Source organism: Acidiphilium multivorum AIU301 (assembly GCF_000202835.1).
Taxonomy (GTDB): domain Bacteria; phylum Pseudomonadota; class Alphaproteobacteria; order Acetobacterales; family Acetobacteraceae; genus Acidiphilium; species Acidiphilium multivorum.
On record NC_015178.1, the window covers coordinates 112878 to 226466 of the forward strand.

Annotated in this window: 103 protein-coding genes and 11 pseudogenes (2 of these 114 running past the window's edge); 57 read left to right on the forward strand and 57 right to left on the reverse strand. The window is 62.4% G+C overall.

Going from position 1 to position 113589, the window contains the following annotated elements:
• The 23 genes and pseudogenes from ACMV_RS17685 to ACMV_RS17790 form a co-directional block, all read right to left on the reverse strand.
• Positions 1-175, reverse strand: the start of a protein-coding gene (locus tag ACMV_RS17685; RefSeq protein ID WP_013634949.1) for an IS1634 family transposase. Its footprint begins 1505 nt before the window's first position; only the first 175 of its 1680 coding nucleotides appear in the window; the start codon lies at positions 173-175; its stop codon lies beyond the left edge, outside the window.
• Positions 176-393: 218 nt separating this feature from the next.
• A complete protein-coding gene (locus tag ACMV_RS17690; protein WP_013634950.1) occupies positions 394-615 on the reverse strand; it encodes a hypothetical protein in 222 nt (73 codons plus the stop codon).
• A 2-nt stretch (positions 616-617) separates the two neighbouring features.
• A complete protein-coding gene (gene tnpC, locus ACMV_RS17695) occupies positions 618-2225 on the reverse strand; it encodes an IS66 family transposase (RefSeq protein ID WP_013634951.1) in 1608 nt (535 codons plus the stop codon).
• A gap of 258 nt (positions 2226-2483) precedes the next feature.
• Complete coding sequence (locus ACMV_RS17700; protein ID WP_013634952.1) at positions 2484-3500, reverse strand: IS110 family RNA-guided transposase; 1017 nt, start codon at positions 3498-3500, stop codon at positions 2484-2486.
• Between the two features lie 143 nt (positions 3501-3643).
• Entirely contained in the window at positions 3644-3991 is a 348-nt protein-coding gene (tnpB, locus tag ACMV_RS17705; RefSeq protein ID WP_013634953.1) for an IS66 family insertion sequence element accessory protein TnpB, read from the reverse strand.
• The gene (gene tnpA, locus ACMV_RS17710) at positions 3988-4434 is read right to left on the reverse strand and encodes an IS66-like element accessory protein TnpA (protein ID WP_081479280.1); all 447 of its coding nucleotides are present in this window, start codon (positions 4432-4434) and stop codon (positions 3988-3990) included. Before tnpA ends, tnpB begins: the two co-directional genes overlap by 4 nt.
• 308 nt (positions 4435-4742) lie before the next feature.
• Positions 4743-5459 (reverse strand): annotated as a pseudogene (locus ACMV_RS17715) (IS5/IS1182 family transposase); the annotation flags it as partial.
• Between the two features lie 187 nt (positions 5460-5646).
• Entirely contained in the window at positions 5647-6402 is a 756-nt protein-coding gene (gene istB, locus ACMV_RS17720) for an IS21-like element helper ATPase IstB (RefSeq protein WP_013634956.1), read from the reverse strand.
• Between the two features lie 11 nt (positions 6403-6413).
• Positions 6414-6884: a Mu transposase domain-containing protein gene (locus ACMV_RS17725; protein WP_158320272.1), complete on the reverse strand. Its 471-nt coding sequence runs from the start codon at positions 6882-6884 to the stop codon at positions 6414-6416.
• Between the two features lie 58 nt (positions 6885-6942).
• Complete coding sequence (locus tag ACMV_RS17730) at positions 6943-8178, reverse strand: IS110 family RNA-guided transposase (protein WP_013634958.1); 1236 nt, start codon at positions 8176-8178, stop codon at positions 6943-6945.
• A 226-nt stretch (positions 8179-8404) separates the two neighbouring features.
• Complete coding sequence (istA, locus tag ACMV_RS17735) at positions 8405-9475, reverse strand: IS21 family transposase (protein ID WP_081479281.1); 1071 nt, start codon at positions 9473-9475, stop codon at positions 8405-8407.
• Between the two features lie 197 nt (positions 9476-9672).
• Positions 9673-10314: pseudogene (locus tag ACMV_RS17740) on the reverse strand (transposase); the annotation flags it as partial.
• Between the two features lie 224 nt (positions 10315-10538).
• The gene (locus ACMV_RS17745; protein WP_013634961.1) at positions 10539-11474 is read right to left on the reverse strand and encodes a TIM barrel protein; all 936 of its coding nucleotides are present in this window, start codon (positions 11472-11474) and stop codon (positions 10539-10541) included.
• Positions 11475-11505: 31 nt separating this feature from the next.
• The gene (locus tag ACMV_RS22035; RefSeq protein WP_081479282.1) at positions 11506-11760 is read right to left on the reverse strand and encodes a putative quinol monooxygenase; all 255 of its coding nucleotides are present in this window, start codon (positions 11758-11760) and stop codon (positions 11506-11508) included.
• Positions 11761-11771: 11 nt separating this feature from the next.
• Positions 11772-12797 carry a Gfo/Idh/MocA family oxidoreductase gene (locus ACMV_RS17750; protein ID WP_041665710.1) on the reverse strand — a complete coding sequence of 342 codons (1026 nt, stop codon included), beginning with the start codon at positions 12795-12797 and terminating at the stop codon, positions 11772-11774.
• A 15-nt stretch (positions 12798-12812) separates the two neighbouring features.
• A complete protein-coding gene (locus ACMV_RS17755) occupies positions 12813-13754 on the reverse strand; it encodes a sugar phosphate isomerase/epimerase family protein (protein WP_013634964.1) in 942 nt (313 codons plus the stop codon).
• Positions 13755-13779: 25 nt separating this feature from the next.
• A complete protein-coding gene (locus tag ACMV_RS17760) occupies positions 13780-14952 on the reverse strand; it encodes a Gfo/Idh/MocA family protein (RefSeq protein WP_013634965.1) in 1173 nt (390 codons plus the stop codon).
• Positions 14953-14981: 29 nt separating this feature from the next.
• The gene (locus ACMV_RS17765; protein WP_013634966.1) at positions 14982-15995 is read right to left on the reverse strand and encodes a Gfo/Idh/MocA family oxidoreductase; all 1014 of its coding nucleotides are present in this window, start codon (positions 15993-15995) and stop codon (positions 14982-14984) included.
• The gene (locus ACMV_RS17770) at positions 15992-16897 is read right to left on the reverse strand and encodes a sugar phosphate isomerase/epimerase family protein (RefSeq protein WP_013634967.1); all 906 of its coding nucleotides are present in this window, start codon (positions 16895-16897) and stop codon (positions 15992-15994) included. The genes ACMV_RS17765 and ACMV_RS17770 overlap by 4 nt, the downstream gene beginning before the upstream one ends.
• Positions 16898-17095: 198 nt before the next feature.
• Entirely contained in the window at positions 17096-17917 is an 822-nt protein-coding gene (locus ACMV_RS17775) for a sugar phosphate isomerase/epimerase family protein (protein ID WP_013634968.1), read from the reverse strand.
• A gap of 1 nt (position 17918) precedes the next feature.
• On the reverse strand, positions 17919-19163 hold the full coding sequence (locus ACMV_RS17780; protein ID WP_013634969.1) for an NAD(P)/FAD-dependent oxidoreductase: 1245 nt from the start codon (positions 19161-19163) through the stop codon (positions 17919-17921).
• An 8-nt stretch (positions 19164-19171) separates the two neighbouring features.
• The gene (locus ACMV_RS17785) at positions 19172-19486 is read right to left on the reverse strand and encodes a MocE family 2Fe-2S type ferredoxin (protein WP_013634970.1); all 315 of its coding nucleotides are present in this window, start codon (positions 19484-19486) and stop codon (positions 19172-19174) included.
• The gene (locus tag ACMV_RS17790; protein WP_013634971.1) at positions 19471-20589 is read right to left on the reverse strand and encodes a fatty acid desaturase family protein; all 1119 of its coding nucleotides are present in this window, start codon (positions 20587-20589) and stop codon (positions 19471-19473) included. The genes ACMV_RS17785 and ACMV_RS17790 overlap by 16 nt, the downstream gene beginning before the upstream one ends.
• 110 nt (positions 20590-20699) lie before the next feature.
• Here ACMV_RS17790 and ACMV_RS17795 point away from each other — a divergent pair, with 110 nt between their 5' ends.
• Both ACMV_RS17795 and ACMV_RS17800 read left to right on the forward strand, forming a co-directional pair.
• Positions 20700-22046: an IS1380 family transposase gene (locus ACMV_RS17795; RefSeq protein WP_013634972.1), complete on the forward strand. Its 1347-nt coding sequence runs from the start codon at positions 20700-20702 to the stop codon at positions 22044-22046.
• Positions 22047-22332: 286 nt separating this feature from the next.
• Positions 22333-23346 carry a LacI family DNA-binding transcriptional regulator gene (locus ACMV_RS17800; protein WP_013634973.1) on the forward strand — a complete coding sequence of 338 codons (1014 nt, stop codon included), beginning with the start codon at positions 22333-22335 and terminating at the stop codon, positions 23344-23346.
• A gap of 88 nt (positions 23347-23434) precedes the next feature.
• On the opposite strand, the gene ACMV_RS17805 is transcribed toward ACMV_RS17800, so the two are convergent.
• Positions 23435-23710, reverse strand: coding sequence for an MBL fold metallo-hydrolase (locus ACMV_RS17805; protein ID WP_013634974.1), 276 nt, complete (start codon positions 23708-23710; stop codon positions 23435-23437).
• A gap of 140 nt (positions 23711-23850) precedes the next feature.
• Between ACMV_RS17805 and ACMV_RS17810 the strand changes: the two genes are divergently transcribed.
• The gene (locus ACMV_RS17810) at positions 23851-25197 is read left to right on the forward strand and encodes an IS1380 family transposase (protein ID WP_013634972.1); all 1347 of its coding nucleotides are present in this window, start codon (positions 23851-23853) and stop codon (positions 25195-25197) included.
• A 587-nt stretch (positions 25198-25784) separates the two neighbouring features.
• On the opposite strand, the gene ACMV_RS20975 is transcribed toward ACMV_RS17810, so the two are convergent.
• Positions 25785-26039: a hypothetical protein gene (locus ACMV_RS20975; protein ID WP_039887465.1), complete on the reverse strand. Its 255-nt coding sequence runs from the start codon at positions 26037-26039 to the stop codon at positions 25785-25787.
• 200 nt (positions 26040-26239) lie between these two features.
• Here ACMV_RS20975 and ACMV_RS20190 point away from each other — a divergent pair, with 200 nt between their 5' ends.
• The 11 genes from ACMV_RS20190 (at position 26240) to ACMV_RS17860 (ending at position 35083) form a co-directional block, all read left to right on the forward strand.
• Positions 26240-26953 (forward strand): lytic transglycosylase domain-containing protein, encoded by a 714-nt coding sequence (locus ACMV_RS20190; RefSeq protein ID WP_013634976.1) that lies wholly within the window; start codon positions 26240-26242, stop codon positions 26951-26953.
• Complete coding sequence (locus tag ACMV_RS17820; RefSeq protein WP_013634977.1) at positions 26934-27299, forward strand: TrbC/VirB2 family protein; 366 nt, start codon at positions 26934-26936, stop codon at positions 27297-27299. The genes ACMV_RS20190 and ACMV_RS17820 overlap by 20 nt, the downstream gene beginning before the upstream one ends.
• Before the next feature lie 3 nt (positions 27300-27302).
• Complete coding sequence (locus ACMV_RS17825; protein WP_013634978.1) at positions 27303-27635, forward strand: type IV secretion system protein VirB3; 333 nt, start codon at positions 27303-27305, stop codon at positions 27633-27635.
• Positions 27625-30018, forward strand: coding sequence for a VirB4 family type IV secretion/conjugal transfer ATPase (locus tag ACMV_RS17830; protein WP_041665626.1), 2394 nt, complete (start codon positions 27625-27627; stop codon positions 30016-30018). The genes ACMV_RS17825 and ACMV_RS17830 overlap by 11 nt, the downstream gene beginning before the upstream one ends.
• A 9-nt stretch (positions 30019-30027) precedes the next feature.
• The gene (locus tag ACMV_RS17835; protein WP_013634980.1) at positions 30028-30786 is read left to right on the forward strand and encodes a type IV secretion system protein; all 759 of its coding nucleotides are present in this window, start codon (positions 30028-30030) and stop codon (positions 30784-30786) included.
• Between the two features lie 229 nt (positions 30787-31015).
• The gene (locus tag ACMV_RS17840; RefSeq protein ID WP_013634981.1) at positions 31016-31903 is read left to right on the forward strand and encodes a type IV secretion system protein; all 888 of its coding nucleotides are present in this window, start codon (positions 31016-31018) and stop codon (positions 31901-31903) included.
• 104 nt (positions 31904-32007) lie between these two features.
• Complete coding sequence (locus ACMV_RS22040; protein ID WP_231295229.1) at positions 32008-32085, forward strand: hypothetical protein; 78 nt, start codon at positions 32008-32010, stop codon at positions 32083-32085.
• On the forward strand, positions 32082-32783 hold the full coding sequence (locus ACMV_RS17845) for a type IV secretion system protein VirB8 (protein WP_013634982.1): 702 nt from the start codon (positions 32082-32084) through the stop codon (positions 32781-32783). The genes ACMV_RS22040 and ACMV_RS17845 overlap by 4 nt, the downstream gene beginning before the upstream one ends.
• A 47-nt stretch (positions 32784-32830) precedes the next feature.
• The gene (locus tag ACMV_RS17850; RefSeq protein WP_231844531.1) at positions 32831-33670 is read left to right on the forward strand and encodes a TrbG/VirB9 family P-type conjugative transfer protein; all 840 of its coding nucleotides are present in this window, start codon (positions 32831-32833) and stop codon (positions 33668-33670) included.
• Positions 33660-34796 (forward strand): type IV secretion system protein VirB10, encoded by a 1137-nt coding sequence (gene virB10, locus ACMV_RS17855; RefSeq protein ID WP_011930794.1) that lies wholly within the window; start codon positions 33660-33662, stop codon positions 34794-34796. Before ACMV_RS17850 ends, virB10 begins: the two co-directional genes overlap by 11 nt.
• Positions 34793-35083, forward strand: coding sequence for a hypothetical protein (locus tag ACMV_RS17860; protein WP_013634983.1), 291 nt, complete (start codon positions 34793-34795; stop codon positions 35081-35083). The genes virB10 and ACMV_RS17860 overlap by 4 nt, the downstream gene beginning before the upstream one ends.
• A 50-nt stretch (positions 35084-35133) precedes the next feature.
• Here ACMV_RS17860 and ACMV_RS17865 read toward each other — a convergent pair whose 3' ends face one another.
• Positions 35134-36867 (reverse strand): IS1634 family transposase, encoded by a 1734-nt coding sequence (locus tag ACMV_RS17865; protein WP_013634984.1) that lies wholly within the window; start codon positions 36865-36867, stop codon positions 35134-35136.
• A gap of 273 nt (positions 36868-37140) precedes the next feature.
• Positions 37141-38181, reverse strand: coding sequence for an IS110 family RNA-guided transposase (locus ACMV_RS17870; protein ID WP_011930570.1), 1041 nt, complete (start codon positions 38179-38181; stop codon positions 37141-37143).
• Between the two features lie 238 nt (positions 38182-38419).
• On the opposite strand from ACMV_RS17870, the gene virB11 reads away from it, so the two are divergent.
• On the forward strand, positions 38420-39487 hold the full coding sequence (gene virB11 / locus ACMV_RS17875) for a P-type DNA transfer ATPase VirB11 (protein WP_011930796.1): 1068 nt from the start codon (positions 38420-38422) through the stop codon (positions 39485-39487).
• A complete protein-coding gene (locus ACMV_RS17880; protein ID WP_011930797.1) occupies positions 39487-41307 on the forward strand; it encodes a type IV secretory system conjugative DNA transfer family protein in 1821 nt (606 codons plus the stop codon). Before virB11 ends, ACMV_RS17880 begins: the two co-directional genes overlap by 1 nt.
• Before the next feature lie 127 nt (positions 41308-41434).
• Here ACMV_RS17880 and ACMV_RS17885 read toward each other — a convergent pair whose 3' ends face one another.
• A complete protein-coding gene (locus ACMV_RS17885) occupies positions 41435-41917 on the reverse strand; it encodes an Lrp/AsnC family transcriptional regulator (RefSeq protein ID WP_011930798.1) in 483 nt (160 codons plus the stop codon).
• Positions 41918-41994: 77 nt separating this feature from the next.
• Between ACMV_RS17885 and ACMV_RS17890 the strand changes: the two genes are divergently transcribed.
• Genes ACMV_RS17890 through ACMV_RS17900 form a run of 3 tightly spaced genes read left to right on the forward strand, consistent with a single transcriptional unit; the run spans position 41995 to position 45511 of the window.
• A complete protein-coding gene (locus ACMV_RS17890) occupies positions 41995-43035 on the forward strand; it encodes a pyridoxal-phosphate dependent enzyme (RefSeq protein WP_231295221.1) in 1041 nt (346 codons plus the stop codon).
• Positions 43032-44201 carry an amidohydrolase gene (locus tag ACMV_RS17895; RefSeq protein WP_011930800.1) on the forward strand — a complete coding sequence of 390 codons (1170 nt, stop codon included), beginning with the start codon at positions 43032-43034 and terminating at the stop codon, positions 44199-44201. The genes ACMV_RS17890 and ACMV_RS17895 overlap by 4 nt, the downstream gene beginning before the upstream one ends.
• Positions 44198-45511 (forward strand): Zn-dependent hydrolase, encoded by a 1314-nt coding sequence (locus tag ACMV_RS17900; RefSeq protein WP_011930801.1) that lies wholly within the window; start codon positions 44198-44200, stop codon positions 45509-45511. Before ACMV_RS17895 ends, ACMV_RS17900 begins: the two co-directional genes overlap by 4 nt.
• A 96-nt stretch (positions 45512-45607) precedes the next feature.
• On the opposite strand, the gene ACMV_RS17905 is transcribed toward ACMV_RS17900, so the two are convergent.
• Positions 45608-46864: a Y-family DNA polymerase gene (locus tag ACMV_RS17905; protein WP_011930802.1), complete on the reverse strand. Its 1257-nt coding sequence runs from the start codon at positions 46862-46864 to the stop codon at positions 45608-45610.
• Between the two features lie 5 nt (positions 46865-46869).
• Positions 46870-47247, reverse strand: coding sequence for a LexA family protein (locus tag ACMV_RS17910; protein WP_041665724.1), 378 nt, complete (start codon positions 47245-47247; stop codon positions 46870-46872).
• Between the two features lie 56 nt (positions 47248-47303).
• Between ACMV_RS17910 and ACMV_RS17915 the strand changes: the two genes are divergently transcribed.
• Positions 47304-48014, forward strand: a complete 711-nt coding sequence (locus tag ACMV_RS17915) for an SOS response-associated peptidase (RefSeq protein ID WP_011930804.1) — start codon at positions 47304-47306, stop codon at positions 48012-48014.
• A 232-nt stretch (positions 48015-48246) separates the two neighbouring features.
• Here ACMV_RS17915 and ACMV_RS20210 read toward each other — a convergent pair whose 3' ends face one another.
• The 3 genes from ACMV_RS20210 to ACMV_RS17925 all read right to left on the reverse strand — a co-directional run bounded on the left by ACMV_RS20210 (position 48247) and on the right by ACMV_RS17925 (position 51222).
• A complete protein-coding gene (locus ACMV_RS20210; protein ID WP_013634985.1) occupies positions 48247-48846 on the reverse strand; it encodes a PEP-CTERM sorting domain-containing protein in 600 nt (199 codons plus the stop codon).
• A gap of 27 nt (positions 48847-48873) precedes the next feature.
• Positions 48874-49890 carry an IS1595-like element ISAcr1 family transposase gene (locus ACMV_RS17920; protein WP_007421341.1) on the reverse strand — a complete coding sequence of 339 codons (1017 nt, stop codon included), beginning with the start codon at positions 49888-49890 and terminating at the stop codon, positions 48874-48876.
• A gap of 315 nt (positions 49891-50205) precedes the next feature.
• Positions 50206-51222 carry an IS1595-like element ISAcr1 family transposase gene (locus ACMV_RS17925; protein ID WP_007421341.1) on the reverse strand — a complete coding sequence of 339 codons (1017 nt, stop codon included), beginning with the start codon at positions 51220-51222 and terminating at the stop codon, positions 50206-50208.
• 392 nt (positions 51223-51614) lie between these two features.
• Between ACMV_RS17925 and ACMV_RS20215 the strand changes: the two genes are divergently transcribed.
• The gene (locus ACMV_RS20215; RefSeq protein ID WP_013634986.1) at positions 51615-52289 is read left to right on the forward strand and encodes a PEP-CTERM sorting domain-containing protein; all 675 of its coding nucleotides are present in this window, start codon (positions 51615-51617) and stop codon (positions 52287-52289) included.
• A 227-nt stretch (positions 52290-52516) separates the two neighbouring features.
• On the opposite strand, the gene recD2 is transcribed toward ACMV_RS20215, so the two are convergent.
• Both recD2 and mobF read right to left on the reverse strand, forming a co-directional pair.
• Positions 52517-54712: an SF1B family DNA helicase RecD2 gene (recD2, locus tag ACMV_RS17930; protein WP_011930806.1), complete on the reverse strand. Its 2196-nt coding sequence runs from the start codon at positions 54710-54712 to the stop codon at positions 52517-52519.
• 333 nt (positions 54713-55045) lie between these two features.
• The gene (gene mobF, locus ACMV_RS17935; RefSeq protein WP_231844532.1) at positions 55046-59323 is read right to left on the reverse strand and encodes a MobF family relaxase; all 4278 of its coding nucleotides are present in this window, start codon (positions 59321-59323) and stop codon (positions 55046-55048) included.
• On the opposite strand from mobF, the gene ACMV_RS21640 reads away from it, so the two are divergent.
• Positions 59285-60118 carry a hypothetical protein gene (locus tag ACMV_RS21640; RefSeq protein WP_231844533.1) on the forward strand — a complete coding sequence of 278 codons (834 nt, stop codon included), beginning with the start codon at positions 59285-59287 and terminating at the stop codon, positions 60116-60118. The genes mobF and ACMV_RS21640 overlap by 39 nt on opposite strands.
• A 26-nt stretch (positions 60119-60144) precedes the next feature.
• Here the strand turns inward: ACMV_RS21640 and ACMV_RS17940 are convergent, their stop codons facing one another.
• The gene (locus ACMV_RS17940) at positions 60145-60483 is read right to left on the reverse strand and encodes a hypothetical protein (protein WP_011930808.1); all 339 of its coding nucleotides are present in this window, start codon (positions 60481-60483) and stop codon (positions 60145-60147) included.
• Between the two features lie 263 nt (positions 60484-60746).
• Between ACMV_RS17940 and ACMV_RS17945 the strand changes: the two genes are divergently transcribed.
• The 6 genes from ACMV_RS17945 (at position 60747) to ACMV_RS17970 (ending at position 65078) form a co-directional block, all read left to right on the forward strand.
• Positions 60747-61301: a hypothetical protein gene (locus ACMV_RS17945; RefSeq protein ID WP_049796646.1), complete on the forward strand. Its 555-nt coding sequence runs from the start codon at positions 60747-60749 to the stop codon at positions 61299-61301.
• A 9-nt stretch (positions 61302-61310) separates the two neighbouring features.
• Positions 61311-62201 carry a P-loop NTPase family protein gene (locus ACMV_RS17950; protein WP_013634989.1) on the forward strand — a complete coding sequence of 297 codons (891 nt, stop codon included), beginning with the start codon at positions 61311-61313 and terminating at the stop codon, positions 62199-62201.
• Complete coding sequence (locus ACMV_RS17955; RefSeq protein WP_231844534.1) at positions 62198-62902, forward strand: hypothetical protein; 705 nt, start codon at positions 62198-62200, stop codon at positions 62900-62902. The genes ACMV_RS17950 and ACMV_RS17955 overlap by 4 nt, the downstream gene beginning before the upstream one ends.
• 4 nt (positions 62903-62906) lie before the next feature.
• Entirely contained in the window at positions 62907-63311 is a 405-nt protein-coding gene (locus tag ACMV_RS17960) for a hypothetical protein (RefSeq protein ID WP_013634991.1), read from the forward strand.
• Between the two features lie 589 nt (positions 63312-63900).
• Positions 63901-64476 carry an ANTAR domain-containing response regulator gene (locus tag ACMV_RS17965; protein WP_013634992.1) on the forward strand — a complete coding sequence of 192 codons (576 nt, stop codon included), beginning with the start codon at positions 63901-63903 and terminating at the stop codon, positions 64474-64476.
• Positions 64473-65078, forward strand: coding sequence for an ABC transporter substrate-binding protein (locus ACMV_RS17970; protein WP_013634993.1), 606 nt, complete (start codon positions 64473-64475; stop codon positions 65076-65078). The genes ACMV_RS17965 and ACMV_RS17970 overlap by 4 nt, the downstream gene beginning before the upstream one ends.
• 210 nt (positions 65079-65288) lie before the next feature.
• Here ACMV_RS17970 and ACMV_RS17975 read toward each other — a convergent pair whose 3' ends face one another.
• Entirely contained in the window at positions 65289-66338 is a 1050-nt protein-coding gene (locus tag ACMV_RS17975) for an IS110 family RNA-guided transposase (RefSeq protein WP_013634994.1), read from the reverse strand.
• A gap of 235 nt (positions 66339-66573) precedes the next feature.
• Between ACMV_RS17975 and ACMV_RS21645 the strand changes: the two genes are divergently transcribed.
• From ACMV_RS21645 to cobA, 6 genes are all read left to right on the forward strand, one after another.
• Complete coding sequence (locus tag ACMV_RS21645; RefSeq protein WP_231844535.1) at positions 66574-66741, forward strand: hypothetical protein; 168 nt, start codon at positions 66574-66576, stop codon at positions 66739-66741.
• 265 nt (positions 66742-67006) lie between these two features.
• Positions 67007-68233 carry a nitrate/nitrite transporter gene (locus ACMV_RS17980; RefSeq protein WP_013634996.1) on the forward strand — a complete coding sequence of 409 codons (1227 nt, stop codon included), beginning with the start codon at positions 67007-67009 and terminating at the stop codon, positions 68231-68233.
• A 14-nt stretch (positions 68234-68247) separates the two neighbouring features.
• Positions 68248-70692 (forward strand): nitrite reductase large subunit NirB, encoded by a 2445-nt coding sequence (nirB, locus tag ACMV_RS17985; protein ID WP_013634997.1) that lies wholly within the window; start codon positions 68248-68250, stop codon positions 70690-70692.
• Positions 70692-71042 (forward strand): nitrite reductase small subunit NirD, encoded by a 351-nt coding sequence (nirD, locus tag ACMV_RS17990; RefSeq protein ID WP_013634998.1) that lies wholly within the window; start codon positions 70692-70694, stop codon positions 71040-71042. The genes nirB and nirD overlap by 1 nt, the downstream gene beginning before the upstream one ends.
• A complete protein-coding gene (locus tag ACMV_RS17995) occupies positions 71039-73624 on the forward strand; it encodes a nitrate reductase (protein WP_013634999.1) in 2586 nt (861 codons plus the stop codon). Before nirD ends, ACMV_RS17995 begins: the two co-directional genes overlap by 4 nt.
• Positions 73602-74387, forward strand: coding sequence for a uroporphyrinogen-III C-methyltransferase (gene cobA, locus ACMV_RS18000; protein ID WP_013635000.1), 786 nt, complete (start codon positions 73602-73604; stop codon positions 74385-74387). The genes ACMV_RS17995 and cobA overlap by 23 nt, the downstream gene beginning before the upstream one ends.
• Here the strand turns inward: cobA and ACMV_RS18005 are convergent.
• The 3 genes from ACMV_RS18005 to ACMV_RS18015 all read right to left on the reverse strand — a co-directional run bounded on the left by ACMV_RS18005 (position 74356) and on the right by ACMV_RS18015 (position 75938).
• On the reverse strand, positions 74356-74940 hold the full coding sequence (locus ACMV_RS18005) for an NAD(P)-dependent oxidoreductase (RefSeq protein ID WP_013635001.1): 585 nt from the start codon (positions 74938-74940) through the stop codon (positions 74356-74358). The genes cobA and ACMV_RS18005 overlap by 32 nt on opposite strands.
• Before the next feature lie 429 nt (positions 74941-75369).
• On the reverse strand, positions 75370-75657 hold the full coding sequence (locus ACMV_RS20225; RefSeq protein ID WP_013635002.1) for a HigA family addiction module antitoxin: 288 nt from the start codon (positions 75655-75657) through the stop codon (positions 75370-75372).
• Between the two features lie 11 nt (positions 75658-75668).
• The gene (locus tag ACMV_RS18015; protein ID WP_041665735.1) at positions 75669-75938 is read right to left on the reverse strand and encodes a type II toxin-antitoxin system RelE/ParE family toxin; all 270 of its coding nucleotides are present in this window, start codon (positions 75936-75938) and stop codon (positions 75669-75671) included.
• 74 nt (positions 75939-76012) lie between these two features.
• On the opposite strand from ACMV_RS18015, the gene ACMV_RS18020 reads away from it, so the two are divergent.
• The 6 genes and pseudogenes from ACMV_RS18020 to ACMV_RS18040 all read left to right on the forward strand — a co-directional run bounded on the left by ACMV_RS18020 (position 76013) and on the right by ACMV_RS18040 (position 83665).
• Positions 76013-77146 (forward strand): ISAs1 family transposase, encoded by a 1134-nt coding sequence (locus ACMV_RS18020; protein WP_013634879.1) that lies wholly within the window; start codon positions 76013-76015, stop codon positions 77144-77146.
• Positions 77147-77351: 205 nt separating this feature from the next.
• Positions 77352-77921, forward strand: coding sequence for a recombinase family protein (locus ACMV_RS18025; RefSeq protein WP_013635004.1), 570 nt, complete (start codon positions 77352-77354; stop codon positions 77919-77921).
• 6 nt (positions 77922-77927) lie between these two features.
• Positions 77928-78056 (forward strand): annotated as a pseudogene (locus ACMV_RS20985) (IS701 family transposase); the annotation flags it as partial.
• A gap of 190 nt (positions 78057-78246) precedes the next feature.
• A complete protein-coding gene (locus ACMV_RS18030; protein ID WP_013635006.1) occupies positions 78247-79614 on the forward strand; it encodes an IS5 family transposase in 1368 nt (455 codons plus the stop codon).
• 269 nt (positions 79615-79883) lie between these two features.
• The gene (locus ACMV_RS18035; RefSeq protein WP_013635007.1) at positions 79884-82640 is read left to right on the forward strand and encodes a DEAD/DEAH box helicase; all 2757 of its coding nucleotides are present in this window, start codon (positions 79884-79886) and stop codon (positions 82638-82640) included.
• Positions 82641-82738: 98 nt separating this feature from the next.
• Complete coding sequence (locus tag ACMV_RS18040; protein ID WP_158320265.1) at positions 82739-83665, forward strand: SWIM zinc finger family protein; 927 nt, start codon at positions 82739-82741, stop codon at positions 83663-83665.
• Between the two features lie 45 nt (positions 83666-83710).
• Here ACMV_RS18040 and ACMV_RS18045 read toward each other — a convergent pair whose 3' ends face one another.
• The 3 genes and pseudogenes from ACMV_RS18045 to ACMV_RS20625 all read right to left on the reverse strand — a co-directional run.
• Positions 83711-83995, reverse strand: a complete 285-nt coding sequence (locus ACMV_RS18045; protein ID WP_013635009.1) for a helix-turn-helix domain-containing protein — start codon at positions 83993-83995, stop codon at positions 83711-83713.
• Complete coding sequence (locus ACMV_RS18050) at positions 83992-84345, reverse strand: type II toxin-antitoxin system RelE/ParE family toxin (protein ID WP_013635010.1); 354 nt, start codon at positions 84343-84345, stop codon at positions 83992-83994. The genes ACMV_RS18045 and ACMV_RS18050 overlap by 4 nt, the downstream gene beginning before the upstream one ends.
• A 62-nt stretch (positions 84346-84407) precedes the next feature.
• Positions 84408-84601 (reverse strand): annotated as a pseudogene (locus ACMV_RS20625) (IS110 family transposase); the annotation flags it as partial.
• A gap of 56 nt (positions 84602-84657) precedes the next feature.
• Here ACMV_RS20625 and ACMV_RS18055 point away from each other — a divergent pair.
• Positions 84658-84966, forward strand: a pseudogene (locus tag ACMV_RS18055) (transposase); the annotation flags it as partial.
• On the opposite strand, the pseudogene ACMV_RS20235 reads toward ACMV_RS18055, so the two are convergent.
• Positions 84947-85188, reverse strand: a pseudogene (locus ACMV_RS20235) (phage integrase N-terminal SAM-like domain-containing protein); the annotation flags it as partial. The pseudogenes ACMV_RS18055 and ACMV_RS20235 sit on opposite strands and share 20 nt — an antisense overlap.
• Before the next feature lie 544 nt (positions 85189-85732).
• Positions 85733-86437, reverse strand: a complete 705-nt coding sequence (locus tag ACMV_RS18060; protein ID WP_013635012.1) for a hypothetical protein — start codon at positions 86435-86437, stop codon at positions 85733-85735.
• A 99-nt stretch (positions 86438-86536) separates the two neighbouring features.
• Between ACMV_RS18060 and ACMV_RS22045 the strand changes: the two are divergent.
• Positions 86537-86692, forward strand: a pseudogene (locus ACMV_RS22045) (IS66 family transposase); the annotation flags it as partial.
• A 774-nt stretch (positions 86693-87466) separates the two neighbouring features.
• On the opposite strand, the gene ACMV_RS18070 reads toward ACMV_RS22045, so the two are convergent.
• Complete coding sequence (locus ACMV_RS18070) at positions 87467-88774, reverse strand: ammonium transporter (RefSeq protein WP_013635015.1); 1308 nt, start codon at positions 88772-88774, stop codon at positions 87467-87469.
• Positions 88775-89448: 674 nt separating this feature from the next.
• Positions 89449-89844 (reverse strand): annotated as a pseudogene (locus ACMV_RS18075) (ISAs1 family transposase); the annotation flags it as partial.
• Between the two features lie 256 nt (positions 89845-90100).
• On the opposite strand from ACMV_RS18075, the gene ACMV_RS20990 reads away from it, so the two are divergent.
• The 5 genes and pseudogenes from ACMV_RS20990 to ACMV_RS20995 form a co-directional block, all read left to right on the forward strand.
• Complete coding sequence (locus ACMV_RS20990; protein WP_013635017.1) at positions 90101-90274, forward strand: hypothetical protein; 174 nt, start codon at positions 90101-90103, stop codon at positions 90272-90274.
• Between the two features lie 2 nt (positions 90275-90276).
• On the forward strand, positions 90277-90555 hold the full coding sequence (locus ACMV_RS18080) for a type II toxin-antitoxin system RelE/ParE family toxin (RefSeq protein WP_013635018.1): 279 nt from the start codon (positions 90277-90279) through the stop codon (positions 90553-90555).
• A 107-nt stretch (positions 90556-90662) separates the two neighbouring features.
• Entirely contained in the window at positions 90663-91598 is a 936-nt protein-coding gene (locus ACMV_RS18085) for an IS5 family transposase (protein ID WP_013635019.1), read from the forward strand.
• A gap of 1265 nt (positions 91599-92863) precedes the next feature.
• Positions 92864-93466, forward strand: coding sequence for a PEP-CTERM sorting domain-containing protein (locus tag ACMV_RS20250; protein WP_081479286.1), 603 nt, complete (start codon positions 92864-92866; stop codon positions 93464-93466).
• Positions 93467-93659: 193 nt separating this feature from the next.
• Positions 93660-94235, forward strand: a pseudogene (locus ACMV_RS20995) (IS1634 family transposase); the annotation flags it as partial.
• 152 nt (positions 94236-94387) lie between these two features.
• Here the strand turns inward: ACMV_RS20995 and ACMV_RS18095 are convergent.
• Positions 94388-95404, reverse strand: a complete 1017-nt coding sequence (locus ACMV_RS18095) for an IS1595-like element ISAcr1 family transposase (RefSeq protein ID WP_007421341.1) — start codon at positions 95402-95404, stop codon at positions 94388-94390.
• Positions 95405-95570: 166 nt separating this feature from the next.
• Here ACMV_RS18095 and ACMV_RS20255 point away from each other — a divergent pair, with 166 nt between their 5' ends.
• Positions 95571-96254, forward strand: a complete 684-nt coding sequence (locus ACMV_RS20255; protein WP_231844537.1) for a PEP-CTERM sorting domain-containing protein — start codon at positions 95571-95573, stop codon at positions 96252-96254.
• Between the two features lie 458 nt (positions 96255-96712).
• Here ACMV_RS20255 and ACMV_RS18100 read toward each other — a convergent pair whose 3' ends face one another.
• Together ACMV_RS18100 and ACMV_RS18105 are read right to left on the reverse strand one after the other, a co-directional pair.
• Complete coding sequence (locus ACMV_RS18100) at positions 96713-97093, reverse strand: type II toxin-antitoxin system death-on-curing family toxin (RefSeq protein ID WP_013635024.1); 381 nt, start codon at positions 97091-97093, stop codon at positions 96713-96715.
• Complete coding sequence (locus ACMV_RS18105) at positions 97090-97320, reverse strand: hypothetical protein (RefSeq protein ID WP_013635025.1); 231 nt, start codon at positions 97318-97320, stop codon at positions 97090-97092. Before ACMV_RS18105 ends, ACMV_RS18100 begins: the two co-directional genes overlap by 4 nt.
• Positions 97321-97546: 226 nt before the next feature.
• Here ACMV_RS18105 and ACMV_RS18110 point away from each other — a divergent pair, with 226 nt between their 5' ends.
• The 6 genes and pseudogenes from ACMV_RS18110 to ACMV_RS18130 all read left to right on the forward strand — a co-directional run bounded on the left by ACMV_RS18110 (position 97547) and on the right by ACMV_RS18130 (position 104122).
• Positions 97547-98935: a sensor histidine kinase gene (locus ACMV_RS18110; protein ID WP_013635026.1), complete on the forward strand. Its 1389-nt coding sequence runs from the start codon at positions 97547-97549 to the stop codon at positions 98933-98935.
• The gene (locus tag ACMV_RS18115; RefSeq protein WP_013635027.1) at positions 98935-100305 is read left to right on the forward strand and encodes a sigma-54-dependent transcriptional regulator; all 1371 of its coding nucleotides are present in this window, start codon (positions 98935-98937) and stop codon (positions 100303-100305) included. The genes ACMV_RS18110 and ACMV_RS18115 overlap by 1 nt, the downstream gene beginning before the upstream one ends.
• Before the next feature lie 97 nt (positions 100306-100402).
• Positions 100403-101152, forward strand: coding sequence for a hypothetical protein (locus ACMV_RS18120; RefSeq protein ID WP_231844538.1), 750 nt, complete (start codon positions 100403-100405; stop codon positions 101150-101152).
• Positions 101153-101334: 182 nt separating this feature from the next.
• A pseudogene (locus ACMV_RS20260) lies at positions 101335-101511 on the forward strand (IS256 family transposase); the annotation flags it as partial.
• Positions 101512-101682: 171 nt separating this feature from the next.
• Positions 101683-103245, forward strand: a complete 1563-nt coding sequence (locus ACMV_RS18125; protein ID WP_013635030.1) for a recombinase family protein — start codon at positions 101683-101685, stop codon at positions 103243-103245.
• Between the two features lie 190 nt (positions 103246-103435).
• Positions 103436-104122 (forward strand): hypothetical protein, encoded by a 687-nt coding sequence (locus ACMV_RS18130; RefSeq protein WP_041665639.1) that lies wholly within the window; start codon positions 103436-103438, stop codon positions 104120-104122.
• A 553-nt stretch (positions 104123-104675) separates the two neighbouring features.
• On the opposite strand, the gene ACMV_RS20265 is transcribed toward ACMV_RS18130, so the two are convergent.
• From ACMV_RS20265 to ACMV_RS21650, 7 genes and pseudogenes are all read right to left on the reverse strand, one after another.
• A complete protein-coding gene (locus ACMV_RS20265; protein WP_013635032.1) occupies positions 104676-105329 on the reverse strand; it encodes a carbohydrate porin in 654 nt (217 codons plus the stop codon).
• 75 nt (positions 105330-105404) lie between these two features.
• Positions 105405-106612, reverse strand: a pseudogene (locus tag ACMV_RS18135) (IS256 family transposase).
• Positions 106613-106889: 277 nt separating this feature from the next.
• Positions 106890-107699, reverse strand: coding sequence for an IS21-like element helper ATPase IstB (gene istB, locus ACMV_RS18140; RefSeq protein ID WP_013635035.1), 810 nt, complete (start codon positions 107697-107699; stop codon positions 106890-106892).
• Positions 107696-109213 (reverse strand): IS21 family transposase, encoded by a 1518-nt coding sequence (gene istA / locus ACMV_RS18145; protein WP_013635036.1) that lies wholly within the window; start codon positions 109211-109213, stop codon positions 107696-107698. Before istA (ACMV_RS18145) ends, istB (ACMV_RS18140) begins: the two co-directional genes overlap by 4 nt.
• A gap of 397 nt (positions 109214-109610) precedes the next feature.
• Positions 109611-109811, reverse strand: a complete 201-nt coding sequence (locus ACMV_RS22050; protein WP_013635037.1) for a hypothetical protein — start codon at positions 109809-109811, stop codon at positions 109611-109613.
• Positions 109812-109834: 23 nt separating this feature from the next.
• Positions 109835-110044 (reverse strand): antitoxin VbhA family protein, encoded by a 210-nt coding sequence (locus ACMV_RS18150; RefSeq protein WP_013635038.1) that lies wholly within the window; start codon positions 110042-110044, stop codon positions 109835-109837.
• A gap of 152 nt (positions 110045-110196) precedes the next feature.
• The gene (locus ACMV_RS21650) at positions 110197-111036 is read right to left on the reverse strand and encodes a zincin-like metallopeptidase domain-containing protein (protein WP_231844539.1); all 840 of its coding nucleotides are present in this window, start codon (positions 111034-111036) and stop codon (positions 110197-110199) included.
• On the opposite strand from ACMV_RS21650, the gene ACMV_RS18165 reads away from it, so the two are divergent.
• The 3 genes in view from ACMV_RS18165 to ACMV_RS18175 are tightly spaced (each overlapping or abutting the next) and all read left to right on the forward strand, a layout consistent with a single transcriptional unit that may run on beyond the window.
• Complete coding sequence (locus ACMV_RS18165; RefSeq protein WP_011930445.1) at positions 110935-112146, forward strand: tyrosine-type recombinase/integrase; 1212 nt, start codon at positions 110935-110937, stop codon at positions 112144-112146. The genes ACMV_RS21650 and ACMV_RS18165 overlap by 102 nt on opposite strands.
• Positions 112143-113084, forward strand: coding sequence for a tyrosine-type recombinase/integrase (locus tag ACMV_RS18170; protein WP_011930444.1), 942 nt, complete (start codon positions 112143-112145; stop codon positions 113082-113084). The genes ACMV_RS18165 and ACMV_RS18170 overlap by 4 nt, the downstream gene beginning before the upstream one ends.
• Positions 113081-113589, forward strand: the 5' portion of a protein-coding gene (locus ACMV_RS18175) for a tyrosine-type recombinase/integrase (RefSeq protein WP_011930443.1). Its footprint extends 484 nt past the window's final position; the window shows 509 of its 993 coding nt (coding positions 1-509); the start codon lies at positions 113081-113083; its stop codon lies off the right edge, out of view. The genes ACMV_RS18170 and ACMV_RS18175 overlap by 4 nt, the downstream gene beginning before the upstream one ends.

Genomic DNA, 113589 nt, shown 5'->3' on the forward strand with positions numbered 1-113589 from the left:
GCTCGCAATGGCGGGCGCCGGAGGCCAGGAGCCTCGCGAGCTGGCCGCTTGCTTCGAGTTCGTCCATCCGGCCGATGGTCAGCCGCACAACCTGGCGGACCTTGCCATCGACCCGCTTGTTCTCGACGATCTGCAGGTAGCGACGGCCACCTGATGGTTTGATGCGGAAGAACATGACCCCGACTCCGGACACCACGTTACGGAGCCGATGCAAGTAAGATCAACACACAATCGCGCGATACGTGGCACTACGTTTTTGAAAACTCATCAAACGGCTCCGAAAAAACCGTTATCTTCCAATCCTCTATCGTGCCGTTATCGTATCGTTCCGGGTTCCACTGTTGAAGTCGGGTCAGACTCACAGTACCCATCCGGTCAGAGCCGCGGACGAGTCTATTTGGCTCTATCTCGGTGGATCAGGATGATCTCGCGCAGATTTTCGATACCAAAGTCGGTGAAGGCTATGACGCCGCCGTCGCTGAGGTTGTAAACCCAGATCAGGCCGTCTTCGGGTTCCATCTCATTGGCGATGTCCGCGAGCCACTCCTCATCCTCGCCGAGGTCTCTGGCGACACGGTCAATCGTGAAGACGTGGTGGATTTTATTGGTCTGCACGATCAGGCGGCCAGGGCCCTGGATTGCGGTGTCCAGTTCCATGGCATCAATTTCTCGATGCTGGCGACTGGATGACTGGCGATGCGCGCGAGGATGTCGGCGAGCCATGCCTGTGGGTCGACGTTGTTCATCTTCGCCGTCGTGATCAGGCTGTACAACATGGCAGCCCTTTGACCACCGCGATCGGAGCCGGCGAATAGCCAGGATTTTCTGCCCAGAGCAAGGGTGCGCAGGGCACGTTCGGCCGCGTTATTGCTGAGACAAATCCGCCCGTCGATCAGGAACCGGGCAAATGATGACCAACGGTTCAGCATATAGTCGATCGCCTTCGCCACATCATTGTGGCGCGAGAGTTTGGCGCGCTCGGCACGCATCCAGATCTCGAGTTCAGCGACGAGCGGGGCGCCGAGTTGCTGGCGCACCGCCAGGCGTTCGGCGGGTGACTGACCGTTGATCGCCCGCTCGATCTCGAACAGCGCATCGATGCGCTGCACCGCGGCCAAGGCCATCGGCGCCACGAAGGCGGGGGTTTTACCCTGGGCCTTGCGCTTCGCGTTCTGCGCGATATCGGCCAGCTCGAAGAATTTTCGTCGGGCGTGCGACCAGCACGCCGCCTCGATGATCGGTCCAGGAGACCGGTTCAACTCGTAGAGCTTGTTGTAGCCGCCATAGGCATCGGCCTGGAATATGCCGCGGTATCCGGCGAGATGGGTTTGCGGATGAACGCCGGCGCGATCACGTGAATAGTAGAACACCGCGCAGGGGGAACCCGATCCGCCGAACGGCCGATCATCACGCACATAAGCCCACACGCGCGCCGTATCGGTCTGCCCTCGTGCCATCACCGGCACCGTGGTGTCGTCGCCATGCAGGCGCGCACCCGCGAACACCATCGTCTCGATGTGCTTGAACACCGGCTCCAGCGCCACGCAGGTAGCACCAATCAGATCGGCCAGGGTCGAGACGCTGAGGTGGATGCCTTCCAGTGCGAACCGTTCGGATTGACGGTTCAGCGGCTGATGCTGGCCGAATTTATCGTAGGCGATCATCGCGAGCAGGCCGGGGCCGGCAAAAGCGCGTGGAATGGTGTGGAAGGGTGCTGGTTCCTGACTGATCTTCTCACAATCGCGGCAGGTGAATTTCTCCCGCACATGCTGGATCACCTTGTATTGGCGGGGGATGGATTCCAGCGTCTCGGTCACCGTCTCGCCGAGCTTGGCGAGCCGCGATCCACCGCAGCAGGCGCACTGGGTCGGGCCTGGCAGGACGACCCGCTCGCGCGGCAGGTGCTCCGGGAAGGGCTGACGCGACGGGCGCTTGCGGGTGAAGCCGGCGACAGTCGTGGTTTTGGCCTTCGCGGCCACCTGCTCGGCGCGGAGTTCGTCCTCGGTCGCGGTGGTCTCGAGATCCTCGAGTTCCAGTTCCATCTGATCAAGCAGCCGCGCCGTGCGTTCCGCCTTGGGACCGTAGAGTGCACGCTTGAGCTTCTCGATCTGCAGCTTCAGATGCGCGATATAGGCTTCGGTATCGGACCGCCGAGCACGGTCGCCTAGAATGATCGCCTTCAGCGCAGCGATATCATTCGGCAGGGTCGAAGGATCAAGATCCATGACCCGTATAGAATCATGCGTGGACGGCCCATTGAGTTCAAGTAGGCATTGCAAGCTTTGATGACGGTTCGAAAGCGATCATGCGTTCGGCCTGTGTACGCGGCCACATGCCGCCGGCCCAGATGGGTTCCGCGAGCAACATCCAAACACAAGTGCGGCATATTATTTACCGGTGATTCTATCGGATTTTGTTGCTCGTCGGTTCGACCGATCATCATCTCTTGGTCTGCCCTTAAACTCTCGGCACCGGCGCGCAGATCAGGCGGCTACCGGCTGATGCCGATACGCTTCACCACGCGCCATCATGGCCCAGATGATCCGGGCCATCTTGTTGGCCAGAGCGATCGCCGCGACCTTGCGCGGCCTCCGCTCCAGCAATTGCAACAGCCAAGCGGTCGCTGATTTGCTGCCTGGTTTAGCGAAGCGGATCACCGCCATCGCCCCGACCACGAGCAACTGCCGCAACCTCTCATTGCCTGCCTTACTTATCTTTCCCATACGATGCTTGCCGCCGGTAGAATGCTCTCGCGGAGTCAGCCCGAGCCACGCTGCAAAATGCCGCCCGGTCTCAAAATTCGCAGGGTTCACGTTGAGCGCCATGGTGATCGCGGTGATTGGCCCAACGCCGGGAATCGCGGCGAGGAGCTTGCTGACCGCGTTGGCCTTGTGCTGTTCGAGCAGCTGTCTCTCCAGTGCGTCGATCTTTGCATCGAGATCCGTCACATGCTGACCCATTTGCTCAAACATCGCCTTTGCAATTGCTGGAATCGCTTCCTCGGCAGACAGGAGAGCAAGCAATGCTGTGACGTTCGCACCGCCCTTGGCGGCAACGATGCCAAATTCCGCCGCGTGCCCCCGCAACGCGTTGATCGCCTGGGTTCGTTGATTCACCATGAGTTCCCGATGCTTCACGATGATCGCTGCCGCTTGCTCATCCACCGATTTGACCGGAACCGTGCGCATGGTCGGGCGGGATGCTGCCTCACTGATCGCTTCTGCGTCGTTGCGATCATTTTTACTCCGCTTCACGAAGGGCTTCACATATTGCGGTGGGATCAACCTGACCCGGTGGCCCATACCGCCCAACACCCGCCCCCAGTGGTGCGAGCCGGCACAAGCTTCAAGAACCACCTCCGTCGAAGCCAATTTGACGAAGAACGGTTCAACCTGAGCGCGCCTGATTTCACGCCGCAGTACCGGGCGCTCCTGCTCATCGACCCCATGGATCGTAAAAACATGCTTGGACGTGTCCATCGAAATACGCTTAAATTTCATTAGGCGGCCCTTTCATTAGGTTCGTTGTTCGACCTTATATTGGCACATTCGATGCCGGTGGGCCGTCCACCCCAACACGAATTTCCAGGGTTTCGCTACAGAAATCCGCTCTGGACCAGGATTTTCCCCAGAAATCTTCGCGCCTACCCGGCCGCTTGCGGCCGCCAGGTTTGTTGTGGATTTCGCCAGTCGATCCCCTCCAGAAGATAACCGATCTGACCAGCGGTGAGGGACACAACGCCGTCCGCAGTCTGCGGCCAGATAAACCGCCCTCGATCAAGGCGTTTCGAATACAGCGACATCCCCACGCCGTCGTGCCAGATCGCCTTGACCAGCAACCCGCCGCGTCCGCGAAAGAAAAAAACATCCCCGCAGAACGGTTCCCGTCCCAGACCTTCTTGCACTTGCAACGCGAGCCCCTTCATCCCGCGGCGCATATCCGTATGCCCCGACGCCAGCCAGATCCGCACACCGGCCGAGACCGGGATCACCGCCGCACCGCCGTCATCACCCGACGCAGGGCGGCAACCCCAACTCCATCATCAACCCGAACACACGTCCCGTCCGGCAGCACGATCTCGATCCGGCTCGCATCGGATCGCGTGGCTCGCCTCTGCGACATCGGATCAACGCTCGCGTCGTTCACCGAAGCTGACTTGCCTGCCGCCCGCGGCATCGACAGTGCCGCACTCGCCATTACCCGCACCGGAATGAATTCTGGTACCATCGGCACCGGCACCAACTCACCGCGCCGAACCTGGCCGCGCCACTTCCACAATTGCCCTCTCGAAATCTCGTGCCGCCGTGCAACCAGCGCAAACACCGCACCCGGCGCCTCAGCCTCCGCCACAATCCGCAGCTTGTCCTCATCCCGCCAGCGGCGCCGGCGCTCTACCCCCGTGATAATCTCCATCCGCCCGCCGCCCCTTACCATGAATCAGCTCGTAGCAGCGCTTTTATGTACGCCTCCTTGCCGTACCGGCAGACGGTTCACACCGGATGGATACGACTCACATTTTCTGCAGGCGACGCTCATGCGCCGACAACCCGCGCCTGAAGCAGGTCAGGTTTCGCGCGCCCGTACATCTGTCGCTTGATAAGCTTAGTACAGATAATCTTCCCGAAATTCGGCCGGCCGCTGCGCTGCGGCCAGGCCATTTATTTCCGGCGGCCTGAGATGGCCGAACGGGTGGGCGAGAATCGATTTGCTGGCAAAAGCCACGCGAGCTAGTCGCCTGTGAACTATGTGATCTGGCGGTGGGCGAAGCCGAGGCTTGGTGAGCGGTTTGTGGCAGAGAGCCATGCGACGAGGGCACAAAGAAGCCTGATCAGCCATCTGCGGAGGAGGCGGAGGTTGTGGCCGACGCCGGCGAGGACGGCGTTGATGGCATCACCGTCGACGCCGAGCAGGAAGTTTCGCCCCAGATGGCCATCGGTCTTCATGTGGCCGATGACGGGTTCGATGGCTGTGCGTCGGCGCAACTCGCGGCGGATGGTGGGGGTGATGCCGCGTTTCTGGCGGGAGATGAAGATCCTTCTGCCCTCGGCTTCGACGCTGTGGCCGCGATAGCCGCGGTCGACATAGGCGCGGGCGACGGCAACGCCGGTGATCCGCTCGACCTGCTCGATCTGGCCGGCCAGGGTGTGGCCCTCATAGGGATTTCCCGGCCGGCTCTGCATGCCGAGAACGAACTGACCGCCGGGTGCGGCGGCGTTGGTGGTGGCGATGGAGACCTTCACGCCGAATTCGAAGCGCGTCCTGGCCTTGCCCTTGCCGATGCACTCAACCTCGGGCGCGTGCAGGGAATAGAGCTTGTCGGCACCGCGATCGGAGCGCTTCTGGCGAAGCAGGCGATTGATCAGGCCCAGCGTTTCGGCGAACGTGGCCTTCGCTTCAGCGTTGCCTGCGATCTTGCGGGTGATGTCACGAGCCAGCCGGCCCAGCCAGGTCCGCAGCTTGCGCACGCGAGCCTCGGCTGCGCATTCCGGTGATGATGAACGGTCAATCCGTTCGATCGTGAACATCGATTCCGGCGATCATGAACACCTGCTCGCTCTGGCCTGAACGGGGCCTGACGGGCGGCCGGCGGTCATGGTGGATCGCTGCCACTGACGGTTGCGCCGTCTCATTTTTCCGTGGGGTTCGTCAAGCGCCCTGATCGGATTGTGTGGTGACGGCGTGACGCTTGCGCAGGCTCGGTCCCTTCAGTTCGATGCGATGGGCGCGGTGCACGACGCGGTCCAGGATCGCATCTCCCAGGGTGGGATCCCCCACCAGGTCATGCCAGCGATTCACGGGCACCTGGCTGGTCACCAGCAGGGAGCCCTTTTCACAACGATCATCAACGATTTCCAGTAGGTCGCGGCGCTGCTCGGCGGTCAGGGGCTCGGGTCCCCAATCATCGATGATGAGCAGGCGGGTGCGTTCAAGGGCCGCCAACATCCGGGGCAATCTTCCTTCGCCGCGCGCCGTCGCGAGTTCGGCAAAGAGGCGTGGCGCCCGCCGATAGAGGACCGAGAAGCCCTCCCGGCACGCCTTGTGGCCGAGCGCGCAGGCGAGCCATGACTTGCCCACGCCGGTCGGGCCGCTGATGACCAGATGCTGGCTGTGCGAGATCCATTCGCAACCGGCAAGTTTGTGGAACAGGGCTCGGTCCAGACCGCGCGGTGTCCGGAAGTCAGTATCCTCGACAACCGCATTCTGGCGCAGCCGCGCCTGGCTCAGCCTGCGGGCGAGGCGCTTGTTGTCCCGGCTGGTCGCCTCACGGTCGACCAGCAACCCGAGCCAATCCTCGCGGGTCAGATCGTCAGCCGCCGATTGGTTCTGCATCTCGATGAACGCGTCGGCCATTGCCGTCAGGCCGAGGCCGCGCAGGCGCTCCACCATGGGATGGATCAGCATCTTGTTTCCTTTCAGTGATAGTAGCCGGGGCCACGGATGTTCTCGTGGAACAGGCTGGGTTGTTCGGTCTTGTCCGTGGTCTTCCTCCCCTGAGCATTCTTCAGGATCGCAGCGACCGAGCCGTAGGAGCGGGTTCCGAGTGCCAAGGCACGGGCGCAGGCGGCATCCAGCCGCTCGGGGTCGTAGCGCTTTGCCAATCCGAGGATGCCAATGCAGGAGCGGAACCCCTGTTCGGGATGCGGGCGCGAGCGCAGGATGATTTCGACCAGGGCGGCGGTGTCGTCACCGACCGCAGTGGCTTCGCGCAATATCCGTTCGTGGGTCCAATCGCGATAGCGCCGATGCGAACTCGGCATGTGATCCGCGATTGTGGTCGGCCGGTGCTGGCAGAAGCTGCGCTGGTGCGTGGCCACCAGCTTGCCCCGGTGGAAGATTTCCACCGTCTTCGCCGTGATCCGTGCCTCTACTGTTTCGCGGATCAACCGGAACGGCACCGAGTACGGATGATGTTGACCATCAAAATCCGAGGCCGGCTGGCAGCTATTTTGGGTCGTCTCCCTGTCTGGGGCTCCGGCCAGGCTTTCGTGGCCCAGTTGGTTGCCAACCACTTACCACGCGTTCATAAGCGCGTTCGGATTGCTCAAGCCTTGCCCGCTCTTCGGCTCTCGTAATCGGGTTGTGATACCGTCCGGCGATCCCACGGCGCCCGCGCTGCTGCGGCCGGCCGGCGCGGAGTTCGACGGCTCTGCGTTTGCGGCCTACCAGGCTTGGGCGAGCAAAAACATATTCCTCCTCGCGATGAAGAACATGCCAAATGATGACCGCGAGCTTTCTGGCGGTTGCGACAGCAGCAATCTGGCTCCCCCGCCGCGCCATCACCCTCATGAAAAACGACCTTAATGGCCCTGGGGCTCGGGATGCTGCCCACGCGGCCTCCACGAGCAGTGACCGGGCCAGATTAGCGCCTCGTTTGGTGATGCGACCATGCCGCGCGGGGCCGTTGCCCGATTGCCGAACGCTGGGGTTGAGCCCGAAGTAGCTCACCAGCTTCTCAGACGACTCAAAGCGCTTGTGGTCCCCGATAACCGCCAGGAGCCCGAGTCCCGAGACCATGTCGATCCCGGTGATCGTTATCATCCGTTGCAATCTGACGTCGTTGACTGCCTGGGTCGCCAGATCGCGATCCAAGGCAGCCAGATCGGCGGCCAGTCGATCCAACTCTCGAAAACCACGTTCCACGGCCTCCCGGTCGCCCTCAGGCAGATTTTGCGTCCCGAGCCACTTCTTGCCGGTAGCAGTAAACAGATCCGAGAAGGGGCATTGCACGATCAAGTTGGAATGGAGGATCGCGTGCACCTCGTTCTTCAAACGAGTGCGATGACGTACCAGCTGCGACCGACGGGAGAACTTTCGTCGCAGGATCTCGGTTTCCTGATCGGGGATCCAGACTTGCGGCAGAAAGCCTGTTGCCTGCAACTGGGCAAGCACACCTGCATCGATCTTGTCGGTCTTGATTTTCGCATCCGCGATAAGCCTCACCTGCAGCGGGTTCGCCACCACGATCTTGCCAACCATCGGGCGCAGGACACGAACGACGGCAAAGGTGTTTGCCGTCGCCTCAAGAACGATCTCGTCGCTTGGCAGAAGTCGCCGCCCAAAGGCAGTCAGGCTGTCGCGGTCGAGTTGAACGCGCCCCATCTGGGTGTAATTTCCACCATCGAGTGCTACCGCTTGCGCGAAGTCACGATGGATATCCAGTCCAATAACACGCGGCACCGTTTACCTCCTTCTCCTTCGCGCACGACGGTGGGCAACACGACAATTACGGATTCGCGCTCGCAGCGCATCCAGGTCAGTCGCAGGGGCGGCCAGATAAAAGAACGAGCTCTCAGCTCAGACTCAGTTGCGGCCTACCCACCTCCGTGCTCCCGATGCCCCTGTCCTGGATGAGCGCATCATATCGCAGGGTGTGACCCTGCGCAGAACGGTGACATCATCCCCATCATGCCTGATAAAAGTGCTTGTCGATCTCGACATGGTAATCGAGGTTCACGCGGCAGCGCTTCCAGTCCGCGTATTCGTAAGGCGTGGGCGGCAGTGGTTGCAGGGCCGGGCGGTCGAGCTGCTCATAGAGCGCCCGCCGGTTGGTGCCCCAGCCGCGCATCGGTCGATCGTTCACCTGATCGACCAATTCGCGAATCGCCTGGTTCAATTCAGCCAGCGAGAAGAAGCGGCGGTTGCGCAGCCGTGCCAGGATCCAGCGCTGGACCACCTGCACGCCGACCTCGGCCTTCGCCTTGTCCCGCGGCTTGTAGGGCCGCGCCGGAATGATCGCGGTGCCGTAATGCGCCGCCATGTCGGCGTAGGTGCGGTTCACCGTCGGCTCATAAAAGCACGCGCGCGTGATCCCCGCGCGCAGATTGTCGCTGACGATCTGCCGCGGCGTGCCGCCAATCGCGGTCAACGCGTTAACGTGCGCGCCGATCCAGTCCGCCAGCCCCTGGCTCCAGGTCGCTTCGGCGTAGATGAAGCTCGAGGCACCGAGTACGGCAACGAAGATTTCGGCCCGCCGGATCTCCCCGCTCGCCCCATCGATCACTTCCATGGCGTGGCCAGCGAAGTCGACGAACAGCCGCTCTCCCGCCATATGTACCTGGCGCAGCGTCGGCTTCAGACGACCCAGCCATTCCCGGTAGAGATCGCAAAACCAGGAGTAGCTGAACCCGTCCAGGCCGCCGGCGCCAGCCCGGTATTCTTCCCACAGCAGCGACAGCGTCACATTCGGCCGGCGCAATTCACGATGCACCGCCGCCCAATCCGGCACCGGCCGGCGGTCCGGCGCAACATCCGGCAGCGGCGGATATAGCAGCGTCTCAAGCTGCGCGTCGCCAAGGTCTTCAGGCAGAGGCCAATTCAATCCCGCCAGCCGCGCCCGGCTCAGGTAACTGTTCACAGCTCCTACGCTCAGACCCGTACTACCCGCAATCGCTCGCTGGCTCAGTCCCTGCGCAAATCGCAGCCGCAAAACATCACGTATCTTCCGCATCGACAATCTCTCTCCCGGCATTCCCATCCCTCGCTGCTCAGCAAAGGATCGGGATTACCCCTGGTTGAAGACTATCAGCAGCGGCGCCCCACCATCGCACTCCAGGACACGTTCATGAGCACCCGAACCGGTGTTCACGATCCGCCGGAATCCGCGTTCATGATCAACCGGATTAGGCGTTCACAATCAAACGGAATCGATGTTCACAATCAACCGGAACGCGCAGCCTCGGCCTCGCGGCGTTTGCCACCATGGTGCAGGCGCGCCGCCTCCTGCCTGGCGTAGCGCGCGACCCGGCGATACGACTGGCGTAGCGTGATACCGTGCCGGCGTGCCATCCGCGCCAGTGTCTCGATGCCGCTGTGCAGCAGCTTGCTGTCGGTCGGATGCGTCACGGCCTTTGGCTGGACCGTGGTATCGATGGTGACCCGCTCGTAGTGCTTCTCCGCCACGGCCCCACCCCGCTCGGCGGCCGCCAGCGTCTCGGCGAGCAGGGCCTCCATCCGCTCCGCCCCGATCCGCTTGCGCCAGCGCGTCATCGAGGATCGGTCAAGGGGCAGCGTGTGCTGGAAATGCGTCTCGCCGCAGAATGCCTGGACATACGGACTGTCGAGATAGCGCGCGCAAACCGCTTCGTCGGACAGCCTATCCATGTGCTTGAGAAGATGCAGCGCCACCATCAGGCGGGTCGGCAGCGCCGGACGTCCCGCCGCCTCGGCGTAGAGTGCGCCAAAGCGTTCCTCGAAGACCCGCCAGTCGATCAGCCGGGCCAGCCGCACCAGGGGATGCCGCTGGTCGATGATGTTCTCCAGCCGCGAGCGGAACAGTTCGAGATCATCCTGCGAGGCATTCAGCTTCGGCGGCATTCTTTCCTCCACGCCAAACACATGATGGTCGGCATCAACGGGAGAGAATCACGATCGCGACCACCGCGCAACGCTCCAACGGTTTTGCAAGGTTTTTCCCCTCAAGCCACACAGACCTTGCAAATCCCAATATTGCCCGTCGCTAAAAAGTCATGACCAAATCAGCAAAGTTCGCTTTTTCACGGGTGACGAGCTACCGACCGGCTGAGCCGGCCTTGTCGTGATCAATTGTCGAATCCTGTCTCTCGCAGGAAGGCGCGGCTCGCAGCGAGGTCCGCCAGAATACTGCTGGCGTTGCGCGGATCCCGTTCCTGCTCGATGGTGATATAACCGCCGTAACCAAGCTCTCTCAGCAAGGAATGGATCGCGCGGTAATCCACACTGCCCTTACCGATCGAGCACATGAGACCCTTGGCACAAGCGTCAAAGAAGCGGACACGCTCTCCCATCACCGCGCTCTGCACTTTAGGGTCGATGTCCTTGAAATGGATATAGTCAAGCCGGTCGGCGTAGCGCCGGATTGTAGCGACAGGATCCATACCGGCATAGGCCAGATGCCCGGTATCGAGGCAAAGCCCGGCGACGCCTGGTCCGATGTCATCCGCAAGGCGCTCAATTTCGTCAGCGAACTCGATATATCCGCCGGCATGCGGATGGATGGTTGCACGCACACCGTATCTGTCGGTCGCAAGTTCGGCAATCGCTCGAATATTGTCCATCATAGCCGCCCAGGCGGCTCCATCCAAACGAGGCGCCCGCTCGGAATGGCCTGCGGCATAATCACGCTCGTCATGCCCCCAATCCATAACCGTCAGATAAGGGGCTTCGTACCGCTGACCCGCCAGCTGGGCCGGCCGCGGCAGGGCGCAGACGAAAGCGCAGATCTCATGGGTCTGCCGCAACAGCATCGCGCGATTGCCCGGGCTTGCCAGGTCACTGAAAATCGTGCCGGCGACGATCGTCAGACCGCGCTCTGAGAGCGCTTGCCCTAGCCGTGGCACGTCCAGCGGCATATAGCCATAGGGGCCGAGTTCGAGCCCCCCAAAGCCTGCCAGCGCCGCTTCGTCGAGCACTTTTTCCCAGGCCGGCAGATGGGGGTTAGACACATCATCCACCCCCCAGCAGCAGGGTGCACATGTGATTGTGACAGGAAGCGCCATCACGAACTTTCAGGGTTGATCGTCTCGAAGGTCATCTTGCGATGGAACTGCTCATGGAAGGCGACGAAAGCCTGCGTGTATTTTTGCGCCATATGGAAGTCGTGCGCGGCCTTGTCGGCCCAAGCTTCCAAGAAAGCAGTTTGTCGGGATCATCCGTGCAGGTAAAAAAGTCATACGCGAAGCAGCCGCTTTCGGCGCGCATCGCGCGCTGTGCCTCCACCGCACGGTCAAGAATGCGGTCGCGCATTCCAGGCTCAAGCGTGATGGTTATGATGAATTTGCACATCTCCCGCTCCGTCAATCGATGCTGACCACCCGACCTTCGGCCGCACTGATACGTGCAGCGTCAAGCACGGCGAGAACGGCGATGGCCTCCTCAGCGGTAACGGGCGGTTGGCCTCCTGTCCGCACAGCCTCGGCGAAGGCCTCGTAATACGCGTGATACCGCCCTTGCTCCGAAGGGATCTTCGTCGCGCCGTCGGCTGTCCGCAAAATTCCCCAGTGAGCCTCGTCATCATATCCCCAACTGTCAGGATTGTTGATTGGGCGCTTGCCGGCAAAAAGCGCCTGAGCCTGAACGTCTGTCCCGGCAGCAACGTAACTGCCCGCTGAGCCATAGGCGCGCAACTCACGCGTGTTGAGCCGGTTGACCTTGCTCGCCGAGATATGAGAATGCACACCGCTCGTATGGCGAAGCGTGAGCACGAAACCCGCATCCGTCGGTCCTTGCGGCAAGACGACCGTGTCGAGCTGGGCATCAACCGAGACAACAGGACCAATAAGCCACATCGCCTGATCAACGACATGGCTACCGAGATCCCAGAGTAGCCCTCCAGTGGGGCCCGCCTCCAGCGTTGCGGGATCGTCAAAATCCATGCGTGAATGCAGCCGCCACAACTTGCCGAGCGGGCCCTCCAGAAGCAGCTTTTGCAAGGTCTGGATGTCGGCATCCCAGCGGCGGTTGTGATAGACTCCGAGCGTCACGCCCCTGTCCTTTGCCGCCTGCGCCAGCGCCCGTCCCGCCGCCGCACTCGGCGCGAAGGGTTTATCGGCGATCACGTGCACCCCGGCCGCAATCGCTTCTAGCACCAGATCCTGCCGCGTTTGCGGGGGTGTGGTGATTGTCACGGCATCTACTCCGGCCGAGAGCATACCCTGCAGACTCGGATAGATCGGGGCATCGGGGAAATCTGCCTTTGCCTTGGCGATCGTCTCAGGCGCCCGCGCAACGATGCCTGCAAGCGCCACGCCTCGGGCAGCCGCGATGAAGGGCGCATGAAAATGCTGTCCGCCCGTCCCATATCCAACAAGGCCGATGCGGATCATGCTCAGCCTCCTTCAGCGGATGATGGTGGCTTGCAGCGCATCGATGGAAGACTGGATGCCGGCCTCGGTGGACATGGTGAAGTCCTCCATCTCCAGGCTCACCCAGTCATTATAGCCCATCATGCCGACGACGGAGAAAAACTCCTTCCACCATTGCAGATCGTGGCCCGCGCCGACAGCGACGTAGTTCCAACAGCGGTTGGCGACGTCGGTGACTTCCTTGAGTTCAAGCAAACCGTTGACATCCGCCAGGCCGCGCTCGATCCGTGTGTCCTTCCCGTGGACATGGTGAATGGCGTCGCCGAGCGCACGCGCCGCGGCGATCGGGGAGGCCCCCATCCAGAAGAGATGGCTGGGGTCGAGGTTCATGCCTACCATGGGCCCAACCTCGTTGCGCAGTCTCAGCAATGTTTCTGGGTTCCAGACCAGCATCGCGGAGAAATTCTCGAGCGCGATCTTCTCTACCCCCACGCTGCCGGCATGCTTCACCAGCCCATGCCAATAAGGATAGGCCCGCTCCTCCCACTGATAGCGGTCGCGCTCAGGCATTTCGACAGGCCAGGACTTCGTATAAACGAGCCAGTTCGGCACGGTGTCGCCGGGCGCCGCCTCCGGCAGGCCCGACATGGTGACGATCTTCTTCACGCCGATCTCGCCGGCGAGCGTAAAGGTCTCCTCGATCTCCTTGCGGTGCTTTCGACCCAGCTCTCCAGGGTCAAGAGGATTGCCCGAACAGTTGAGGGCGGCGATCTGAAGTCCGCGGGCCTCGATCTCCTTGAGCTTCTGTTTCAGAAGCCCCTTGTCGGCCAGCAGCTCCTCGGCACGGAAGTGCGGCGCGGGAGACCAGCCGCCGCCGGTCATCTCGATGCCCTCAACGCCGAGCGCCACGCATTTATCAAGCATTTCTGTGAAAGCGTAGTTGCCCATCACGTCGGTGCAGATGGAAAGTTTCATGGTTTTGGCTTCCGTTGAACGGTGGTTATTTGAAATCGACCCAGGCAGCGCCCGCATCGGCCGAGCGCACACAATTCTCCAGCCAGCGCACACCGTCGGTGCCGGCCTTGATGCCCGGGTAGTGATGGGTCTTCAGGAAGGCCTCGTCGCCGCGTGCCTTCGCGTCGATCGCCTGGGCAATCCAGAGGTAGATGTTTGCCCAGCTATCCCCCAACCCCTCGGTGTGCAGGGCGCCCATTCGGTCGATGGCGAGGCTTTCCTCTTCGAGGTAAAGCATGCCGTGATGCATGATCCGAACGGGCTCGCCCTGAACCTCGTAAATCAGCTGATCGGGATGACTGTCGGACCACTCGACCGAGGCTTTCGAGCCGATGAAGCGGTAGCGTTGCGACCCCATATTGCCGGCGTTGACCGATGAAACCCAAAGGCGCCCACGCGCACCATTGTCGTAATGCATGAGAACCGTCGCATGATCTTCGAGTGGTGCGCGGCTCGGGATGAAGGCCTTGCGGTCGCAGAGCAGCTTTTCAACCTTGAGATGCGGCAGCACAATCTCGGAAAGGTAGTAGACATGTGTTCCGATGTCGCCCAAAACGAATGTCGCGCCGGCGGTCTTCGGGTTGGTGCGCCACTTCACGGCATCCGGCGCATCGGCGTCATCGCCGGCGTTGAAACCGTGGGTATACTGCATGTCAACGAGACGGATCTCGCCGAGCATTCCTCTGGCGACCATGGCCGCCATCTGCCGCACCATGGGATGCCCGGTGAAGCCGTAAGTGACGCCGACAATCAGCTCCTTGCGCTCGGCGAGCGCGGCAATCTCCTCGCATTCAGCCGTTGAAAAAAACAGTGGCTTTTCACAGATCACATGGATATTGGCTTCGAGAAGCGCCTTGGTGATCTCGTAATGGGTGAAATTCGGCGTTGCTACGGAAACGACGTCAACACCATCCTCACGGCTCCTTTCGCCGCAAATGAGTTCTTGATAGGTTGCATAGCAGCGATCCTCAGAGACGCCGAGATTGATGCCAAAGTCACGCCCTCGCGCGGCATTCAAATCGAAGGCGCCGGCAACCAGGCGATAGGTGCTGTCGCGTAACGCCCCGGTGCGATGCTTGTAGCCAACCTGGCCGGTCCGACCACCCCCGACCATACCCCAGCGCAGAGGCTGACTGATGGTGCGTTCTCCGTTGATCATCCTATCATCTCCCTATAGTAGTTGCGTTTCTATCTTGATGTTTCGGCATAGAGGCCGGCCTTAGGCTTCATGCTGACCGCCTCGCGGCGGCCGCTTTGCGCAGCGCGCAGCGCGGCGTCGGCGACCAGCGTGGCCGCATAGCCGTCCCACACCGAGGGCCCCGCCGCCGTTCCCTGGCTGGCCGCCGCGATCCATTCGCGGAACTCCTGATCGTAGGCTTCGATGAAACGCTCCCGGAAGTCCGCAGGGATTGCCTGGCGTATGCCATATCGGTCCGAGATAACCGTCGCGGGCCGGTTTGGAAGAGCAGCCACACCGGTCTCGCAACTCACCTCGCCGCGGATGTCGTAGCCGTACTCGATATTGACCGAGATCTCGACATCGACAATCGCACCCGAGACCATGTGCAACAGAACGATGGTCGGGTCGCGAAGTTCCCCTCCCTGCCGGGACCGGCGGGGAAACCGCACCTCCACGCCGGCTATCTCATCGTTGAGCAGCCAGCGCGAGATGTCAGCATCATGCACCAGTGTGTCGTTGAGGGGCATCTCCGAGGTGTAGAGCCCCTCCGGGACGGAAGCGTTGCGATGAACCGATCGATAGATCAACGGCAAGCCGAGGCTACCATCGTCGATCACCGCCTTGAGCGCACGATAGTCGGCATCGAACCGGCGCATGAAACCGACCTGAACAAGACGCCGCCCGAAGGCAACTTCCGCATCCATCACGCGCAGTGCGCCTTCTTCCGATGTCACCATCGGCTTTTCGCAAAAGACGGGCTTGCCGACGGCAATGCATTCGAGCAGTTGCTCCTCATGCGCCGGGCCCCAGGAACATATGACGACCGCTTGCACCTTCTGCGACCGGATCAGAGCGTGGGGGGTGTCGCATAGCTCGGCGCCAGCGGGAGCGATTGACGCCGCGCGCTTGCGATCGATATCCGCGACCGCGACGACGGAGACGTCGGAGAGCGTGTGGGTAAGGCGGCGGAGATGATCCTGGCCAATCATCCCCAGACCGATGATGCCGACCTGAAGGCTCATTCCTTGCCCCAATACTTGTCAATTAGCCGCTGCATTTCCCCGCGCATGAAGACGCCGGACTCGTCGGCTTTCTCTTCCCAGGCAAAAACGCAGGCGGTCATGATGCCGTCGAAGCCGATTTCATGCAGGGTGCGGTAGAAATCGTCCCATGGCACCTCGCCCTGCCCCATGTTGAGATGCTGGTGCACCCGCGCCGTCGAGCCCGGAGGATTGATGATGTAACGCAGGCCCGAGGATGCCTTGTGATTGAAGGTGTCGGCTATATGGACATGGGCCAGCACGTCGGCGGACTCGCGCAGCATGGCGACCGTGTCATCGCCAAAGTAGAATGTGTGCGGCGTGCAGTAGAGAAAGCGAACGCGGGGCGAATTCACCGTACGGATGAGGTCCACCGAAGGCTGCAGCGGTTCGACCCAGTCCTCCGGATGCGGTTCAATATGGAGGTTGATACCCTCGCGCTCGAGAATCGGCACGAGCTCCTCCATGGAGCGCCACCAGGCATCCTCGCATGCCTCGATCATGGATCCGGTGTGGCAGCAATAACAGGTGCCCTTGTCGGGATGAAGCCCACGGCCGAATTCGGAATTCATCGTGTCAACGCCCATCTCTACCGCGATTTCGATAGCCCGCTTCCAGTGGCGCACCGCCGCCTGGCGTTCGTCCTCGTCGTTGGAAGCCCAACGGTACATCGGAAGAAGCGTCGCGATGCCAACTTTCGCATCGGAGAGTGCCTTCTTGAAGGTCTTGATCCGATCCGGGAAAACGCGCGGTGCTTTGAACCATTCCAGGAAATCGCCGCGCGGGCTGAGCTCGATCCAGTCGTAGCCGAGTTCCGCCACCTTCGAAGGTAGTTGCTCGAGAGAGAGAGGACGGTGCATAAACGGGTCGAGTGCGATTTTCATTGCTATTCACCTCGCATTGTGTTGGATCTCCCCTCGCGCGCTCGCCGGCACCGACTGGCATCCCCATGTCACCGCCATCATTCAGGTCGAACGCGCAGTCGCCACCCGCAATCCCGAAACCGGCCTGCTCAAGCTGACACACGACACCGCCTTCTACATGTACAAATATTTTTGCAGACTTGGCGTGCAGCAACAATCTCAAGTCCAGAGGCTGTGCGCCTTCTCTCTCAACAGCAGAGCCTCGGCCCAGCGGTCGGTCAAATCCTGACCGTCCGGCCCCGTGATGGCACAAGGGGCCGGGCCAAGCTCGCAGGTGAAGGAAAAAGTGGCGTCAGGCGCGGCGCGCTCCCGCCATTTGGCGAAACCCATGCGCCACCAACGCTCGAACTGCGTAACCCAAGGCTGATGTTGCGGAAAAATCAGTGGCAACTGAACCTGGTGCGAGCCAGCGACCCGGCCATGAAAGGCCCAGGCGTGGTCCAGAATGCGGTTGATCGCGGCTTCAGTCTCCGCGGGGATGGGCAACTCCATCTCGCGCGCATTGACGTAATGCGAGAGGTCGGCGGTGAAACGCAGATTCGGGAAAACATCAAGAAGCTGCAACGTGAACAGCAGGTCGTTGGTCATCCGGCCACGGTGTGTCTCGATATTGACCGCGACACCTGCCTTCTCCGCCAGTCTTTGCCAGCCTTCCAAAATCGGCAGGCAGGCATCGACCGTCATGGGGCAGGCCATCGCCTGGATGGTGATGTGGTGACAGCCGAACTCGCCGGCAACATCCAGCGCCGGCTCCAGATCAGCTACCGTGCGCGGAAAAACCTGCCCCTCAATGGTCAGACCGTAATCCTTGAGCAAAGCCATCAGGGGGACCACATGGGCGCGGTCATAGAAATGATCGGTCACGCCATCGAACCCCGCCGCCGCAATCCGCTCGATTTTTGCCGCGAGGCTTGGCTCCTCCGCTTCGCCCAGCAAGCGCTGCATGCCCCAGAGGGATTGGAAAATCAGGAGTTTCTGCATGTCATTCCATATTCGCACGAGGTTGGAGAAGAGTTTTGAGTTTAACTGCCGGGTCTTGCAGCGCCGTGGCGGGCGGGCAAGCGCCGGTTTCGATCAGTTTTTCCGCAAGCCTGATGTCCCTTGCGATCTTGCCAATGGGACCGAAGGCGCTCGCCCCCACGATGCGCCCAGATTTGAGGTGAAAGAGAAATGGCGTTCCGTCATTATCACGCGTTACGGTCTCATCACCTTCATCGGGCAGGCCCGCAATTTGCAGCGTGTCGCCATACTGCTCCGACCAGAACCAGGGGATCGACGCAAAAGACTCCGTTGCGCCCAGCATGGCATTGGCGGCGTGGCGGCCTTGCTCCCCCGCATTGCGCCATGCTTCGAGGCGCAGGCGGCGCCCCCCGAAAACCGGATGCGGGAAAGAGCAACAATCGCCAGCGGCAAAAATCGCGGGGTCGTCCGTGGCAAGGTGCTCATCGACACGGATGCCATTGTCGATGGCAAGACCTGCCGCTTCCGCGAGGCATGTCTGAGGAACGGCACCGATACCCACGACGATGACGTCAGCTTCGAGTGCTCTGCCGCCGGCAAGGATGACGGCGCGCTCCTCGATAGCGGCAAGGGCAGCTCCCTCAATGATGGTAACGCCCGCGGTGCGATGGCGCGTGGTGATGATTGCCGCGAGCTCCGCCGGTACGGCACGGCCCAAGACGCGCGGGGCCGCCTCGACGATGGTGACGTCGCAACCTCGCTCCACGGCACTGGCGGCAACCTCAAGCCCGATGAAGCCGCCGCCGATGACGACGAGCCGGGCGCCGCGAGACAGCCGGGCACGGAGAGCCAGGGCGTCGTTGAATGTCCGCAGGTACAGCACATTCCGCGCCTCAGTCTCCGGCACGCTGAGGGTTCGTGGCCGCGCGCCGGTAGCGAGTAAAAGGCGGGAATAAGAAAGGCGGGTGCCGTCTTGCAATTGCACGGCCCTAGCTTCGCGGTCGAGGCCCGTTGCCACAACCCCTGACCGACAGAGAATATTCTGGCCGGTGAGCATGTCCGCGCCGCCGATGAGCGTCGGAATGGGAAGATCGGCCGCCGTCAGGACTGTTTTGGATAGCGGCGGACGCTCATAGGGCGGATGGCGCTCGGCCCCAATGATCGTTATGGGGCCAGCGTACTCTCTTTCCCGCAAGGTGAGAGCGGCGAGGACACCTGCCTCCCCCGCGCCGATGATAACGATTCCAGGATCACTTGTCGCCGGCATGATCGGCCTCAACCAAGATCAACAAAAATACGGCCATCTTCAACCTTCACCAGAAAAGTCCTGAGATTGATGCAGGCCGGCGCGCCCTTGGCCTGGCCGGTTGGTATGTCGAAACGGCCATTATGCTTGGGGCATTCGACAATGCGGCCCATTACGAGACCGTCCGAGAGATGCACATTCTCGTGCGTGCAGAAACCGCTGGTCGCAAAAAAACGGTCATCGTCCAGCCGGTAGATGGCGAGGCTTTGTCCCTCATGGTCGAAGCGAATAACATCTTCCTCATCGATTTCGTTTGCCGCACAGGCATTTATCCATTGGGGCATTTCATGTTCTCCGTTATTGTTTTTTCGGCCGGTTGTGCCGTCGCATCCACGGATGCCAGCTGCGTGGCGCGGGGCAACTCACGCACGATATGGTAGTTCGGGTCGCGGCGCTGCTTCAGCAAAGCCGGGATGATCTCCCGATAGGCGGCAAGGATGCTGGGATAAGGTTGCGGGCATTCCGCCTTGATCAGTTCATGCAAAGTAGGCAGCGCATGATAGGGCACCATCGGAAACATGTGGTGCTCAACGTGATAATTCATATTCCAGTAGACGAAGCGATTGATCGGGTTCATGTAGACGGTGCGGCTGTTCAGCCGATGGTCCAGCACGTCCTCGCAAAGCCCCGCATGCTGCGTCGCGCCATAGACGATGGAAAGCGCGCCGCCATAGAGCGTGGGCAGGCCCACGAGCATCGCCGGAATCCAGCTATGCAGGCCGAACGAGAGTGCTGCGACAGTGAGCAGAATGGCGATATAGATCCGCGCGACGAGAAACACTTTTTTCTGCTCCATCTTGGGGATGAAGGTCTCCTCCTCTGGAGCCAGCCGGCCGGACGCATGGATCGCAAGTTTTTGCAGCGCGAAAAAGCTCGATTTCAGGGCGAAGACATTGAGCAGGACGCCTACGAAATCTGGCGGCCGTTTGAAAGAAATCTCCGGGTCGCGCCCAACGATGATGGTGTCGGTATGGTGCCGCGTATGGCTCCACCGCCAGACCGTTGGTTCTCGCATGATCATGAAACAGGCAAGCTGATAAACGGCGTTATTCATCCATGCCGTCTTAAAGGCCGTGCCATGGCCGCACTCGTGCCAGCGCGAGTCAGAGGCCGAACCATAGAGTACGCCGTAAACCGCAAAGAACGGAACCGCGAGCCAACTGCCCCAGAAATGGACACCGAGGATCGCGCAAACGAGCATGACGCCGAGCCAGATCACCGTGTCGCGGATGGCGGGGCCATCCTTGCGGCGCATCAGTTCTTTCATCTGCTTACGCGGAATAGGGTGCGCATACCAATTCCCCGAAGTGAGTCCTCGCTCCTCGGCACGATGTGCCTCCGCGCCCACCAAGCTGTAATCTCTGCGTTCCATCACAATCGCCTCCATCGGCTTCCTCTATCCTGAATTATGCACGAGGGTTGGCAGGCATGGCGTAAGCCGTTGATTTGATGTAAGAATTGGGTGTCGAGACCAAATCTTCATCAGCACGGAACGCGATGCCCGCCACGGTTGAAACTACCCCATGCCTCCCCGGTCTGTCACCTGTCGCCGGCAAACCGGTGCTGGCCCGCTTCGACGGCGAGATGCTGTCCTCTGACGGCGGTCTGCTGGCATTGCGCGAGGTCGAGAAGCGGCTGGGGATTGCCGCGCAGTTGGCGGCCTGCATCGATGATCCGCGCACGCCGGAGCGTGTCCAGCATGGGCTCGACGAGATCATTCGGTTTCGCATGTTGATGATCGCGGCCGGTTACGAGGATGGCAACGACGCCGACCGGTTGCGCAACGACCCGATGTTCAAACTCGCGATGGAGCGTCTGCCCGAGGCGGGCGATTTATGCTCGCAAGCGACGATTTCACGCACCGAGAATTTGCCCGGGCCTCGCGCGCTGCTGCGCATGGGCCTGGCGATGGTCGAGCATTATTGCGCGAGTTTTCGCACCATACCCAACCGGGTCGTGCTCGATATCGACGATACCTTCGATGCCGCTCACGGCGCGCAGCAACTCTGCTTGTTCAACGCACACCACGATGAGTACGGTTTCCAGCCGATTGTGGTATTCGACGGCGACGGCCGGATGCTCGCCGCGGTGCTGCGTCCGGCGTGTCGGCCAAAAGGGGCCCAGATCGTCAAATGGTTGCGCCGGCTGATCGACGCCATTCGCAGCCACTGGCCCCGCACCGCGATCATGCTGCGCGGTGATTCGCACTACTGCACGCCGGAGGTGCTGCGGTTCTGTCGGGCGCGTCGCCTCGATTACATCTTCGGCGTCGCACCGACCACGACGCTGCGCAAGCACGTCATCGCGCTGGAGGCCAGCACCACGGCGCGCGCGCAACAAGCTCCGGGAGAGAAAATCCGGCGCTTCAAAGAGTTCAATGATGGCGCAGCAAGCTGGGACCGCGTCGAGCGGATCATCGCCCGCGTCGAGGCCGGGCCGCTGGGGGTCGATACCCGCTTCATCGTCACCAGCCTGAAGGCTGGTTCCCCGCGCACCCTGTATCAAGAGATCTACTGCGCGCGCGGCCAGGCCGAGAACCATATCAAGGCGTGGAAGACCCATCTTGCCGCCGACCGGACCTCGTGCTCGCGGGCCAGCGCCAACCAGATGCGCCTGTTTCTGCATATCGGCGCCTACTGGCTGATGTGGAGTTTGCGCTCCCTGATGCCGCGCCGGTCGCGCTGGCGTGGTATCCAGTTCGATACCCTGCGCCTGCGCCTGATCAAACTCGCCGTCCGCCTCGAAACCCTGAAACGCTCGATCCGCCTGCATCTGCCGCGCTCAATGCCAGACCAGGCAATCCTCGGCTACGCCCTGGCCAGACTGCCCAGGCTGGTCATCTGATCACTGGGGCGTTTGCCCCGTCCGGTCCCGATCTCTGCCACATCCAACGCCAACACATCATAGAGCCTACCAAAACCAGCCAGGTTCGGCCGGTAAGCCGTCACGCCCGCACGATGTCAGGTTGAACAGCACGCCTGAGAAAAATCAGAGGAAATGCGCTCGTGAATAATCCCGGCTATGATCGTTATCTTTCCGCCCTATACTCGGAGATTGCCCCGTCCCTCCGGATCATTTTGATGGTTTCCCATCATTCAGCTATGTTTCAGGCAAAGCGGAGGAAGACAGAATGGAACGGCGCAAAATCCGTATTGGGCTTGAAGATGTGGCGCAGCGCGCCGGCGTCGGGATTGCAACCGTCGACCGTGTGTTGAACGAGCGAGGAGGCGTTTCCGCCAAGGCCGAACAGCGCGTTCTCGAAGCCGCGAGGGCATTGGGACTTCGCCGCCAACTCCCTACACCCCATGCGCGGTCATTGCGCATCGAAGTCATCCTCGCACGCCCGACAACGCCCTTCATGAAGCGTTTGGGGATGGCCGTTGGCCAAGTTGCCGCAACTCTCGATCGATCCATTTCCATTCTGCGCACGAGCATCGACATGACCGATCCGTCGCGCGTCGCGCCTCGGATCAGAAGTTCGCGCGCTGACGGCATCATCATCTATTGCGAGGAGCAGCTTGAGAATATCGCGGCCATTCACGCCGCCACCACGGTTAGGCGTCCAGTGATCTGCGTCGTGACCGATGTGCCAGATTCACCACGCATCGCCTATGTCGGCATCGATCATGGAAAAGCCGGACGCACGGCAGGATTCTTCGCAGCGCGCATGGGGCGCCAGCATGGCACCGCGCTCATTATCTCGACCAGCACGGGTTTTCGAGCCCATAAGCAGCGCATCGAGGGATTTCGTGATGCGCTCAACCTGCACGCGCCCGGCATCAAGATCGCGCCCGTGATGACAACGAACGACGAGGCCGAACGCGCCTATCATTGCGTCATGCGGGCAATGCGCGACTGGTCTGACCTCGTGGCAATCTACAATACCGGCGGCGGCAATGAAGGGGTGGGTCACGCGCTGCACGACGGTAAGCATGGCGATCCGGTCATTTTTATTGGCCACGAATTGACCGAAGAGAGCATTGGATTACTACGAGACGGCGTCATGACTCTCACCATTGACCAAGCACCGGAATTGCAAGCGCGCTGCGCCATCGACCTCATGCTCAGCCATCTCGGCCGTGGTACGGACCAAGCAATGAGCAGCGAAATCGCTTTCAGCCTGCATACGATGGAGAATTGTTGAGAATGAATTCCCTTAGAACCTGAACAAAAAAGATAGTTGAGCGATTTCAGTTAGTTGTGATTCTGTTGGTTTGCAACAACTGACGGAATCACGATGACTCGGACTGAAACCGCTCGGCGGCAATACTGCCGTGATGATCTTCGCTATGCAAGCAACCCGATCCGCGGCGCGCGGAAGGCAAGCACTGCAAGCTGCCGCATTGTTCGTGGATGACGTAGTCGGCGCCGGCCGCCGCGGCGAGCGCGCGGCCGGCGGAGCGGTGATCGGCATGCAGATGCGTGTCGATCACGAGACGGATCGGCGTCGCCGAGGTCGATGCGGCCAGCAAATAGGGCTCGATCGGGAATAGCGGGTCGACGACCACGCCGGCCCCTTGCCGACACAGTCGAGCAGATAGGAGGTCCTAGCCTGAATTATGCACGAGGGTTGGCAGGCATGGCGTAAGCCGTTGATTTGATGTAAGAATTGGGTGTCGAGACCAAATCTTCATCAGCACGGAACGCGATGCCCGCCACGGTTGAAACTACCCCATGCCTCCCCGGTCTGTCACCTGTCGCCGGCAAACCGGTGCTGGCCCGCTTCGACGGCGAGATGCTGTCCTCTGACGGCGGTCTGCTGGCATTGCGCGAGGTCGAGAAGCGGCTGGGGATTGCCGCGCAGTTGGCGGCCTGCATCGATGATCCGCGCACGCCGGAGCGTGTCCAGCATGGGCTCGACGAGATCATTCGGTTTCGCATGTTGATGATCGCGGCCGGTTACGAGGATGGCAACGACGCCGACCGGTTGCGCAACGACCCGATGTTCAAACTCGCGATGGAGCGTCTGCCCGAGGCGGGCGATTTATGCTCGCAAGCGACGATTTCACGCACCGAGAATTTGCCCGGGCCTCGCGCGCTGCTGCGCATGGGCCTGGCGATGGTCGAGCATTATTGCGCGAGTTTTCGCACCATACCCAACCGGGTCGTGCTCGATATCGACGATACCTTCGATGCCGCTCACGGCGCGCAGCAACTCTGCTTGTTCAACGCACACCACGATGAGTACGGTTTCCAGCCGATTGTGGTATTCGACGGCGACGGCCGGATGCTCGCCGCGGTGCTGCGTCCGGCGTGTCGGCCAAAAGGGGCCCAGATCGTCAAATGGTTGCGCCGGCTGATCGACGCCATTCGCAGCCACTGGCCCCGCACCGCGATCATGCTGCGCGGTGATTCGCACTACTGCACGCCGGAGGTGCTGCGGTTCTGTCGGGCGCGTCGCCTCGATTACATCTTCGGCGTCGCACCGACCACGACGCTGCGCAAGCACGTCATCGCGCTGGAGGCCAGCACCACGGCGCGCGCGCAACAAGCTCCGGGAGAGAAAATCCGGCGCTTCAAAGAGTTCAATGATGGCGCAGCAAGCTGGGACCGCGTCGAGCGGATCATCGCCCGCGTCGAGGCCGGGCCGCTGGGGGTCGATACCCGCTTCATCGTCACCAGCCTGAAGGCTGGTTCCCCGCGCACCCTGTATCAAGAGATCTACTGCGCGCGCGGCCAGGCCGAGAACCATATCAAGGCGTGGAAGACCCATCTTGCCGCCGACCGGACCTCGTGCTCGCGGGCCAGCGCCAACCAGATGCGCCTGTTTCTGCATATCGGCGCCTACTGGCTGATGTGGAGTTTGCGCTCCCTGATGCCGCGCCGGTCGCGCTGGCGTGGTATCCAGTTCGATACCCTGCGCCTGCGCCTGATCAAACTCGCCGTCCGCCTCGAAACCCTGAAACGCTCGATCCGCCTGCATCTGCCGCGCTCAATGCCAGACCAGGCAATCCTCGGCTACGCCCTGGCCAGACTGCCCAGGCTGGTCATCTGATCACTGGGGCGTTTGCCCCGTCCGGTCCCGATCTCTGCCACATCCAACGCCAACACATCATAGAGCCTACCAAAACCAGCCAGGTTCGGCCGGTAAGCCGTCACGCCCGCACGATGTCAGGTTGAACAGCACGCCTGAGAAAAATCAGAGGAAATGCGCTCGTGAATAATCCCGGCTAGTGTCAGCCCGATCATCGCCGGGACGATAAATGTGTACGCGGCGGTGGAAAAGCTAGGCCTGCGCGGATCACATCTCGCTGAAAATCAACACCGATTCTTTATTGCAAGAGTGAAACTCGAAGGATTCAATAATCCCGTCGATAGAATGCTGCGGATCGCAAGTGTCATCAACGTGTAATACGATAGCTTCTTGCAACCCAAACTTGCGGCACCTTAAATCTTCACCTGTTTGGGGATTTCCTAAACGCAGACCAGTGAGCAGGTTGCGGCTCCCGCCATAGGACGGTGAATTCTAAACGACGGATGAATAAAGCACTCGGCATTGTTGCACTGATCTGCAAAGCCGGAGATAAGTCCAAGGAGAAACATAACGCACTTTTAATTACGCCCACATATTCGAATCCGCTTTTATTTTGTTCCGCCATCCCTGAGCGTCGCGGCTTCATTGCCCCGCATTGCCCGCCGGGTCTCAATCAGCCGCCGCATGGCGTTTGCCCAGAACTCAACCAGCGATTCATTCGCAAAGAGAACCTCATTCACATCGCCGGGGAGACCAATCTCCTTCAACGCGATCGCGGTTTCGACGGCGCTACGGATGAACTCGGCTCGATTCTCATCATCGCCGAGAACCTTATCCAGGCGCTCTACGGTCGAAGCATCCAACCTCAATGTCGTTGCAATCGTCAGTCGCTTAGGTCGTGCCATCTCGTGACGATAAGGCAACCCTATTGTTTTCAGCAAATAGATGTCTCTTATAATTTTTCTGGCCACCTTTTATTGACTTTTAAGATACCTCTTATAAGAATGCAACTCGTGCTTGCTGTCACCCGATCTCGACCATGTTTTGCACAGGAGCCAGCAGCTTGCTGATCACCCCGGCTCATTTCCTCGTGCTCGCAAGTCGATGCGCCTCTGACGTCGCACCAACGACGCTAGCCGCGGTTGCAGGTGCCGAATCGGGGTTCAACACATTGGCGATTCACGACAACACGACGCGTCAGACCGTGCGGCCGCAAGGTGCCCATGGCGCCATTGCCGTTGCCACACAGCTGATTGCCGCTGGGCATTCAGTTGATCTCGGCCTCATGCAGATCGACAGCGCGAACCTCGCCCGCCTGGGCCTGACGATCGCCACGGCATTCGACGCTTGCGCATCGGTGCGAGCAGCCGGGAAACTCCTAGTGCAGGACTACCAGCGGCCGGCCGGGCAGGGGCGCCAAGCGGCCCTCCTGGCGGCGCTGTCACGCTACAATACGGGTTCGGCCTGGGAAGGCTTCCAGAACGGTTATGTCAGCCGCGTCGTCTCAACCGCCAAATACCTTGTACCGGCAATCGATCCAGCAGATGGCGTAACAGCTCCAAGGGCAAGCAGCGCGAAATCCAGCCAACCTACCACCCTCTCAAATTCACCTGTCCCTCGGCATGCGCCTGCCTGGGATGTGTTCCCGAACTCGATCGGTCCGGCTGGCTTCGCGTCGGCGCATGCGGTGACACTTCAAGCGTCCCGCGCTTCTGGCCCCAGCGGCCGGGCTCAACCCTCAAAACAGGAAACTCACGGTGAAACAAAGGCTCACTAAGCTGCGCGATCGCGCGGCAAATTTCGCGGCTGGGACGGTTTCAAAAATAGATCGAGGGGCATGGATCCATCCCGCCGTCCTTGTGACGGCCGGCCTCCTCCTGCCCGCCGTGGCCCATGCGCAGGTCGTTTCCGGTGGCACCAGCCCCACAACCATCATCGACAACATCGCGACATTCATCCTCGGCCCATTCGGCGAGGGAGTTGCCGTACTCGCCGTGGCCGCAGTCGGCTTCATGTGCTGGACCGGCCGCATGGGCTTCCATGCGATCGGCTGGCTCGCGGCCGGCCTGGTGCTGGTGTTTGGCAGCTCCTACCTCGTGACAACCTTCGTGGGCGGTGGCTGAGCGATGACCGAGCGGCAGCGCGATCCGCTATTTGTCGCCGCGACAAGGCCCGCGCTGTTTCTCGGGCTGCCGATCGAGATGGCCGTGGTGATCATCATGATCGGCGCCATGATCGTCATCTTTGGACACAATCCCTTTTATCTGACGCTGGTGCTGCCGCTCTGGTTCGGGGCGCGCTGGCTCGTTCGATACGACTACAACGCTCCCCGTGTGGCATGGCTGTGGTTCCGCACCAAGGCCACCGGCGCCGGTGAAAATCAGGCTTGGGGCGGGGCGTCCCCCGCGCCGTTCCCGATGAAGGTCCAGAAGGGCAGGGGGATGCGCGATGCCGGGTAATCGAATCAGGGTGGAACGCAGCGCTGAACGCTATTTGCCGTATCTCGGACATGTTCGGCCGGACATCCTGCTCATGGATGACGGCAGCGTTCTTGCCATGGCCGAAATTCCTGGCGCTCCCTATGAGCTGGCGGCCGATGCAGATCGCGCCGCAAGCCTGGTCACGGTCAATGCGCTCTGCAAGAACGTCGCAGATGACAATGTGACGCTGCACTCGGCCTTCGTGCGCGGGCCTGGGGCTGGGCAACTCGCACACGCGGTTATGCCCAATGAGTTCGCGGCTTCGCTCGATCGCGCCTATCGCGAGCGCGTCCTTGCTGGGCGCCTTTATCAAAACACCTGGTATCTGACGGTGGTTGTCTCCCCTCGCAATCCGCTGGGCGGCAAGGCGGGCGGCGCCACGGCCTCCCTATTAGGTGGCAAACGGGAACTCCAAAAGCCTCACGCCACCGCCGAGGGCATCGGCCAGCTAGAAGAGGTTTGCCAAACAATCAGCCAAACCCTCGCCCCCTATGATGTTCGCCGGCTTGGCCTACGGCCAGCCGCCAATAGCCAGTTCTATTTCAGCGAAATCGCCGAGGCGCTGCGCCTGATCCTGACGGGCACGGCGGCGCCGGTGCCCCTGGTCAGCGGCCCGCTCGGTGCCGCCCTCTACACCGATCGCGCGATCTTCGGCCGCCGTGCCTTTGAGCTGCGCGGGCCGGGGGTGTCTCGGTTCGGCGCCATCTTCGGCTATCGCGAATATCCGTCTGAGACCTATGCCGGCATGTATGATGGGGTCTTTTCCCTGCCGTGCCCGGTGGTGATGGTCCATACTTTCGACTTTCACGCACGGCATACCTCTGAAAAACGGCTTGGCCTGAAAGCCGCCCAGATGACGGCTGCGAATGACAAAGCCAAGTCGCAGATCAGCGACCTTGCGGACGCCCAGGATCACCTCGCCTCGGGCAAGATCGCTATGGGCGAGCACCATTTCTCGCTGACGGTCTATGCGGACACGATCGAGGAGCTGGATCGGCTGTCCGGCTTAACCCGCACGGTGATTGCCAATAGTGGCGGCGTGGTCGCGCAAGAAAGTGCCGGGCTGGAAGCGGCCTATTTCGCGCAACTGCCGGGCAACAGAAAATGGCGCACCCGGCCGGGCACCATTACCACGCGCAATTTTGCGGCCTTCTCCGGCTTCGAGGCGTTTCCGCGCGGCCAACGTGCCGGCAAGTGGGGGCTGGCCATGGCGCGCTTCCGCACCACGGCGGGCACGGCCTATGATTACGTGCCCCATGTCGAGGATGTCGGCATGACGGCGATCTTCGGTAAGATCGGCCAGGGCAAAACCACGTTCATGCTGTTCCTGCTGGCGCTGTTCCCGCAATATTTCGCGGCGCGCAACGGCGCGGTGGTGTTCTTCGACAAGGACCGGGGCGGCGAGTTGCTGTGCCGTGCTGTCGGCGGCCGTTATCTGGTGGTGAGGGCAGGGCGGGATAGCGGCCTGGCGCCCCTCAAGGCGCTCGACAGCACCCCGGAATCGGTCGCCTTCCTCGTTCAGTGGCTCACCGCCTTGATCCAGCAAGACGGGCACGGCCCGCTCCCGCCAGAGGATGACGCCCGACTGACCCGCGGCGTTCAAGCCCTGCTGCGCCTGGCCCCGGACATGCGCTCACTCGCCGGGCTGCGTCAGTTCCTCGACTGGCGCAATCCGATGGGGGCAGGCGCGCGCCTCGAACGCTGGTGCAAGGGCGGATCGCTCGGCTGGGCCTTTGATGGCGAACGTGATGACGTGTCGCTTGATGCAACCACGGTCGGCTTTGATCTGACGGCCATCCTCGACAATGGGACCGTCTGCGCGCCGGCCGCGAATTACCTGCTTTATCGCATCAGCCAGGCGCTCGATGGCCGCCGCTTTGTGCTGTCCTGCGACGAGTTCAATTTCTATCTGCTCAATCCGCTGTTCGCCAAAATCTGGGCGGATTTCATGCTCACCGTCCGCAAGAGCAACGCCGTGGTGCTTCTGGCGACGCAAGAGCCCGCGCCGGTGCTCGATTCACCGCAGGGCGATAGCATCTTGCGCCAGTGCCAAACCCTCGTGTTCTGCCCAACACCTGGCGCGGAAGAACATCTCTACCGCAAACGGCTCAACTTCACCGCCGGCGAGTTCCGCGCCGTTGCCGAGGACATGCTGCCCAACTCCCGGCAACTGCTCATCAAGCGGCATGGCGGCTCCGCGATCATCGATTTCGACCTGTCCGCACTGCCAGAGTTCGTCGCGATCCTGTCCAGCCGCAAATCCTCGGTTGGGTTTGTCGAACAGCTACGCGCCACCCACGGCGACGATCCGGCGGCCTGGCTGCCGGCGTTCATGGCGCGGTTCCACGAGGAAGTTGAATAGGAGGACCAAATGCTCAAGCCCTCTCGCCGGCTCAGAATCGCCAGCGCGATCGCCATCTTCGGCTTTGCTTCACCCACCTTGGCGCAAGTCCCGGTGATCGATAGTGCCTCATTGGCGCAAATCATCAACCAGCTAAATGAAGCCAAGCAGCAATATTCTGAACTCGTCAGCCAATATAATGAGCTGAAATCGACCTATAACGCGCTCTCGCAGAACGTAAACCCGAACCAATGGGCGCAACAGCTCGATCAATCGGCCATGCAGGACACGGTGCCCAACACCAGCATCTTGCCAAACATGCTCGACGGGATCAGTCCGCCCTCCTCGCTGAGCGGCAATGTCGGCTCGCTCGCGCAACAATATTACAACATGAACAAGGTCTATATCCCGGCCGGCTCGGATTTCGGTTCAACGCAGATCCAACAGGGCGCGAATGAGACCGCGAATTTTGAGGCGATCGCCACGCAAAATCTGCAATCGCTGGAAGCCCGCGAGCAAGAGCTGCCGCAGATTCAGAGTCAGCTGAACAGTGCTACGACGATCCAGCAAGTCGCCTCAATCCAGGCCCGCCTCTCCGCCGAACAGAACTATGTCCAGGCCCAACAGGCCCAGGCGCAAAACCTGCAATTATTGGCGTTCGAGGAGAACCGCGCGGGCCAGGAAGCAGCCGCACAAGAAAACGCACAGGGCGGCGAACAAACGCTCTCGACGCTGTGCAGCGACGCTCAAACTCTCGGCGGGGAGCCATCGGCATGTCAGGGACAATGAAACTTATCATCGCCGCCTTGATTGGCGCCGGCGTGATCGCAGGTGGAGGGGCCTACTACGTGTACGTCATTGCACCGCCAGCGGTGCAAAACAGACTCGCCCCTCTGCCGAATAGTGGTCGTGAGACGAACGCTCAATACGATGCAGAAATAACGGCACTATGCAAAGCAAACGGAAAAGATGCCCCGCCTGCTTGCAAGCCGTATCTTGACGCAAAGACCTCAAAATAATGAGTGTCCCCACAACGACCATCAATGTCTTTGAGTTTATGTATAACCAGTACAGCACCGGGTTCCTGCAATCGCTGAATAGCGATGTGGGAACGGCGTTGTCAGCGGCATTACCGCCTCTCTCCGCTGCCCTGATCATCTGGGTCATCATCCTCGGATACCTCATGATGACCGGCAGCCTGGATATACGTTACGGCATCTCAAAGGTATCAACGATGGCGATTGTGGTGGGCATTATTGCTTCAACGTCGCTTTATGATTCCTACGTCCAGACTCTTTTCATGAAGTCGCTGCCGAGCTTTGTCGCCAGCACCTTTTCATCTGGAAATACGAGCAACATCCCGCAGAGCCTCGATCACACCTTCAATCTCTTTTGGATTGCCGGACAGATCATCTACCACAAAGCAAACTGCGCGACCTGCGTACTCGAACCATACGTGCTTGGCATCGAAATCGAGCTTGTTCTTGTCGTCTTTTTCATCGCCCTTGCCCTCGTGTTCGCGGTGTATCTCATCTCGACAACACTGACGGGCCTTCTCGTCGCCATCGGGCCATTCCTGCTGATCGGATATCTCTTTGAAGCCACAAAGGGCATCCCGGAACGCTGGCTCGGCAAGCTGATCGGCCTGGCGATCCTGTTGCTCCTGATCACGGCGCTTCTATCGCTGTTCACCGGCGGCATGACTGATTTTCTGAACACCAAGGTCTCGACCACGTTCACCGCCGACCCGGTGCAAACCGAAATCATCATCCTCGGCGAAATCGCCGCCTATACCGCCATCACGGCCTTCATCACGATCATGCTTCCCGGCATCGCCGCCTACATTGGCGGCGGTGTGGACTTCAATATTTCCGGGATCGTGAACCCAGCCAACTGGTTCAAATAATGAAGGGCTCACGCATGTTGTCTCGCCTGATTATCCTCATGTGCGCAGCCGGCCTACTGGCGGGCTGCGCGGCCAGTGACCCGCTGGCGACGGCTCACGGGCCGATGTTCGCCCTCAATCCCGGCCATTGGTCGCCAAGCGCGGCGCAGTTGGCGCGACCGCCGCAGGTGCCCCACTCATGAACGCGGACATGAAAAACACGGCTTTGCCGATCGATAACGAACGGCTCGCCGCTTATTTCCAGGATGTCGAATCCTTCCAGGCCACTGAGAAGCGCACAGCCCGCCGCTGGGGCCGTGTGGGCTGGGTGGTGGCCGGCGTGTCCCTGGCGGTCAACGTGACCCTCGCGGGGGCAATCGTGATGATCCTGCCCCTCGAAAAGCTCGTGCCCGCCTTCATCACCGTGAAGTCAGACGGCACCACCAGCACCACCATGAATTTCAACAGCCTTCCCAGCGATGAGAAGGCGGCGATGACCAGGGCAGCGATCTGGCAATATGTCCGTGCCCGGGAAAGCTATGACTTCGCCGACGCCCAATATCGGTATGATGTTGCCTCGCTGATGTCCAACCCCACGGTGCAAGGCACCTACCAAAGCTGGTTCCTCGATAAAGGGCCAGGCAGCACCAGCCCGCAGGTCACGGTCGGTAAAAAGGGGCAGATCAGCGTCGAGATGGTGAGCCTGTCCATGGTGCGGCCGAATGTCGCGCTGGTGCGCTTCCGCCGCACCGTGACGATGTACGGCTCAGATCCGCAGACTTCGACATGGACGGCAACGGTCGGCTTTGAAAACGTCGCATCCCTGCCGGTTTCCGCCCGCCTCGCAGACCCCAGCGGGCTCATTGTGACCAACTACCAGGCCCAAAAGGATTCGCCATGACATGCGCGCGCAAACTCGCGGCCAGCGGGTTCCTCTGGCTCGGCATGATGGGGACAGCCCTCGCCATACAGTATCCCCATCCGGGGCACGAAGACCCCCGCGTTCGCTATGTGCCCTATCAGTCCGGCAACGTCACCGACATTTGGACCGCGCCAGGCGCGGCGCTGACGGTCCAGTTCGGCAGGAATGAAAAGGTCGTCTCCGTCGCTGAGAGCGATAGCGCCTATCTCAAGGTCGTCCCGGTCCAGAATTACCTTTTCATCAAGCCAACCGGCATTCTGCCGGCACAGCCGATCGCGGTCCTCTGCAAGACCAGCGACGGCAAGCTCCGGCATTACTTTTTCCAGTTCGAGACCGTGAACAAGCACCTCGGCGCCGGCGAGAATGTCGATTACGCCGTGGTGTTCACCTATCCGCACCAGGCGTATGAGCGCCGGCTTGCCAAGCGGAAGGCGGCCGAAGCGAAGGCTGTCCAGAAGGAGGCCAGGAGCCGCCTTGATGAAGCGCGCGCGGTCATGAACGCGGCGACGGTCGATCAATATCAGGGGCCGCGCAATTACGAATATGTCGCTCGTGGCGATCATCAGCTGGCACCCGCCGAGGTCTGGGACAACGGCTATTCAACCGTGTTCACCTTCCCGGCCATGCAGCGCATCCCGGCCATTTTCTACGTCCAGCCGGACGGCAAGGAGGCAACGGCCAACTATTCGGTCAACGGGAATACGGTCGTTGTGCCGGGCACCGCGCCAGAATGGCGGCTGCGCGATGGGCATACGGTCCTCGACATTTATGACCTCAAATACAACCCGACCGGCGCCACGCCAGGCACGCACACGATCAGCCCGGATGTCGAGCGCGAGATGAGGACATTCAACAATGGCAAATGAGGACACGCCCGACCGCCCTTATGGGCCGATACGTCACACCAACGCGGCGCCGTCGCCGGTTGAACAGGAACAATCTGCGGTCGCCAGCCAGCAGCGCCTCAGCGGGCGCCAGATCGGCGGCATTCTTCTGGCCTGCGCGCTCGGCGCTGGCGTCGTGCTCGTGGTGACCCGGCTCACCGCACATCATGAGCCAAAGCTCGCCCATAAGGCCGCCGTGACAGGCGGGACCGAGGGCCGGCCATTCGTCAACAATGCCAGCAGCGGCACGACGCCTTCCTCGAAACCTGCCGGACTCCCCCTGCCGCCAAAGCAGAACGCGGGGTTTCACAATCCGTTCCTGACGAATCAGCAGGAATCCCCAGCCATGAAGGCGCTCAAGGCACCGATCATGGCGTTCAACCAAACTGGCGGTGGATCATCCGCGCAACCTGCCAGCAATACCGTGGGCCAGAATGGCGCTCCCTCCGCGGGATCTGCGAAACCTACGGCCTTCGCGAACAAGCTCGATGCGGATCAATTCAGTGCGGCCGATGCCTCGATGATCGCGCATCCGAATTTCACGATCGCGGCCGGCACCATCATTCCCTGCACGCTGCAAACCGCGATCAATTCGACCCTGCCGGGCTTCGTCAAATGCGTGTTGCCGCAGCCGGTGCGCTCGATGACTGGCACGGTGACGTTGCTGGATAAGGGGACGCAGGTGCTGGGCGAGGTTCGCGAGGGCCTGGTGCAAGGCCAGGACCGACTTTTCATCCTCTGGGACCGCGCGGTGACACCGCAAAACGTCGCTATTCAGCTCGCCTCGCCGGCGGCCGATCCCCTCGGCCGGGCTGGCGTCTCGGGGGCCGTCAACAACCATTTCCTCGAACGGTTCGGCGCGGCGATCATGATGACGATCATCGGCGGCTCGTTGCAGGTCGCGGCGAACGCCGCCCAGAACAGCGCCGGCAACACGTATCTGGAATATATGAACTCCAGCACAAACCAGATCGCCAACACCACACTGCAACACACGATCGACATTCCGCCCACACTGACCAAGCACCAGGGCGAGAATGTCTCGATCTTCGTTGCCCGCGATCTGAATTTCTCCAAGGTCTATAAGCTGTCGGTTGTCTCGCCATGAGGGAGGGCTGGCGCACCCGCCTGGATCGCCTGACGCAGGCAGGGCAGCGGCTCAATCGCCATGTCGAAAAGACCGTCGTCAAATACGTTGAATGGCAAGATCGTCGCCACGCGCGCCGGCGGCAGAAATTTCTCAGGCAAGGCTGGCTCTACAGCACGCTTCTAGGGCTGTGGCTCGTCCTGATCATCTTGGAATTGCTCGGCCATCAATCAGCCGCGGTCATCCATAGCTCGGCCGGCCTCGGCCTGATCTTCCTGGCTCTTAAACTGAAGTTTTCACTGGTTTGAATGCAAACTCCCCGCATTTATCGACAACGTTTCTGATCAGGTTTTGACGGTTACTGGACACGCATGGGGTCGATCCCGATCAGGGCGAAGGCGGCGGTTTGCAGCGGCGTGGGGTTTGCCAGGGTGGTGAAGGTGGCGTTCGGGGCCTTGGGCAGGGCCGCGGTGTTCAGGGTCTGGGTGGCAAGATGCGCCATCAGGTCGGCGAAGCTTGAAATCGGCAGGTTCTGGTCGTTGCGGCGTCGCCCGCGCTTGCGATCGGCGGCCGGGGATGTCGATGCGGGGGCAACCGGCGATAAGCGTTCGGTCTCAGCTCCCGGGCGGTCGTGATCCTGGAACAGTAGGGGCTTGAGGGCGTCGCGCAGATGCCACTCGACGTAATAGGCCATCATGCAGAGAAAGACGTGGGCACGCACCCGCGGTGAGAGCCAGTGATGCACCGGGCGGATCGCGAGATCGACCGATTTGAGGGTCCGGAACGCCCGTTCCACCCGCGAAAGGTCCTTGTAGGCTGACACGGCTTCGGTCTCGCTCATGACGTCCGCGCTCACACTGGTGCGGATGACATAGATGCCGTCGAGGGCCGCCTCGCGCGCGATGCTGGCGGCGTTGCGCTGGAAATCGAAGCGGCTGGCGGTGATGGTGAGATCGAAATGCTTGGCCATCTTGCGCTGGTTGATCACCGCCCCCACCGCCAGCCCGATCGCGGCCTCGCCATGAAGAGGAGCGCGTTTGCGCCGTGTCGCATCCCGGATCCGCGCCAGTTCCGTCTCGGTGGCCACGAGCAGCGCCTCGCGCTTGCGCCGTCGTTCGGTCGCAAGGGCCGCGTTGCGACAGGCGATCAGCCGCTCGCCCGGATAATCGGGCGACGTGATCGCGGCGATATCGCGCTCGTCGAACAGCGACATCTGCAGCGGTCCCTCGGCAAGATCCTGGATCTGCCCCGCGCGCAGGCAGCTGATCCAGTCCAGCCCCGCCGGCTTGATCGTCTCGCGGATCCGCGCCGTGGTGATCATCCCGCGATCACCCACCAGGACGACGCGCTCGAGATGGAACCGCCGCTTGAGTTTCTCCACCTGCGCGGCGATCGTCGCCGGATCGGCGGTGTTGCCTTCGAACACTTCCACCGCGATCGGCCGCCCCTCGCGATCGCACAGCAGGCCATAGACGATCTGTGGCCGATCGGGCCGGTGATCGCGGCTGTATCCGTGGTGTGCCAGTTCGCAATGCCGGCCTTCGAGGTAGGATGAACTGACGTCGTAGAGCACCAGCGTGCCGTCGCGCAGATGGCGCCTTGCAAACTGCCGCTCGATCCGGCCCTGCTGCGCGCCCAGCCAGTCCAGTGCGGCGTAGATCTCGCGCTCTTCAATGGCGCCGAGTTCGAGGATCTCGCCGAGACTCGATGTCGCGGTCTGCGGGTTCAGACCGCGCAGGGTCGAGAGCTTCGAGCCCGGTGCGATCACCCGACCCGCGATCAGCGCCAGGGCAAGATCGCGCTCACGCGACGCCCTCCGGCCCAGCAGGCCGGGAATCTCAAGCTTGCGCATCATCCCGAGTGCCGCCGCCACATGACCGTGCGGCAGCGAGCGCCGGATCTCGAGTGCCTGATCGGCACCACCGACCACCGCGCCACCCGCGAGAAGCGCACGCAGCCCATCGATCAGCTCCGGCGGCATCTGGCTCAGATTGGCGATGGTGCGTTTATGAACCTTGCGACCCTCGCGGAAACTCTCCCGCAACAGCACGGCCGGCGCCGATCGGCCATTCGGAACCACGTCAATGAACATGGAGGCAGGGAACGTATGGCCCGCCCCGTCCGCAAGGGGTGATTTTCATCTGGCTCTAATCAGTCTGCTTCAACGTATCCGGTCTCGGGCTTCGAACCCGGCCAAGATGGAGATCCGCGCGGCCTGATCCTCATAATCACACCGGCCTCGGAGGCCGTTCACTGCGTCAGGTTTTCAAGCCGCCGTTCGACTGTCAGGCCATCTTCCTTTCACCTCACGCAGACATCGACTGCCCTTTCGCGCCCAACTGTGAGCGCTGTTCGGGCGATTCCGTCATGCGGCCGCAGCCGCCGCTTCGAATTGGGCGTCGTAATCGCAACCGTGCGCCAAAACGGCCCATGCAATCCGAGCCAGCTTCGCGGCCAGCGCGACTACGACCACGTTCTTATGCGCTCGATCGAGCAATCCCCGCGCCCAGCGGCCCAACGGCGTATCGCGTTCGACAAGATAAGGCAGCGCCGCTCGTGCGCCATGGATCAAGTTCTTCCGCAAATAACGATTGCCGCGTTTGCTGATGCCGAGCAGGCGCGGTTTTCCACCCGTTGTCATTTGCCGTGGAACGAGCCCCAGCCACGCCGCCATGTCCCGCCCACGTTTGAATGCATGCGCCTCGCCGACCGCCGCCGCCAGCGCCGTAGCGTTTATCGTTCCAATTCCTGGGATTTTGGTCAAACGTCGCACAGCCACGTCGTCACGAGCCAACTGAACGAACTCGGCGTCGAAGCCGGTGATCCTCTGGTCGAGTGAACGCCATTCCGCCCGAAGATCTTCGATCAACGTCCGGATGCGCGGGCTCAACGCGGCAAAACCGCCATCTTCGGCCAATGTCTCAAGCTCGGCTTCCAGTTTCCTCCGGCCTTGCGGAACGACGATCCCTCGCTCCAGCAGCAACGCCCGCAAGTGATTGATCAGCGCCGTCCGTTCCGAGACGAGGCGCTCCCGGGCTCGGTGCAAAGCCTGGAGATCAGATTGGTCCTGGCTCTTCACAGGCACGAAACGCATCGTTGGCCGCGTCGCAGCCTCTGCGATCGCCTCCGCGTCGAGATCATCGTTCTTCTGCGCCTTCACGTACGGACGGACATATTCCGGCGACATCAGCCGCACCTCGTGGCCCCGCGCGGCGAAAATCCGCCCGAGGTGATGAGCGCCGCAACATGCTTCCATTGCCACAATGCACGACCCAAGCTCGCCAACGAAACTTTCCAACGTTCCCCGCCGAAGTCTCCGCCTCAAAACAACCCGGCCGGCGGCGTCCATGCCCACCACGCTGCAAGAGTTCTTCCCAAGATCGATGCCGAGAATCATGATATCCATCGGTCTGCTCCTCTCTCCAAACCAGCGGCGATCCTACCAGATCGCCACGAGAGGGGCGGGCCATCCCATAATCACATACCGAGACGCGCCGCAAGCCCCATGTATGGACACAAACAGAATACAGAAAAACAGCGCTACGCAAGGAAATCCGCCATGTTCAGGTTATTCTGAAGTAAAAACTTCAGCTTAAAATCTGGCACTCGGCCATGGTCATCAGGGCTAAAAAGCGGGGGGAATTATGAACGGCACCGATTTTTCCGATGACCTCGTGGCGGAAAGCCCGGCCGCGCCGCTGCTCCGCTTCCTGCTCGCCCCGCTGCAACCCTGGCTGAACGATGGGGCCACTGAGGAGCTGTGCATCAACCGGCCCGGCGAGTGCTGGGTGCGCCAGCGCGGCGTTTTTGAGCGGTTCAAGGTGCCCCTCGATCGCTCGGCGCTGGAGGATATTGCCGTGCTCGCCGGCGCGCTGCGCCGTCAGGATGTCGGCCCTACCTCGCCGCTTTGCTCCACCGAACTGCCAGGCGGCGAACGGCTGCAAATCTGCCTGCCGCCGGCCGTGCCCACCGGTACGGTCAGCCTGACAATCCGCCGGCCGGGCTCGACGGTCGCGCCGCTCTCCTCCGTCACCTCCAGGTATCAGTCGGACGGATGGAACAGTTGGGCGGAAAACCGGGACACCCGGAATTTCGCGGAAGCCCTGGACTACTACGATTCCGGCGATCTTGAGGGCTTCCTTGCGGCGGCCGTGCGCTGCCGCATGACCATCCTGCTCTGTGGCGCCACCGGCTCCGGCAAAACCACGATGAGCAAAACGCTGATCTCGGCGATCCCCATGGCAGAGCGGATCATCACGATCGAGGACACGGCGGAGCTTGTGATCCCGCAACCGAATCATGTCCGGCTGCTCTACTCGAAAGACGGCCTCTCCACCGCGAAAATCGACGCCGAGGCGCTGCTGCAGGCCAGCCTGCGCATGCGGCCAGATCGGGTGCTCCTGCAAGAGCTCCGCGACGATGCGGCATGGACCTATGTGAACGAGGTGGTTTCCGGGCATCCGGGCTCGATCACCACCATTCACGGCGCCAACCCGGCCCAGGCGTTCAAGAAGCTGTTTTCGCTCATCAAGGGATCCCCGAAGGGCGCTAGCTTCGATGACGCCACGCTTTGCGATCTGCTTGCGGCGGCTGTCGATCTCATCATCCCGTTCGAGACTTCCGGCACCACCTACCGGATCGGCAAGGTCTGGTTTGGCCCGGACGCGACCAGGCGCGGCGAAACAGCCGCCGCCCTCTTGCGGGCCGCCTGATGACCTGGCGCGGCGTGATGCGGCTCCTCGTTGGGCTGGTGCTCGGCCTGGTGTTCTTCTCCGTCCTCGCCACGATGATCTTCCTCATTGGAACCGGACTGTTCTGGCATTTCCGGCATCCGTTCTGGCAATGGTGGCTCTATCTTTTCGAGGCCAGCGGAGATCCTACTGTACGGGTCTGGCTGGTCATCAGCGGCGTGCCGGCCTTCGCGATCCCCTTCCTCGCCGGGGTCGTTCAGCTTGTGCGCGGCCGGCGCGTCACCGGCTGGTCACTGCGCCGCGATCACGCCCCGACAAAGCCCGTCGATGCGCCGATCCGTGCCCCAACCGACAACCATGGTCATGCCCGCTGGATGACGATGGAGGAGGCCCGCGCCAGGTTCCCGGGGCCAGCCCCGGAATATGGCGGGCTTGTCGTGGGCGAAGCGTATGAGGTTCACCGCGACAGCGTTGCCAGTATGCCGTTCAGGCCGAAGGATCGTTCAACCTGGGGGCAGGGGGGCAAGGCGCCCCTGCTGATCGATCCATGCGAGATTGGCTCGACCCATTGCATGATGTTCGCCGGATCGGGCGGCTACAAGACGACGACGGCCGTCTCCACGCTGCTGACATGGACCGGCTCGGCCATTGTCCTTGACCCCTCGGTGGAGCTGGGGCCGATGTTGCGCCAGGCGCGTGAGGACATGGGCCACAAGGTCTATATGCTCGATCCCCGCACGGCCCGCGAAGTCGGGTTCAATGTGCTCGACTGGGTCGATGTCTCCTCCCCCCTCGCGGAAATCGATGTTCAGGCCGTGGTTGAGTGGGTTTGCGGCGATACCAAAGCAGGCGGCGATGAAAACGCCTCCTTCTTCAAGAACAGCGGCAAGGAGCTGGTGACGGCGCTGCTCGCGCATATGCTCTGGGACGAACACCTGGAACCGCACGAAAAGACCTTGCGCGCCGTCCGCGCGGCCATCGTTACGCCCGAAAAGGAGCTGCGGAACGTCTTGGCCCATATTCACAAGAACTCGCAAAGCCGCCTCGCCCGCGATCTGGCCGGTAGCTTGAAGGACATTGTGGATGAGACCTTTAGCGGCATCTACAAGAACGCCACCCAGGACACGGCCTGGCTTTCAACCGCCGCCTATGCGGATCTCGTCTCCGGCAATGCGTTCCGTTGCGCTGAGCTGACGCTCGGCAAGACCACGGTTTTCATCAACATTCCCCTCAAGGCGCTCGATGCCACCCCGGCCGTCGCCCGCGTCATCACCGGCGCGCTGCTGAACGCGGCCTATGAAGCGGATGGCGTGATCGAAGGCCGCGTGTTGTTCCTGCTCGATGAGGCCGCCCGGCTTGGCCCCATGAAAATCCTCGAAACCGCCCGCGACTGCGCCCGGAAATACAAGATCACGCTGTTTCCGTTTTATCAGTCGATCGGCCAGCTTCGCGAGCTGTTCGGCCAGAACGGCCCGGCCAAGTGGTTTGAATCGGTCAGCTGGTATGGCTTCGCCGGCGTCAAAACCAAGGCCGTTGCCGAGGAGCTGGCTGCGGCGATCGGCGAATATGGCGTGCTGGCCTGGTCGGAAGGCTCGAACACCGGCAACTCGGCAAAGGGCCTGGAAGCAGGCACGCGCTCGACCGGCCAGACCAAAACCTATCATGAGCTGAAACGCCAACTCATCCGGGCCGAGGAAATCATGCACGACATGAGGGATGATGAGCAGATCATCTTCCCAAAATCCGGCCGGCCGCTGCGCTGCGGCCGGGCCATTTATTTTCGGCGGCCTGAGATGGCCGCACGTGTGGGCGAGAACCGCTTTGCCGTCAACGCAACTTAACCCAGGGGCGGGCAAGACGGGTAGGGAAGTGCCAAATTGAATATCTGCACACGATCCAAGAATGTCGTTCGCGAGCCGAGTAAGCGTTGCCGAAAGCAGCCGTTTACCACTTCGGCTACACGAACGGCTAAACACCGCAGACGGACAAGCTCCGATTGCTCAGGCCGGCAATCTCTCGAAGGGCGATTATGGTTTGGAATCCCTTGACGTTCGGATCATTATGGAACACGTCGCGGGCGAACCTCTCGTAAGCGCCCACGCCGCTGACTTGGAGCAAAAGCACGAAGTCGGCTTCACCGGTCGCATACCAGGCGCATTTGACCTCATCGCGCCCCCGCAGTTTCGCCTCGAAGGCGTCGAGAGCAGCGATGCCCTCGCGTTCGAGTGAAACCAGCACGTGGATGGTCAGGGGCGTTCCGAGCACCGCAGGGTGCACAATGGATACATCGGCAACAATCACGCCGCTTCGACGCAAGCGCCGCAACCGACGCAAAACCGCACTCTCGGAAAGCCCGACTTGGTCGGCCAGCACCCTGGCCGAGGTCTGATTGTTGACCTGGAGCTTCGAAAGCAAAGCCCGATCGAACTGATCGAGATCGACGGTTTCCATCGGCTACGCGTCCAAAAATGACGATATCCGTCTTATCACGCCTGAATTTAGGCGCCAACCGTTAGATGAAAACGGGCATGATTATGGTTATGAACGCAACAACCGAAACTCCCCGCACCTCCGGCATTGCCTCGGATCTCGCCCGCCTCTCGCCGGATTACGCGCCGACGCCGCTACTCGAGCTGCCTGCCTTGGCCAGAAGGCTGGGCGTCGCCCAGGTGCTGGCGAAAGACGAAGGGTGCCGCATGCTCGGCAGCTTCAAGTCGCTCGGTGGCACCTATGCCGGGCTTCGCGCACTGGCGCGTGCTGCGAACACGGACATCGCCGCGCTGATCGCCACACGTCCGGGCGGGCAGCCTACCCTGGTCTGCGCCAGCGACGGCAACCATGGCCTGGCGGTCGCGGCCGCAGCGCGCTTCGCCGGGGCTAGCGCCCGCGTCTACCTGCACAGCAGCGTACCCCAATCCCGTGCCAAGCGGATCGAGGCGCAAGGCGCCGAGGTGATCTGGGTCCAGGGCACCTACGACGACGCGGTGCACGAAGCTGCCGAGGCGGCCCGTAACGAGGTTGGGATTCTCGTGGCCGACACCACGGACGATCCGAACGACCCGGTGGTGCGCGACGTGATGGCGGGCTACGGCGTCATGGCCGCCGAAATCCGCGCCCAGGTGGAAGCCGCCGGTCACGCGCGGCCCACGCACCTGTTCGTCCAGGCTGGCGTCGGCGGCCTCGCCGCCGTCATGGCCAAAGGCCTGGGCGACTGGCTTGCGGCACCGGGCCGGATCATCGTCGTCGAGCCCGAGACTGCGCCCGCCGTGGCCGCCGCTCTTACCGCAGGCACGATCATCCGTGTCCAAGGTGACCTGGAGACGACCGCGGAAATGCTGTCCTGCGGCGAGGCCAGCGCCCCCGCACTCGAAACCCTGCGACGGCACCGCGTGGAAGCGATCACCGTCTCTGAAGCCACCCTCGACGAGGCCCCGCTCCTCCTGCGCGACTGCGGCGGCCCAGCGACGACGTCTTCCGGCGCCGCAAGCCTGGCGGGCGCCCTCGCACGGCCCGGCCTCCCGGCGGATGCCAGGGTGCTGATCCTCGTCACCGAAGGGGTGCCGGCATGATGACCGACGACGCCTTCTGGGCCGAACTCCGCGCCTGGCGCCGCGACTTTCACGCCCACCCGGAATTCGGCTTCGAGGAACGGCGGACGAGCCGCCTGGTGGCAGAGCGTCTGCGTTCCTTCGGCATCACCGACATCGTCGAAGGCGTCGGCGGCACCGGCGTAGTCGCTACGCTTACCCGGGGTAGCGGCAACCGCGCCATCGCCTTGCGTGCCGACATGGATGCGCTGCGCATCGAGGAGAAGTCAGACCTCGCCTATCGGTCGCAGGTGCCCGGCGTGATGCACGCCTGCGGCCATGACGGGCACACCACGATGCTACTCGGCGCAGCCAAGCTACTCGCCGCCGAAGGCGGCTTCGACGGCTCCGTCCGTTTCGTGTTCCAACCAGCCGAGGAATGGGGCAAGGGCGCGCTCGCCATGCTCGCCGACGGGCTCACCGAACGGTTCCCATTCGAGGAGATCTACGCGCTCCACAACAAGGCGGGCCTGCCGGTTGGCAAGTTCCAGGCCCGCGTAGGGACAACCATGTCGGCCGAGGACAATTTTGAGATCGTCCTGCGCGGCATGGGGGGCCATGCCTCGCGCCCGCAAGACGGTCGCGAGGTGCTCGTCGCCGCCTGCGCGCTCGTGGTCAACCTCCAGACGATCGTATCCCGCCGTGTGGCGCCGACCGACTCGGCCGTGGTGTCCGTGACCGAGCTGCTGACCGACGGCACACGCAACGCCCTGCCCAGCACGGCCCGCATCCTGGGCGACGCGCGGAGCTTCCAAACGGTGGTGAGCGAGACGATCGAGGCGGAACTGCGCCGCATCGCCACGGGCACCGCCGCTAGCTACGACGTAGGCTGCGACGTGACCTACACGCGCGAGTTCGTGCCGACCGTCAACGATCCCGTCGCGACCGCGGCGGCGCTCGCGGCCGCCCGCACCGTGCTGGGCGAGGAGAACGTTACACTAGCCGATCAACCAGGCACCGGGTCTGAGGACTTCGCCCGCTTCCTGCAGCACGCGCCGGGTTGCTACGCCTTCATCGGCAACGGCGAGGGCTCCGTCCCAGCCCACCACCCCGAATTCGACTTCAACGACGACGCGCTGCCGACAGGAACGGGCTTCTTTGTCCAGATCGTCCGCGACCGGCTCGCGACCCGGCCGACGCAGCCGTGACCGGCCCCCGCATCAACGCCGAACGCTTGCTCGGCCGCCTCCGCACGCTCGGTAACATTGGCCGCGACGAGGGACGGCTCACCCGCCTCGCCGCCTCGGACAGCGACCGCGCCGGCCGCGACGCCGTGGTGGGCTGGATGCACGACGCCGGGCTGGAGGTCATGGTCGACCGCATCGGCAACCTGTTCGGCATCTGGCACGCCGGTGACGCCAATTCCGCGCCGCTCATGCTGGGCTCGCACATCGACACGGTCATCGACGCCGGAATCTACGACGGATGCTACGGCGTGGTGGGTGGGCTAGAGGTGGTCCAAACGTTGAGGGAGGCCGGCGTGAAGCCGGACCGGCCTGTCGTGATCGCGGCCTTCACCAACGAAGAGGGCGTGCGCTACGCCCCGGACATGATGGGGTCCCTCGTCTATGCCGGCGGCCTCGGCGTGGCCGAGGCGCTTGCCACCGTCGGCACCGATGGCACGGTGTTGGGCGAGGAACTCGCCCGCATCGGCTATGCCGGCCCGCACGAGCCCGGCTTCCTGCGCCCGCATGCCTATCTGGAGCTGCACATCGAGCAGGGGCCGATTCTGGACCGCGAAGGTGTTGCGATCGGCGCCGTCGAGAACCTGCAGGGCATCTCCTGGCAGCGCGTGACGATCGACGGCGTGGCGAATCATGCCGGCACCACGCCGATGGCGATGCGCCGCGACGCCGGACAAGCCGCCGCACGGGTTGTGACTTTCCTACGCGACCTGATCTCGCAAACCAACGCCCCGACCGTCGCGACGGTGGGCTGCATGGCGTTCGAGCCGAACGCCATCAACGTCATCCCGTCCCGGGCCGTGTTCACTGTCGACCTACGCGACCCCGACGAGGATCGCCTGCGCGCGGCAGAGGCGACCCTCGCGCGATACCTCGAAAGTCTGGCCGACGCCGAAGGGGTCACTGTCGTCGTCGAACGTCTCGCCCAGTTCGACCCGGTGACCTTCGACCCGGCCATCGTCGCGGCCATTGAAGCCGCGGCCGCCGAGAATGGCCTACGCTCCCGCCGCATGACGTCAGGAGCCGGACACGACGCGCAGATGATCGCCCGCCTCTGCCCCGCCGCAATGATCTTCGTGCCCAGCCTCAAGGGCATCAGCCACAATCCGCGGGAGCACACACAAGCTGCCGATCTGCAGGCCGGGGCCAATGTTCTGCTCGACGTCATCCGCAAGCTCACACACGTAGCCTCCGGCGAGGCACGATCCTTCTCGCAACAGAACTCAAAGTTGGGCTTCGCTTACGACGATTCGTTCACAAAAGAGGGCATCTGAAGCGATTGAGTTAACTCGAGCGGCCGCTTGTTGAAGCTGGGAAACAACAGCGGACAGTTCGCTTCCCACCCAAACCGGACATAAATGAAGCCCACGTTAAAACGAATTCGCGACCAGCATTTCCCCGGCTTGCGTCGTGTATCGGGGGGAGAGATTTTGCCGGCGTGCGCCCCATGATGGGGATGTGGCCGTCGAAGCGATCCGCAGGGTTCCGCGCCCGAACCGGGCGTTGATCGCATCCATAGCTTTCATTGCGGCGGCCGATTGGTCACGGTCGAAGCTGGCGAACAGAACGGCCTGGCGCCGCGCCGGCGCCAGATCCTGCAACATCACCCCCGCCTTGAAATACCGGTATCCAGGATGCCAGACGGCCCGCAACAGCCTGATCGCCTCGCCGATCAACAGACCGGTATCGGCCGTGGGCTCGATCTTGCCCTGGCGCTGCGCCGAATACCACGGGTCACCGTTATGGGGGTTGGTATGGGTGAAGACCGTGATCTGGCCCGCCTCAAGCCCCTCGGCGCGGAGCTTCTCCGCCGCGCGCGCGGCGAAGGTACAGATGGCCTCGCGCAGTTCAGCCGGCCTGTCGATCATGTGTCCGAAGCTGCGGCTTACCGCGATTCCCTTCCGTGTTGGCGCCATTAGCGATAGCGGCAGGCAGGAGGCGCCCCTCAACTCTGTCTGTACCCTAGCGCCGGTGACGGTCAGCATGTCGCGCACCGCGCGCGGATCCGCCCGCACGAAATCCGCGATCGTGGTGATCCCCGCCGCGGCGAGTTTTGCCCCGACCTGGCCGCCGATGCCCCAGACCTCGGCGATAGGCAGCCGTTCGTAGTGCCGCGCCCGGAGCTCCGGATCGCGTAGGTCGCACACGCCACCGAGCGCCGTCTCCTTTTTCGCGATCTTGTTGGCGAGCTTGGCGATCGTCTTGGTCGGGCCGATCCCGACACAGGTGGGGATCTTGGCGATCTGTCGGACATCGCGCCGGAGATCGCGACAGAACCGGTCGAGATCGGGGATACCATCGAGATCGAGGAACATCTCGTCGATCGAATAGGGCTCAACCTGCGGCACCCGTTCAGTGAGCACGTCGTAGACCCGGCGGCTCATGTCGCCGTAAAGGGCGTAGTTGCTCGACCGCCATTCGACGGCCCTGCTCTCCGGGCGCTTGCGGAACAGGTGCCAGGGCTCGCCCATCTTGATCCCGAGCGCCTTGGCCTCCGGCGTTCGGGCGATGGCGCAGCCGTCATTGTTGGACAGCACCACAAGCGGGCGGGAGCGCAGTTCCGGCGCAAACGCCTGCTCGGCTGAGCAATAGAAGGAATTGCCGTCGATTAGCCCGAAAGTCGGCATTGCGATCAGACCTGAGTTCGCACCAGGCCGGTGATCACCGCCCAGATTTCGGCGTCATCGCCCTCGACGGGGAGGGGCTCGGTGCCGGCGCGGCCGGAGAGCAGTTGCCACTGCCCGTTGCGCCAGGCGAGCTGCGCGACCAGCACGTCGCCGGCCAGCATCACCACCGCGACCTTGCCGGGCGCCGGCGGTGTGGCGGCATCGGCGATCAGGATATCGCCGGAGAAGATGCCGCGGCTGGTCAGCGCATCGCCGGCTACGCGCACGGGGTAGCGGCTGGGCCGGCGGAGATCGAGGATCTCGGACAGATCGATCGGTCCCTCCAGGCTATCACCTGCGGGGCTGACGAAACCTGTGGTATTCCCGCCTGTGTAGCTTCCCATGTACACCTCCATCGGTCAGAACATATGGAGAACATTTCAGGAGAGCAAGAGGCGCCATGTGCGGACGTTTTGCAGCCTTCCAGCCGGTTGAAGCGATCCGCAAGCTGTTCGGGGCGGTCAATTCAGCGCCGGCAGATGCACGGCCGTCCTGGAATATCGCCCCGTCACAGCGGGCGCTGGTTGTCCGCCGACATCCTGAAACCGGCGAGCGGCGCATCGACCTCCTGAGCTGGGGTCTGGTGCCGCACTGGACCAAGGATCTCAAGGAGGCCCGCCGGCCGATCAACGCACGTGCTGAGACCTTGGCAACCTCGCCGATGTTCAAGCCGGCGTTCGCGTCCCGGCGCTGCCTGGTGCCGGTCGACGCCTGGTATGAGTGGCAGGTGACGCCAGACGGCAAGCGGCCGTTCGCCTTTGCCCGCACGGATCGCGCGACGATGGCTTTCGCCGGCCTCTGGGAAAGCTGGGTCACGCCGGGTACGGGGAAAGTGCTCCGCACCTTCACCATCATTACCACGTCCGCCAATGCCATGGCCGCGCCAGTGCATGACCGCATGCCGGTTATCCTCGATGCAGACGATTGGCCGCTCTGGCTTGGCGAAAGGACAGGGGAGCCGGCTGCTTTACTCCGGCCGGCTCCGGATATGATGATCGAGGCATGGCCCGTCGGGCGATCTGTCAACTCGCCCCAGAATAACGGCCTGGAACTCCTTTCGCTGCTTGCTGAACATAAAGACTTGTATCTAACCAATCCGGCAGATGGTTGATTGGCAGTGCCGCTCCAGTGACAGCATCATCGATGACGATATGGGCATAAAGGACGTGCTGCGCGGCGGTCCCGATGAAGGATCGTTGGCAAAAAAAATCCCGAAATCCTCATACAGTTACGCACCGGACTTCTGCATCTGAATCCCCCGCTTATGGCCTATGGGGAGGATGTGGTGCGAAATTCTTGATTTTTGGAAATCCTCCCCTTAAGCCGTAGCAGTCATACCTCTATCAGAGGAATCGTTTAGAGAGTTTGAACCGCCCGACCAAACCAAGGCCGATAAGGCCAGTGCCAAGTAGAAGAAGGGAGCCGGGTTCTGGCACTGGTGTTGGTGTCGGTGTCAGGGGTTTTGATACAAGATCATAGTTATTTTTTGTTCCAACCCAGTTAATCTTGAAATCTGGGCTGTACCCTGAAAATAAACCAGATGATAATGTAACATAGAATGTATAATTAATGCTGCTGTCTGCTGGCAATGCCGGACCTTGTGGTGTTGTTTCGGCCGCAAAGCAGTAAAAGTTTCCCTTTCCATTACAGCCGTTTGCGTTCAATCCTCCCGATAATTCTGTGAATCCCGATGGGGCTGCAGCACTTGCGAAATTTGATGGGGGATTAAGAGCAAAAGACTGTACACCATACCGCCCACCCTCTGCATCGGAAGGGCCATTTATGCCCGCTATATTAAGGGTGAACTGATCCGTTAAGGGATTGGCTGTTGCTGATTCGGACAGCGTATAGGTTATGCCATCGGCGATCAGGCTGGCGTGCGCTCCGGCCGTTGTAAGCCCCAGTACGACGATGGCGCTGGCAATATGGCGAAACTTCAACATGAAGAACGTTCCTTGCCTATCCGGTTGTTACCCACACCCACTAAATGTAGGGTGTGTCCATTCCCCGGAATAAAGCTCGTCAAAGGTTGGTGCGGCTGCCCTACCCGCGATTCCGAGCAGCGAGCGGAACGCGTTGAAGGGATAGAGGCGCCGGTTGAACCGAAACGTGAATTCATTGAGGTAGGCTTGTAGATGTTTGGCGCTGACCCCGTGATGGATGCCGTTGATCCAGGTCTTCAGGTTGGTAAAGACCAAGTGGACGATCGGCAGGAATTCTTCTGCCACCTCCGGGTCGCCGCATTCGGCGATTGCATGGTGGTCGAACCCGCGCCTTCCGAGACCGGCATAGCCGCTCCAGTCGTCGGTAACGATCAGCGATCCGGGAGCAACGGCGTTTTCGACGAATCCGCAGAGCGAATTGGCGCTACGGTCGGGGACAACAGCGAGACGAACGCGTCCCGCGTAGCGACCGTCTTTCCGATTGTCGAGCTTGGTTCCCGGTTTCCGGTGGCGCACCTCCACGGCACAGGCGACGAGAACCTTGTGATGGACACCCCGTCCATCGCCTCGGGTTCGTCCTCCAACCCACGTTTCATCCACTTCGACGTGTTCTTGCGGCGTGTCGCCAATCTTGTCGCGCTCGGGGCGCACCATCCCGGCGCGCAGCTTATGAAGGATGCCGAAGGCGGTCTCGTAGCGCGACAGGCCGAGTTGCCGCTGAAATTGGACGGCCGACATTCCGGGCGTCTGGCTGGCGATCAAGTAAGCCGCCCAGAACCAAGTCGACAGCGGCGTGTGACTGCGTTCCATAACGGTCCCAGCCATCAGGCTTACGTCTTTGCGACAGGCCCGGCAGCGCAGAACGCCCGGGCGCGCCTCGAAACGGAACGGCTCGCCAACGACGCCGCACCTTGGGCAGGCGAACCCTCCATTCCAGCGGGCGCTTTCGAGATAGGCGGCACAGGCCGCGTCGTTCGGGAAAATACGCTGGAATTCCGGCAGAGACTGCGGGAACGGCAGGTCTTCACGGGCCAGGACATCCATGCCCAACACTAGATCTAGTAGGTATGGGAGTCAACCGGATAGGCAAGGAACGTTCCTTTCGAAATACCGGCGTTGACTGACGCGGTCGGTTCATCCCTTTGTGAAGCCGGAACAACGATTTTTGGCCGCATAATTAAGCAGGCAATTTCTATGCCGAGCTAAATAACCTAACAAAATCAATGCGCATAAATTTTCAGACGATAGAGATGTAAAATATCCCGACACTATCTAGAGTTGTTTGGTCATAAGTAATGGAACGCCCGACGCTGTAGTCAGAGGGCAGAGCTACAGGTTTGAACCTTGCCTATCCGGTTGTTACCCACACCCACTAAATGTAGGGTGTGTCCATTCCCCGGAATAAAGCTCGTCAAAGGTTGGTGCGGCTGCCCTACCCGCGATTCCGAGCAGCGAGCGGAACGCGTTGAAGGGATAGAGGCGCCGGTTGAACCGAAACGTGAATTCATTGAGGTAGGCTTGTAGATGTTTGGCGCTGACCCCGTGATGGATGCCGTTGATCCAGGTCTTCAGGTTGGTAAAGACCAAGTGGACGATCGGCAGGAATTCTTCTGCCACCTCCGGGTCGCCGCATTCGGCGATTGCATGGTGGTCGAACCCGCGCCTTCCGAGACCGGCATAGCCGCTCCAGTCGTCGGTAACGATCAGCGATCCGGGAGCAACGGCGTTTTCGACGAATCCGCAGAGCGAATTGGCGCTACGGTCGGGGACAACAGCGAGACGAACGCGTCCCGCGTAGCGACCGTCTTTCCGATTGTCGAGCTTGGTTCCCGGTTTCCGGTGGCGCACCTCCACGGCACAGGCGACGAGAACCTTGTGATGGACACCCCGTCCATCGCCTCGGGTTCGTCCTCCAACCCACGTTTCATCCACTTCGACGTGTTCTTGCGGCGTGTCGCCAATCTTGTCGCGCTCGGGGCGCACCATCCCGGCGCGCAGCTTATGAAGGATGCCGAAGGCGGTCTCGTAGCGCGACAGGCCGAGTTGCCGCTGAAATTGGACGGCCGACATTCCGGGCGTCTGGCTGGCGATCAAGTAAGCCGCCCAGAACCAAGTCGACAGCGGCGTGTGACTGCGTTCCATAACGGTCCCAGCCATCAGGCTTACGTCTTTGCGACAGGCCCGGCAGCGCAGAACGCCCGGGCGCGCCTCGAAACGGAACGGCTCGCCAACGACGCCGCACCTTGGGCAGGCGAACCCTCCATTCCAGCGGGCGCTTTCGAGATAGGCGGCACAGGCCGCGTCGTTCGGGAAAATACGCTGGAATTCCGGCAGAGACTGCGGGAACGGCAGGTCTTCACGGGCCAGGACATCCATGCCCAACACTAGATCTAGTAGGTATGGGAGTCAACCGGATAGGCAAGGTTTGAACTGACCGCATTCAAAGCGGCAGAAAGTACAGGAAGGGCCAAGGCCGGCGAGCAAAAGGTCATTGAGACTGATCGGAAAGGCTTGGCTGGCCCAAGATCCCGTTCGCTGCATCAGACCATGCGTGGCCTCCGAGGTCGCGTGACGCGCTGATCATAGATATCAATCTGAAAGACCTTGGCGGCCGATTGAAATAAAATTCTGTCAGAAAATTTTACACATCTGAGTGCTGGTTCTTTTAATGAAAAATAAGTCATTGGAATTATTTGGTAAATTGATATGGCCCGAAACTTGCTGGGAAAAAACTGTCTAACCCCCCATTACACAAGGATGTATTTGTCATGTCTCTCAAATTTGCCACGATCGCGGCCTGCGCCGTAGGGGGATTGATGATGGGCTCAGGCGTTGCCCACGCGACCCCCTCGCTCGATTTCTCGGTTCAGGCATGGACTGCGCAAACGCCGAATTCCGGTAGCGCCAGCTCTAATCAGCAGGCCCTGCCAAGCAACCCGATAATCTCTGCCACCAACGCATTCTTTACCGGGAATTTCCTGGGTTTGCCGAACTGGCAAGACAACTCCCAAAATACAAATACACTCAACGACTTTACCAATAATCTGACCGGATTCAGTAACGTCAAATATTACAATGGCAATTCTGGCACAACGGTACTGAGCACTGGGGGATTTGGTTCGGCCACGCTGTTCGACCTGACTTTCACCCTCAACCACACGCTGAGTGCCACCGTCACGCATGATGATGGTTTCAGCCTGTGGAATGCAACCAACACAGGTAATGCCCTCTTTAACTATGCCCACCCCACTAGCGCTGTTCCTGACAGCATCAGCGTTGGTCCAGGCACCTATAATCTCTGGTATCTCGAGGCAAACGGTGCCCCGGCACAGCTGACGTTCTCGAACGTCAAGGTTCCGGAACCGGGCTCACTGTTGCTGCTCGGTACTGGCTTGGTCGGACTTGGTCTGATCTTGCGCCGTCGCCGCTCGCGCACGGCGTAATCAGCCGCAACGATGCTTTTCGACAGGCGGTGGCAGCACCGCCTGTTTTTTGTGTCCTCTTCTGCGGTTACAGGCGTGAAATGTGGCCCGCACCAGAACCTGCATTATGGAACTTCACGGCAAGTCGCCGGCAACTCACAGTCCAATTCGGCCGTGTATTTCTGCGCCTTATGAATATCCCTGCAGCAGCGACAATCAAACAATGCGATACCGTCATTTCTGCCCCCTCATCCTGACAGCCACTCTCTGAGCTTCGACCATCGGCGCCGCCCCGAGACATTCCGCACGGCGATGGCGACAGCACGCCGACTGCCGACCAGAACGACTAGCCGCCGGCCGCGCGTGATGCCGGTGTAGAGCAGGTTCCGCTGCAGCATCACGTAGTGCTGGGTCAGCACCGGAATGACGACGGCAGGGTATTCCGAGCCCTGGGACTTGTGGATCGTCGCCGCATAGGCCGGCACAAGCCCGTCCAGCTCGCCGAGACCGTAGACCACCTCCCGTCCATCGAAGCCGACGCCAACCTCCCCGGCCTCCGCATCGACCCGGGCAATAAAGCCGATATCGCCGTTGTAGACCTCCCGGTCGTAGTCGTTCTCGATCTGCATGACCTTGTCGCCGGGAGCATAGGTCCAGCCGAATCGCTCGACCCGCGGTTCCGCCGCGCCGTTCAGCGCCGCCTGCAGGGTGATGTTGAGTGACCGCGCGCCGACCCCACCCCGGGCCATCGGACAGAGCACCTGGATGTCGCGGATCGGATCCAGTCCAAACCGGTGCGGAATCCGCGTCTTCACCAGCTCCACGATGCGCTCGACCGCCGTCTCCGGCTCGTCGGCCGCCACGAAATGGAAATCGCTCTCGGGATCAGCGCGGCCGAGATCGGGGATCTCCCCGCGATTGACGCTATGCGCCACGGTGATGATCCGGCTCGCCGATGCCTGGCGGAAGATCTCCGTCAGCCGCACCACCGGTACCGCGCCAGACCCGATCAGATCGGCGAGCACCTGCCCCGGTCCCACCGAGGGAAGCTGGTCGACATCTCCCACCACCAGCAGCGCTGCCTCGTCGGGGATCGCCCTGGTCAGCGCATGCATCAACGGCACGTCCACCATCGAGGTCTCGTCGATCACCAGAAGGTCGCATTCCAGAGGATGGTCGACGCCGCGGCGGAAACTACCGCTCGCAGGATCTACCTCGAGCAGGCGGTGGATCGTCTTCGCCTCGCCCCCCGTCGTCTCGGCAAGGCGCTTGGCTGCCCGGCCGGTCGGCGCGGCGAGCAGAATGCGGACGGATTTCGCAGCGAGGATCCGCAGGATCGCCCGGACGATCGTGGTCTTGCCGACACCCGGTCCGCCGGTGATCACCAACAGCTTCGCGGTCAGCGCCAGCCGCACCGCCTCACTCTGGCTCGTCGCCAGATTCATGCCGAGATGGCTTTCCACCCAGCCGATCGCCTTGTCCGCATCGATCGATGGCCAGGGCGTTGCACCAGAGGCAACAATCCGCAGCCGTTCGGCGATACCCTGCTCCGCCCGATACAAGCCGGCCAGGAACACACAGTCAGTCCCCGCCACCTGATCGGCGATCACCGTGCCCTCTGCCAGTTCGAGGTCGAGTGCCGTCCCGATCAGCGGCGCCGGCACCTCGAGCAACGTTTCGGCGAGCGAGACCAGTTCGCCGGCCGGTAGGCCACAATGGCCATCATCCATTGCCGTCGCCAGCGCATGACCGATGCCAGCACGCACACGGATCATCGCGTCCCTGGCGATGCCAAGCTTCTCCGCGATCGCATCCGCTGTCCGGAAACCGATCCCCCTGATGTCCCGCGCCAGACGATACGGGTTCTCGCTCATCACCTGCACCGCGTCGGCGCCGTAGGTCTTGAAGATCCGCACGGCGCGGGCCGTGCTCACCCCATGGCTGTGCAGGAACACCATGATCTCCCGCACCACCTTCTGCTCGGCCCAGGCATTGACGATCCGCCCGGCCCGCACCGCGCCGATACCCGGCACCTCGCGCAGGCGCTCGGGCTTTGCCTCGATCACGTCGAACACCGTCTCGCCGAAGGCTCGGATCAGTTTCTTCGCATACACCGGCCCGATGCCGCGGATCATGCCCGAGGCCAGATAGCGCTCGATCCCCTCGGCCGTGGTCGGCGCCGATGTCCGCAGGAACCGCGCCCGGAATTGCTGGCCATGAACCCGGTCGTTCACCCACTCGCCGCTCGCCGTCAGCCACTCGCCAGCGCTGATCGTCGCGGCATGCCCGATGACTGTAACGAGATCACGGTGCCCCCGGGCTTTCACCCGCAACACGCAAAAGCCGTTCTCGACATTGTGGAACGTCACCCGCTCAACCAGGCCAGCGAGGACCTCGCGATCGGGTGTCTGAGCAGGGGCAGTGGCAATAAAATGGTTCCCCATCACCCCATGCGACGCTGTCTTCCGGCGCCGGTCAAGTCAGTCGCAGGCGCGTCTGCTTACGCGGCGCGGCTCCAAGGGGAGGGGCAAAAAAATGGCGGCCATTGAGGCCGCCAAGTTTAGGGAGGAAACGTCCAAAAAGGCGAGGCAGTGCCTCGCACAGGACCGATATAGCGCGGCAGGACGCAGTCGTCTTATATATTTTGTGCAGTGCAGCATTGTTGCCTGTAATGACCCGGAGCAACGGGGTGGAATTCCTGGCACCGGTTATGGAATTGGCCGTGCCAGAAAGCAGCAGGGACGACAGCAGTTCCTCAAGGAATTGGATCCAAAACCCTACCGCCCGCGGCCACGCTTGCGGCTTTCCTGTTCAACCGGACGTTCCTCGGCTTGGCGCTGCGCCTGGCGGCGATGCCCCTCCAGCGCTTTCTGTAGCCGCGCCCGGGCACTCCGATGCGCGGCCTCGATCAATGGCCGCGCCCGCTCCCACCCCGCCGCCACGGCTGCCCGCACGGCCGGAGCCGCCCGCTCGATGCGGGCCAGCGCCTGGCCCTTATCCTCGACAGCGCGCGCCATGGTTTCGGTCAAGCGGCTTTGCGTGCCGGCCCGGGCTTGGGTGCGCGCAAAACGCTGGGACAGGTCAGAGGGCAAGCCTGCGGCCTCGCGCTTCTCGTCGGCCGCCAGCCCTTTGAGGAAGGCGCGGGCCGCATTGCGGCGGGCCTCCTCGCCGATCTTCACCAGATCGAGCGCATTGGTCTTTTCAGGCTGACGCGCGATATTCCGCGTCCAATTCGTCCAGATGTCGTGCTCGCGGATCGGGCGCGGATCGCCCAGCGGCCGGCGGCCCGCGATCTCCTGCCGCTCAGCCCCCTCCGAGGTCAGCCAGTAATCCCGTTCCCGGTGCCGTGACCCGGAGACATAGGTCTTGAAACCGTCCGTGGTCTGCGAGCCGCCAGGTGTCACAAAGATATGCTCGGTCGTGGTGATGCCCTGGGCGGTGTTGGTGGTCATGGCATAGCCGTAGGCCAGCCGCATCCGGCCGGTTTCCTTGTCGGCCAGCGTGTCCCACTTCACAAAGCCCTCGCGGCCATGGTCGTTCCGCAGCACCAGGCCTTCGTCGCGGATGCTGGTGATTTCGAGGATCGAGCCATTATCGCCGATCGCGCCCTTGCCGCCGTCCAACATCGCAGCATTGGTGCGGGCGAAGAGCCGGATTTTTTCGCCCGTCGCGATCGGCAGCGCGTAGTGCTCACCGGTGTTCTTGTCGATCGCCGCCAGCGTCATGCGGCTCTGCCCCAGCTCGCCAGAGGCAAGCAGCCGTTGCCGGATTGCCTCGCCGATCGCGCGTGCGTCCTGATTGGTCGGTGTGCTGATCGAAATCGTAAAGCGCGGCCGATCTACATTCGCTTTCCGGCGCTCATCCCAGAGCGCGGCAGCTCGCGCGATCACCTCGCCATGCCCGCCGGCGATGATCTCGGCCGTGCCATCCTGCCGCTTCATGTCCAGCGCCTTGCCAACAGCTTCGGCGCCACCTTTTCGCAGCAAGCCCGCGATTTCGCGCGCCCGTTCGTTGGTCTGCCGCACGCTGCTTTCAATCGACGGCACCTTGCCCAGCCCTTTTTCGAGAAGGCCGATCACCTGGCCCGCCTCGATCGACTGGCATTGCTTCGGATCACCGATCGCCACCATACGGAACCCGTGCCGCTCCTGGAGCCGCAACAGATCGAGCATCTGGCGCGTGCCGATCGTGCCCAGCTCATCGATCACCACGACACTGCGGCTGGACAAGTCCAGCCGGCCGCTCTCCACCCGGTTGATGAACACCGAGACTGCCGCGATCGTGTCACGCCCGCCGGCCTCGGTGTCGGTGTCGGTATTCAGCCCGGCCTCGCGCAGCTCGCGCGCCTGGCGCCAGCCGAGGCTGATGCCGTGAATGTCCGCACCCTGCTCGCGCCATGCCGTCACCAGCGGCTTCAACAGCGTGGTCTTGCCAGCTCCGGCCGCCCCGATCCCCACCGAGAACCGGCCGCCCATGCCGAGATGATCGATCATCCGGCGCTGTGCCGCGCCATGCGCGCCGGTGAAACTCAGCCCGCTCGCCTCGATCCCGCGCTTGATTTGTACCGGGTTGAGTGTGCCGCGCCGATCGCGGCCAGCTTGTCCCGCCAGCTCGACCAGCGCGCTCTCCTGCTCGACATGGGCGCGCGTCGTCAGCCTGGTTGTGGTGATCGTCACATCCGGGTTTTCCGGGTCATCCCTCTCGGTCTCGACCGCGATGATCTGCGTGCGTGCGGACTCACCGTTGCCGCCAGCACCACCGGTTTCGACAACCCCGCGCGCCCGCAACCGCGCGATCACCTGATCAACATCGCCGCCATCCTTGATGCCGGCCGCCACCAGGCCACGCGCTGCGGCAACGCGCTCATCCTCGGCCTTGATGACCGCCCGCCGGGCAAACTGCTCGCCCAGCACCCGCGAAGCCGCCTCATAGGCCCGATCCAGCCGGGCCGCTTCGGTCATCTTCTCCGCTGGCGCCGCGTTCTGCAGAACGCTTTTGTGCTGGTAGCCGCGTGCCTCCGCCTGGCGCCGCCAGCTCGCAAAATCGCTCAGATCATCGGCCTTGGCACTGCGGCTCGCAAAGGCGCCGCCTTTCAGCAGCTTGATTCGTTCATCGCCGGTCATGCGGTCCCAATCCGCCCCCAGCGAGGCAGCATAGGCTTTCGCGTCGGAGAGGGCATCGCGGGTCCGCTTACTGAACGCCGCCCGGATCTCCTCCGGCACGGCGCTGAGCCGCGCCGCGCCGGTGGTTCGGTCCAGCTCTATACTCGCGCCGGCTCGCCGGAGATTCTGGGCAAGATGCGCCTGGTAGATCGCCCCCCATTCATGGATGCGACCGTGCATCTGCAACGTATTCAGGGACACAACCCGGCCGCTCTCGGTGACGATGACATTCGGCACCGCGACATGGGTATGAAGCTGCGGATCCCCGGCCACCTTCACGGAGACGATCTCGGTTTCCGTGCGGCCATCCGCTGTCTGCCGGGCGATTTCGATTGTGGGCCGGGCCGTGTAGTGGTCAAAGGTAATCCACCCGATGCGGCCCTGCTCGGTGCCTTCCTTGCCGCCTTTGCCCTTCCGGGCCTGGCCAATGACCTGCTCGATCTCCGCCATGGTCGCGGCCACCGCATCCTTGTGCGCCTGGGCCAGCTGGTTGCGCTCCGCCTCGGTCGGCGCGAAGGCCCAGGCCAGCGACACCGACTTGTCGGCCGAGAAGGTAAAATCAACGTAGCCGATCGGGGTTTTCGAGCGGTTGACCGCGTTTCGCCAATCGGCCGCATCCAGCGCCGTGCCATCCGCTCGCTTGCCCTCAAGGATGTTGGCCCGCTCGGTCTCGGAAAGGCCGCGCCCGTCTTTGGCCTCCAGCGCCTTGTAGAGCCGCACAAGCTCGGGATGAGGCGCGGGCTGGCCTTGTTCGGTCTCCTGGGCGGACGGGCCATCCGGCGCGGCGCCGGGAGAGGCGGATGACAACTTCGCCTCGATCCGCGCCCGGTCGGCAGCGCTCGACGCTTCGGCCGTCGCCAGCGCCCGCCGCAAGCCGGCGGCGCCACTTTCGCGCAAGGCATCGGCCCAATCGGCGCCCTTTGCCCCGCCCGCGACATCAGCCGGCGGTTCAAGATAGACCGCCTCGCCGCCATTGGCCTCGATCAAGGCCGCGGCCTTGGCGGCCGCCTTCTGCCCGGCCTCGCCAACATCACGGCCATTGTGGAGGCGGGCATTGTCGCGATCGGCCAGCAGGACAACCGGCGTCGAGCCGCTGAATTGCCCGGCCCAGGCCACCAGGCCGCCCGCATTGTAGCCAACAACACCAGCCTGCCGCGTTGCCTGCACGACACTCGCGACGGTCTCGAACCCTTCACCGGCAACCCGGGCCTGGTCATGGCCACCGATCGGCACCGCTGCGCCAGCCGGCGGATGCAGCAGCCAGGCGCCCGAGGCCCCCAGCATCCGGCGGCCGATTTTTGCTCCGCCTTCGGTCAGATAGGTGCGCTGCACGCCGGTCAGCCGCACCCGGCCATCCTCATCCTGGCCGAACATCGGCGTCAGCATCACCACCGCCGCACCGGCCGCCACTTCCGCCGCATCATAGTTCGGATGCGGCCGGACCAGCCGCACATGGCTCATCAGCCAATCATCATCGAGGCCGCGCCCGCTGAGATAGGCCCGGGCTGACGCCCGCAGGGCCGCGGCCTCGTCCACGCGCGCCGCATGCGCTGTCCGCTGCTGCAACTTCTGCCCCGCAGACCCGTGCAAGCTCGGAGCGTGCAGCTCGCCAGTGCCCGGAATCGCCTCATCCCAGAGCTTCCCGGCAATGCTCTTGCGAAAGACGTTGCGCCGTATCTCGGCAGTACGCGCCGCCTTGGCCGCCTCGGGATCCAGCTCGACCGCCTCGGCTTTGACGCCCAGCCGGCGCACCAGGCTCTCGAACCGCCCGCCTTCGCTGGCGGCAAAGTCGGTCCATTGACCCGTTGTGGCGTTGACCGAAACCGTCCAGCTTTCTACTCCGCGCCAGGTCGCTTGCAGGCGCAACCGGCCGCCGCTGGTCCGGTAGGGCACACCGGCGGCATCAAGCGCCGCCGCAACGTCGATCGCCCGGGGTTCCGCTGGCCGATCCTCGGCCGCCGGGCCACGCGGCGGCACCGCCGGTTCACCGCCCCGCGCAATATCCGCCTGCCAGTCGGCCGCCAGCGCCGCATCCCGATCATACCCGGCCACCTCCTCCATCGGGGGCGGCACAAAATCTTCCGGCCAGGGCGGCGGGCCATCGGCCGCACTTCCCAGCTCGCCAAGCGCCGCCGCTTCGGCGGCAAGGGCCGCATCGCGATCCTCCGCCTCGTGCGCCTCAACAGCCTCTGGCGCTGCGGTCTGCGGAGTGATCGCGGGGGCCGCCTCGACTGGCGCGGCCGGCAGATCAAATCCGTCAGCCCGTTTGCCGGCAAGGAGGTTTTCCAGTTCCGCGCGGGTCGGCAACCGCATCGGATCAAGCCCAAACACTTCGGCAAGCGGCGTCACCGCGCGCTGATACTGTTTGCCCGCGATCTTCTCGCCATCCGCTCGATTGCCCGCCAGCAGCTCGGCAATCTCGTCACGGGTCAGCGGGCGCGACGTGTCGATCCCCAGCGCGGCGGCAACGGTGGGGTGCATATCCCGGCGGGGCTCGGGAATGGTGCCTGGGCGGGCCGCGTCCGTCGCGGTGGCCGCCGCGTTATCTTCCGCCGCTGCCGTGCCTGGCTGCCAAAGCCCGCCCTCGACGGTCATGCCGCGCTGATAATACGCCGCCATATCCTGCTCGAACCCCGGCAGTGTCATGGTCATCAGGTGATCCGCCATCTTTCCGGCGGCACCGGATGAAGTGGAGGCCGCACCGGCGCGGAACGTCAGCACGTCTCTCCGCCTGCCTCTGACTGCGATCCGTCGTCGTCCGGCTCGAGCGCCGTGGCCAGGCCACGCATCACCCCGGCCTCAACCTCTGCCCCCAACCCGTCCAGCGTTGTGCCGATTTGCAGAAGCGCGGTGGTCTGATCGCGCAGCGCACCGGCGATCCCTGCCAGGGCTTCCTCAAGCGGGCTCTCTTCCGAAGGGGTCGCCAGCTCGATCAACCGCGCCAGCATTTGGCTGTGCGTATTCTGCGTTTCGATCATCAGCCGCATCGCCTGGATGACGGCATCGAGGCGGTCATCTTTCCGGGGCGACGGGGCGGCTTCGGGCTCTGGCATCGGGCGGAACTCCTGTGATCACCGTAGCGCCATTGTCACTTGTGCCGCAAGCTCCATAGGTGCAATGGTCTGTGACTACCCCTCTGGATTTTCCCTCCACACAGTGCCGGGGGTTTGGCGAGCTTCATGGCGCGGTGCTGCTGTGATTATGCTGTGAATTTGCATCGTATATGCCGTGATATTGATGATGATAATGCCGAGAATATGCTGCGGTTGTGCTGCGTTCTATTGACGTGCGGAGATTGAAATCGGTAGGATTCGCTATGCCCGCACCTGACCTCGATATCGAAAAGCTCGGGGCGGCGATGGCTTCCGGCCTTCGTCGTCGGTCGCCGTTGATGGTCTGGTTTATCGAGCACCACGACGAATTCGCTGCCCTCCTCGACAAGCATGGAGCGCATTGGAAAGGGTTGGCGGAGCACTTCGCGGCGGCCGGGCTGGTCTCGCGCACCGGCCAGCCGCTCACGCCGCGCACGGTCGAAAACTATTGGCTGCGGGCGCGGCGCCTGGTCGCCAAGCGCCGCGCGGAAGGGCACCCGGTTACGGCGGCACCGGCCGGCGCACCGGCACCCGAACCGAAATTCGAGTTTGTGCGTTTGCGGAATGAGGGTCGGGGTGTTTCCGCAGCGGAACGCCATGCCCTCGGCGATCCAACTGCTCCGGCCGACCAGGCGGCCCAGCCGGCACCCAAGTTTCAACGGTCATGGATGAGAAACGAGGGCCGCGGCGTTTCTGCTGCGGAACGCCGTGCCCTTGGTGATCCAACAGCTCCGGCCGATCCTGACGATCCGAAATGGAGAGGCGACAAATCCCGATAGGAGAATTTGATGACTGAGGCCCCCTCATCAGAAAAGAAACCCAACGGCGCCCACAAACCCGCAACTCCCGTATTCCGCCCCGATAGCGCAGTCGCCGGACTCAAGCCTGCGGAAATCAAGCCTCTGCTGACCAGCGAGCAATCCAGCACCGAACCCGTCGCCCAGGGCCTCGATCTCGCCGATCGCCCCAAGATCATCCTGACGGCCGGCCGGGGCAAAACCGGCAAGACCACCTTCCTGCGCTGGATCGCGGAGATGGCGCAGCGGGACGGGAAAGCGCCTCTCCTGGCTGACATTGATCCCACCAACGCAACCTTCTCGACCTATTTCGGTGGGGTCGCTCGGCCGGACACCTTCAACCAGGCCGCGGTTCGCGACTGGCTCCAGGACTTCATGGAGTTCGCCATCGCCGAAAAACAAACCGCCATCGTCGATCTCGGGGGTGGCGATACGATCCTCCGCACCATAGCCGGAGAAATGCCCGGCTTCGATGCAATGATCGAGGAGGCGGGCATGGCCGTGGTGATGTTCTACCTCGCCGGCCCGCATCCCGAGGATTTAACCCCGGCCGCCACGCTCGGCGCCTTGGGCTTCAAGCCCCGCGCGCGGGGCTTCGTGCTCAATGAAGGCATGGCTCAAGCCGGACAATCCCGCGACCAGGCGTTCAGCCGCGTCACCTCCTCGAACGTCTATCGCGATGAAACCGCGGACGGCGCGCTCACCCTCTGGATGCCGCGCCTGCATGCGGCCGAGGCGGTCGAGGCGCGCACCGCGAGTTTTATCGCTGCTCGGGACGGCCAGACAGAACCGCCGCTCGGGGTGTTCAACCGATCGCGGGTGGGCCACTGGCTCAAGGCGATGGATGAGCAATTCGCCGGCGTGAAATCTTGGATGCCATGAGCGAGGCCGTCGATCAGGGCGGAGCAGAAGCCGCGATCCGCGCCGCGCGAGCGGAGCTGGATCGGGCCGAACAGCTGGCCCGGCTCGACAATGACCCCACCGCGCACACGCTCCACGCGCTCCGATTGTTCCTGGACTCGACAGCCGCCATCGCCGCGGATCAGCGGCGCGTTATGGCTGAGCACCGACAGAACATCGATCAGGATTTCAGCGCCGTGCGCCAGGCGCGGGATGGCTTGGCGCAAACCATCGATCAAGCCTTCCAGGCGGCAAAGGCGCAGGCCGAGGCGGCACATGCGGATCTCTCGCGTCAGTTTGTGGCCTCCTTCGCGAAAGAAGCAGAACAGCGCCTCAAGTCCATGTCGCGGTGGGTATGGTGGCGCACGATCGCCTCGGGCGCGGCGCTGGCGATCGTGATCCTCGCGCTCGGCTTCGGCCTGGGCTACTGGCGCGGCAACGCGGCCGGGTACAGCCGGGCCGCCGGGACGATTCAGGCCGCCGGGGCCGTTGAGCAATCCGTCCTCGCCTCGCAAGGCCCGGCTGGCTTGGCGCAATGGCACCAGCTCATGCGCGACAACGCCATTCTCGACACCATGAAATCCAACTGTTCGGGGAAGAACGTAGCGCATCAGGACGGCCGCACGGCCTGCCATCTTTGGTTATGGACCACGCCGAATGTCGCGTCCGCCGCGCATGGGTAGCGGAATGGACGAGCGTTTTACTCCCACCGCGGATGGGTCGGCTCGCTCGGCCGACTTCACCTCCCAGCTCGGCCGGGTTTTGCTCGGCCTGCTTCGGGGCGCCTTGCGCTGTATGCTGGCGGCTGTGCTCGACGTGGTGATCCTCGCGGTGCGGTTCGTGCTCTGGTTCCGCCGCATCCTGTTCTGGCTGGGCTTCTTCTCAGCTCTGTCCTGCATTTTGAATTATGAGGTTCATCGACTGCGCCTTGCCGCCTTCGCGCTCGGGGCTGGTATCCTCATGATGGCACTCTCACGCGCCAGCCTGCTCCTCAATGACCGGCTGCGCTTCTGGCAGCTGCAACTCCATGCCTGGGCGCAAGGCTGGCCAGTGAAGCGTTATGCCTTCACCGTGTTGCCGTCCCGGCGCTGATGGAGTTGGCCGACTTAATACCTAACCAGAAGCTGAACAATTACATGTAAGCATGTTGTTGTGTTGGTAGGGGCATAACTCGATCCTGGTCACTGGATGGCGGATTGTCTGCCTCTGAATCCAGCCGTTCAATGCCGACCCGAGCTGGCGGGAGCGCGCCCAACATGTCGCCCAACCTTCCCAAGGGAATGCTCCATAGCCGAAACTCGTGGGCACTCTGCTGGCTAACCGCCTTGGGTGGAACGCGGAATGGCCGCTTTGAAACGAGAAAGCTGCGAAACAGACATTTCCTGCATAGCCCGCTCCGGCCGAAGCCCGCCTGCCAGCTCCGGCGTACGTCGTGGCCCAAAGGCTGCGCGGCGGCAGGGGCCCTCTTGCACATTCACTGCGCGATCACGCGTCGTGCTGCAAGTCACGCCCGGCAGGCCATTGTTTGCACGTTGTCCTCAAACCAATTGCACCATCTCGGGATGTGCCTGACTTCCGCCAATCTCGTCGGATTGACGCAATCGTCGTGCCGGTTGCCTGGTTTGGCCCGTTTCTTGCTGAGTTACGCTCGGCTACATTCCAGACGGATTAACCACCCTGCGTGTATATTCTGATTGCCGACACTGATCGTACTCGTGCTGAGGCGCTTGCGGCGCGGCTTGGTGCTCAGACGGCCGGTTATGTTGTGCAGGTTGCTCCGTCCAACTTGAGCCTGTCGACCGCGGTCGCAGAACTCAGGCCAGATGTGGTGATCGTTGACATGGCCCGGCCGGACCGCGACAGTCTTGAACAGGTTCGCAGCGCCACCGCCCAGCCGGCACCGGTGATGCTATTCGTGGATGAGGATGACCCGAACTTCATGGAGGAGGCGATCGGCGCCGGTGTCGCATCCTACCACGTCGATATCGCGACCATCGCCGACATCAAGCCGATCCTGCGCAGCGCGATCGCCCTGTTCCGACGGGGGGCCGAACGCGAACGCCGCCTTGCTGAGGCGGAGTCGGCCCTTGCCGAGCGCCGGCTGGTCGATGCTGCCAAGCGCCTGCTCATGCAGCGCGACATGATGACCGAACCGGCCGCTCATCGCTTTTTGCAGCGCCGGGCAATGGAGCGCCAGGTACGCGTTGCCGAAGTCGCCCGCGCTCTACTAGGCGATGACGAGGAAAAAATGCCGTGAGTTCCATACCGATCCGCATCGGCGTCTTGCGGCTGATTGACTGCAGCCCCCCGATCGTCGCGCGCGAGTACGGCTTCTTCGCCGATGCCGGGCTTGAGGCCGACATCGCTGTCGAACCGTCCTGGGCCAATATCGCCGACAAGCTAGCCTACGGCATTCTCGACGCCGCGGTGATCCTGGGGCCGCTCGCCATCGCCATGGGGCTCGGCCTGCGGGGACGGCGAACCGCCCTGGCGCTTGTCGCGATGCTTTCGCGCGAAGGCAATGCCGTGGTTCTCCGGCATGGCGCGGAGCGGTGGCTGGAAGAGGCCCGCTTCGCTGCGGTCCATGCATACTCCAACCATGACCTGCTGCTCAGGCGTTATCTGGCGGAAGCCGGAATCGACCTGGCCCGAACAAAGATAGGGGGCCGCCCGCCTGCCGAGATGGTCGCCTCGCTTGCGGCCGGCGAGATCGACGGCTTCTGCGCCGGCGCTCCCTGGGGCGCGCTCGCGGTCCGGACCGGATTCGGCACGGTTGTCGCCGATTCTGCGACGCTGGCACCCGGGCATCCAGAAACGTATGGCCCGCCCCGTCTGCAAGTGGTATTTTCGATGAACTGACCAGTCTGCGTCAACGTATCCGGCCTCGGAGCAAGCTCCCGGCCAAGATGGAGATCCGCGCGATCCGGTCCTCATAAAATTCACGGCATCAAGCGCGCCATTTTTTGAAGCAGGTTCCCGAAACGCCGGTCGACTGTCAGGCCATCTTCATTCCACCACCCGCAAACATCATGACCGGCTATCAAGTTAGCGAGATCATTAGCCGGCTAATCATGCCATCCCTGATGCGGACCTGGCATCAAACGTGCCGCCGTTTCTCAGTACCGCCCAAGCGATCCGCGCCAGCTTGTTGGCCAGTGCGACAACCACTGCATTCTTGTGGACCCGAGCGGTGAGCCCGCGCAGCCAGCCGCCGAGCGGCGTTGAGCTGGTCAACAGACTGGGAAGAGCGGCGCGAGCACCATGGATCAGCAGCTTGCGCAGATACTTGTTGCCGCGCTTGCTGATCCCGACCAGCCGCGGTCGGCCTCCTGTCGTGATCTGCCGCGGCACCAGACCAAGCCAGGCAGCAAGATCGCGGCCCCGGCTGAACGTCTCACCGTTGCCGATCGCGGCAATCAGCGCGGTCGCGTTCATCACGCCGATCCCGGGAATGCTGATCAGCCGGCGTGCCGCTTCGTCCTCGCGCGTGCGAGCGACAAATTCGTCCTCAAAAGCGGTGATCCGCCGATCCAGCTCACGCCATTCGGCCCGCATGTCGGCAATCAGCGCCCGCAGCCGCGGCGTCAATGTCGCCGGTGGCTCGGCTTCATCGCCATCGAACATCTCGATCAGGGACCGCTCGAGCTTGCTCCGCCCCTGCGGCACCGTAACCCCGCGCTCCAACAGGATCGCTCGCAACTGGTTGATCAGCGCCGTCCGTTCACCGACCAGCCGGTCACGCGCCCGATGCAGGGTCTGCATGTCAAGCTGCTCCTCCGTTTTCATGGACACAAAACGCATCGTTGGCCGTGTTGCCGCCTCCGCAATCGCCTCGGCATCGCGATCATCGTTCTTCTGCGCCTTCACATAAGGGCGCACGTATTCCGGCGACATCAGCCGGACGTCGTGTCCCTGCGCCGCGAGAAGACGGGCAAGATGATGAGCGCCGCAGCACGCCTCCATCGCTATCACGCAAGGCGGCAACTCCTTCGTGAACGTCACCACGGTCTCCGGTCGCATCCGCCGCCGTTTGATCACCGCACCAGTCCCATCCAGTCCCGCAAGGCTGCAGCTGTTCTTGCCCAGATCAATCCCTAAAACCGCGATCTCTGTCTTCATTGCCTGCCTCCCTTTCTTCCGTTGGCCCCCGGCAGATTACTCTACAAGCGGGAAAGGGGCGGGCCATTCCATAAAATTCGTGGTCCTGCGGGCTGATTTTGCAGCAATCCAACCTGCAGCCGCCGCCTTGCGCGCTGCTCTTGGGGCCGCTACCGCGCTCTGCCGCGCGCCAGATGGAGCACCTTCACTCGCCCGCCTGCTTGCCGCCCCCGCCCATCTGGACCTGCCGGAAGGTATGGTACGCGACGCGCTCATCCCCCGGACCGGCAATCCGATCTTCATGACCGGCGCCTCGCTTCTGCCGGACAAGGCCGACATTGCCTGGACCATCGCGCGGATGGTCGAGGCCGGCCATCTTGATCCTGCAGGAGAAGATCCAAGTCTGGCCATTATTACACCATAATAACAAGCCATAAAATAGGCATAAGAACGAAAAATGGTCTTATGTTGTATAAACAATACGCATATATTGTGTTGTCGTACCCTATAAGGCCCGTTTTTGGACAACTCATAAGCTTGGCATCGATATTGCGTAGCCGCATATGCATGGTGACATGCGGCTTCGGGCCAATGACGGCTCGAGGGTCGTGCGGGCGTTGCCCATCCTTGATCGATCGCGCGCCAACGGGGGCCGCATCGCGGATCGCAAGATCCGCAGGAGTGCGACCATGCATACCACGACGGAAAAATCGTTTCTGATATCCGGCCATCTACCGACCCTTTTTGCAGCGTTCCTCTATTTCGACGCCAGTTTCATGGTCTGGGTGCTGCTCGGTCCGCTCGGTGTGCAGATCGGCCGGACGCTGCATCTCGATCCCGCGCACAAGGGGCTGATGGTCGCGGTTCCGGTGCTGGCCGGTGCCCTCCTGCGGATTCCGAACGGATTGTCGGTCGACCGCTTCGGCGGGCGGCGCACCGCGATCGTGGCGCAGTTCATCGTCATCACCGGCCTTCTCCTCGCCTGGGCGACCGGCCTGCCAAGCTACGGCTCGGTGCTGGCGCTGGGGCTCGTCCTTGGCCTCGCCGGCGCATCCTTTGCGGTTGCTCTGCCGCTCGCATCGCGCTGGTATCCGAAGGAGCATCAGGGAACCGCCCTTGGCATCGCGGGCGCGGGCAATTCGGGCACTGTGCTTGCCGCCCTGTTTGCCCCGGCGCTCGGCCTCGCTTTCGGCTACGCCAGCGTCTTCGGCATGGCGGCGGCGATCATGGTCGTCGTGCTGTGCGTCTTCTCGATACTCGCGAAAGACAGCCCGGCCCATCCGGCGCCGCAGAGCCTCGGCGCCTATCTCCGCGTGCTGCGGCTCCACGACACGTGGTGGTTCATGCTGTTCTACAGCGTTACTTTCGGCGGTTTCGTCGGACTCGCGGCATCGCTGACGATCTATTTCCATACCCAGTACGGCCTGGCTGCGGTCAACGCCGGCTACGCCACGGCGGCCTGCGTCTTCGTCGGATCGTCGGTGCGGCCGCTCGGCGGCTGGCTCGCGGATCGGATCGGCGGAATCGCGGCACTCTCGATCTTCTATGTCGTCGCCGCGGCCACGCTGGCTCTGGTTAGCATCGGCCTGCCGGACCTCGCCCTCGCCCTTGCTGCCTTCGTCCTCGCGATGCTCGCCCTTGGGATGGGCAACGGCGCGGTGTTCCAGCTCGTGCCGATCCGCTTCGGCCGCGAGATCGGGGTAATGACCGGCCTGGTCGGCATGGCCGGCGGGGTCGGTGGATTCTACCTCGCCTCCAGCCTCGGCTTTTCGAAGCAGTTCACCGGCTCCTACCAGGACGGGTTCCTGGTCTTCGCCGCCCTCGCGCTCGTCGCCTTCGCCGGGCTGATGACGGTGCGTCGCCGCTGGCGCGCGGATTTCACCTCGCCCCCCGGCAACGGCACCGTCCGGATCTGAAAGGAACGAACGCCATGCATGGCACCACCCTCTCGCGGCCGCGCCTCGTCGTCGTCGGTAACGGTATGGCCGGGATGCGGACGGTCGAGGAAATCCTCGCCATCGCGCCCGGCATATTCGACATCACCGTGTTCGGCGCGGAACCCCACCCGAACTACGACCGGATCATGCTCTCGCCACTTCTCGCAGGCGAGAAGCGGTTCGAGGATATCGTCCTTAATGACTACGACTGGTACGCTAGCAACGGCATTCGCCTCATCGCCGGCGAGCATGTCGACTGGATCGACCGCGCGCGCCGGATCGTGCGAGGTGCCGCCGGCACCGAGGCGCCCTACGACCTGCTTCTGCTGGCGACAGGCTCCAGCCCATTCGTCCTGCCGATCCCCGGGGCAGAACTTGATGGCGTGCAAACCTTCCGCTCCGTCGCCGATGTCGGGGACATGCTGGCAACCGCGCGGCCCGGCGCGAAGGCGGTGGTGATCGGCGGCGGGCTGCTCGGGCTGGAGGCGGCGCACGGCCTCGACCTGCGCAGCGCCGAAGTGACGGTGATCCACCTGATGCCGACCCTGATGGAGCGCCAGCTCGACGCTTCCGCTGCCCATCTGCTCAAGCAGACCCTCGAGGCGCGCGGAATGACGATCCTGACCGGCACCGAGACCGCCGCGTTCATCGGCGACGACCGGGTGCGCGCGGTCCGGCTGAAGGACGGGCGGGAAATTCCCACCGACCTCGTGGTGATGGCCGTCGGTATCCGTCCGAATGCAGGCCTGGCCCGGGCGACCGGTCTCGAATGCAATCGTGGCGTGATCGTCGACGATTTCCTGCGGACCTCCGATCCCGCGATCTTCGCGATCGGCGAATGCGTCGAGCATGACGGCAAGGTCTTCGGCCTGGTCGCACCGATCTGGGAGATGGCCCGTGTCGCCGCGCGGGCGATGACCGGCACGCCGGGGATCGGATTCACGCCGGCGGCCAGCGTTACAAGGCTCAAGGTCTCGGGCGTGGAGATGGCCTCGGCCGGCGCCTTCCTCGGCGATTCCGGCACCGAGGACATCGTGCTGCGCGACGGCGCGCGGGGGACCTATCGCCGGCTCGTCCTGCGAGAAAACCGGATCGTCGGCCTCGTCGCCATTGGCGATGCAAGCGACGCCGCCTGGCATTTCCAGCTCCTGAAGGACGGGACCGATATCGGCGAGATCCGCGACAGTGTGATCTTCGGCCCCCTCGCGGACGGACCGGCCGACCCCGACGCCGCCGTGATGGCCCTGCCGGACGGTGCGGAAATCTGCGGCTGCAACGGCGTCTGCAAGGGGACGATAACGAGGGCGATCAAAGCGTTCGGCCTCGCAAGCGTCGATGACGTGCGCGCGAGGACCAAGGCGTCCTCCTCGTGCGGTTCCTGCACAGGCCAGGTCGAGGCGCTGCTGCGCGCCGCCCTCGGCACGGAGTACGCACCCGCGACGGTCAAGCCGGTCTGCAAATGCACCGGTCTCGACCATGGCGAGGTGCGCAGGCGGATCGTCGGCGGCAAACTGAAATCAATCCCGGCGGTGATGCAGGCGCTGGAATGGAAGACCCCGGACGGCTGCCATGTCTGCCGCCCGGCGCTCAATTTCTACCTGCTCTGCGCCTGGCCGGGCGAATACGTTGACGACGCCCAGTCGCGCTTCGTCAACGAGCGGATGCACGCGAACATCCAGAAGGACGGCACCTTCTCGGTGGTCCCGCGCATGTGGGGCGGCGTGACCAACGCGCGCGAACTGCGCGCGATCGCCGACGTGGTGGACAAATTCGACATTCCGGAGGTCAAGATCACCGGCGGCCAGCGCATCGACATGCTCGGTGTGAAGCGCGAGGACCTGCCCACGGTCTGGCGCGACCTGAACGCCGCCGGCCTGGTGTCCGGCCACGCCTACGGCAAGGCGTTGCGGACTGTGAAGACCTGCGTTGGCTCGGAATGGTGCCGCTTCGGCACCCAGAACTCGACCCGCATGGGCATCGCGCTGGAAAAGATGAGCTGGGGCTCGTGGCATCCGCACAAGGTGAAGATGGCCGTCTCCGGCTGCCCGCGGAACTGCGCCGAGGCGAGCATCAAGGATTTCGGCGTGATCGCGACTGAGGCCGGCTGGGACCTGCTGGTCGGCGGCAACGGCGGCATCCGCCTGCGCGGCACCGACCTGCTGTGCAAGGTGACGACAGAGGCCGAGGTGCTCGAATACTGCGCCGCCTTCCTCCAGCTCTACCGCGAGGAGGCCCATTACCTCGAGCGCACCGCGCCCTGGATCGAGCGCGTCGGGCTCGACTATGTGAAGCAAGCCGTTGTCGAGGACGAGGACAACCGCGAGGCTCTCGCCGCCCGCTTCCTGCATGCCCAAACATTCGCCCAGGCCGATCCCTGGGCTATGCAGTCGGCCGCGGCCGCCGGCGCGAAATTCACCCATGTCGCGGAGCTTACGTGATGGACGCGATCATGACCGATACCGGCTTCGTCGATGTCGCCGCCCTCGACGACATCCCCCAACGCGGCGCCCGGACCGTGGCGACCGCGCACGGCGATGTCGCGATCTTCCGCACCGGCGACGACGCCGTCTTCGCCCTGCGCGATTCCTGCCCGCACAGGGGCGGCAAAATCAGCCATGGCATCGTCCACGGCCATGGCGTCACCTGCCCGCTGCACAACTGGGTGATCGCGCTCGCGACCGGTGCGGCTGAGGGCGAGGCGGCCGCCTCCTGCGTCCCGCGCTTCCCGGTACGCGTGACCGAGGGACGCGTGCTGCTGGACGTCTCCGCTCCGCTGGCGCCGGCATGAACACGACCTGTCCCTATTGCGGCGTCGGTTGCGGGCTGATTGCCGGCGAGGGGACAATCGCTGGCGACCCCGCCCATCCCGCTAATCGCGGACGGCTCTGCGTGAAGGGCGCGAAACTCGCGGCCACGCTCGACGACCGGGAGCGACTGCGGACGCCGATGGTCGGCGGGCGCGAGACCTCCTGGAGCGCGGCGCTGGATGCAGCGGCGGACGGCTTCGCGCGGGCGATCGCCGCGCACGGGCCGGACTCCGTCGCCTTCTACGTGTCCGGACAGTTCCTGACCGAGGATTACTACGTCGCCAACAAGCTGATGAAGGGGTTCATCGGCAGTGCCAATATTGACACTAATTCCCGGCTTTGTATGGCGTCCGCGGTGGCCGCCCACCGCCGATGCTTCGGCGAGGACCTCGTCCCGGGGATCTACGAGGATTTCGACGAGGCGGAACTGATCATCTTCGCCGGCTCGAACGCCGCATGGTGCCATCCGGTCCTGTTCCAGCGCGCACTTGCCGCCCGGGCGACGCGCGGGACGCGGATTGTCGTGATCGATCCCCGCCGTAGCGCGACCGCCGAGTTCGCCGACCTGCACCTCGCCGTGCGCCCCCGCGGCGACCTCGCCCTGTTCTGCGCGCTGCTCGCCGCCTGCGCGGACCGCGGCGCGCTCGATCGCGACTACATCGCGCGGCACACCGCCGGGTTCGGCGCCGCGCTCGCCGCCGCGCGGCAGGCCGAGCACGGGATCGATCCCGCCGCGTTCGAAACCCTCGCCGGCTGGGTCGCCGCCACCCCGCGCATGGTGACTGCCTTTTCGCAGGGCGTGAACCAGTCCGAGACGGCGACCGACGCAATCGGCGCGATCCTGAACCTCCACCTCGCCACCGGACGGATCGGCCGGCCCGGCGCCGGACCGTTCTCGCTGACCGGCCAGCCCAACGCGATGGGCGGCCGCGAGGCGGGCGGCCTCGCCAACCAGCTCGCCGCGCATCTCGGCTTCGACGACCCCGACGACCACGCGACGCTCTCCGAATTCTGGGGCGCCCCCAACCTCGTGCGCCGGCCCGGGCTGAAGGCGGTGGACCTGTTCCGTGCCGTCGCCGACGGCAAGATACGCGCCCTCTGGATCGCCGGCACCAACCCCGCCGAATCCCTGCCAGCGAGCCTCGACGTGCGCGACGCGCTGTCCCGTTGTCCGCACCTCGTGGTCGCCGATTGCTGGCCCACGGCGACGACCGCCCATGCCCATGTCCTGCTGCCAGCGGCAGGGTGGTCCGAGAAGGACGGCACCGTCACCAATTCAGAGCGCATGATCTCCCGCCAGCGCGCGTTTCGTCCCGCTCCCGGTGCTGCCCGACCCGACTGGTGGATGTTCGCCGAACTCGCCCGGCGGCTCGGCCATGGCGCGGCCTTCGCCTGGGACGTGCCGGCTGCGATCTTCCGCGAACACGCGGCACTCTCCGCTTTCCGCAACTTCGGGCGACGGCGGTTCAATATCGGCGGGCTCGCTGCCATCCCGGATGACGATTACGACGCAATGCGCCCGCTGCGCTGGCCTCTGGCCGGAGATCGCCTCTTTGCCGAGGGAAACTTCCCGACGCCAGACGGGCGGGCCCGCTTCGTCGCCGTATCACCACTCCGCCACGCGCGCACGGATTTCACCCTCAATACCGGCCGGCTGCGCGACCAATGGCACACCATGACGCGCACCGGTCGCGTCGCCGAACTGATGGCCCACCAGGATGCCGCGACCCTGGAACTCGCACCGACGGACGCGGCGCGCCTCGGCGTGCTGCCTGGTGATCTTGTCGCCGCCGGGAGCGAAGGGGCGCGCATCGTCTTCCCGGCAGCGATCTCGCCGGGACAGTGCGAAGGTTCGGTGTTCGCCGCGATACACTGGACCGCAGCGCAGGGCAGCGCCGGAAGCGTCAACCGCCTCACTGTTCCGGCGACCGACCCGATCTCCGGCCAGCCGGCCTTCAAGCATTCGCCAGTGCGACTTGCGGCGGTGCCGACGCTCTGGAGGGCCATTGCCATCGGCCGTGCCGCTTCCTGCGCGATGGCAGCTGGCAAACAAGCCGTCTGGTCGCAGGCACTACGCCCGGGCGGGCTGGCGCTGTCGCGCTTCACCGGGTTTGCCCCGCTCGCTGCCCGCAGCGCCGTGGACGCGGCACGGTGGCTGCTGGAGCTGCCGGAGGGTGCCGAATTCCTCGACTACGCCGACCCGACGCGCGGGGTCTTCCGCCTCGCCGTGCTGGACCGGGCCGGCGTCCAGCTCCTTCTCCACGTCGCGCCGGCGGAGCTTGCGCTGCCGGACCCCGAGGCGCTGGAGGCGTTGTTCGCGGCCCCACAAGCAGGAGCCGATCCGACGCTCCTGCTTGGCCAGCCCGCCCGCGCCACCGCGACCCGCGGGCGGCAGGTCTGCGTCTGCAACGCGGTTGCCGAACCCGCGATCCGCGCCGCGATCCGCGCCGGCTGCCGGAGCGTCGAGGCGATCGGCGCCGCCACCGGCGCCGGCACCGGTTGCGGTTCATGCCATTCCGAACTGAAGGGATTTCTCCGCCATGACCTCGTTGCCGCCGAATAGCAAGGCACATCCCGTCATCCTCGCCGGCACCGGGCCGGGCGATCCGGATCTTCTCACCCTGCGGGCCGTACGGGCGATCGGCGCCGCCGAAATCATCCTGCATGATGCGCTGGTCGATGCTCGCATCCTGGTCCTTGCCGCCCCGGATGCCGTCCTCATCCATGTCGGCAAGCGGTGTGGCCGGCACGCGATGAGCCAGACAGAGATCAACCGCCGCCTTGTCGAATGCGCGCGCACCGGCGCTCGGGTGCTACGGCTGAAGGGCGGAGATCCGATGATCTTCGGCCGGGCCGGCGAGGAGATCGCGGCCTTGCGGGCCGCAGGCATCGCGGTCGAGGTGATCCCGGGGATCACCGCGGCCTCGGCGGCGGCGGCGTCTGCCTGCGTCTCGTTGACCGCGCGGGGCAGGGCGCGCGCCGTCACCCTGGTCACCGGCCACACCGCCGATGGCGGGGTACCGCCTCAGGACTGGGCGGCGCTGGCCCGGCTCGATTCGACCCTCGTCTTCTACATGGGCTCCCGCCACGCCCGAGCGATCGCCGACCGCCTGATCGAGGCCGGGCTCGATCCCGCCACGCCGGCGATGCTGCTGACCAATGTCAGCCGCCCGAACGAGACGCGCCGGCTTGACCGCCTCATCGACCTCGCAGACGGAATCGCCGCCGCCGATCTCGCGGCCCCGGCGCTGATCCTGATCGGCGCCGCGCTCGACGCGGCGGTTCCGGTGGCGACTATTCGGGCGGACGCCCGCGAGCTGTCGTGAGCCAGCCCCGCGCCTCGACATGGTCGGCGATCCGGCGAGCCGTTTCGGGCATCGACATCCCTTCGGCGCGCCATCGCTCGCGAAGTACCGCGATTTCAGACAGCCGTGCGGCCCAGTCCGCCCCGAATTCGACTTCGAGATGCCGACGCAGCACAGAGGACAGGCCGGCTGCCTGACCGCCGGTCGAGACCGTCAGCAGCAGATCGCCGCGCCTCACCTGCGCCACGGAATGAAAGTCGCAGTCGGGCAGGCGGTCCTCGACATTCACCAGCACGCGCGCCGCCCGCGCCGCCGCGACCAGGCCCGCGCGAACCACGTCCGGAACGTCGACGATCCAGAGCGCATGCAGTCGCGCGAGGTCATCGCCCGTCGGCATTCTGCGGCATAGCGCGGCGCCAGCTTCCGCGATCGTCGCCGCATCCGGATCGTCACTGAACAGCAGGGCGGCATCGGCGCCGCCTTCACGCAGCGCACGCAGCCTGCGAAGCGACATAGGACCGTTGCCGCATACGCTGAGACGGCAATAGCTCGGATCGAGCACGATCGGAATCATGAGATCATCCCAACATGAAACGGAACCGCATCAAGGCTAGCAACCGCAAGATCGCTCACAATCGTGCGTCAGGAGGATAGCGGCGCCTTGTCTGCTTTCAGAAGTTCAAAAATCGCTGCGTTACGACCGAAACCCAGATAGAGGCCGCCCCTTGTGCCCGCGAACGACCGCCCTTGGGATCATTCAATTTGACCTCGGTGTCCTTGTCGGGTTGCTCCACGCCAAGGCTGATCGTCCCCTGAATGGCGACTTTCCTCTGGTCGGGAGCCGTAAGCCGCCATTACGGCTTCGGCCCGGCCTCGCCGCAAGGTGAACATCTGGTATCCGCTTTCGTAAGACATCAGCCGACTGGCCGCTATACGTCCCCATTGGTGCTACCCAGCGGATATAAAATCATAAATCTACTGGTCACTGCCTACACTTGGTCGCTCAGGCCACATTTGCCTGAAAACGGCGTACTGGTGGCTGCTTGTGTTGTCGTGCAAGCCAAAGGTCATAGTTTGCCTGCATCCCAAGCCATGCCTGGGCCGTGCTCACGCCAGCCTGTTCAAGCCGGATCGCCAAATCAGGGCTAATGGCAGCCCTGGCGTTCAACACACGCGACAACGCTGCGCGGGACATAGCCAGCCTCTGGGCGGCCTCGGTAACGGAAAGCCCCAGATCACTGATGACATCCTCTCTTAGCAGTTCGCCAGGATGTGGCGGATTATGCATCATTTTGCCTTCTCCTAGTGGTAGTCTTGATAATTCACCAACTCAACGCCAGCCTCAACGAACCGAAACGTCACTCTCCAATTCCCGTTGACCCACACGGACCAGTGCCCGGCAAGGTCACCTTTCAGTGGGTGCAGCTTAAACGCCGGGATGTTCATATCCTTCGGCGTCTGCGCCACATCCAAAAGGCCAAGAATGCGCTTCAACTTGCCAGCCTGTGCGGCTTGAATCCCGCGCATGGAGCCCGTGCGGTAAAACGCCTCCAGACCCCAGGGGCTACGCATGAAAATTTCGGGCATAGTTGACGGCATGGAATCGGGTGTGATTCGGGGAGTCTCCTTGAGATTGGGAGACGTGCATGTCGGTGAGGCGGCTTGTGGAGGAATTTTCGGCGTTGGAAGACCCCCGCTGCGGCGGCAAGGTTGAGCACCGGCTAATTGATATTCTGGTGATTGCGGTGTGCGCGGTGATTGCCGGGGCGGAAAGCTGGGAGGATATGGCACTGTATGGCCGTAGCAAGCAGGAATGGCTGGGCACGTTTTTGGCGCTGCCGAACGGCATTCCATCGCACGACACCTTCCGGCGTGTGTTCATGCTGATCGATACCGGGCGTTTCGAGGCATGTTTCGAAGCGTGGGCGCGCTCATTCGGGACGACTTTGGACCGGGAAGTGGTGGCGATTGACGGGAAAACGATCCGCGGCTCGTTTGATCGCAGCCGGGACCAGGCGGCGCTTCACGTTGTGAGTGCATGGGCGAGTGATCGGGGGCTGGTGCTCGGCCAGCGTCAGGTCGGCGACAAATCGAACGAGATCACCGCGATCCCGGAATTGCTGGATGTGCTGGACATCAAGGGCGCCATTGTCACGCTGGACGCGATGGGGTGCCAGCGAGCCATCGCGTCCAAAATTCTCGAGCGGGGTGCTGATTATCTCGTCACCCTCAAAGCAAACCAGGGGAAGAAACACAGCGCCGTGCAGGAGTATTGCGCAACCACCTGCTTCAGCCGCTCACCCGTTGATCGGCCGGTGCATGACGAATTCGATGATGGTCATGGTCGTCTTGTTCGGCGCCGGGTGTTCGTCTGTCCGGACGCCGTAGCGCTGGAACCGCTGCGCGACTGGCCGGGGTTGAAGAGCGTTCTGGCCGTGGAAACCATCCGCGGCGTCAACGGATCCGGCAAGATCGAAGCCGAAATCCGCTACTTCCTGTCCAGCAGCGACGATCAACCCGAAATCCTGGCGAAAGCGATCCGTCAACATTGGCAGATCGAGAACAGCCTACACTGGGTGCTCGACGTCACCTTCAACGAAGATCACTGCCGGATCCGGGATCGCAACGCCGTCCAGAACTTCTCCCTGCTTCGCAAGATCGCAATCAACCTCGTTCGCCGCCATCAGGCATCAAAGGCCAGTCTCAAGGGGCGCCGCAAAATGGCCGCCTGGGATAACCGTTACATGGAGCAAGTGCTCACCGGCTTCTTTCATGCGTAACCCCTGCTCCAGACCCTTATCTCGGAAACTCAAAATCATAAGCAACCGTAGCGCGTAACGCGTCACTATACAACTTCAATCAACACGGTCACGCCCAAAATCGACCGGTTTCGGACACCTAGCCGAGAATATGCCCAAAACTATGCTTGACGGCATTGTGGGCATTGTCCGATCTTAAAGGCAGGTTTTTGGACGAAATTGCCCTATGTCGCGCGTGTTTTTGTATGCCCGTGTCTCGACGGTCGAGCAGACCGCCGAGAATCAGATCGCCGAGGCGAAGGCCGCAGGATTCGCCATCCGTCCGAACAGGATCATTACGGAAACGATCTCGGGCAGCATCGCGGCTCGTCAGCGGCCGGAGTTCCGCCGCCTCCTCGATCGCCTCGAAGATGGGGACGTTCTCGTTGTCACCAAACTCGACCGTCTCGGCCGCAGCGCGCTCGACGTGCGGGCTACCGTCGATGCCCTAGCCGGCCTCGGGGTCCGGCTGCATTGTCTGGCCCTGGGCGGCGTCGATCTCACCAGCTCGGCCGGCCGCATGACCATGCAAGTGATCGCCGCTGTAGCGGAGTTCGAGCGGGACCTGCTGATTGAACGAACACAAGCCGGGGTCCAACGAGCCAGAGCGAGCGGCAAGGCGATCGGTCGGCCAGCATCTTTAACAGAAGAGCAAAAGGCGGCAGTCAGGGCGGAGCGAGATTCTGGTGCATCAATTTCATTCCTAGCGCGGAGCTATAAGGTCAGCCGTCAGACCATCGGCCGTGTCTGCGAATGAAGCCTTGCCGTGCGGGTGCGGGTCGCCGATGGACCGCCGCAGCGCATCCGCGACATGGGGGCTCAGCACATGCCAGGTGAAGAGATCTGGCTCATCGGAGAGCGCCGTGCGAATGGCGAATGCAAATACTACCTCGTCACCCGTGAAAAATCGAACTTTGCTGATCTGGGGGCGATGTTTTGGTGGCTGGCAATATTGGGATTTGCAGGGTCTGGGCGAGCTGAGGGGAAAAACCTTGCAAAACCGTTGGAGCGTTGCGCGGTGGTCGCGATCGTGATTCTCTCCCTTTGATGTCGAACATCATGCGTTTGGCGTGGAGGAAAGAATGCCGCCGAAGCTGAATGCCTCGCAGGATGATCTCGAACTGTTCCGCTCGCGGCTGGAGAACATCATCGACCAGCGGCATCCCCTGGTGCGGCTGGCCCGGCTGATCGACTGGCGGGTTTTCGAGGAACGCTTCGGCTCACTCTACGCCGAGGCGGCGGGACGTCCGGCACTGCCGACCCGCCTGATGGTGGCGCTGCATCTTCTCAAGCACATGGATGGGCTGTCCGACGAAGCGATCTGCGCGCGCTATCTCGACAGTCCGTATGTCCAGGCATTCTGCGGCGAGACGCATTTCCAGCACACGCTGCCGCTTGACCGATCCTCGATGACGCGCTGGCGCAAACGGATCGGGCCCGAGCGGATGGAGGCCCTGCTCGCCGAGACGCTGGCGGCCGCCGAGCGGGGTGGGGCCGTGGCGGAGAAGCACTACAAGCGGGTCACCATCGATACCACGGTCCAGCCAAAGGCCGTGACGCATCCGACCGACAGCAAGCTCCTGCACAGCGGCATCGAGACACTGGCGCGGATGGCACGCAAGCACGGTATCACGCTACGCCAGTCGTATCGCCGGGTCGCGCGCTACGCCAGGCAGGAGGCGGCGCGCCTGCACCATGGTGGCAAACGCCGCGAGGCCGAGGCTCGCGTGCGCAAGCTGCGAACCTGGCTGGGCCGGCTGGCTCGTGACATCACCCGCAAGATCGCAGGCAACGCTGAAGCGAAGGCCACTTTCGCCGAAACGCTGGGCCTGATCAATCGCCTGCTTCGCCAGAAGCGCTCCGACCGCGGTGCCGACAAGCTCTATTCCCTGCACGCGCCTGAGGTGGAGTGCATCGGCAAGGGCAAGGCCAGGACGCGATTCGAATTCGGCGTGAAGGTCTCCATCGCCACCACCAACGCCGCCGCACCCGGCGGTCAGTTCGTTCTCGGCATGCAGAGCCAGCCGGGAAATCCCTATGACGGCCACACCCTGGCCGGCCAGATCGAGCAGGTCGAGCGGATCACCGGCGTTGCCGTCGCCCGCGCCTATGTCGACCGCGGCTATCGCGGCCACGGCGTCGAAGCCGAGGGCAGAAGGATCTTCATCTCCCGCCAGAAACGCGGCATCACCCCCACCATCCGCCGCGAGTTGCGCCGACGCACAGCCATCGAACCCGTCATCGGCCACATGAAGACCGATGGCCATCTGGGGCGAAACTTCCTGCTCGGCTTCGACGGTGATGCCATCAACGCCATCCTTGCCGGCGCCGGCCACAACCTCCGGCTGCTCCGCAGATGGCTGATCAGGCTTCTTTGCGCCATCTTCACATGGCTCTCGGCCGCAAGACCCTCTCCAGACCTTCGCCTACCGAACTACCACATCGCTTAATTCACAGACGACTACCTCTCCAACGAGAGCGAGGCCGGCGCACCACCACCATTGCTTCCCTTGCCACCGCTCGGCCCACTCGAGCGCCGCCAGTTCGACTACACAGACCTCACCGACAGCCTCGCAGAACTCGACGCCAACATCCGCAGCACGCGGCAATCACTGGATGGGATGGTGTGGAAATGGCAAGGCGAGCCGTAATGAACAAGCACATTTTTGTTTGACTTCGTTCTCCCGCCAAACCTCCATGAGAAAGAGTCAATAAACCGATGATCCCGACGACATCACGAAAGGAAGGTCTACACCGTGGCGCCTTACCGGGATCTCCGGCTATCAAGCAGGCTGGCCTGCGGCTGACACCATCTGGCCATCTCGTATTCGAGCCCGAGAACCCGGCGATTGAACCCGCTGTAGCTGCGAGGCTTGCGCAGGCTTTTGCTCATGGCTCAGGGCCAGGACTGCTGCAACTGAGCGCCGCCGAAGTCGTACCTGATTTGCCGCTGGCCCTGGGCTGGTGGCGGAGCTTCGGCCAACGTTACATTACCGTCCTCCGCCTGCAAACGACCGAGCAGGCCTACATAGTGAAATCAAACTCTCAGCCTTCAGTTCCTTCCCCCGATGAAGCTGAGCTGACGACCCTGGTGCTCACCGCGCCGATAATGCCGGGTGCTGAGTTTCTGACCCAGGACATTTTGCGCACGCTCTGGTCCGAGATCGATCGAGCACTGATCGAGGAGCTTGAAACCAGACAGATCGATCTGCAATCGTACCTGCATGCGCTCAACCCGACCTGGAACCTGCTAGGGCGGGTGCATTTCAATCTAGCGGAGAACAAGGGCGATCCCGAGGCGCCATTCGCGTTCATGGCAACCTACACCACGCGGCTGTCGGCCCAGGCGAAGGTGCAGCATCTACCGCTGGGGCAAGCCTTGCGCGAATATGCCGGCGCGGCAAATCGCCGGCAGTTGCTGTCTTTGCTGATGCCGGTCCAGAGAGCGGCGGAAAGCTGTGCGTGGCTGAAGCCGATGATTGAGGGCGGCGAAATCTATCACCCGCTGCGCTGGACGCCGGGCGAGGCGGCGCGGTTTCTCGCCAGCGCCGCCGAGCTTGAAGCGGCCGGGATCGTGCTCCGCATGCCGGCGAATTGGCAGACGAACCGGCCTACGCGTCCGCGCGTCTCGGCCGTGATCGGCAGCGTTGCGCCGTCGAAGCTGGGCCTTGACGGGCTGATGGATTTCCAGATGGAGGTCAGCCTCGATGGCGAGGCTTTGAGTCCGGGCGAGATTGAACGCCTGCTGGCCGGCACCGAGCAGTTGGTGCTGCTCCGGGGCAAATGGGTTGAGGTAGACCGGGCGCGGCTTGAACGGGTCATGGCGAGGTTTCGTGAAGCCGAAACCCTGGCGGCCAAAGGCAGTCTCGACTTTGCCGAAGCGATGAGGTTGCTCGCTGGCGTCGATGAAAGCGAGGCGGCGGAAGTCGCCGACCAGGAGTGGAGTCAGGTGAGGGCGGGGCTGTGGCTTGAGGAGACTTTGCAGACGCTACGCTCACCCGGCTCCCTTACCGAGGATACGCCGCCCGGACTGCGCGGGACGCTGCGACCTTATCAGAAGGCCGGCGTGCAGTGGCTGCGCCTGCTTTCTGCTCTGCGGCTTGGTGCCTGCCTTGCCGATGACATGGGCCTTGGCAAAACCATTCAGGTTCTGGCGCTGCTCCTGGCGGAAAAATCCCGGAGGGCCGTCCGGCAGCCCAGCATTCTGGTGGCGCCTGCCTCGCTGCTGGCCAACTGGTCAGGAGAGATCGATCGCTTCGCGCCTGATCTTCGCGCTCGTATCGTCCACTCCTCAACAAGCAGTGCCACCGAGATCAAGACCTTTACTGCGGAGGATGCCGCGGCCTTCGATTTGGTGATCACCAGCTATGGAACACTGCTGCGTCTGCCGGCTCTCACCGAAATCCTCTGGCGCTTCGCCATTCTCGACGAAGCACAGGCGATCAAGAACCCGGCGGCGAAGCAGACCCGTGCCGCCAAGGCCTTGCGCGCCGAGGCCCGGATCGCGCTCACCGGCACGCCCGTCGAGAATGCGCTCGGCGATCTATGGTCGATCTTCGATTTCATCAACCCGGGGCTCCTCGGCAATGCCAGGAAATTCGCCCGGTACACCAAGAGTCTCGCCAACCAGAGGCAGAATCCCTACGGACCGCTGCGCGATCTGGTGCGGCCTTATATCCTGCGACGGATGAAGACCGACAAGGCGATCATTGCCGATCTGCCCGACAAGATCGAGATGAATGCGCACTGCCTGCTGAGCCGCAAGCAGGCGGCCCTTTACAGCGAAGCCGTCGGCGATCTCGCTCGCAGCCTGGAGGAGGCGGAGGGAATGGCGCGCCGGGGGCTGGTACTGGCTTCGCTGGTCCGGCTCAAGCAGATATGCAACCATCCAGCCCACTGGCTGAACGATGGAAATTGGGATGAGGCCGGAAGTGGCAAATTCAGGCGGCTGCGTGAGATCGCCGAGGCTGTTGCGGCGCGGCAGGACAAGATGCTGGTTTTCACCCAGTTCCGCGAGATGGTAGCGCCGCTGGCCGCCCTTCTGGCTTCGGTCTTTGGCCGCGACGGTCTGGAGTTGCATGGCGGGACGCCAGTACGACAGCGCCGTACGCTGGTGCAGCGATTTCAGGAAGACGAGGAGGTGCCGTTCTTTGTCCTGTCGCTGAAGGCGGGCGGTACTGGTCTGACATTGACTGCCGCCTCGCATGTCGTGCATTTCGATCGCTGGTGGAACCCGGCGGTTGAGGCCCAGGCGACGGATCGTGCCTTCCGGATCGGCCAGAAATCGAATGTGCTGGTCCACAAATTTATCTGCCGCGGCACGGTGGAGGAGAGGATCGACGCGATGATCGAGGCGAAACAGTCTCTCTCGACCGAGTTGCTCTCCGGAGAGAACGAGCTTGACCTGACCGAGATGGACGATTCGGCACTGATCGATCTGGTATCGCTCGATATCAATGCTGTAGTGGAAGACTGATGTCCTGGCACTCTCGGAATTGGGCGCCTTATGTCCCGGTCGCGCAACGGCGACGCCAGGGTGCACGGGAAGTGGCAAGACTGCGCAAGGCCGGGCAGATGGTCAGCCCGGTGGAGGTCGCCGGCCGCGCCATAGCCACAACGCCCTGGGGCAAGGCGTGGTGCGATCACCTCGAATCCCTGCACGACTATGAGAACCGGTTGCCGCGCGGGCGAACCTATGTCCGCAACGGCTCGGTGATCGATCTGCAGATCGCGCCGCGGGTGGTGACCGCGCTGGTCAGTGGCTCGGACATCTATCGGGTGACGGTGACGATTGGCCCGGTGCCGAAGATGGTATGGCAGACGATCTGCTCCGATTGTGCTGGTCAGATCGATTCGCTTGTCGAGTTGCTGCAGGGGCGGCTGTCAAAGGCGGTGATGGCCCGGCTGTGCCGGCGGGAGCAGGGATTATTCCCCAAGCGGTCGGAAATCCGCTTCTCCTGCTCCTGCCCTGATTATGCCGCTCTGTGCAAGCACGCAGCAGCAGTACTCTATGGCGTCGGGGCGCGGCTGGATACAAGACCCGAGTTGCTATTCAGGCTGCGCGACGTTGATGAGGCGGCCCTGATTACCAATGCCGGTACGACGCTGCCGGAATCGGCGGCAACGATCCCTGGCCGAATCCTGGAAGATGGCGACGTCGCCGCCTTGTTCGGGATCGATATTGCAGCATCGGCGGTCGAAAATGCGAAACCGCCGACGTCGCAGGTGCCTGTGAGCGGCAAGAGGAAAGCGTCGAGACCAACATGCCGAACCACCGGAGACAAGGTTGCCTCCACTCAGGAGTCGGCTGCAAAACCTGTTGGCCGGGCGGCCAAGGCACCGAAAGAGGCCAAAGCCAAACGTCCGGCAGCTCCGGCCAGTCAGACCGCGCCTGCAAAACCCAAGCTGCAAGCCGCCGACAAGCCGGTAAAATGGTGGCTGAAACCAAAGGTCGCCAACCCGCCGAAGCGAGGCATCCGGAGCAAACCAAAAATTGGCTGATCCAGCCGTACTGAAGCCTCTTCCGCAGATCGCCCCGCCCCCTGCTCAGACCAACTCCAACCGCAGCTCACGGCCGACGAGCGCGGCGGCACGCTGGAGGGTCTCGATCGTGATGTTGCCCTTGGCCTTGAGGATACGATCGACCTGAGCACGGCTGGTGTGCATGCGCTCAGCGAGCGCAGCTTTCGTTATACCCTGGCGCTCCATTTCCTGCGAGAGCTGCCAGGCGACCACGCGCGTCAGAGCCTCGGCCTTCGCGGCTTCGCGGATACCTTCTTCGCCGAGGAATTCATCGAGCGTCGTGCCCCAATGAGGATTCTTCTTGATCACACCTGCATCTCCTTCATGCGCCGGCGGGCGAGGTCCAAATCGTCCGCCGGTGTCTTCTGCGTCTTTTTGATCAACCCATGCACCACGCCGATCCGGTCATCTTCGATAAAGAACAGCACGCGGGCGATGCGCCGGCTCGGCAAGCTGCTGCGGACCTCCCACAGGCCCCTACCAAGCGACCGACATAGCGGCATGCCGATCGGCCAGCCAAACTGCACCGTCGCCAGGTCGGTGCCGATGATGCGGCGATCCTCCGCCGGCAGGCGTCGCAGCCAGTCGAGAACCGGCTCCGCGCCACCGGCCGTGCGATAGAAAACAACGGGTATCTCGGTCAGGCGCGCGGGGTTCATACATCCTCCTAGCTTGCCTTTGTATCACAAAAGATACATTACTGCAAGGCCGAATATTGCCCCGTCATGTCGGCCCGGAGCGCGTTTCCGATCTGCGTGCGCTGACGAACCAGAAAGTCCCGCGTGCGGTGAACCACCAGAATCGATGAACAGGCTTCGCTCTTGATGGCGATATTAACCGCATGGAGGGACGTATCACGGCCTCGCGGATCGCGGCTGCAGCCGCGGCATTCGTCTTGCCGCACTCCACGTAAGGGGCAGTGTCCTGAATTTCGTGTGTGAGTGGCATAGCGGGTAGAAAGGAAGACCCATATGGCACGACGGAGAGCGCCGGCGATCCCGGACGAATTGCTGGACCAGCTTCTGGCTGGGGGAGACGCGGCGGCAGCGCTGAATTCCGGGGATCTGGTGAACGCGCTGAAGAAGGCTCTGGCGGAGCGGGCCCTGAGCGCGGAGATGGATTACCATCTGAGTGACGAAGCGGAGGCGGAGAACAGCCGCAACGGCTATGGCCGCAAGTCGGTGTCGACCGGCACGGGGAAGATCGAGATTGCGATCCCGCGAGACCGTGCGGGTAGCTTTGATCCGCAGTTGATCGCCAAATACCAGCGCCGGTTTCCAGCGCGCAGACCGTCTGGTTCAGCGCCGGCCACGACATGCCGCCGGCAACAAGGTGGACCTGAAAAGCACGGACCTCCCAAGGCCGAGCTTCTCCGGCGAGCGGCTGAAAAAGCGGCCAAACTTGGCGACCGCATGCACGTATGATCGTTGGGTCGCAGGCGATAGATTGCGGACCGTCGTATCCTCAATCATGCGGCGGCGCAGAGGGCTCATCTCGGTCATCGGGGCGGTCCCGTCCAGGGTTGGGGTGAAAGCACCCAAATCCTGGCAGACTACCGCCAGACCATGTAGGAAAACCGCCGTCTCAGACGCAACTACCGCGCCAGCGGTTTAGTTCAATCCGCACCCCGTCGCCATGCAGGCGCAGCATGTGTCGCAATTGTCTCATGGTCTGCTTCCTCTTCGCCGGCATCCCAGTCCCCCGCTGATGAAAGCGGTAACCGTGATGCCTCCGTTGCTGACCCAGAAGCCCCCGCCGGCGGCCGGATATTGATCGGAATGCCGGCCGGCTTCACGTCGGAATCCGCAGTCAGGACGGACGGTCGGAGGCCGGAGGCCGGAGAAACTTGATGACGGCCACCGCCGCGACATCCGCGAGAGCGGAGGCGAGCGCGCGATCAAGGCCGATCCAGCACGAACGCTAGCTGCCAGCGGTCTGGCGACCGCTGGTACGACATCATCGGCACGCCGTGCTTGAGGGTTCCGCGATCTGGTCCGCCGTCGCGTCAGACGAATTTGGGGCGCCGAAATCGCAGAACGCTACGGCCTAATCGAGCACAACCGCCACACGCGCTACGTCGTCGCCTTGGAGGAGCAATTGCTGCCTAGACAGCTCCTCGATGAAATTGGCGTAGAAGCTCTTGCTGCTGACGGCTGCCTTCTTCCCCAAGTTTCCAATGTTGGTGGTCTGATTGACCTTTAGGAGACTCAGATCGCCGGTGTCTTTCTTTGTGTTCATTATAGAAGTGTTGGATTGCGCGAAGGCCTTATCCAGCTGTGGAGAATCGACCGCGGCTCCGGGGGTGGGGTCGTTTACCACCGAAGCAAAGAATCCCAGTTCGGCATTTTTGATACTTGGGCCGTTGTAGCCCACGATCTCCAGGCCACCCAGGCCCCGTCCCCGCAGCTTGCTGGCCAGGACTTCAACGGTCGAAGTTGGACGAGACGGGTCCGGGCGCACCCCGGCGTAACACGAGGTCACGATTAGTCTTCGCAAGTTGCGGCCCACACCTCTGACCGGGTCGGCCATGGCGTTGCCGATGCTTTCAGCCGACACGCCTTCAATACTCCCGGGGCTGCCGTGGCCGACGAGCGCAATTTTTTCTGCATCGTGCATGTTTAACCCAGGCGAAAATGCGACCACACTCTCGTCTAGAGGTTCGCTGAAGTTCAGCTTTGCCAGCGCAAAGGCAATGCTGGTCTGGACGATAAAGTCATAATTACCGTGCTTGTTCGCAAAGATGATGACCATTTGGATGCCCCTCGTTCACGGCTTCAGCTCGCCGAGCGGCAACGTTGCCGTGTGTCAAGGGGAGAGTCCAGCCTATTTGCCGCGGTTGATCACAATCACAGCGTCTCGACCCTGGCCGATCAGGTCGGGGCGGCATGTCATGCGCTGGTACCGCTCTACCGGCTGATCGAAACCGATGTTCATGCTGCCGCGCGCCTGCATAGCGGCGACACCACGGTGCCGGTCATGGCGCGCGACAAGACCGATACGGCGCGGTTCACCCTCGGAAACCTGCATACCGCGAGACGGGTCACCCCAATCTCGGGCAAACATCTGGTCTAGCGGGCTCGACCGAGCGCGGCGGAGAGGAGCGCAGCTAAGCCCCGGGCGGCTCTAGCGTTGGTGGCGCCCAATACGACGTGTGAACCTCCGTTGCGCAGGTCGACCGCCACACGATAGCCCCGGTTGCGGGTATCCCAGCGTGGGATTTCAATGACAACGCCGGCAATATTTCGGATCGGAATAGTCTTTCCGGGGGTGCGGGACGAACGGATTGTGCCTGCTTGTGGCGACAGCACGAGCGTTTCTGAGCACGGTCGGAACATTGAGCCGCCACCAGCCAGCAGTCCAACGAGACTAAGGGCGCCAAGAAACCTGCGGATTTGGGGCGAGTGACGGGCCCAGTCCATTGTCATGGCGAGTGCTATCAGACCAACGGCGACGAACCCAAGAGCGGCCATTTGAGGGCGAAGAGCGTAGGGCTCCGGTTGGATTACCGTGAGCCCCCCGCCGGCTAGGCTATGGACCCACGCGACTCCGCCAAGGAGCGGAGTGAAGCCGGCATGAGCGAGGCGCAGTGATTCAGTGGCGATCTGGCTTCGTACTGTGAGGAAAGCAAGAGTCGCGACCACCATCGCAGTACCGGCAATCATAAGCCGCCGGTCAAGGGTTGATGTGGAGAACCACCCAAGGGCAACCGGCCCGCGTGCCTTCGAAGCACCAAGGCGCGACGAAGGTCGGTTGCGGAACGGTCGCATTCTCGAGGTTCGTCTAGTCGCCGAGGATCGGTCGGCGCTGTCCGTCGCCGTAGAAGGCATAAGCCTCTTCACCGTGAACGGCATCGTCGCCGATCTCAAGCATTGTCTCAGGCATCCGGAGCGGCACAAACACGCCGATAACCTTCAACAATAGGTAAGTCATCACGACGTTCAACACGATGATGAATGCGGCGCCGTAGATCTGGAGCAAAACTTGGTGCCAGTTGCCGTCGATCGCGCCGCCCGGGGTGCTGAGACCGAAGGCTGCGCAGCCGGCTTTGGTCGCGAGCAGGCCGACCATGATGCCGCCAAGCAGCCCTGCGATGGCATGGGTGTGTACCACGCCCAGTGTATCATCAACCTTGCGGAAGATCGCGAGACGCTTACCGAGCACGTTCATCGTATACCAGGGCACAACACCAGAGACGATGCCGATGATCAGTGCGCCGTAGCCGTTCACCACGCCTGCGGCGGGGGTGATCGCGACGAGGCCGGTGATCATGCCCTGCACTGCGCCGATGACAGCGGGCTTACCAAAATACTTAATGTCGAGTGCGGTCCAGACCAGCAGGCTCATTGCGGTTGCGACGTTGGTATTCAGCACTGCCGCACCTGCGTCGCGACTTGCAGCATAGGGATCGCCGCCATTGAACCCGTTCCAGCCGAGCCAGAGAATGCCGGCGCCGACCAGCATGAGCAGGACGTTGTTCGGCTGGAAATTCTCTCGATCGCGCGGGCTGCGCTCGCCGATGACCGCCGCACCAACGAAACCGGCTACACCGGCCGCAAGATGGATGACGTAGCCTCCCGAATAGTCGATCACGCCCATCTGCGCGAGGAATCCGCCACCCCACAGGCTAAACGCACCGATCGTGTAGGAGAAAGTGAGCCAGAGCGGTACGAAGATCATCCAGGCAGTGAAATTCATACGGCCAATGAACGCGCCAGCCATAATGATTAGGGTGATCGCGGCAAAGACGAACTGGAAGTAGACCATGGTGGACATCGGAAAATTCGCCGAAGCCTTGGCTGCAGGGATGACCGCTTGATTCAACTCGTCGGCCATGCTGGCGATCGGGTGTGGAATGCCGACAAATGGAAACAACTGGGCGCCAAAACCCATGTTGTAGGCCCAAAGCAACCAAGCTATCAGGACGGCGGCGAAGGCGTAGAATGCCATAAAGGCGGAGTTGATCGCCCATTTCTTCTTGACGATGCCTGCATACATCACGACAAGGCCGGGCACACTCTGAAGGCCGACGACCGTTGCGGCGGTAAGCTGCCATGCATTGTCACCGGTGTTGAGCCAGGAGACGGACATGCAAAACCCTTCCATTTTTGAATTGGAAGCGCGCGCTGAAAATCAGTACCACGAGCGCTCCGGACGTAGAGGATAGATTTGTCTCACACGACCCACGTGGCGGAGCGGCGAAAGCCGTCGACCGCCGCTTCGGTCAGATCTGGAGCAAGATCACGACGTGCAAATACTGACCTCCATATTTCGGTTCGACGAGAGCAGGCGAGTCAGTTGGGCCTGAGGCTTCCCCTCATGCGACAAGGGGTGCAGCAAGTAGCATGCCAGAGGCGGTGGCTGGGCCGATTCGGGTGGTTTGGGTGAAAAGCACAGCCTGATCGGCGCAAATTGCTGGCACATTGAGTGGCCACTGCAAAATATATATGCAAATAAAGATCATTTTATACGCAAAAGAATAAATAATGCTCGAAGATGAAGGGCGATAAACTTATCTGTCAGCACAAAATCGTGAAGTGTCAACCCTTCTTTGGCATGGAATACGAATTCTTGTCGCTAAACGCGGACTCGCTTTTCTCTGCGCTGGAGATCCCGCCCGAGGTTCGCGAGGACCAACTAACTATATCGCCTGATGGCTCAACGTTCTGAAGGTCCCAGTACATCAGGCAAGAGTGTGTCGGCCAGCCCTCCTGTTCGCGGCGGATGCACCGGCGGGCTCGCTGTTCAAGGGATATGAGCTGGGGTTACGCATAAAAGATGCCGGTGAGCACTTGCTCAATGTAACGGTTATCCCAAGCTGCCATTTTGCGTCGCCCCTTGAGACTGGCCTTTGAAGCGTGATGGCGCCGAACGAGGTTGATCGCGATCTTGCGAAGCAGGGAGAAGTTCAGGACGGCGTTGCGATCCCGGATCCGGCAGTGATCTTCGTTGAAGGTGACGTCGAGCACCCAGTGTAGGCTGTTCTCGATCTGCCAATGTTGACGGATCGCTTTCGCCAGGATTTCGGGTTGATCGTCGCTGCTGGACAGGAAGTAGCGGATTTCGGCTTCGATCTTGCCGGATCCGTTGACGCCGCGGATGGTTTCCACGGCCAGAACGCTCTTCAACCCCGGCCAGTCGCGCAGCGGTTCCAGCGCTACGGCGTCCGGACAGACGAATACCCGGCGCCGAACAAGACGGCCGTGACCATCATCGAATTCGTCACCGCCTGTTGTGCATTATGCGCCCCCGCCAGTCGTATATGTGCCATCACCTGTATACTTCGGGCCGCCTTCACTATCCTTTGGTGTAACCTATCTTCTCCATTAGGAAAGTATGGACATAGACAAGATCAGAACATAAAACGAACAAAGGAGTTGCTCCCGAAGTTTCAGGATAGGCGATCACACTATCGTTATGATCCGGACCGTTCCCCAGATCGATCTTGAACTCGAGGCCGAGCGGCGGCTCCTCGAAGCTGCCGTCGCCGAAGCCCGGGCCGATCTCCGCCCGGCTGTGCCGCATGAGCAGGTTCGAGCCGATCTCCTGCGCGAGATCAAGCGGCTGAACCTGGCGATCGCCGGTCTCTGAGCATGCAGGTCGAATGGCATCCGCTTGCCCTGGAAGATCGTGATGTCATTGTTGCTTATCTCGAACTGCTCAACCCGAATGCAGCCTCAAGCGTTCTGCGTGGATTGGTTCTCGCCGGCGACAGCCTGGCGCTGTTTCCCACCAGGGGCCGCGTGGGCTTAGCCACCGGCACCCGGGAACTGGTGGCGGTGTGGCCGTATCTGATCGTGTATGAGGTCGATATGTCATCCGATACGGCACGGATTCTGCGTATCTGGCACGTCGCCCAGGATCGACCGTGATGAATGCCAAAATGAAAATGGCGGCCTAGGAGACCTTTGCGCGGATAGGCGTAGCCAGCGGTTCGGGTTGCTGATTCTCTGTTGCCGTTTGGAGATGGAGGGGTTCAGTGGCGCAACGTCGGATTGGCCAAGAGCGGCTTGCCATGGCGGAACAACCGCGCGTTGCCTCTTCGCTCGACGCGCTGTCTGAACTTATTGATTGGCAGCCAATCTCTGATCTGCTTGCCCCGCTCTATCCGGCGAGGAAAGGGGAACCCGGTTGGCCGCCACTGGCGATGGTCAAGGCACTGCTGCTGGCGATGTGGCACGACCTGTCCGACGTCAAACTCGCCGAAGCTCTCGATGACCGCGCTTCGTTCCGCCGGTTCTGCGGCTTTGCGCAGCTTGAGGCGACGCCCGAGCGGACGGCTTTCGTGCGCTTTCGCCGACTGCTGGTGGCACACCGGCTCGATGGTGGATTGTTCGAGGCTATTACTGCGCAGCTGAAAGCGAAGGCGATCACGGTGAAGACCGGCACCCTGGTCGATGCGACGATCATCGCCTCGGCCAGCAAGGACGATGGTGAAGGACGCTGGGTCAAGCATAAGGGGCGACCCGCCATCCACGGCTTCAAGGCCCATGTCGGCGCTGATACCAGCACGGCGCTGGTGGAGAGGGTCTCGGTGACGCCGGCGAACGTCAATGACGGCCGCGCCGGCGACGCCGCGCTACCCGATGATCCTGGCGAAGTCTTTGCCGATAGCGCCTATCGCGGCGCCTGCTTTCGCGCGGCGGTCCGGACCAATGGGGGCACGCCACGGGTGATCCTGACCGCGATGTGGGGCCGCGACGAACAGGAGACGCTTGCGCGCCTCGACGCCTGGAACCGGGCGATCCATCGGATCCGCGGCCGCATCGAGAAGATCTTCGGCATGTGGAAGCGCAGCTACGGGCTTCACCGAATGCGATGGCGAGGTCTCGCCAAAGCTGCCGTCCAGGTTCACTTCACCGCCATCGCCTACAATCTCAAGCGTACCCTCAACATCCTCGGAACAGCAGCGTGAATGTTCGCACTAGCCAACGGCGTACCGCACGCAGCTCAGAAAGATCTCAGCGCCGCGTGAATCTCTCCGTTGCCAGCATATGCCCCTATCCGCGCACAGGTCTCCTAATTCGGCCGTGCACGCAGTGCGGAAGAGCGTCCGGAATCTCCTTCCGGGGGCTGAGGATCGCCGAGCCGAGGATCCTGGCTGATAAAGATTGCGCAGACGGAAGATCGTAAAAATCAGCCATGCGGAATTTCAACTATTCCGCGAGCCTTGACATCGATAAGATCGAAAATGAAGAAACGGTAATATGTTCGACAAGAAAGGGTCTTTGGGATGGTGTCGCTGCGGCAACGCTTCATTCGCGTCGTGGATTGCATCAGCGCGAAAAGCGTCATTCTCTATGATCGTCCGATCGCGTCTTTTGCTGTTTTGATGATCAGTGTCATCGCTGTCATGGACATAGCCTTCTATCTTCACGGCCATCACCGTGCCCAGTAGCGCGGAATAGGTAGGATCCCAGCGCCGATGATGCGGGCCACACTCGAATTCATCAGGCTGGTTGTGATACCCACTGTAGGGCAGGGGCGTCGGGCCGAGAGGCGGTTTGATGCGGCACGAATGACGGTTGACTAGCTCCAGCTTCCTCGTGCCATGCGCGCCGGCGATTTCAAAGCCAGATGAACAACGCCAGAATAACGGACCAGGCCGCGATCGAGACAAGAAAAATCAACAGCGCCGCCTTCGGCCAGGCGAGCCGTTCAGCATCCTCGTGGCGTATGTATCTTGCCGCGGCACTCAGATGTATCTTGCCGCGGCACTCAGACGCGAAATAACTCCGACATCAATTTGCATCGATTGTATCCATATGGCGAAGACCTCGGCGTGATTGGGGGGCGGTGTTTCAGCATCCCCTGGGTCCGTTGATCAGGCTGCCTGGGCGGCTGTACTTGGATCTTGCTGAGCGATCCAGTTCCATGCGCATCAATTCCAAGAGACTTTCGACGAAATTCCATGATACGGATTCTGGCATTGCGGCTATTCGCCCAATTTATACAACCAAAGATATTTTTCATGATGACTCGACCAAAAGTAGTGTCAGTATATTTTACATCTCGCTTGTCTAAAATATTTTATGCATTGATTTTACGAGCTTATTTGGCTCGGCATGGGAATTGCTTATTCTATTTTGCGGCCCAAATCGGCGCCTCCCCTGCGTAAAGCAGCCGAACCGAAATGAACCGACCGTGTCAGTCAACGCCAGCCTTTCGAAAGGGACGTTCATGTTGAAGTTTCGCCATGTTGCCAGCGCTGTCGTCATCCTGGGGCTTACAACGGCAGGCGCTCGCGCCAGCCTGATCGCCGATGGTCTCACCTATACGCTGACCGAATCAGCGACAGCCAATCCCTTAACGGATCAGTTCACCCTTAATATCGCAGGCATAAATGGGCCTTCCGATACAGAAGGTGGGCGCTATGGCGTACAGTCGTTTGCTTTCAACCAACCATCAAATTTTGCGAGTGCTCTGGCCCCGTCAGGATTCACAGAATCAATAGGAGGGCTGAACTCGAGCGGCTGTAATGGAAGTGGAAATTTCTACTGCTTCATGGCCGAAACAACTCCAACCGGCCCCGTGTTGCCGGCCAATACAAGCATTAATTATGTATTCAATGTTACGTTGTCGTCTGGGACATTTTCTGGATATAGTCCGGATTTTAAGATTAACTGGGATGGGACAAAGAATAATTATGATCTTATATCAGAAACCCTGACGCCGACACCCGGTACTCCAGTACCCGAACCCGGCTCCCTTCTTCTGCTCGGCACTGGCCTTGTCGGTCTTGGTTTGGTCGGACGGCGCAAACGCTCCAAACGCTACCTCTGATAGAGGTAGGGCTTACTGCGGCTTGGGGTGGGGTTCGCAAATCAAGAGAATATCACACCAACTCTGCCCCATTGGCCACAAGCGGGACTTTCTGTTGCAGAAGTCTGGTGCATAGTACCGGCATGATTTACGGGTCTCCACCGACGGCCAGAGCGTGGCCGCCCAGATCACCCAGCTGAAGGCCGCAGGCTGCGTCAATGAGGCCGAGGCGAAAAAGGACAGGGAGGACCGCCAGGCCATCATCGACGGGCTGCAGGCCCAGTTGAAGAAGGGCGACAAGGCGCTGGTCGGCAACTCGGCCTACCGACGTTATCTCCGCAGCCGCGGCAACGCCTTCGAGATCGATCCGGGCAAGCTGGCCGAGGAGGCCCGCTTCGATGGCCTCAGCGTGCTCAGGACCAACGCAAGGGTCACGCCCCTGCAGGCCGTGATCCGGTATCGCGACCTGCTCGAGGTCGAGGCCCTGTTCCGCGCCGCCAAGGCCAGCTTCGATACAAGGCCGATCTTTCACCAGGCTGACGCCGCGATCCGCGGCCACGTTTTCTGTTCCTTCCTGGCCCTGACACTCGCCAAGGAGCTGAACCGCCTGTGCGGCGCCAGCGGCTTCCAGCCCGAATGGCAGAAGTTGCTGAACGATCTCGACAGGCTCCAGCAGGCAACCATCGAAAAGGGCGGCAAGGTCATCACCACGAGGACCCACGTCACCGGCCAGGTCGGCAATGTCTTCAAGGCCGTCAGCATCGCGCTGCCCCACAACATCAGCGAATGAACGAATAGATAGCAACGAAATACATACAACCTATAGCATATTTTAAAATATATTTCGACCTAAAGTGTATATTGAAATAATATTTTGTCGGAATCTCTTACATCTCATAGAATGAGACTAGATAGCTGTTTGATTCCTTGCCTATCCGGTTGTTACCCACACCCACTAAATGTAGGGTGTGTCCATTCCCCGGAATAAAGCTCGTCAAAGGTTGGTGCGGCTGCCCTACCCGCGATTCCGAGCAGCGAGCGGAACGCGTTGAAGGGATAGAGGCGCCGGTTGAACCGAAACGTGAATTCATTGAGGTAGGCTTGTAGATGTTTGGCGCTGACCCCGTGATGGATGCCGTTGATCCAGGTCTTCAGGTTGGTAAAGACCAAGTGGACGATCGGCAGGAATTCTTCTGCCACCTCCGGGTCGCCGCATTCGGCGATTGCATGGTGGTCGAACCCGCGCCTTCCGAGACCGGCATAGCCGCTCCAGTCGTCGGTAACGATCAGCGATCCGGGAGCAACGGCGTTTTCGACGAATCCGCAGAGCGAATTGGCGCTACGGTCGGGGACAACAGCGAGACGAACGCGTCCCGCGTAGCGACCGTCTTTCCGATTGTCGAGCTTGGTTCCCGGTTTCCGGTGGCGCACCTCCACGGCACAGGCGACGAGAACCTTGTGATGGACACCCCGTCCATCGCCTCGGGTTCGTCCTCCAACCCACGTTTCATCCACTTCGACGTGTTCTTGCGGCGTGTCGCCAATCTTGTCGCGCTCGGGGCGCACCATCCCGGCGCGCAGCTTATGAAGGATGCCGAAGGCGGTCTCGTAGCGCGACAGGCCGAGTTGCCGCTGAAATTGGACGGCCGACATTCCGGGCGTCTGGCTGGCGATCAAGTAAGCCGCCCAGAACCAAGTCGACAGCGGCGTGTGACTGCGTTCCATAACGGTCCCAGCCATCAGGCTTACGTCTTTGCGACAGGCCCGGCAGCGCAGAACGCCCGGGCGCGCCTCGAAACGGAACGGCTCGCCAACGACGCCGCACCTTGGGCAGGCGAACCCTCCATTCCAGCGGGCGCTTTCGAGATAGGCGGCACAGGCCGCGTCGTTCGGGAAAATACGCTGGAATTCCGGCAGAGACTGCGGGAACGGCAGGTCTTCACGGGCCAGGACATCCATGCCCAACACTAGATCTAGTAGGTATGGGAGTCAACCGGATAGGCAAGTTTGATTCTATTAAGATTGTAAATATGGCGTGATTTTTGCGTGAGCACTGAACGCACTTCATGTATGAAGTGTCCGTGGTCATTCATGGCATGATTTCTCAAACGTTTGGAGATTGAACATGTCTAGCGTCCGCAAATATCTATTACATGGAGCCGTGGTGCTCCTCGGCCTCACGGGAATAGCGCGGGCGGATATTTATAATCCGACCTGGCTAGTAACGGCCTGGACCACAACGACAGGTAAGATTGGCGGCACCAACTTCATAAACGCTGCAAGCCAGCCTGCGCCATCGGCCGTAGATGCACTGGCTTCCTTCACATACTCAGGGCAGTTGAGTTTCGACAACACCAATAAGCAGGGACAGTCGAATACGTACGCCGACTTCTTTACGAATACCGCCAACATCTCAAATTTCAGCGGTACGGGTGGCGAGGCTGCGTTCCTTGGAACCACGATGAGTTCTCCAGGAAGCTCGAATTATTCATATCTGGAGTTCTCGCTCCAAGGCCCCGCTGCGAATATAGCTGCAGGCACCTACGTCACGATCACCCACGACGATGGCGCCAGCAGCTATGCAAACGGCAACAACGTGACTTACTCGCCTGGCGAAACTCAAGCCGTCAGCGATACCGGCACGTTACCTGTGGGATCGATGACAAGTTTCGCTGTCGACTACGTTGAGGCGAACGGAGCACCGGCCGTTCTCAAAGTGGACGTACCGGAACCGGGCAGTGTTCTGCTCCTCGGAACAGGCTTGCTCGTTCTCGGTCTCGTCGTTCGCCGGCGGCAGAAAGCCCTCTGAGACCCGCTGGTCGATCTAAACTTGTGCGGTCCCGCTCACTCGGGACCGCCTTTCAAATGAAAATAGCGACGATGGCGCCAATCAAGCAAATTAACTTGCTTGCCAAACTCCCACTACGAGGAAGCATCTCGTTCGGATGATGGAGTCCCGATATTTTGCATGAAATTTATTTCATCAGCCACATAAGGGCGTCATTCCGACTATGCTTCAACGGCACCCTAAAAAATAGCCGAATAAAACATATGGTTGTTCGAGCCGATCGCCCGGCGCTACAGCCGTGCCAGGAAAGATGAACGGCTACGCACTGAGCATTTTCACTTCTGGTGGTGCCATGGCCGGTCATAGGTGGAGCGAAGCGGAGCCTGAGGGAACCACCTCTCCAACCCCGCCGTTCAAGGTCCAAACTGGCTTCTGCCGCCCCCACCAGCAGCCCCAATTTTGCTACGGCAGGAGAATTATCAGGCGTCAGGCGGCACCACCACCCGCCGCAGCCAGGCGACCAGCGGCTCAAAGCTGAAACCGTCCGCTTCATACAGACTGACGATAAAATCGTAAGTCTCATCTGGATCGGCCTGCACCCCAGCGCCATTGATAACCAGGAAGGCATAGGTGGCAGCAAAAGCCGTGCGTTTATTGCCGTCGAAAAACGGATGATTCTGCGCCAGACTCTCCCACAAGGCGGCAGCCTCGTCGATCAGATCGGCATAATATCCCGTCTGTGGGCGATACAAGGCCGCCTCCAGCTGGCCAGGGTCACGCACGCCATGAGCGCCACCGTAGCGATCGATTTGGTCTGCATGGATAGCCAGAACCTCGATGACGGTTAGATAATCCGTCATTCAGCCAGCTTTTTATACAGTGTCCCGAATTTTTCATGGCTCGCCTGATAGGCGGCCATCACGTTGGCGCGGGGCCGACCCTGCTTGCGCTTTTCAATGAGGTCGGCGAGCGCCTCATCTACCAGCGCTTGCAACTGCCGCCCCTCGCTTTGCGCGAGGCGGCGCACCGCGGAGAGAATCTCAGAATTCACCTGAGTCGCGAATTTTTCACGGGTTTGGGCTGCCATGATACATCTCCAATCTTTCCTTGATTTATCATGATGTGTCATGAAATATCAAGAATCTGTACGGCTTTCGTTTCCTCAATATCCCTTAAACACCCGATATTTGTCGCTTTTCCCGTATGCCCCTGAACTTTGGTTGATGACGACGCAGGGACGATTGCCTGGTTCGCAGCCTGTCAGCTTGTCTGAGCCTCTGGCGTGTCGCGCGCCGATCGGTCAGGCTCCGAGGATGCGTTCGCTTCGCGCCCGACTCGCGCTGCTCTGGTCGATCTCGCTGATCGCCGCGATCATCGCGGGCGGGCTGATCATCGGGCTGTTCCATCAATCGGCGACGGCGAGCCTCGCGCGTGACCGGCAGGTCGCCGCCCGAGCCTGCGATTCGATTGCGCGAGCCTATGGATTCTACAGCGCCGGGCTTGGATCGGCGCCGCAGGACGAGGCGTTTCGCAAGGGGCTGAGAGGTGTTGCGGCCTTCGGGCTCTGGCCGTTTCCCGATGTCGCCGGCGGCATCGTCTCGGGCAGCACGGCACTCGCGTCGATCGGCGTCGATACGCCGCATGACGCGGGCATCTCCACGGCGACCGCGGCAGCGCTGGACGCGGACCATCTGGTGCTGCGCCAGCGCGGAGGGTTCGGTGACCGTGCGGTGATCGCCGCCTGCCCACTTGGCAGCCCGGCCGAAGACCTTGCGGGGTTCACCATCGTCCGGCTCGACCTGCTGCGCACGCCCTTCTCGAAACTTGCCGCCGGCGGCCTGGCCGTGCTGCTGCTCTTCCTTATGGTCTCGGCCTGGTTCCTCACGCGTCTGGTGCTCGGCTTCTCCCGCCGCCTCGCCGCCGTCGAGGCCGGCCTCGCCACCGACCCCGAAGCAAAACTACCACTGACCGGCGAACCCGATTTTGACCGGCTGATCGCCGCGTTGAACGGCGCTACCGCCCGCCTCGGCCGCGCCCGCGCGCGCATCGCCGAGCAGGAGAAACTCGCCTCGCTGGGACGGATGGCGGCGGGGCTGGCGCATGAAATCCGCAATCCCCTGGGCGCGATTCGCCTCCGCGCGGAATCCGGCCTGGCCGGCGACGCCGCACGACGCGGCGCTGCCCTCGACCGCATCCTCGCGGAATCGGCGCGGCTGGAAAAGCTCACCGGCAAATTGCTGGGCTTCGCCGCCGCGCCCGCGCCGCAGACTGAAGAGGCATCGCTCGCGCATCTTTTCGGCGAGGCGCGCGCACCCCTCGAAGAATATGCCGCGGCGAAGGGCGTCACGATCGAAACGAACGATCGGGGCCTCTCCTGGACGCTGGACCCCGCGCTGACCCTCCGCGCGCTCGACAACCTGCTGCGCAATGCGATCGACGCCTGCGGCGAGGACGATACGGTGCGGCTGACCGCGGCACGCGATGCGGACGGTCTCACGATTCTCATCGAAGATACCGGGCCAGGAATCGCACCCGGAATCGCGGCCCATCTTTTCGAGCCTTTCGTCACCGGACGGCCGGAAGGAAACGGGCTCGGCCTTGCCATCGCCCGCGAGATGATCCGCGCCCAGGGCGGCACGCTGGTCCATGACCCATCCGAGCACGGCGCGCGGTTCCGCATAAGGTTCAGGGGGGTGTCGTGATGGCGCGGATCGCAGTGATCGACGACGATGCCGGGTTCCGCGCCAGCCTTGCCGAGGCGCTGGATGATTTCGGCCATGACGTCGCCGAATTCGCCAGCGCCGATTTGGCCCTGACGGCACTGGCGACGGACCCGGCCGCCCTCGTCTTTCTCGACCTCCGCATGCCAGGCATGGACGGGATCGCCGCGCTGGAAGCGTTGAAATCGCGCGACAGGGCGCTGCCGGTCGTCGTGCTCACCGCCTACGCGACCGGTGAGAACACGATCGCCGCGATGCGCCTTGGCGCGTTCGATCATCTGACCAAGCCGGTCGGCCGCGCAGATCTCGAAGCCCTGCGCGACCGGGTGCTTACCGGCACGGCGACAACGTCGGCCCCGGCAGACTCCGTCGCGCCTGGCGAAATCATCGGCACGAGTCCGGCGATCCGCGAAGTCCAGAAACGGATCGGCCTCGCCGCCTCGGGCCAGGCGACCGTGCTGATCCTTGGCGAGACCGGCGTCGGCAAGGAACTCGTCGCCCGCGCGATCCACCGGTTCAGCGACCGCGCGTCGCGCCCCTTCGCCGCAGTGAATTGCGCGGCAATCCCCGCCGATCTGCTGGAGAGCGAATTGTTCGGCCATGAGCGCGGCGCTTTCACCGGCGCAATCGGCGCGAGGCGCGGCCGGTTCCGCGAGGCGGAGGGTGGCACGATCTTGCTCGACGAGATCGGCGACATGGCGCCGGCGACCCAGGCGAAGATTTTGCGGGTGCTGGAAGAACGCGAGGTCGTGCCGCTCGGCGGCGCGCCGGTCGCGATCGATGTGCGGATGATTGCCGCGACCCATCGCGACCTTGCCGAACGCGTGGAGGAAGGCCGGTTCCGGGCCGATCTCTATTACCGCCTCGCCGTGCTGCCGATCGTCGTGCCGCCGCTACGCGAGCGCGTAGCCGATATCGAGGCGATCGCCCGCCATCTCCTCGCCCGCATCCGCCCGGCCTCGCCGCCGACGCTGAGCAAGGCCGCATTGGACTCGCTCTCCGCCTGGCCCTGGCACGGCAATGTCCGCGAATTGCGCAATGTACTCGAACGCGCGGCAAGCCTTGCGCCGGGACGGGTGATCGATGCGGCCGATCTCGCCCTCGCGCCATCGCCGCGCCAGACCACGTCCCTGCCGCCGCCGCGTCGCCTGGCGGAGACTGTCGCGGATGCGGAAATCGTCGCGATCCGCGCCGCGCTGATCCGCGCCCGCGGGAATCGCACGGAAGCGGCGCGCGAACTCGGCATCAGCCGCGCCGCGCTCTACGACCGGCTCAATCGATACGGGCTGACAACGCTGTCGGAAAATCCGACGGAGACTGTCGGCGGATCCGACGAGTCCTCCGTCGTGTAACTCCCGAAACCCTTGCCGTTCAACGCGTTATGGTTTGGCACGCCGTGTGCAGAGCATCAGGGCGACGGATCATACCGTCGACATCATGGAGATACGCATGACACAACTGAAGCTTATGCTCGCCGCCGCCACCGCCACGACGATGCTCGCCACCGGCGCGGCAAGCGCCGCAACCCATGGCAACCGGGCGGCGCTCAAGGACCTGCCGACCTATTCCGGAACGGTGGCGCATTTCACCATCACGCCGCGCGGCGCGATCGACGGGATGATTCTCTCGAACGGCACCGAGATCCTGTTCCCGCCCTATCTCTCCACGGAGATCGCCTATGCGGTGAAGCAGGGCGACCAGGTCACGGTGCGCGGCCTGAAAGCGGCCGGCGAACCCGTAATACGCGGTGTCACGATCAACGATGCGACGACGCATCAGCGCGTGGTCGATAACGGCCCGCCAGCCGGTTTCGGTCCGCATCACCATGACCGCGCGACGCGGATGATGGCGGATGGCAAGGTCGCGCAGGTTCTCTACGATCCGGGCGGGCGCCGCAACGGCCTGCTGCTCGAGAACGGCACGGTGCTGCATCTGCCGCCGCCGGAATTCGGCAACCAGAAGATCGCGGCACTCCTGAAACCGGGCGCAACCGTCGCCGCAGTCGGCGCGGGCACGGCGAATGCGCTGGGCAAGGCGGTGATGGTGCGCGCGATCGGCCCATCCTTCGACGCGCTGACCCGGATCGCGCCGCCGCACCGCCCGCACCGTTTCAAGCCTCGCGGACCGATGGCGGGACCGGGCGCCTGGCACCATGCGGAATGGCAGCCCAGACCTTCGCAGCCGGCGCCCGCAAAATAACGGGACGACAGCTTCTCCACATCGAAACGCGGCCGGGACATCACCTTCCGGCCGCGTGAATCGTTTCGTTAGATTACGGAGCCCGCCTTGCGACGTCAGACGACGACGCTGCATCCAGAAGATGCATCTACTTGAGGTCGACGGCGATCGGCACTGTCTCGCCGACCCCGACCTTGGTATACAGGGCGATCCGCACGCGCGGCCATTTCCCCAGCGATGAGGCCGCGGCCAAACTGCTCTATCTGATCCTGAACCGATCCGAAAAAGAGCGGGTGATGCCACCTCGAGAATGGGCTATGGCAAAGGCTCAGTTCGCCGTCATCTTCGGCGATCGTTTCGTAAGGGCCTTGGCGGCTTGATGTTCAACCGCCACCCATACACGGAATTCCTGGCATTGCCCTTCCCGCAGTCGGCGGCCTTCAGCTGGGCATCGGCATTAGAGCGGTAGCCGAACCATCTGAATCGCTGGGGTACCGGAAGCGGTTGAAATCTGATTCAAGCTATCTGCGGGAGTTTGGAGGCCGGCAGGAATGGCAAAGACTCTTTCGGAGGATCTGCGGGGCCGTGTGGTGGCGGATCGCCGAGTTCAGGAGGCCATTACTCTCGTCTTCGACAAGGTGGCTGAGCTCGGCAGCGCCCGACAGGCTCTGCTCTGGTTCCTGGAGCACAGTCTGGATCTGCCGGCCCGACGCGCCAATGGCGATGTGGTCTGGCGCAGGCCGACCTACGCCACCATCCACCGCATGATCGAGAACCCGGTCTACGGCGGCGCCTACGCCTATGGTAAGACTCGCGTGGCGCCGCGGCACGACGCGATCGTTCCGCGATCCGGCAGTCGTCGCAAGCGGCGCGGCGACTGGCTGGCGCTGAAGCCAGGGGCGCATGAAGGCTATGTCAGTTGGGAACGGGCAGAGGCGATCCGCACGATGGTCAGCGACAACATCCCTGCGAGCCGGCATCACGGAGCGCCCAAGCATGGCGATGCTTTGCTGGCCGGCCTGCTGCGTTGCCGGCGCTGTGGCCGCAAGCTGACGGTCCGTTATACTGGGACCAATCACAACATCCCCCGCTATTCCTGCTGGCGGGGCCTGCTCGACAATGGCGAGCCGCGCTGCATCGCTTTCGGCGGCCTGCGGGTCGACGACGCCATCGAGGAGGCATTGCTGCGGGTCGTCGAACCCGGCGCCATCGCCGCCGCCGCCGCAGAGGCGCAAGCCGCCGGCCGGCGAGACCAGGTGCGCGAGGCTCTGGTGCGCGATCTCGAAGCGGCCCGCTACCAGGCCGCTCGGGCATTCCGGCAATATGACGCCGCTGATCCTGCGAACCGGCTTGTTGCCGCGGAGCTGGAGACGCGATGGAACCGCGCCCTCGCGCAGGCCGCCGAGGTCGAGGCAAGGATTGCCGAGCACGATGCCGCCGCCCCAAAATCGTCTTCCTTGGCGGTGCTCGACGCCGCCAGGCTTGGTACGAACCTTCGGGCGGTCTGGGCGGCGCCGACAACGGATTCCCGGCTCAAGAAGCGTATCGTCCGCACCGTCATCCATGAAATGGTTGCCGATATCGATGACACAGCCTCCGAGATCGTTCTGCTGGTCCACTGGATTGGCGGTGCCCACACAGAGCTTCGCCTGCCGACGCGGCGCCGCGGACAGCGCAACAGCACGGCCTCCGAGATCATCGCCGCGGTGCGCCATCTCGCGCTCATCGCCTCCGACGACCTGATTGCTGGCATCCTCAATCGGAACCGCCTGCTGACCGGCCATGGCAACCGCTGGACCCGCGAGCGGGTCACAGCCCTCCGTTCGCATCACAAGATCCCGGTCTTCCGCCCCGCGCCCGACGGCATCGAACCTCAGCTCAACCTTACCGATGCCGCACGCCTCCTTGGCGTGGCGCCCAAGGCCCTCAGGCTCGCCGCCGAGGCCGGAGTGATCGAGGGCGACCACCCTTTGCCCGACGGCCCGTGGATCTTCCGCCGGTCCGAACTCGCCAAGCCAGCCGCCGCGCAGATCACTCATCGCGCACGGCAGAACCCCAAACACCCCGCGGGATCACACACCGATCAGAAAAACCTATCCCTCTCAATAACATAAACAAATGGGTCTTATGAAACAGGATTGTACTGCCGCCGCCAAGCCTCGGTCAGGATCTTCGCGTCCATCAGGGTGTAGAAGATCTCCCCCGTCGGCTGTGCTGTGGCCATGAGCTGCTTTGGGTGTGACTTGGGTTACGGGCTGGAGTAGATATTTGGGGTATGAATGGGAATGGTGGGGAGGGGTTGGAATGTCGATCGATAGGTTCGTGGCTGATCCGGCTGGGTATTCCAAGGGGCATATCGTGCAGTTTCAACACCAAGCATTTCCGCCGTCGCAGGCGGGTATGCAAGTCGTTTCCACGATGAACAACTGGGGCGGCCAGTGGACGGCGGAGCGTTACGACCGGGTGGCGGGGCAGTTCACCAAGTTCCGGTTCCGGGAGTCGGGGTTACAGTATTTCAAGAAGGGTAAGGCGGTGACGATGCCAACGCGGGTGGGCAAGGGCAGCGGCGCCCTGCACACGGTGGAGGTTAGTCAAGGGGCGGTGGATCTCGGGATACGGTTTCTGCCGTGGAAGGCCGACACCGTGACTTATATGCGGCTGGACCCGGCGGCGCGCACGTTTTTCACCGGGCCGATTAATGGGTGTTCGGTCTATCTGGGGCAGGTGGGGGCGGATTGGTGGGCGTTCCATGCCAACCGCAACAATGCCGGGGTGCATAACCCCGCCGTGAAAGCGGCGATGACCGACAACGTGAACATGCGGCTGCCAGTGCCGGTGCGGATCGTTCATGCGGCGATTTATCAGCGCGACTATAATGACCTCGGCTTCGTGTGCGGGCAGGTAAAGCACGGGCAGTGGCAGTTTTACGTAGTGGATATGAGCCTAGTGCAGGTAGGAAAATATGCCCAAACGGTGCGCCGGCTGCCATGAGACTTGTGCGCGGATAGGCGACGATACTGGAAAAAGTGAGAAGTGCGCCGGGCTCCGTCAGGTTGCCGAGTCTTGGTGTGGCACCTACCCCGGGTCTTGATGATCGACATCGAAGCCCCGCCGCTCAAAGGGTACCGCTTCCCGGGGTCAATTATCGCTTGTGCAGAATGGGCGTATCACAGGTTTGCGCTCTGCTTCGACGAATGGATCGATATCCGATTAAATTCCATCGGAATGACTGGCCGATCCCGGAGCGGAATCCTCAGGAAATGCTTGGCAGTTCCGCCGCTCTACGGATCCCGTTGTTCTCCAGCCTACTAGATCTTTCACATGTCGTGCTGGAGCTTCCCGATGACTGACAATCGTACGCCCTGGCACGACATCAACAATTTCCGGAAGACTGGCCAACTCCTTTTGGCCTCAAGTCGCCTAGCTTGGCCAGAAGGCCGTCGCCCTCCCCAGATAATCCCGTTGCGCGCCTTACGGCGTATGGGATCACTTAAACCCGCACCGAACAAATCGACCCCGATGGTCAATTTTTGCGTTGCACAATCTAAAAAGCCACCCCAGCGCCGAGTGTCGCAACCAGAGCATTCCTCGGCCCTCCATTGGCATGAATGATCCATTGCAAGTCGGGCTCGATGATCATTCGATCTGGCAAATGGGCCACAAAGGCAACCTCTTCCGTTGTTTCGGCCATGGTACGAGCAGTGCTGAACCAGGCTCTTGCAATTCCAAAGGTTAGCGCATCACGGCGGTGCTGAGCCCAGAAGCCGGAAAGTTTTCCTCCAAAACCGAGGTAACTGGAGATAGGACCTTGCGATTCTGGATTTCCAGCGACTTGTGCGAAAAATCCGAGACGGTAACGTTTGATCGGAATATTTCTCCACTCAGCAATACCGTAGACGCCACCAACGGACGGGCCGAGTGTCGAACGAAGCCTCCGATGCTGCCAGTAGTGCCATACACCTGCTTTGACCGTAATTTCCCGGGCCGCATTACGCCACGTCCGATCTACCTCGAGGAACCCGATGGCACCCCGATCGAATGGCTGATCAAATGTCTGGACCGGGTCACCCTGATACAGGCCAACACGCCACACGAGTGACCGTGCCTTAAGCCATATCATAAATCCGGCGCTGGTATGGGAGAAGCCTGCAACGTTGTCGCCGATTGTCGGCGTCAAGTTAAAAGACAGGTTCTGCAAGCTTGCAGCGAGGCCAGTAACAGATAGCGTCCGTCAATGTGGTGGAAATTCTGGTGTAGCTGAAGCGGCCAATGGTCACGCGGCGACGGTGGAAATTCGTGGTGTATCGGCATCGATGGCGGGTGCCATGAGTTCGACCATTCCCTCGATCTGCATATAGCGGTTCTGTGTTTGCCATTCGTCGTTGGCCTCGAGCAGCACGGCCCCGATCAGGCGGATGATCGAACCTTCATTGGGAAAGATGCCGACGACATCGGCGCGGCGCTTGACCTCCTTGTTCAGGCGTTCGAGCGGATTCGTCGAGTGAATTTTGGTTCGGTGCTGGGCGGGAAAGTCCATGTGCGCCAGCACGTCGGTTTCACTGTCGTCGATGAACGCGCCAAGTTTTGGCCATTTGCCCCGGAGCTGGTCGGCCACATGGCGCAGGGTCTGGCTGGCACTGACGCGATCCGGCTGGATAAACGCCTGACGCAACGCTGCAGACACCATGCTCTGCTGCCCCTTCGGCACATAGGACAAGGCGTTGCGCATCCAGTGAACGCGGCATCTTTGCCAGGATGCCCCCATCACCCGGCGGATCGCCGCCTTCAACCCTTCATGAGCATCGGAGATCACCAGTTTCACCTCACGCAACCCACGGCGGACCAAGCTCTTGAGAAAGGTCGACCAGAAGGTCTCCGCCTCGGACGGGCCGATGTGCAGGCCGACGATCTCGCGCCGACCGTCGGTGTTCACCGCCACTGCGATTATCGCTGCAACTGAGACGATCCGCCCACCTTCGCGCTGCTTGAGATAGGTCGCATCCAACCACAGATACGGCCACTCGCCGGCGAGTGGCCGGTCGAGGAAGGCGTTCACCCTCTCATCGATGTCCTTGCACAGTTTCGAGACCGTGCTCTTGCTGATCCCCGTCAGCCCCATGGCCTGCACCAGCTCGTCTACCCGCCGGGTCGAGACGCCGCCAATCCAGGCTTCCTGGATGACCGCGGCCAGCGCCTTCTCCAGGTCCGGCGAGCTTCCAGGAACGGCGGGAAGTAGCTCCCCTGCCGCAGCTTCGGGATCCGAAGCTGCAAGCTGCCAAGCCGCGTGTCCAATGCGCGTTCCCGGTAGCCGTTGCGATAGGTCGCGCGCTCGCCGCTGCGCTCGTAGCGGCTGGCGCCGATCAGCCCATCCACATCCGTCTCCATCAGCAGTTGAACCACCGCCTCCGCGACGCTGCGCAGAAAATCGCCGTCCCCGGCTTTGGCCAGTAGCTCAGCCAGTGGTAATCTATCTTCGGTCATCGGGTTCTCCAGGCTTCAGGTTGAAGTCTCGCAACTCCACCATAGCCGACTGATCCGATGGCCACCTCAAACTACACCGTTACAGGGCCCAAAAGTCCACCACGACCCCGGACACTACCGCCGGCCACCCCAGCATGTAGCGCGACAATCTGGGTGAGAAGGAGCGACAATCAGCATGAGAAAAGCTGACGGCGACGGGGGCGAGGATATGTGTTTTGAGTTGGATGGCAAGTGGGTTTTTGTTGATTGTCGCTGAGCGGCGATCAGGCGGCGTCGATCAGGTTTCTGAATTTGGGGTTTGCCTGGCTGGCGGCCTTCCTGCGGCTCGTTTGCGGGCGATAGCGGTGCGGCGCCGGTAGCTTTCGACATTCATTTCGATGATGGTGGCGTGGTGAACGAGGCGGTCGACAGCGGCCAAGGTCATGGCCTGGTCGGGAAAGATCTTGTTCCATTCTCCGAAAGCCTGATTGGCGGTGATCATGATGGAGCGATGCTCGTAGCGCCGGCTGATCAGCTCGAAGAGCACGGAGGTCTCGGCCTGATCCTTGGTGACGTAGGAGATATCATCGAGGATGAGCAGATGATAGCGGTCGAGTTTGGTGATGGCGGCTTCGAGGGCGAGGTCTTGCCTGGCGACCTGCAGGCGCTGGACGAGGTCTGTGGTTCTGGCGAACAGCACGCGGAAGCCGGCTTCGATGAGGGCGCGGCCGAGACCTGAAGCGAGATGCGATTTTCCGACGCCGGGCGGCCCGAACACGAGACAATTGGCGCCGTGTTCGATCCAGGCATTGCCGGAGGCGAGAGCGGTGATGTGGGCCTTGCTGATGACCGGCACGGCGTTGAAGTCGAAATTGTCGAGTGTTTTGCCGATCGGCAGATGAGCTTCGAGGAGATGGCGTTCGATGCGGCGCCGTTCGCGGTCGGCCAGTTCGTGTTCGGCGAGCGCTGCCAGGAAGCGTGCGGCAGGCCAGGCTTCCTTGTCGGCCTGGGCGGCAAGATCGGGCCAGAGCTGCTTGATGCTGGGCAGGCGAAGTTCGTTGAGGAGAAAGGCGAGACGTGCGGCATCGGCGGCAGGAGTTTTGCTCATGCTGCATCTCCACGACTGATCGTACCGAGTTGGCTATAGAGATTGAGCGGCACCGACTGGATCGTGATTTTTGGAACTGCGGCACTGGTGGGACGGAAGCGCTCGCGCAAGGTGTCGAGATTTGGGAGCCGACCGGCATCGAGTTCAGCATCGAGGACTGCGGCGAGTTCGGCCTCGCACCCCGCCTCATGCGCGAGGGCGAGCAATTCGACGGTGATCTTGCAGGCGGTCTTGTCGGCACGACGCGCGGTCAGGGCCTGCCAGGCGCGGGCATAGGCGGGGCGGGGAAAGAGCTTATCGCGATAGACGAGGTTGCGCAGCGCCATGGGTTTGCGGCGCAGGGCATGGATCACATGGCGGTAGTCGATGACGTGACCATGCTTGCCGGTGGCATGATCGGCCCGGCCGCGCACCAGGTTGAGGACAGGACTGCCGCCAAGGAAACATTCGAGGCGATCGTCATAGAGCCGAATGCGCAGGCGTTGGCCGATCAGGCGGGCGGGCACCGAGTAGAAGACTTTCCGCAAGACGAAACCGCTGGAGGAAGTGACCTGCACCAGGGTCTCCTCGTAATCGACGGCTCGGGCCTCCGGCAGCGCCTGCAGGGCATTGCGCTCGATCGCGATGAGCTTGCCGCGGCGGGCATTGTGGCGGGCGAAAATCTCGTCGATGAACCGGCGATAGGCTGGAAGATCCGTGAAGGCGGGACTACCGCGCAGCAGCAGCGCATCCTCGATTGCCTTCTTGGCATGGCCATGGGCGCTCTCGATCACGCCATTCTCATGGGCGATACCGGTATTGTTGCGCGTCGGTTCCATGCCGAAATGGGCGCAGAGTGCTGCATAGCGGGTCGTCAGATCGTCGATCGTGGCCCGGTCGAGATTGCGGAAGGCGGCGGACAGGCTGTCGGTGCGGTGCTTCAGCGGCGCGCCCCCCAGGGCGAAGAGCGCGTTCTGCAGCCCCTCGGCCAGTGCGGGATAGCTCTCCCCACCCAGGATGACATGGCCGTGCTCGAAGCCGGAATGGGCGAGCCGGAAATGATACAGGCGATGATCGAGGGGGTGGCCGGCGATGATCACGCCCAGCGGTGTCAGATCGGTGAAATCCGAGAGGCCGAGTTCGCCGGGCGGATGCGCCTGGCGGAAGATAACATCTTGAGCTGGGCCGTGCAGGCCGCGCCAGAGCTTGATCCTGCGTTCAAGGGTACGCCGCACACCCACGCCGATCTCTGGATGCCGTCGCCCCAGCTCCTCCAGGATTGCCACGGCGCGCAACCCCGGCGCCGCCGCGAGCATCGGTACAATCTCGCTGTCCCAGACCGCGATAAGCGGGTCAGGCCGCCGGCGACCGCGGGGGGCCACTGGTAATGATGGGTGATCCGCCCCGGCTTCGAGACGATAGGCAGTGGCTGTGCTGAACCCCGCCTTGGCGGCAGCTTGCTGCGGGGTGTCCCCCTCGGTCCGAAATCTCATGAACAATCTCTTCTGCTGAACGGTGATCGGGCGACCAGGCAAGGCTGCGGCTCCATCGGTGGAGCCAACCCCTACCAGCCGGTCACGGTCAGCCAGACAGGACAAAACAACCCGCTCCGGGGCTGGGGCCTGCTCAGGCTACGCCCTCACAGCCCCCAGCCCCGGATTCTCACCCTGATTGTCGCGGATTCTCACGCTGATTGTCGCGCGGCACCAGCAAATTCCGCGTATGTTGAGCCTTTTAGGCTGTCAGGCTCACAGATAGGCCGCAACGCTTCCTCAAGCCCCATACCGATCCGTGAACCGTGCAGGAAGCTCGTTCCGCCCTTCTGCAGCCCGCCGACTGGCTCCACTGGTAAGCCATCCACGATTGGCCGTTCATCGCGCGTATGTCCGGCCCACTCGTAAACCGCCGAAAACAGAAAGCGATGGATGTCTTTCAGGTGGTCAGCGTCAAAGCGGCCCGCTGGGCCATGCCAAGTTCGATTTCAACCAGACGCTCGCTGGTGATGCGGTATTCATCAATGCGAAGCTGTGAGTGTGTTCGATAGCCGAACCGATTGCGGAGAACGTCTTGTTGGTCAGGGTCGTCAGACGTGTTCGGGTAGGTATATCCGTGAGGGGGCGTATCATCCGCCATCCCGGCACCTCACACCGGACGCCTTAGCGCCCGGTGCCGACGATCTCCCCGATCGCCTGGCGAAAACCAGCAAGGTCAAGTTCCCCACGAACAAAGCGGTCATTGATCGCTTCCAGCACGGGGTCATGAACATACCCCTGCCGAATGTTCGCCGCCCGCGCCCGCTCAACCGCCCTGCGGCGCCGCTCAACCTCAGCATCGGAGATCAAAGGCTTTGCAACAACCTGATCCATCAGCGCCTCGCTCCTTTCCAACGTTTCACAACATAGCGAGAAATCTGCATTGTTACAAGAAAATGCAGGCATAATCTGGGAATTCTCTTTGCAATCCGTCCCGCAAATCGCCCCCTGACTGTGCTGGTTTGCGACGCTGCGGGCCTATCCAATCATCCGAAGATCGATTGTTCGGCCGCCAGCACAAGGAACACGAGGGCCGCTCCTAGGGCCAGGCTCCAAAGCTGGCGCGTGCGGGTTGGCTTCTGCCGCCTCATGCGCCGTCTGTGCGCATCCGAGAGCGCAGCCTGCCGGGCTTGCCCCCGGAACCGCGCCAGGGTCTCCAAGGCCGCCAGAGCGCGGCCAGAGGCGGCCCCTGCCCTCGTCATCTCCATGACGGCACTGGTGAGCGGCACCATCCCCGGCACTGGCCCGCCAGCAAGCCGCACATGGCCGGCAAGGATCACAAGCGGCCTGACGGGCACTTGTGCCACCCGGCGGATCACGTCGCGATGGGTCTCGTTCTGCATAAGCGGGTTATAGACGCTCTGCGCGGCACCATCCGGCTTTTTCAGGGTCCATTGCTGGGCATAGCAGCTCCCGACATAGGCCGCATGCTGGCCCGGATCATGGCCGATCCCCAGCTTGTCCGCGATCATCAGCGAGGCGATCTCCGCCCTTAGCTCCTCCCGCGCGTAGGCTTCCGATCCGAACGGCGTGCCAAGATCCGGCCGGTTCAGCCGCGAGGGGTGCCCTGTGGCGTGCCCCTTATGCCGACATCGGCATAAGGGGCATAATGCCGAGATCCGGATTATGCCGCATCTGCTCGGCAGGGCGCGGTTGGCGGTATGATCGCACCAATCCCATTCGGCATAATCTTCATCGCTCCAACAACATGGAGCACGACGATCATGCCTCAATATTTGCAGACCTGCATCGAGCCGTATCTGGACTCGTTCGCCGAGAGCTTTGCGGCGGAGAATTACACCGCCGGCACGGTCAAGACCTACCAATCGATCCTGCGGAAGGTGGGGCACGCGATGGATGTCGAGGGCATCAGTCCTTCGGCGTTGACGCTCGACATGGCCGAGCATCTGGGACGCAAGGTGCCGCGCAAGAAGACGGGCTCGGTATGGCCGTATAGGTTGGCCCGCCGGTTCGCGCAGCATCTGCTCGATATCGGCGTCACGCAGCCGGTGCCGTTGACCGAGGCGCAGCAGGCGCGCGCGACCCTGCTGGCGAACTTCGAGACCTATCTGGTCAAGCATCGCGGCCTGAGTCCGCGGACGATCTATCACACGCTGCGGTTCGCCAACCGGTTCCTCGATCATCGCTTTGGTGATGCGATAGTTGATCCGGGGCGGTTGCGGCCTGCCGACGTGATCAGCTTCATCGAGCATGTGTTGGCAGGCGCGCGTCGCGACAAAACGGTGGCAACGCATGTTCGTATCTTCCTGCAATATCTGTTCGGCAGCGGCGCGACAGCGACCAATCTGGCGCTGAGCGTGCCTAGGGCGGCGAAGCGCTGGGGCGCACGACTGCCGCGCCATCTGTCGCCCGAGGGCGTCGAGGCGGTGCTCGCCTGCGTGCGCGACAGCCCCCGGCACGGCGCTCGGGACTATGCGATGCTGCTCATCATGGCCCGGCTCGGCTTGCGCGCTGCCGAGGTCATCGCGATCCAGCTGGACGACATCGACTGGCGCGCGGGCGAACTCTTGGTGCGTGGCAAGGGGAAGCTCCACGATCGCGTGCCGATCAGCGCGGAGGTTGGCGAGGCCCTCTGCCGCTATCTGCGCGAGGAACGCGGACCCGCGTCCTGTCGCACGATGTTCGTCACCCATCGCGCGCCGTACCGTCCGTTCAAGGACAGCCAGATCGTCAACGCCGTTCTCAAGGATGCGCTGAAGGCGACTGGCCAGAAGCCGGTAACGCCCTATGTGGGATCGCACCTGCTGCGTCATAGCCTTGCCACCCAGTTAGTGAACTCGGGTGCATCGCTCGACGAGGTGGGCGATGTGCTGCGGCACCGCTCACGCACATCAACGATGATATATGCCCGTCTCGACATCGATGGGCTGCGGTCAGTGGCAATGCCTTGGCCCGTGGCGGGAGGCGCGCAATGAGCCTCACCTTCCAACTCGACCGCTATCTGGCTGTGCGGCGCCGCCTCGGCTACGACCTGAGCACCAGCGAGCGCATCCTTCGCCGCTTCACGCGGTTCGCCGACAGCGAGCGTGTGACGCATATCGACACGGCGCTGTTCCTGCGTTGGCACGCTACGCTCGGCGAGGCCAACGGCATGACGCGAGCGGCGCGGCTTACCGCCGTGCGCCTCTTCGCGCAGTGGCTGAGCAGCTTCGATCCGGCGCATGAACCCCCACCACGGGGCCTGTTGCCGGACACTGTCATGCGCTCGCGTCCGCATATCTACAGCAATGCCGAGGTCGCTTCGATTATCGCGGCCGCAAAGGCGCTGCCGTCGATCTGCGGGTTGCGCGGGCTGACTTGCTCGACACTGTTCGCGCTCATCGCGGTCACGGGCTTGCGCATCAGCGAGGCGCTCGCGCTCGATGGGAACGACCTCGACGCCGATAATGGTGTGCTGCGCGTCCGACAGGGCAAGAACGGCAAGGAGCGGTTGCTGCCGCTCGACCCCAGCACCGTCGAGCGACTGCTCAACTATCGCATCGAACGCGATCGGCTGATCGGTCATCCGGCGGTGCCGCTGTTCGTAACCGACAAGGCGACCCGGCTCACCGACTGCACGGCCCGCTACAACTTCGCGCAGGCGTGCCAGCAGATCGGCTTGCGATCCGAGCAGCAGTACCATCGGCATGGCCGAGGGCCACGCATCCACGATCTGCGCCACACCTTCGCCGTGCGCACGATGATCGACTGGTACCGGACCGGCAAGGATCCGGCGCGCGAGATGATCCGGCTGACGACCTATCTGGGTCATAGCAGCCCTTCCCGAACATACTGGTATCTGGAGGCGGTCCCGGAACTGCTCGATCTGGCGATAGCCCGTGCCACCGCGAGCGGCGGGGAGATGGCACAATGAACGCCGTCACCTTGCCCGCGCTGATCCAGCGCTTCTTCACCGACCGGCTTTGCACGCAACTGGAGGCGAGCCGACATACGGTCGCCGGCTATCGCGATACGTTCCGGCTGCTGCTCAGATATGCGAGCGCCCGCCGCAAAAAGCCGCCGGTCAACCTGACGGTCGAAGACATCGACGCCGATCTGGTCGCGGACTTCCTCGCCCACACCGAGACCGCGCGGGGTAATAGCGCTCGCAGCCGTAATACCCGGCTCGCCGCGATCCGATCGTTCTTCCGCTTCGTCGCGATGACCGATCCGACTTGGCTGCTGCACTGCCAGCGCATCCTCGCCATGCCCAATAAGCGCTATGTGAAGCGTGCGGTCACGTTCCTCGATGCCGAGGAAATGGCGGCGCTGTTGGCGGCTCCGGATCGTACAACATGGGCGGGGCGGCGCGATCACGCTCTGCTCCTGCTTGCGGTCCAGACAGGCCTGCGGGCTTCCGAACTGGTCGGCCTCACGCG

What these genes read in the sequence shown, in the direction of transcription:
- ACMV_RS18035 (WP_013635007.1), top strand. Translation starts at nt 79,884, where the DNA reads ATGATCCCGACGACATCACGAAAGGAAGGTCTACACCGTGGCGCCTTA.
- ACMV_RS17960 (WP_013634991.1), top strand. Translation starts at nt 62,907, where the DNA reads ATGGACGAGCGTTTTACTCCCACCGCGGATGGGTCGGCTCGCTCGGCC.
- ACMV_RS17785 (WP_013634970.1), bottom strand. Translation starts at nt 19,486, where the DNA reads ATGCCCCAATGGATAAATGCCTGTGCGGCAAACGAAATCGATGAGGAA.
- ACMV_RS17795 (WP_013634972.1), top strand. Translation starts at nt 20,700, where the DNA reads ATGCCCGCCACGGTTGAAACTACCCCATGCCTCCCCGGTCTGTCACCT.
- ACMV_RS17780 (WP_013634969.1), bottom strand. Translation starts at nt 19,163, where the DNA reads ATGCCGGCGACAAGTGATCCTGGAATCGTTATCATCGGCGCGGGGGAG.
- ACMV_RS18105 (WP_013635025.1), bottom strand. Translation starts at nt 97,320, where the DNA reads ATGGCAGCCCAAACCCGTGAAAAATTCGCGACTCAGGTGAATTCTGAG.
- ACMV_RS17770 (WP_013634967.1), bottom strand. Translation starts at nt 16,897, where the DNA reads ATGAAAATCGCACTCGACCCGTTTATGCACCGTCCTCTCTCTCTCGAG.
- ACMV_RS22040 (WP_231295229.1), top strand. Translation starts at nt 32,008, where the DNA reads ATGTTCGCCCTCAATCCCGGCCATTGGTCGCCAAGCGCGGCGCAGTTG.
- ACMV_RS17885 (WP_011930798.1), bottom strand. Translation starts at nt 41,917, where the DNA reads ATGGAAACCGTCGATCTCGATCAGTTCGATCGGGCTTTGCTTTCGAAG.
- ACMV_RS17975 (WP_013634994.1), bottom strand. Translation starts at nt 66,338, where the DNA reads ATGAAGACAGAGATCGCGGTTTTAGGGATTGATCTGGGCAAGAACAGC.
- ACMV_RS18110 (WP_013635026.1), top strand. Translation starts at nt 97,547, where the DNA reads ATGCGTTCGCTTCGCGCCCGACTCGCGCTGCTCTGGTCGATCTCGCTG.
- ACMV_RS17955 (WP_231844534.1), top strand. Translation starts at nt 62,198, where the DNA reads ATGAGCGAGGCCGTCGATCAGGGCGGAGCAGAAGCCGCGATCCGCGCC.
- ACMV_RS18120 (WP_231844538.1), top strand. Translation starts at nt 100,403, where the DNA reads ATGACACAACTGAAGCTTATGCTCGCCGCCGCCACCGCCACGACGATG.
- ACMV_RS17995 (WP_013634999.1), top strand. Translation starts at nt 71,039, where the DNA reads ATGAACACGACCTGTCCCTATTGCGGCGTCGGTTGCGGGCTGATTGCC.
- ACMV_RS18165 (WP_011930445.1), top strand. Translation starts at nt 110,935, where the DNA reads ATGCCTCAATATTTGCAGACCTGCATCGAGCCGTATCTGGACTCGTTC.
- ACMV_RS20210 (WP_013634985.1), bottom strand. Translation starts at nt 48,846, where the DNA reads ATGTTGAAGTTTCGCCATATTGCCAGCGCCATCGTCGTACTGGGGCTT.
- ACMV_RS21645 (WP_231844535.1), top strand. Translation starts at nt 66,574, where the DNA reads ATGGTACGCGACGCGCTCATCCCCCGGACCGGCAATCCGATCTTCATG.
- ACMV_RS17845 (WP_013634982.1), top strand. Translation starts at nt 32,082, where the DNA reads ATGAACGCGGACATGAAAAACACGGCTTTGCCGATCGATAACGAACGG.
- ACMV_RS17945 (WP_049796646.1), top strand. Translation starts at nt 60,747, where the DNA reads ATGCCCGCACCTGACCTCGATATCGAAAAGCTCGGGGCGGCGATGGCT.
- tnpA (WP_081479280.1), bottom strand. Translation starts at nt 4,434, where the DNA reads ATGGTAAGGGGCGGCGGGCGGATGGAGATTATCACGGGGGTAGAGCGC.
- ACMV_RS17905 (WP_011930802.1), bottom strand. Translation starts at nt 46,864, where the DNA reads ATGCCGACTTTCGGGCTAATCGACGGCAATTCCTTCTATTGCTCAGCC.
- ACMV_RS17950 (WP_013634989.1), top strand. Translation starts at nt 61,311, where the DNA reads ATGACTGAGGCCCCCTCATCAGAAAAGAAACCCAACGGCGCCCACAAA.
- ACMV_RS18130 (WP_041665639.1), top strand. Translation starts at nt 103,436, where the DNA reads ATGTCGATCGATAGGTTCGTGGCTGATCCGGCTGGGTATTCCAAGGGG.
- ACMV_RS18150 (WP_013635038.1), bottom strand. Translation starts at nt 110,044, where the DNA reads ATGGATCAGGTTGTTGCAAAGCCTTTGATCTCCGATGCTGAGGTTGAG.
- istA (WP_081479281.1), bottom strand. Translation starts at nt 9,475, where the DNA reads ATGGGAATGCCGGGAGAGAGATTGTCGATGCGGAAGATACGTGATGTT.
- ACMV_RS17745 (WP_013634961.1), bottom strand. Translation starts at nt 11,474, where the DNA reads ATGGCGCTTCCTGTCACAATCACATGTGCACCCTGCTGCTGGGGGGTG.
- nirD (WP_013634998.1), top strand. Translation starts at nt 70,692, where the DNA reads ATGGACGCGATCATGACCGATACCGGCTTCGTCGATGTCGCCGCCCTC.
- ACMV_RS18015 (WP_041665735.1), bottom strand. Translation starts at nt 75,938, where the DNA reads ATGCGTAGCCCCTGGGGTCTGGAGGCGTTTTACCGCACGGGCTCCATG.
- ACMV_RS18095 (WP_007421341.1), bottom strand. Translation starts at nt 95,404, where the DNA reads ATGGATGTCCTGGCCCGTGAAGACCTGCCGTTCCCGCAGTCTCTGCCG.
- ACMV_RS17940 (WP_011930808.1), bottom strand. Translation starts at nt 60,483, where the DNA reads ATGCCAGAGCCCGAAGCCGCCCCGTCGCCCCGGAAAGATGACCGCCTC.
- ACMV_RS17765 (WP_013634966.1), bottom strand. Translation starts at nt 15,995, where the DNA reads ATGAGCCTTCAGGTCGGCATCATCGGTCTGGGGATGATTGGCCAGGAT.
- ACMV_RS18100 (WP_013635024.1), bottom strand. Translation starts at nt 97,093, where the DNA reads ATGACGGATTATCTAACCGTCATCGAGGTTCTGGCTATCCATGCAGAC.
- ACMV_RS18050 (WP_013635010.1), bottom strand. Translation starts at nt 84,345, where the DNA reads ATGAACCCCGCGCGCCTGACCGAGATACCCGTTGTTTTCTATCGCACG.
- ACMV_RS17835 (WP_013634980.1), top strand. Translation starts at nt 30,028, where the DNA reads ATGCTCAAGCCCTCTCGCCGGCTCAGAATCGCCAGCGCGATCGCCATC.
- ACMV_RS17840 (WP_013634981.1), top strand. Translation starts at nt 31,016, where the DNA reads ATGAGTGTCCCCACAACGACCATCAATGTCTTTGAGTTTATGTATAAC.
- ACMV_RS17810 (WP_013634972.1), top strand. Translation starts at nt 23,851, where the DNA reads ATGCCCGCCACGGTTGAAACTACCCCATGCCTCCCCGGTCTGTCACCT.
- ACMV_RS17925 (WP_007421341.1), bottom strand. Translation starts at nt 51,222, where the DNA reads ATGGATGTCCTGGCCCGTGAAGACCTGCCGTTCCCGCAGTCTCTGCCG.
- ACMV_RS17890 (WP_231295221.1), top strand. Translation starts at nt 41,995, where the DNA reads ATGATTATGGTTATGAACGCAACAACCGAAACTCCCCGCACCTCCGGC.
- virB11 (WP_011930796.1), top strand. Translation starts at nt 38,420, where the DNA reads ATGAACGGCACCGATTTTTCCGATGACCTCGTGGCGGAAAGCCCGGCC.
- ACMV_RS17870 (WP_011930570.1), bottom strand. Translation starts at nt 38,181, where the DNA reads ATGGATATCATGATTCTCGGCATCGATCTTGGGAAGAACTCTTGCAGC.
- ACMV_RS18060 (WP_013635012.1), bottom strand. Translation starts at nt 86,437, where the DNA reads ATGGTCATCATCTTTGCGAACAAGCACGGTAATTATGACTTTATCGTC.
- ACMV_RS17700 (WP_013634952.1), bottom strand. Translation starts at nt 3,500, where the DNA reads ATGAAATTTAAGCGTATTTCGATGGACACGTCCAAGCATGTTTTTACG.
- istB (WP_013635035.1), bottom strand. Translation starts at nt 107,699, where the DNA reads ATGAGCAAAACTCCTGCCGCCGATGCCGCACGTCTCGCCTTTCTCCTC.
- ACMV_RS22035 (WP_081479282.1), bottom strand. Translation starts at nt 11,760, where the DNA reads ATGTGCAAATTCATCATAACCATCACGCTTGAGCCTGGAATGCGCGAC.
- ACMV_RS18080 (WP_013635018.1), top strand. Translation starts at nt 90,277, where the DNA reads ATGCAGGTCGAATGGCATCCGCTTGCCCTGGAAGATCGTGATGTCATT.
- ACMV_RS18070 (WP_013635015.1), bottom strand. Translation starts at nt 88,774, where the DNA reads ATGTCCGTCTCCTGGCTCAACACCGGTGACAATGCATGGCAGCTTACC.
- ACMV_RS20255 (WP_231844537.1), top strand. Translation starts at nt 95,571, where the DNA reads ATGTCTAGCGTCCGCAAATATCTATTACATGGAGCCGTGGTGCTCCTC.
- tnpC (WP_013634951.1), bottom strand. Translation starts at nt 2,225, where the DNA reads ATGGATCTTGATCCTTCGACCCTGCCGAATGATATCGCTGCGCTGAAG.
- ACMV_RS17790 (WP_013634971.1), bottom strand. Translation starts at nt 20,589, where the DNA reads ATGGAGGCGATTGTGATGGAACGCAGAGATTACAGCTTGGTGGGCGCG.
- ACMV_RS18170 (WP_011930444.1), top strand. Translation starts at nt 112,143, where the DNA reads ATGAGCCTCACCTTCCAACTCGACCGCTATCTGGCTGTGCGGCGCCGC.
- ACMV_RS17980 (WP_013634996.1), top strand. Translation starts at nt 67,007, where the DNA reads ATGCATACCACGACGGAAAAATCGTTTCTGATATCCGGCCATCTACCG.
- ACMV_RS17775 (WP_013634968.1), bottom strand. Translation starts at nt 17,917, where the DNA reads ATGCAGAAACTCCTGATTTTCCAATCCCTCTGGGGCATGCAGCGCTTG.
- ACMV_RS17830 (WP_041665626.1), top strand. Translation starts at nt 27,625, where the DNA reads ATGCCGGGTAATCGAATCAGGGTGGAACGCAGCGCTGAACGCTATTTG.
- ACMV_RS20215 (WP_013634986.1), top strand. Translation starts at nt 51,615, where the DNA reads ATGTCTCTCAAATTTGCCACGATCGCGGCCTGCGCCGTAGGGGGATTG.
- cobA (WP_013635000.1), top strand. Translation starts at nt 73,602, where the DNA reads ATGACCTCGTTGCCGCCGAATAGCAAGGCACATCCCGTCATCCTCGCC.
- istB (WP_013634956.1), bottom strand. Translation starts at nt 6,402, where the DNA reads ATGCTGATCCATCCCATGGTGGAGCGCCTGCGCGGCCTCGGCCTGACG.
- ACMV_RS22050 (WP_013635037.1), bottom strand. Translation starts at nt 109,811, where the DNA reads ATGGCGGATGATACGCCCCCTCACGGATATACCTACCCGAACACGTCT.
- ACMV_RS18020 (WP_013634879.1), top strand. Translation starts at nt 76,013, where the DNA reads ATGTCGGTGAGGCGGCTTGTGGAGGAATTTTCGGCGTTGGAAGACCCC.
- ACMV_RS17850 (WP_231844531.1), top strand. Translation starts at nt 32,831, where the DNA reads ATGGGGACAGCCCTCGCCATACAGTATCCCCATCCGGGGCACGAAGAC.
- recD2 (WP_011930806.1), bottom strand. Translation starts at nt 54,712, where the DNA reads ATGGGGAACCATTTTATTGCCACTGCCCCTGCTCAGACACCCGATCGC.
- ACMV_RS20225 (WP_013635002.1), bottom strand. Translation starts at nt 75,657, where the DNA reads ATGATGCATAATCCGCCACATCCTGGCGAACTGCTAAGAGAGGATGTC.
- ACMV_RS17760 (WP_013634965.1), bottom strand. Translation starts at nt 14,952, where the DNA reads ATGATCAACGGAGAACGCACCATCAGTCAGCCTCTGCGCTGGGGTATG.
- ACMV_RS20990 (WP_013635017.1), top strand. Translation starts at nt 90,101, where the DNA reads ATGATCCGGACCGTTCCCCAGATCGATCTTGAACTCGAGGCCGAGCGG.
- ACMV_RS17800 (WP_013634973.1), top strand. Translation starts at nt 22,333, where the DNA reads ATGGAACGGCGCAAAATCCGTATTGGGCTTGAAGATGTGGCGCAGCGC.
- ACMV_RS17915 (WP_011930804.1), top strand. Translation starts at nt 47,304, where the DNA reads ATGTGCGGACGTTTTGCAGCCTTCCAGCCGGTTGAAGCGATCCGCAAG.
- ACMV_RS17880 (WP_011930797.1), top strand. Translation starts at nt 39,487, where the DNA reads ATGACCTGGCGCGGCGTGATGCGGCTCCTCGTTGGGCTGGTGCTCGGC.
- ACMV_RS17895 (WP_011930800.1), top strand. Translation starts at nt 43,032, where the DNA reads ATGATGACCGACGACGCCTTCTGGGCCGAACTCCGCGCCTGGCGCCGC.
- ACMV_RS17860 (WP_013634983.1), top strand. Translation starts at nt 34,793, where the DNA reads ATGAGGGAGGGCTGGCGCACCCGCCTGGATCGCCTGACGCAGGCAGGG.
- ACMV_RS18005 (WP_013635001.1), bottom strand. Translation starts at nt 74,940, where the DNA reads ATGATTCCGATCGTGCTCGATCCGAGCTATTGCCGTCTCAGCGTATGC.
- ACMV_RS18125 (WP_013635030.1), top strand. Translation starts at nt 101,683, where the DNA reads ATGGCAAAGACTCTTTCGGAGGATCTGCGGGGCCGTGTGGTGGCGGAT.
- ACMV_RS20250 (WP_081479286.1), top strand. Translation starts at nt 92,864, where the DNA reads ATGTTGAAGTTTCGCCATGTTGCCAGCGCTGTCGTCATCCTGGGGCTT.
- ACMV_RS17755 (WP_013634964.1), bottom strand. Translation starts at nt 13,754, where the DNA reads ATGAAACTTTCCATCTGCACCGACGTGATGGGCAACTACGCTTTCACA.
- ACMV_RS17825 (WP_013634978.1), top strand. Translation starts at nt 27,303, where the DNA reads ATGACCGAGCGGCAGCGCGATCCGCTATTTGTCGCCGCGACAAGGCCC.
- ACMV_RS18115 (WP_013635027.1), top strand. Translation starts at nt 98,935, where the DNA reads ATGGCGCGGATCGCAGTGATCGACGACGATGCCGGGTTCCGCGCCAGC.
- ACMV_RS18040 (WP_158320265.1), top strand. Translation starts at nt 82,739, where the DNA reads ATGGTCAGCCCGGTGGAGGTCGCCGGCCGCGCCATAGCCACAACGCCC.
- virB10 (WP_011930794.1), top strand. Translation starts at nt 33,660, where the DNA reads ATGGCAAATGAGGACACGCCCGACCGCCCTTATGGGCCGATACGTCAC.
- ACMV_RS17920 (WP_007421341.1), bottom strand. Translation starts at nt 49,890, where the DNA reads ATGGATGTCCTGGCCCGTGAAGACCTGCCGTTCCCGCAGTCTCTGCCG.
- ACMV_RS18030 (WP_013635006.1), top strand. Translation starts at nt 78,247, where the DNA reads ATGCCGCCGAAGCTGAATGCCTCGCAGGATGATCTCGAACTGTTCCGC.
- ACMV_RS18025 (WP_013635004.1), top strand. Translation starts at nt 77,352, where the DNA reads ATGTCGCGCGTGTTTTTGTATGCCCGTGTCTCGACGGTCGAGCAGACC.
- nirB (WP_013634997.1), top strand. Translation starts at nt 68,248, where the DNA reads ATGCATGGCACCACCCTCTCGCGGCCGCGCCTCGTCGTCGTCGGTAAC.
- ACMV_RS17865 (WP_013634984.1), bottom strand. Translation starts at nt 36,867, where the DNA reads ATGTTCATTGACGTGGTTCCGAATGGCCGATCGGCGCCGGCCGTGCTG.
- ACMV_RS17910 (WP_041665724.1), bottom strand. Translation starts at nt 47,247, where the DNA reads ATGGGAAGCTACACAGGCGGGAATACCACAGGTTTCGTCAGCCCCGCA.